Source organism: Vibrio neptunius, assembly GCA_019339365.1.
GTDB classification, from domain to species: Bacteria; Pseudomonadota; Gammaproteobacteria; order Enterobacterales; family Vibrionaceae; genus Vibrio; species Vibrio neptunius.
Genome location: CP079859.1, coordinates 3,056,586 through 3,171,928, shown reverse-complemented (window position 1 = coordinate 3,171,928; position 115,343 = coordinate 3,056,586). Strand labels below are relative to the sequence as shown.

Here is a 115,343-nt window from a genome sequence, read left to right as displayed (position 1 = left end):
ACATGGATTAAAGTAATAGCTGGTCGCAATACAAGTACTGATCTGGATCAATTGTATGGTTTTAGTTGCGTATTTGTTTCTTGCGCTGTGTTTTTGCTCACATTTTGTGGCCCGTTGATCATGTTTTAGGCAAATAAGCCTAATTGCAAAAAAACTTAGGGAAATGGCTTGCGTTCAAATTTAGAATCCGTAATATACGCCCTCGTTGAAGGGCAATCAGCTCGAAGAAACATCTCGGTGAATAGCGTGCTTGGTAACGCATATCGGGGTTTTGGAATAGCGGACCAGAGGGCGACCCTCTCGTAACGTAAGTTTCAAAGTTAAAAATTTCGGTGAATAGCGCAGCTTGGTAGCGCATCTGGTTTGGGACCAGAGGGTCGGGGGTTCGAATCCCTCTTCACCGACCACATTTAGAAAGCCTGCGTTATAGCAGGCTTTCGTCGTTTTAGAGCATAGGAAATAGGATTAAAACCCGAGTGGGGTTCGTCTGATATTAGAATCTGGCTCTTCACCGACCATATATAAGAAAGGCTCTGTAGAAATGCAGAGCTTTTTCGTTTCTAAGATTTGGAACCCGAGAGCCGAGCGCTGGAGAGCCAGTTCGATCGAATCTCTCTTCACCGACCATATTTAAGAAAGGCTCTGTAGAAATACAGAGCCTTTTTCGTTTCTAGGAACGGGCTACGCCTCGCTGGACTACTAGAATTGACTCCGGAATAAAAGTGGAGCAGATTTAGTTTTCTAGTTTCCGTCATTCCTTAGACCGAAGAATGAGGGAGTAAGGAATCTCCATAAGTCATCGACTAGCTTGAAGAGATCCCCAACTCGTTCGTCCCTCACTCTTGAGGATGACAAGTTAACCTGTTGAAAGAAAAAGGGTTGACACTAATTGCTAACCCTCAGCAAGTTCTCCAGTTCTCCCGCAGTCCATTCCCAAATCCCGCATCCCGCTTCTCAATACTCAAACTCACAATTTGCAGCTTTACTCTGCGAAAGTTGTGAGATCTTAAAACCACTGTCTTTGAGCAAGTTCAAAACACTTTGCTCACCGACTAGGTGTAATGTACCGACAACCATCACGTAAGAGCCTTTACGCTTGGGTGACCAACTTGGTTCTGACAGCTGTTTCGCCCAGTTGATGTTTCGCTGGGTCAAAAAGCTCTGCTCTAACTCGGGCGACATTTCTGTCAGATTGGCGAATTCTTTTAACTTATCCAAATCACCCGCTTTCCAGCTTTCTATCAGGCAGTGAGTGGCGTCCTCTGAGTGATCAAATTCTTCAATAGCGCTAACTAATAGCTCTTTACCCGCTTCTTTTTGCCCTGTAAGCAAATCAATTTGAAATTGAAGTGACTCCAAGCTGATAACGGGGATATTTTGGATAGTGGCTTTGTTCATCAAATGAGTGTCGATACCTTGAGTGACTTGGTAACCAAGGTACTCGAGCTGTTTCATTTGTAATGTCAGCGCAGTTGCCCATGGTGGAGACAGCATCAGCTGTTGTGGATCCATGTTGAGTAAATTAGCCATCCCTATAAGCTCATTCTTCTGTGCTGAGCTCAGCACATCCTTGGTCAACAATGACACGGGTGGGTAGCTGACTCCCTGTGTTTTACGTATGTCCGTTTCGATGATTAACCCGTCACTTGATTTAAGTCGTTGAGTGACTGTTTGAGGCAGAGGGTACATGCTCTCATCTCCAACATGGACTGACCCCAGAATTAAGTAGTTGAGTTTGCCTTTCTGAGCTTGCCAATAAAGAGGCTCAGCGATAGCAGATATTGAGACAATCAAGGTGAGAAACAGTAGACAGAATTTGTACATGGGTTCTGTTGCCTTACGGAAAACTTGTTGAAATAGTTAGGTTTTGACGTGCTTTAACGAGAGAAAATTGCGCCTAAAATCACACTTTTCTATTTTACCTCCTAGCTTAGCGTAATTTGATGAATACTGTCTTGTGATCTAAGTCTTAATTCATTTGCTGTTATGAATAAATCGGTGCGATCTAGCTCTCAGTAATCTCGTTAATTGAGTTATGTTGATTTTGACGTTGTTTTTAAGTGTTTTTAAGTGTTTGTTTTTAATGGTTATTATGCTTTCATGGCTTTTGATGTTTGAACAAAGTCACTTTCATGGTGATTTTATTTTATGACCAAAAATAAATCGCGATATGTTGTTTATCGTTTTTAAGCTTAGAGCCAAGATTGTTGGTCTAATTTACGTTTGGGGTAAGTAGGATGTTCAAACAAAGTCTACTCGCGACATCGGTTGTCGCATCACTAGTCGGTTGTTCTTTGCTGCAGTCAGATGAGCAAAGGGTCGTTAATTCACTCGCTAGTAGCCTTGAAATTCAATATGAAGTGCTCACTAACCAAGGTGCCAACGAAGGCCTTGCATGTCAAGAGATGGGCGCTGAGTGGGCGTCTTGTAACAAAGTAAGCATGACGCTAGTTAACCAAGGAGAAGCGGTTGACTCTAAAGATTGGGCTATTTACTTCCACAGCATTCGTCTGATTCTGGATGTTGAAAACGAACAGTTCAAAATCTCTCGCGTAACCGGTGACCTACACAAACTAGAACCGACAGACAAGTTCGATGGTTTCGCCGCGGGTGAAGAGGTTGTGCTTCCTCTTATTGCTGAATACTGGCAGCTATTTGAAACGGACTTCATGCCAGGCGCATTTGTTGCCGCACCAAATGCAGAGCCTAAGATGATAGCTTCTCTTAACACAGAAGACGTTGCCTCTTTTGTAACTGGTCTTGAGGGTAACAACCTAAAACGTACGCCAGATGACAACAACGTATTTGCTAATGCAGTGTCCCGTTTTAAGAAGAACCAAGATCTAGTAAAACAAGACGTATCAACCACGCTACTACCAACTCCACTGTTTGTTGAGGCTGGTAAAGGTACGGTAGATATCGCGGCGGGTATTGCGCTGCCTAACGACGCATTCGATGCGACTCAATATGCAGCAATTCAAGATCGTGCAGAGGTGGTAGGCGTAAACGTTCGAGGTAAGCTTCCAGTCAGCATCATGGTTGCTCCTGCAGACTTCACCGCTGAATTGGCAAAATCTGGTGCTTACGAAATGAGCATCAAAGGCGACGGTATTGCGATTAAAGCCTTTGACCAAGCAGGCGCTTTCTACGCAGTACAATCACTTTTTGGCCTGGTTGATAGCCAAAATGCTGAATCTCTACCACAACTGTTTATTAAAGATGCACCGCGTTTTGATTACCGTGGTGTGATGGTGGATGTCGCTCGTAACTTCCACTCGAAAGACGCAATCCTCGCAACGCTTGACCAAATGGCAGCGTACAAGATGAACAAACTACACCTTCACCTAACGGATGATGAAGGATGGCGTATAGAAATCCCGGGTCTGTCTGAGCTGACTGAAGTGGGTTCTAACCGTTGTTTCGATTTGGAAGAGAAAAGCTGTTTACTGCCTCAGCTTGGCTCAGGTCCAACATCAGACAACTTTGGTTCTGGCTTCTTCAGCAAAGCAGACTACGTGGAAATCCTAAAATACGCGAAAGCGCGTAACATCGAAGTGATTCCTGAAATCGATATGCCAGCGCACGCTCGTGCAGCAGTGGTATCAATGGAAGCACGTTACGAGCGTTTAATGGAAGAAGGTAAAGAAATAGAAGCGAACGAATACCGACTGATGGATCCTCAAGATACATCGAACGTAACCACGGTTCAGTTCTACAACAAGCAAAGCTTCATCAACCCGTGTATGGAATCTTCAACTCGCTTTGTTGATAAAGTGATTTCAGAAGTTGCAGCAATGCACCAAGAAGCGGGCACGCCGCTAACAACATGGCACTTTGGTGGTGACGAAACGAAGAACATCAAGCTAGGCGCTGGTTTCCAAGATGTGAACGCTGAAGACAAAGTAAGCTGGAAAGGCACGATTGACCTATCTAAGCAAGACAAGCCATTCGCACAGTCTCCACAATGTCAGACGCTAATTGCAGACGGTACGGTAAGCGACTTTGCTCATCTACCAAGCCACTTCGCAGAAGAGGTGTCGAAGATTGTGGCAGAGAAGGGCATTGCAAACTTCCAAGCGTGGCAAGATGGTCTTAAGTACAGTGAAGGTGAGAAAGCGTTCGCAACAGAAAACACGCGTGTTAACTTCTGGGACGTTCTTTACTGGGGTGGCACATCATCAGCGTACGAGTGGTCTAAGAAAGGTTACGACGTGATCGTTTCTAACCCAGACTACGTTTACATGGATATGCCATACGAAGTGGATCCGAAAGAGCGTGGTTACTACTGGGCAACCCGTGCAACAGACACTCGTAAGATGTTTAGTTTTGCGCCAGAGAACATGCCTCAGAACGCAGAAACTTCTGTAGACCGCGATGGTAACGGCTTCACTGGTAAAGGTGAAATCGAAGCAAAACCTTTCTACGGTCTATCAGCACAGCTTTGGTCTGAGACAGTACGTAACGACGAGCAATACGAGTACATGGTATTCCCTCGCGTACTAGCAGCCGCTGAGCGTGCATGGCACCGTGCTGATTGGGAAAACGACTACAAAGTGGGTGTTGAATACTCGCAAAACTCTAACCTAGTAGACAAAGCTGCGCTAAACCAAGACTACAACCGTTTTGCCAACATACTTGGTCAACGTGAACTGGCTAAGCTAGAGAAATCAGGCATCGACTACCGCCTACCTGTACCAGGTGCGCAAGTAGAAGATGGCACGCTTTCAATGAACGTTCAGTTCCCTGGCGTGAAGCTTCAATTCTCTCTAGATGGAAAAAACTGGCTAACTTATGCAGACAGTGCTCGTCCAAGTGTAGGAGGTGAGGTATTCATTCGATCGGTGTCAGCGACGGGTGACAAGTTCAGCCGTGTGACTCGCGTGAAGTAATTCCTCACTTTCCTATAAAGGGAAAAGGCAACAAAAAAACGCCCGACCAGTGATTGGTCGGGCGTCTTCATATCTGAAGTTGCTGTTAAGCGACTTGAGTTTGCTGCTCTTCGATTTGCTCAGCATTGCTGATTGGAGATTCTGCGCCGTGCATCCAACGAACAAGTGTGTTTGAGAACAAGAGCAAAATGACACCCGATAGGATTGCGGTTACGGCTATGCCACTAAAGATAGCAAATGCGCCAAGTTCACCAACATGTGAACCAACGTAGCCAGCGACATAGTTCGCAATAGCATTACAGCCGAACCACGCACCCATCATCAGAGAAGCTAGACGAAGTGGGGCTAACTTAGTGACTAATGATAAACCGATCGGAGACAGACAAAGTTCACCGAGTGTATGGAAAAAGAAAGCACCAACTAGCCATAGCATGGAGGTTTTTACTGTGGTGTCACCACCTTGCTCCATGACGGCACCGACCATACATAGAAAACCAAGTGCGAGGAAGAACATAGCTAGGGCAAATTTGACTGGTGAGTTAGGCTCTCGTTTGCCCAACTTGACCCAAAGCACTGCAAGCAAAGGAGCGAGCGTAATGATGAAAAATGGGTTGAGTGACTGGAACCAAGCTGCAGGCACTTCGAAGCCGCCAATCATACGATCCGTGTACTGCTGAGTGTAGATGTTCATCAGGCCACCCGCTTGCTCAAAACCAACCCAGAAGACAATCGTGAACAGGCTCATCACCAAAATAACTTTGATACGGTCAAATTCTTCTTTCGTCAGTGGCTCTTTTTTAGAGGACTTTTTGATTGCCAAATCTCTCTTGGCTGCTGGCTCGCGGCCAATGTCTCCAAGCCATGACTGAGCAAGGGTCATCTGCATAACCAGACTAATAAGCATACCTATACCCGCAACAATAAAGCCATATTTCCAGCCAAATTCATCAGTAACAGAACCTGCAATGACGCCTGCTAGCAGCGCACCTAAGTTGATGCCCATATAGAAAATGGTAAATGCACCATCGCGACGATTGTCACCTTCCTGATACAGGTAACCCACCATCGTTGAGATATTTGGCTTAAATAGGCCATTACCCGCAATTAAAAGCGCAAGGCCGAGGTAAAAGGTGTGTACAGTGCCTAGCCCCAACATATCTGCTGGCATGGCTAAGGTGAATTGGCCGACGGCCATTAAAGCGCCACCAATAAGAATAGAGCGGCGTTGTCCGAGGTAGTTATCGGCTAGCCATCCGCCTATAAGTGGGGTGATGTAAACGAGTCCAGTATAGATGCCGTAGAGATCCAAAGCATCTTTAGTCGACCAGCCTAAACCACCATCAAGTGTTGCATCGGTAAGGTAAAGAACAAGGATTGCACGCATTGCATAATAGGAAAAGCGCTCCCAAAGCTCGGTACCAAACAAAAGGAACAAGCCGCGAGGGTGGCCAAAAAATTGTTGATGTTGGTTTGTCATAAGTATTACTAATGAAGGATGTTAAAGAATTTTATTTGTTGTTACGTATACTCTTTAGGGGATGTATCTGCAATGGCTTGGGTTATAAGCTTTATTTATGGTTTCTTCTTAAGGTTCTGATATAAAAGAGGTATTTCTCTTAATCGCTTAAAAATAACGTACTACAAACTTAGTTTCCAAAATCGAGATTATTATTTTGCGGTTTAATGGATTGTTAAATAGCAAAGAGAAGTAAGCGGTGCTTGAGAGAGGGCGATTGGCAATTGAGCAAACGGGTTGTATTTCAGTAATGGAAGAAGCGTGCGGTGAAAAAAAAAGAGGCTCAATGAGCCTCTCTTGGATTTATCTTGATTAATATGAGTCGTTATGAACACTTTGCACAGCACGACCTGATGGGTCAGCCATGTTCTTGAATGATTCGTCCCATTCAATCGCCTTAGCTGAAGAGCAAGCTACTGATGGGCCGCCAGGGACACATTCTGCCGCTGATGGAAGTGGAAATAGCTCTTCAAAGATTTCTCGGTATACATAGCCCTCTTTTGTTGTCGGCGTGTTGTATGGGAAGCGGTAGGCGGCCGTTTCCATTTGCTGGTCAGAGACTTTGGCTTCAGCCACTTCTTTGAGTGTATCGATCCAGCTGTATCCGACACCATCAGAGAACTGCTCTTTCTGACGCCACGCGATTGAGTCGGGGAGGTAGTGTTCGAAACATTCACGCAGAATGTGTTTCTCCATCTTACCGTTACCACACATCTTATCTTCTGGGTTCAGGCGCATTGCCACGTCGATAAACTCTTTATCTAGGAATGGTACGCGACCTTCTACACCCCATGCAGCTAGCGATTTGTTTGCACGAGCACAGTCAAACATGTTGAGTGCTAGTAGCTTACGTACTGTTTCCTCATGGAATTCTTTCGCATTTGGCGCTTTATGGAAGTAGAGGTAGCCACCGAAGATTTCATCGGCACCCTCACCAGAAAGAACCATCTTAATACCCATTGCTTTGATCTTACGGCCCATAAGGAACATAGGTGTCGAAGCGCGGATGGTGGTTACGTCATAGGTTTCAATATGGTAAATAACGTCACGGATGGCATCTAAGCCTTCTTGAATCGTGTAGGTCATCTCATGGTGAACCGTACCGATCTTGTCTGCGACTTCTCGGGCTGCTTTTAGATCTGGCGCACCTTCTAGGCCTACCGCAAACGAGTGGAGTTGCGGCCACCATGCTTCCGATTTTTCATCATCTTCAATGCGCATTGCAGCAAAGCGCTTAGCAACTGCAGAAGTGATCGATGAATCTAGACCGCCTGAAAGTAGCACACCGTAAGGTACGTCAGTCATTAGCTGGCGTTTAACCGCCGCTTCTAGTGCTTCAGTCAGTTCTTCTTTACTTGTTGAGTTACCTTGGACTGCAGCGTACTCATTCCAGTCACGGATGTAGTAGCGTTGAGGCTCTGTATCACCACTGCCGTAGTAGCAACCAGGAGGGAATTCGCTCACTGTCTTACAAACAGGTACGAGAGCTTTCATTTCTGATGCCACGTAATAGTTGCCGTGCTCATCGTAACCTTGATATAGAGGAATAATACCGATGTGGTCACGACCGACTAGGTAGGTATCTTTCTCTTCATCGTACAGAACGAATGCGAAAATTCCGTTGAGCTCTTCGAGAAGGTCGGCACCCATCTCTTGATAAAGTGCTAGGATGACTTCACAGTCAGAGTCGGTTTGAAAATCGTACTTACCTTCATAACGCGCACGGATTTCTTTGTGGTTGTAGATTTCACCGTTTACGGCAAGGATGTGTTTCTTATCGGCGCTGTATAGCGGTTGTGCACCACTGTTCAAGCCGACAATGGCTAAACGTTCGTGAGCTAGAATTGCTTTTTCTGAAGAATAGATACCCGACCAGTCAGGGCCACGATGACGAAGTTTCTTAGACATTTCTAAAGCGACTGGGCGAAGAGCTTGAGCGTCACTTTTGATGTCTAGAATACCGAAGATAGAACACATACAACTTCCTTATAAACCTTATTTAATCTGCTGACTTCAATTTGCCATTTTGATTAAAAAAATCAACACTCACTGATTAAAAAGTTTAACTAATAGGTTTACTGTTAAATTTTTTCCATTATAAATTGGCTTTTGGTGAATGGTATCTATATTTGGTTCGTTTTTTGCGCAGTTTGATGTGCGGGTAAAGAAAAAGGCAGCGTGAGCGCTGCCTCTATAGAGAGCGTCTTAAGGTTTATTGAATGTCGGTTTCAGCTGCTCGCAGACATGTCTGGCAAAACCACTCCCCGCTTCACTGTAAATGTTGAACGCAGCGTCAACGCCTCCTTCATTCAGGCTGTCGAGTTGATCAGGGTAGGCGGCAATAGCGGCAATCTGTCCTTTAAATTCTTTTTTTCTGTAACTGCTCTAGCGCAATTTGGTTTCCTTGATGGTGAGGCATCGCGAGAAGCACCAATTTAACGTTAGCAGTATCGAGAATGCGCTCCCAAAAGTCTGGGTCGGTCGCATCACCGGCAATGACATTTCTTCCTTCTACTTGATGCTCGGCAGCTGCCTCTTCTCTTACTTCAATGCCCAAACAAATCTTTCCGTAACGTGCGCGCAGTTCGTCATAAGCACCCGTCCCAATACGTCCCATGCCGAGGATAAGTACTTGAGCACTGCCTGGGTTGATGAGCTGATCGCGAGTGTGAAGTTTTTCCGCTGCATGCTCTTTTAACCAACGGCCTGAACGGCGATAAAGCTCATGTCCTTTTCTGTTTAAAGGGGAGGCAAGTACAAAGGAAATTGAGACGGCTAGTGCTAAGGCAACCAATATATCTCCGCCCATCCAGCCCATTTTAAAAGCAAGCCCTCCTACGATGAGGCCGAACTCGCTGTAGTTAAACAGACTGAGTGTAGTAAGTAAGGAGGTTCGAACACGGAACTTAAACGTGTTGAGCACGCTAAAATAGAGTATGCCTTTCAATGGCAGTAATAGTAAGAATAAGGTGGCTAAGGCAAAACCCGACATGGTGGGCTGTGCTGCTAATCCGATGTTGAGGAAAAAACAAACCAGAAAAAGTTCTTTAAGATTAAACAGGGATTTAGAAAGCTCGGATGCTTTTTGTGCCCAGCAAGGAGCATTCCTAGGATCAAGGCACCAAGATCTGGCTTCATGCCCACCAATTCAAACAGCCCTGCCCCGACCACCAAAGCAAAGAAAATGCCGAATAATACCAGCATTTCTCCATGTCCTACCCAATCAAGCACCTTATAGAAAATCGGACGAAGCAGAGGTAATGCAAACAAGATAATGGCATACCATTCAGGTAGTTTTCCTGTCGAGGCGGTCAAAAAAACGACAGCAAAGATGTCTTGCATGACAAGCATGCCGATCGCGATTGTTCCATAAGTGGCGTTCATTTCTCCTTTCTCTTGAAGAGATTTAACAGCGAAGACCGTACTGGAGAAGGATAATGCAAAGCCAAGCAATAAAAGTTGCTCGACAGACATACTGGCTAATGAACTGACACCAAGGAATTTAAAGCAAAATAGAGCGGCACTAAATAAGAGGGTAGATAAAAGGTTATGTATGGTAGCTCCTGCCCAGATCTCTTTAGATAGCAGGGTTTTGACATCCAATTTTAATCCGATTGTGAACAGTAATAGCGTCACCCCTAGGTCGGCCAGCGTCACTATGGTGTCATTGCTCTCAAAGCCGACAGCATGTAAAGCAAAACCAGCTAGTAAGAAACCGACCAGTGGTGGCAAGTTGCATTTCAGGGCGATAAACCCAGCTAGAAATGCGGCAGAGATTAAAATGAGTTCCATATAAATCCAATTCTTATCTAAACAAAAAACGGGTTACGTATTGTAACCCGTTATTTTAGCTCAACTTGTTGCTAAGGAGATCAATCTTCGAGCAATTTTTGTAACAAAACGCCGTTAAGCATAGCTCGTTTTATCATGGCAAATGCACCTATCGTTGGCTGTGTGTCAATCTCTGAAGCAACAATCGGCAGACCGCTATGGAAGGTGGTCAGTGATTGATTTTCCACGTTGCGACGAATCGCAGGAAAGATAATTTCTTGGCAGCGAGTGATATCTCCTGCGATAACAATTTTCTGCGGATTAAATAAGTTGATCGTAATAGCAATCGCCTTACCAAGCTGATTGCCTACACGGACTAAGCTCTGCTTAGATAACTCATCACCCATGTTGGCGTGATCACACACATCTTTAATGGTAATGGCTTCGATTTCAGTCAAACTGGACTCGTATCCTTGCTTGATAAGTTTTTTCACTCGGTCAATGATAGCCGGGTTAGCCGCGACGGTTTCGAGGCAGCCGAAGTTGCCGCATTGGCATTGTTCACCCAGAGGATCAATCTGAATATGGCCTATTTCACCGACGTTGCGATTAAAACCCAAGAAAACTTGACCATTCACAATTATACCAGCACCGGTTCCTCGATGAACGCTAACTAGAATTGAATCTTGGCAATCTCTGCTTGCACCAAAATAATGTTCAGCCAGTGCCATGCCGCGAACGTCGTTACCGACGAAACATCGAACATGGAAAGTGTTTTCAATCAGCTCTGATAGGGCAAGGTTATCGATACTGATATTCGGCATATATTCGACAACCCCAGTCTCTGGGTTGACTAGGCCCGGTAATATAATACCAATCGCAATCAACTGATTGATCACGGTTTGGTTAGATTGAATAAAGCGCTTTAGATGCGTTGTTAGGCCTTCGACTAAATCATCCTGAGTGGTATAAAAGAACTCCTGATACTCCGCAGCGATTTCTTTTCCACCTAAGTTGTACAGGCTGAATTGAATATAATCCCGCCCTAATCGAACGGCAACTGAGTGGAAAGGCTCAACTTCGGTTGTCAGAGATATCGCACGGCGACCACCAGTTGATGCTTGCTGTGCGACTTCCTTGATTAGACCGCGCTCTAGTAGTTGACGGGTTATTTTTGTAACGCTCGCAGGTGCCAGTTGGCTAACGTCCGCAACTTGGATGCGAGATATCGGCCCTTGTTGATCGATCAGCCTATATACCGCTGCACTATTTAGCTGTTTAACTAAGTCTACGTTACCTATTTGTCCGCCATTCATTCTTAACTTTGCTCGTATTGTCCATTAACAACCGTCGCCTGAACATTGAAGTCACGATCAAAGATTGTCAGATTTGCCACCATGCCTTGTTTTACTCGGCCTAGTTGCTGATCGACTCCTATCGCTTTCGCTGGATATAAAGTTGCCATGCGAAGTGCTTCGTCCAATGCGATACCGACGTGCTCAACTGTATTCTGCACCGCTTCTATCATTGTCAGTGCTGAGCCGCCTAATGTGCCATTTTCATCAACACATTTACCTTCTCGGTAATATACTTTCTTACCAACAAAAATAAAGTAATCCATGTCTGCGCCTGCGGGAGCTGTGGCATCTGTCACTAATACTAATTTTTCGCCTTTAATTTTGTGAGCGATACGTATGTTTGCATAATCGACATGGAACCCATCTGCGATGATTCCCGCGTAGACCTCTGCGCTATCATAGATTGCGCCGACCACCCCAGGCTCACGTCCAACCATAGGGGACATCGCATTGAATAGGTGAGTTGCAAATGAGATACCAGCATCGAAGCTTTTTCGTGCTTCTTTATAAGTCGCATTTGTGTGGCCGATTGAAACAACAATTCCTGACGCTTTAAGGCGTTTGATATGTGCGGGATCATTATGTTCCGGTGCGAGAGTGACTTTCGTAATTACATCTGCATTTTCACAGATGAAATCGATCATGCTGTCTTCAGAAGGCCGGATATGATCGACACTGTGGATACCTTTCTTCATCACGTTTAGGTACGGACCTTCAAGGTGTAAGCCCAGCGATTGATTCTGGAATTGATCGTGGTAAGCGCGCGCAGCAGCAACGGCTTTCCGCATGTCTTCATCAGATGAAGTGATAAGGGTTGGTAGGAAACTCGTACAACCGGATTTAAGGTTGGCTTGGTGCATGGTTTGCATTGCTTCAGCAGAAATATCGTCATTAAACATGACGCCGCCACAACCATTTAACTGTAGGTCGATAAAGCCAGGGCTTAGATTTGCACCGTTCAAGTCCAGAACTTCAATATCCTGAGAAAGGTCAGCTACCGGACATATTGATTCTATTAGTTGGTCTTTGATGATAACTGCGTGATCGACAAGAACATCGTTGCTGGTGAAGATCTTACAGTTAGTTAGCGCATACATGGTTAGCTAATCCTTATCAGTTTTATTTTTAATACTTCTAGTCGGCCCAACGAAGCGATTGAACGCATGCCTTTATACTTTATTTGTGAGCTTCAATTAGATCGCAAAATATCTATAGTAAGCAATCAATATTCTACCGGAAATTGCGCTCAAACTCATTGAGAACCTTGCAGAACAAAGAACCATTAACAAGGGAGCGACGCATGAAAGGCGGCCGTTAAATCAACGAGTACACATCAAGAATACCGCGAATGTTGTTAGTGTGTTGCTATTTTTTTGTATTGTAAAATAAGTTTTATGATCTCGCTAGCAAAATCCTCGAATCGCCAGATTTTCTGGTGATTATGATCACAATTGATAAGGTTTTAATTTGCGGGACAAAATTAATGACATAAACTGAGCAGGACTAAATTGAGCGACTAAAATAAGTTGCTCATACAAAATACAAAAATCCTATAGGGGGAACTTAAGGTGAATGTTCTTGGATATGCGCAAAAGTTAGGTAAAGCTCTTATGCTACCTATCGCAACGCTTCCAGTTGCGGCTTTGCTCTTACGCTTGGGTCAACCAGACCTTCTTAATATTGCGTTCATGGCGCAAGCCGGTAACGCAATCTTTAGTAACCTGCCGTTGCTATTCGGCCTAGGTATCGCGATTGGCCTGTCTAAAGATGGCTCCGGTGCTGCGGGTCTAGCAGGTGCGGTTGCTTACTTTGTTCTAACTGCCACAGCAACGACAATCGATGCTTCAGTTAACATGTCATTCTTCGGTGGTATTTTCGCGGGTATCATTGCAGGTCACTCATACAATGCTTTCCATGCAACCCGTCTTCCAGAGTGGCTGGCATTCTTTGCAGGTAAACGTCTTGTACCTATCATGGCTGGTCTATTCGCAGTTGTTGCGGGTGCTATTTCTGGCGTTGTGTGGCCAACGATTCAGGGTGGCCTAGATACATTGGCGCACGCAGTTTCTACTTCTGGTGCGATTGGCCAGTTTGTCTACGGTACCCTAAACCGTGCGCTAATCCCTGTTGGTCTTCACCATGTACTTAACTCTTACTTCTGGTTTGGTATGGGCACATGTCAAGAAGTGTTGGTGACAAGTGCTCAGGCTGCAGGTCAAGCGCTTCCTTCTCTGCAGCAGCTGTGTGTGGACCCATACATTGCTAAGACTCTAACTGCAGGCCAGACTCACACCTTCGAATTTGCTAATTCTGTAACACCAGAAATTACAGCAACAGTGAAAGAAGTGACTGAAACTATCAAGTCTGGTGATCTAAACCGTTTCTTCGGCGGCGATAAGAGCGCTGGTGTATTCATGAACGGTTTCTTCCCTGTCATGATGTTTGGTCTACCTGGGGCTGCACTTGCAATGTACCTAGCCGCGCCAGCTGAAAAGCGCAGCCAAGTGGGCGGTGCGTTGTTCTCTGTTGGTTTCTGTTCTTTCCTTACAGGTATCACTGAACCTCTAGAGTTCATGTTTGTTTTCCTAGCGCCCGCATTGTATGCCATTCACGCCGTATTCACTGGCTTGTCACTGGTTGTAGCGAACATGTTTGGTACACTGCATGGTTTCGGTTTCTCAGCGGGTCTAATCGACTTTGTACTAAACTGGGGTCTAGCGACGAAGCCGGTCATTCTGCTACTTATCGGCCTAGGTTTCGGTGCTCTATACTTCTTCACCTTCACCTTTGCAATTCGTGCGTTTGACCTCAAGTCCCCTGGTCGCGAAGACGATGATACCAAAATGGCGGTTGCAAAGAGTGGTGATGCAGGCAAAGGGGACTTAGCTCGTCAGTATCTAAAAGCGCTTGGCGGTCATGAGAACTTAACAACGATTGATGCGTGTATTACGCGTCTGCGTTTGACACTGAAAGATCGCTCTGTTGCGAATGAAGAAGTGCTTAAGAAACTGGGCGCGAAAGGTGTCGTGAAGTTGGGTGAAAATAATCTACAAGTTATTCTGGGCCCATTGGCAGAGATCGTTGCCGGTGAAATGAAAGCGATCGGCATCAATGAAGATTTGTCAGACGTTAAATTGCCATAATAAACGTAATACTCACTAAACAGATTGAGACCTCCATAATTGGAGGTCTTTTTTTTGGTAATCAATGAGTCAATTTGCTGCTTTCATGAACAAAGCGAGCCCTTTATGCAAGTATCGATAGATTATTTGCCAAATAAAGCCCGGTTATAGTTGTGTAATTGCAAAGAATTGTGGATCATTGATCGCTATATGTTTGGAGGCGTATATTGCGCATTCAAACGCTATTTTCTCTGACAATACTGAATAATTGAGGTGCTATAGATGAGTGAAGCTGAGGCTCGTCCATCGAACTTCATTCGCCAAATCATCGATAAAGATTTAGCGGATGGCAAACACACTAGCGTGCATACTCGTTTCCCGCCGGAACCCAACGGTTACCTGCATATCGGTCACGCTAAATCAATTTGTTTAAACTTTGGTATTGCTCAGGACTATCAGGGACAGTGTAATCTTCGTTTTGATGACACTAACCCGGAAAAAGAAGACGTCGAATACGTTGAGTCTATCAAGAATGATGTGAGCTGGTTGGGCTTTGAGTGGAGCGATGAGGTTTGTTACTCATCAAACTACTTCGATAAGCTTTACGGGTACGCTGTTGAATTAATTGAGAAAGGCTTAGCGTATGTTGAAGAGCTAAGTCCTGAGCAGATCCGCGAATACCGAGGCACATTGACGCAGCCGGGTAAACCAAGTCCTTACCGTGACCGTAGTGTAGAAGAAAACTTAGCGCTATTTGAAAAAATGCGCGCTGGTGGTTTCGAAGAGGGCAAGGCGTGTCTGCGTGCTAAGATTGACCTCGCATCATCTTTCATTGTGCTGCGTGATCCGGTCCTATATCGTGTTCGTTTTGCAGAGCACCATCAAACGGGTGATAAGTGGTGCATTTATCCAATGTACGACTTCACACACTGTATTTCAGATGCACTAGAAGGCATTACACACTCACTGTGTACATTGGAGTTCCAAGATAACCGTCGCCTGTATGATTGGGTGCTAGAAAACATCACCATTGATTGCCAGCCTCGCCAGTACGAGTTTAGTCGTCTAAACCTTGAATACACGGTGATGTCTAAGCGTAAGCTAAACCAACTTGTCACTGAGAATTTAGTGAATGGTTGGGATGATCCACGTATGCCGACAATTTCTGGTCTACGTCGTCGTGGCTTCACCCCTGCTTCTATTCGTGAGTTCTGTAAACGCATTGGTGTGACTAAGCAAGACAACATGATTGAGATGAGTTCACTCGAATCTTGCATTCGAGATGATCTGAACGAAAACGCACCTCGCGCAATGGCGGTGCTCGATCCGGTTAAGATCGTCATCGAGAACTTTGAACAAGGTAAAGTAGAGTCTTTGACTGTGGCAAATCATCCAAACAAACCTGAGATGGGCGAACGTGAAGTACCGTTCACCCGCGAAGTTTGGATTGAGCGCGAAGACTTCCGTGAAGAGGCGAACAAGAAGTACAAGCGTTTGGTTCTGGGCAAAGAAGTACGTCTACGTGGTGCTTACGTGATCAAAGCAGAGCGTATCGAGAAAGATGCAGAAGGTAATATTACCACTATCTTTTGTAGCTACGATGCAGACACATTGGGCAAGAATCCAGAAGACGGCCGCAAAGTGAAAGGTGTAATCCACTGGGTATCCGCTGATAAAGGTTTGCCTGCTGAGATACGCCTGTATGACCGTCTATTCACTGTGCCTAACCCTGCAGCAGCGGACAACTTCGCAGAAACAATCAATCCAGAATCACTCGCTAAGCTTAATGGTTTTGTTGAACCAAGTTTAGCCAACGCTGAGGTAGAAAAAGGCTATCAGTTTGAGCGTATGGGTTATTTCTGTGCAGATGTTAAAGATTCAAAACCAGAAGCATTGGTATTTAATCGTACGGTTGGCCTAAGAGATACGTGGGCTAAAATTGAAGCGAAATAATTGCTAAACAAAAAGCCAGTCAAATGACTGGCTTTTTTTGTCGAATCTATTTGTTTAAAAGAAGCTGATCACTATCTATAAGCAATGCTGTGATCGACTATTTTTTCAGTTTATGCGCATCGGGGTTATCACGACAACTGCCGTCCGCACACTTACCGTAAAGATACAAACTGTGGTTTGTCAGAATGACATTGTACTGCTTTGCAATTTCTTTCTGTCGCTCTTCAATGATGTCATCAGCAAACTCGATAACTTCACCGCAGTCTAGACAAACCAAATGGTCATGATGATGCTGAGTGGATAGTTCAAAAACTGATTTACCGCCTTCAAAGTGGTGGCGAGTGACAATACCTGCGTCATCAAATTGGTTCAGAACTCGGTAAACTGTCGCTAGCCCGATCTCTTCACCAAGATCAATAAGCTTTTTATACAGTTCTTCAGCGCTGATATGTTGGCATTCCGGTTGCTGGAGTACTTCTAAAATCTTCAGTCTCGGAAGTGTAACTTTAAGACCAGCGTCCTTAAGAGCTTGGTTGTTGTCTGACATAAACTTTCCTGTTGATGATCTGCGGTAATTAACAGAATTCATTATTCCTATCATTATAGGGCAGTACAAGGTAACAATAAACCACGAACTTCAAAGGGTTACTAGTATTTTTTTCTAAACACGTGTAGCGTCACTGATAAAACACATCAGACCAGTTACAATTGATTAACATCTTGTTATGAAGACTCTATTTTCAGGGACGAAAGAATGAATAAATCACTGGCAAAAATATACAAACCTGGAATCGTAAAGTTTGCCCTCAATATCTGGCCTCCATTTTGGGGGGCTGGGATCAGGATTATTTCAATAAGCGACGATTTTCGTCAGGTCAAAATGAAACTCAAACTTCGCTGGTGGAATAAAAATGCCAATCGTACTCAGTATGGTGGCAGTATTTTTTCTTTAACCGATCCTGTTTATTCATTAATGCTGATGGGGATCTTGGGAGAGCACTATTATGTATGGGATAAGGAAGCGAGTATTAACTTCATTAAGCCAGGACAAAGTGATCTCTACGCGGATTTCATCGTTCCTCAAGACTTGCTGGACGATATCCTACATAAGACATCCAATGGTGATAAATGTTTTCCTGAGTTTGTCATCTATGTCAAAGACAGGAGCGGTAACGTTGTGTCTGAAGTTCAGCGTAAACTCTATGTGCGTAAAAAGCCACAGTACCGGGAAGAGGATGATACCGAGGAGCAAATCGCATAAAAAAACCTCCACTGGGGAGGTTTTCAAATCTTTGTTTTAGCCTTCTAATTCAGCCAAACACATTTCTTCGTGAATCTGCTTACACCAGTTAGTTACGCGTTCGTCAGTGAGTTCTGGCTGACGATCTTCGTCAACACATAAGCCAACAAACTGGCTGTCATCACCTTCAACCAGACCTTTGGATGCTTCAAACTCATAACCTTCCGTTGACGTGTGGCCTAGGATCGTACCGCCTTTGGCTTCGACGATATCACGGACTGTGCCCATTGCGTCACAGAAGTACTCAGCGTAATCTTCTTGGTCACCACAGCCAAAGATAGCAACAAGCTTGGTTGAAAAGTCGATTTGCTCTAGTTCTGGGAAGAAATCATCCCAGTCACACTGTGCTTCACCGTAATACCAAGTTGGGATACCTAGAAGCAGAAGATCGAAGTTATCGATATCTTCTTTGCTGCTTTTCGCGATATCTTGAACGTGAACCAGTTGTTTACCTAGTTGCTTTTGAATCATCTTTGCAACAGCTTCAGTGTTACCTGTGTCGCTACCAAAGAAGATGCCTACACTTGCCATAGATTCGTTACCTTTACTAATTTCTGTTGTGGGCTCGGTTGATATCAGCCGATACCGCCACCTTCCCAGCTAATCTGAATAATGCCTTTGGCGATAAATCCAGCACAACCAAGGAATAGAACCAACCATACAATGCGACGACCAAAAGGAGGAACGTTGCCTGCCTTTAACACATCTTTGATCGCCATACCGATTAGAAAAAAGATAGACGCGAAAAGAAGGTCGAGACCAATTGACTCGATCATGTTCATGTAGTCGTAGAGCATGGGATCCCTTTATGCCGAATTACTTGCGCCGAACTATACCACTCTTGTAAGACAAAGTTAACGGGTTGGGAGCAACCGATCTCTCATTCTGTTTTTAAGTGATAAATTTGCGTATCGCGCGGAGAACTTCTTGGGGTTTTTCTGCATGTAACCAGTGGCCAGTATTCGCAATCACATGAGCTTTTACATTAGTGAACTGGTGTTGCACTTTTTCCTGATGCTCTGCTGTTAGATAGTCTGAATTGCCACCTTTGACCAATAGGGTAGGAGTGGTAATTTTATCGATGGGATTCCAACCTAAAATTTGTGAATAATTGTCCCATAAGCTGGAGACGTTGAAACGCCATTCTAAGTGCTCCCCGTTGTGATACAAAGACTTGCTAAGAAACTGCCTAACACCTTCGATTTCAATGTGCTGAGCAAGGATCTCGAGCGCTTGTCTCCGAGACGTTGGTTTGTGCTTAAGTACGGCTTTGAGGCCAGCAAAAACATTGTCATGCCGACTTTGACTGTAAGCCACCGGCGCCATGTCCAAAACCAGTAATTTTTCGACGTGAGTTTGAGCCAGTTCTGCCAATTTGATGGCGACCTTGCCGCCCATCGAATGGCCAATCAGAATGTAGCGTTTGAGGTTGAGATGTTGCAGGGTGGCAAACACATCTTGCGCCATCAACTCGTAGTTATGTTCAGGAGCTTGAAAAGACATGCCATGGTTGCGCAGATCAACGCTAACGACCTGAAAATCTTGGCGCAAATCTCGGGCGAGCAAACCAAGGTTATCTAAGCTACCAAATAAGCCGTGGATCAAAACTATGGTGTGACCCTCACCTTCGATTTTATAGTTGAGCAGTTGTGACATTTTACTCTATTCGTGACTGGTTTAACGTAGCGCCTCATTCGACCATTAATCTGCTTCAGATAGCAAATCTGGAACTCGCATATTGAGGGGACTTGGGTATATAATCCCACAGAGTTTAAACATAGAGATTGTGAAAAGCGAATGAAAACAATTGAGGTTGATGAGGATCTATACCGTTACATCGCAGGTCAAACCCAACACATCGGTGAAAGTGCATCCGACATCTTACGTCGTCTTCTCGTGGTTGATAAGCAGAGTCAACAATCAGCGTCGGTTGTGTCAGCAGTACAGCCCACAGGAATCGTGGTTAGCCGTGATGCAGCCAAAGAAGAAAAAGTAGACAGCGTCAAAGCAATGCGCTCGCTGCTGATATCTGATGAGTTTGCGGGGCTGAAAAAAGCCATCGACAGATTCATGTTGGTATTGTCGACGTTGAACCGCATTGACCCGCAGGGATTTTCCGAAGCAACTCAAGTAAAAGGCCGAAAGCGTGTTTATTTTGCTAACAATGAGCAAACTCTCTTGGAGAGTGGTAACACGACAAAGCCTAAAGCGATTCCCGGTTCGCCTTTCTGGGTGATTACCAATAACAACACCAGTAGAAAGCGCCAGATGGTTGACCAGTTGATGGCGAGAATGAATTTTCCTGCCGACCTTATTGAGAAGGTCACTAACTCAATCTAAGAATTCTGATTTAAACCTCATAATGTTCAAACAGTGCTGGTTATTATGAGGTTTTTTGCTTCTGAACATTTTTATAAAGGATGTCAAAATGGCGATGCACCCACGTGCTGGACAACAAGCCCAACAGCAGGATCTGCATAATATCCCTGCACTTGTCTCGAACTATTTCCTACTTCAACCAGACCCTGCTAATCCTGATCACAAAGTTGAGTTCGGCACTTCCGGACATCGTGGTACTGCAGACAAATCTACTTTCAACGAAAACCATATCCTGGCGATTGCTCAAGCGATAGCTGAAGTACGTGCTGAGAAACAAACAACTGGACCTCTATTTATAGGCAAAGATACGCATGCTTTGTCAGAACCAGCGTTCTCCAGTGTTGTCGAAGTGTTGGTTGCAAACGGTGTTCAAGTTGTTGTTCAGCAAGACAACGGTTATACGCCAACACCGGGTGTGTCTCACGCTATTTTGACTCATAACCTTGAACATCAAGATAAAGCAGACGGTATTGTGATTACACCGTCTCATAACCCGCCCCAAGATGGTGGTATTAAGTACAACCCAACTCACGGCGGTCCTGCGGAAGGTGAATTGACACAAGCGATTCAAGACCGTGCAAATGCCCTGATCGCTGAAGGTTTGCAAGGCGTTAAGCGTATGCCGTTAGCTGAAGCAAAAGCGTCAGTGCTTTTCTCAGAGAAAGACTTAGTTAAGCCGTACGTTGACGATCTTGTGAATGTGATTGACATGGAAGCCATTCAAAAAGCAAATATTAAGATCGGGGTTGACCCACTTGGCGGCAGTGGGATCGACTACTGGCGACAAATCGGCTCTGCTTACAATCTAGATTTGACTTTGGTTAGCGAAGCGATTGACCCATCGTTCCAGTTTATGTCGCTAGATAAAGACGGCGTGGTACGTATGGACTGTTCATCTCCTTACGCAATGGCTGGTCTGTTAGCGCTAAAAGATGAATATGATCTGGCGTTTGGCAATGATCCAGACTACGACCGTCATGGAATTGTTACACCAAAAGGTTTGATGAACCCAAACCACTTCCTCGCTGTGTGTATTGATTATTTATACCGTCACCGTGAAGAGTGGGGTAAAGATGTCGCCGTTGGTAAGACTCTGGTGTCAAGTGCATTGATCGATCGCGTTGTTGCTGATCTTGGTCGCGAACTGTGTGAAGTCCCGGTTGGTTTTAAGTGGTTTGTTGATGGTCTTTACGAAGGTAAATTTGGTTTTGGTGGTGAAGAGTCTGCAGGGGCCTCTTTCCTACGTAAAGATGGTACGCCATGGTCAACAGATAAAGATGGTATCATTCTGTGTCTTCTAGCTGCTGAAATTACTGCGGTAACAGGTAAGAACCCTCAAGAGTACTATGAAGAACTTGCAGCGAAGCATGGTGCTTCTGAATACAACCGTATTCAGGCTGTGGCAAACGGCCCACAGAAAGAGGTGCTAAAGAAACTGTCTGCTGCGATGGTGACAGCGGAAACTCTTGCAGGTGACGCGATCACTGCTCGCTTGACCCACGCGCCTGGCAACGGGGCTGCGATTGGTGGCCTCAAAGTCACGACTGATAACGGCTGGTTTGCGGCACGTCCTTCAGGCACGGAAGATATCTACAAGATCTACTGTGAGAGCTTTAAAGGTGAAGAGCATTTGAAGCAAATTGAAGCAGAAGCACAAGATATCGTGAATCAGGTATTTGCTGACGCTGGTCTTTAACTTCGACAACTAAGTGTTGTATCAAGGGCTGACTATTTGTCAGCCCTTTTTTGTGAAACAAGGAACGGGCTGCGCCCTTCGGGAGAAAGATTTGTCATTCCATAGACCGAAGAATGAGGGAGTAGGGAATCTCATCCCATCTTCGACACGCTACAAGGGATCCCCAACTCGCTCGTACCTGCCTCTTGAGGATGACAATAGTCAGAGGTGTAGGCAATTTTTATGTATTTGGGAGTAGCTTTCGGTCCCCCAAATACTGAGACTATCCGCGTCATTCTGTAGACCGAAGAATGAGGGAGTAGGGAATCTCATCCCATCTTCGACTCGCTTAAAGAGATCCCCAACTCGCTCGTACCTGCCTCTTGAGGATGACAATAGTCAGAGTTGTAGGCAATTTTTATGTATTTGGGAGTAGCTTTCGGTCCCCCAAATACTGAGACTATCCGCGTCATTCTGTAGACCGAAGAATGAGGGAGTAAGGAATCTCATACTGGCTTCGACACGCTACAAGGGATCCCCAACTCGCTCGTACCTCACTCTTGAGGATGACAATAGTAAGAGTTGTAGGCAATTTTTATGTATTTGGGAATAGTCTTCGGTCCCCCAAATACTGAGACTATCCGCGTCATTCCTTAGACCGAAGAATGAGGGAGTAGGGAATCTCATCCCATCTTCGACACGCTACAAGGGATCCCCAACTCGCTCGTACCTGCCTCTTGAGGATGACAATAGTCAGAGGTGTAGGCAATTTTTATGTATTTGGGAGTAGTCTTCGGTCCCCCAAATACTGAGACTATCCGCGTCATTCCTTAGACCGAAGAATGAGGGAGTAGGGAATCTCATCCCATCTTCGACACGCTACAAGGGATCCCCAACTCGCTCGTACCTGCCTCTTGAGGATGACAATAGTCAGAGGTGTAGGCAATTTTTATGTATTTGGGAGTAGCTTTCGGTCCCCCAAATACTGAGACTATCCGCGTCATTCCTTAGACCGAAGAATGAGGGAGTAAGGAATCTCATACTGGCTTCGACTCGCTTAAAGAGATCCCCAACTCGCTCGTACCTCACTCTTGAGGATGACGATTAAGGAGTTACAGACCCTTCTGATTAGCTACCTATGAACCCGGCCAACTATCAGGCACAACAAACCAAAATTGACCGCCTTTCGTCTGAGCATGGACAAACCTTCCATTGGGTTTATCGATAGGGTTGGTGAACTCTTCTAGTCCAACCGCCCAAAGTGGCTTTTCAAGTTCATACAGCGGTTCGCCAATCTGGTCCCACTGACTTTGATAGCACCAATATCCATTGATTTGGCTAGGGTTTATCGTGAGCCCAAGACACTCTTCCGGAATTGTCTCTGGTGAAAAAGGATTGGTATAAAGACGCCCCTGGATTAACAGGTGCTCAGTGAGATCAGAGTAATGAGGGTATTGTTCGAGGAATTCAGGAGCTGCACTCATTTTTAATTGATGCGAGAGCATTCTAGCGAGTTTTTTGTCTAGCTGATCGTGGGCATTCGGTCCGTACCAAACGCCTTTATGTAAAAGATAGAATTTAATCGCGACTTCCCAGTGTTCTTTCTGCTGTGACTCATGGTTGTCTAGAATGAGATCAATTGCGCCTATGGTCTGTCCTGACGCTTTGTTGATTTGAATCTCTTCTTCGAGCAAAGAATATTTTGAACTATTGCTGATGAGCTCAGTGCAGAGGTACTGGTAGATGAATCCTAAGCGAGGGTTTCCCTGATAGTGATCTTGTTTTAGAGGAGTGATATTCAGCGCTTTGACATCGACAAATGGCGGTGTCAGGTTAAATAGCGATGGTGTTTCATGTACCCAGTGATAAAAACGTTGTAAAGCGTTCATCCTCAAACCTATATTTGCTTGAACGCCACTATTGTAGCTAGGTGCTGGTAAGGTTGCTATGGTTCGAATACACTTTGCTCACTAAGATAAAGCGCAATGTTAGCAATTAGATGGAAGCTGTCATGAACAACTTACAATTAGAAAAAATCCTCAACGAGAAGCTCTCTCCACAGTTAATCAAAGACTATGCACCTAACGGGTTACAGGTTGAAGGTAAAGAGCAGATTAAAAAGATCGTGACTGGTGTGACTGCTTCGCAAGCATTGATTGATAAAGCGGTTGAGTTAAAAGCAGACGCATTATTGGTTCATCACGGCTATTTCTGGAAAGGCGAGCCTGAACCCATTCGTGGTATGAAAGGCAAACGCATTCGTACCTTGATAAAAAACGACATTAATTTAATGGGTTACCATCTGCCTCTTGATATCCACCCTGAGCTAGGCAATAACGCTGAACTCGCTCGTTTGCTGGATATTGAAGTGCAAGGCGGCCTAGAAGGGCATCCTCAATCCGTCGCTATGTTTGGGCGTTTGAAGTCTCCAATGACAGGGGCTGAGTTTGCTGCCAAGATCAATCAAGTACTGAAACGCCAGCCTCTTCATATTGCTCCAGAAAATGCAGACAAAGTGATTGAAACGGTCGGATGGTGCACTGGTGGTGGTCAGGACTTTATTGAATTGGCAGCGAGACACGGTTTAGATGCGTTTATTTCGGGTGAGATCTCAGAACGCACTACTTATTCTGCTCGTGAGCAGGACATTCACTACTATGCTGCCGGGCACCACGCGACAGAGCGCTACGGAATCAAAGCACTAGGCGAGTGGCTAGCCACTGAACATGGCCTAGATGTTGAATTTATTGATATTGATAATCCGGTGTAAGAGAAGGACGGACTTCGTCCTACGGGAGAGCGGGAACGGACTGCGTCCTATGGAACGCTGCGCTTTTAGAAAACGGGATCGGGCTTCGCCCTGCGAGAGAAATATTTGTCATTCCTTAAACCGAAGAATGAGGGAGTAAGGAATCTCTAAAGGTTGGCGGCTCGCGGTGAGAGATCCCCAACTCACTCGTGCCTCGTTCTTGAGGATGACAACTAGTCTAATAAAAAAGGGCTAATGTTCGTACATTAGCCCTTTAACTTTTTGCTAGTCAGCTATTACTCACGCTCGTGTATTGGCGAAAACTCACGCTGAACTTCACCCGTGTAAAGCTGACGAGGTCGGCCGATACGGTTGAGTGGGTCACTGTGCATTTCGTTCCAGTGAGCAATCCAACCAATGGTACGTGATAGCGCGAAGATCACGGTAAACATAGAGACTGGAATACCGATCGCTTTTAGAATGATGCCAGAGTAGAAATCGACATTCGGGTAAAGCTTCTTAGAAACGAAGTACTCGTCAGACAGAGCAATCCGCTCAAGCTCCATCGCTACATCAAGCAGTGGATCGTCAATGTTTAGCTCTTTCAATACGTCATGACAAGTTTCGCGCATGACCGTTGCACGTGGGTCATAGTTCTTATAAACACGGTGACCGAAGCCCATTAGGCGGAATGGGTCATCCTTATCCTTCGCACGTTCGATGTACTCAGGAATGTTGTCAACACTACCTATTTCTTCCAACATCTTCAGACAGGCTTCGTTAGCTCCGCCATGTGCAGGCCCCCAAAGCGATGCGATACCCGCTGCGATACACGCAAATGGGTTCGCGCCAGATGAGCCGGCTAGACGTACTGTTGACGTTGAAGCGTTTTGCTCATGGTCTGCATGAAGTGTAAAGATCTTATCCATTGCACGAGCTACGACTGGATTCACTTCGTATTCTTCACATGGGTTAGCAAACATCATGTGTAGGAAGTTTTCCGCATAGCTTAGATCGTTGCGTGGGTAGATAAATGGCTGACCGATAGAGTATTTGTAACACATCGCCGCCAGGGTAGGCATTTTTGACAGCAGACGATAAGCCGTGATCTCACGGTGGGTGTCATTATTGATGTCGAGTGAATCGTGATAGAAGGCTGCCAGAGCGCCGACTACACCACACATGACTGCCATTGGGTGAGCGTCGCGACGGAATCCGTGGAAGAAGCTCGCGATTTGCTCGTGTACCATAGTATGGCGGGTGACAGTCTTTTTAAATTGCTCGTATTGTTCTCGTGTAGGGGCTTCACCATAAAGAAGTATGTAGCAAACTTCTAAGTAATCAGCGTTATTAGCTAACTGATCAATAGGATAACCGCGGTGCAAAAGAATGCCCTTGCCACCGTCGATATAGGTGATTTGAGATTCACAGGATGCAGTGGCAAGAAAACCTGGGTCAAACGTGAAATATCCATTTGCTCCAAGTTTACGAACATCAATTACAGGAGTACCAAGGGCACCTTCCATAATTGGCAGTTCGACAGGCGCTTGACCTTCAACGTGAAGGGTCGCTTTCTTATCTGCCATAACAATCTCCTTTGTTTATTATTTAATCCGTCCAGGATGTTTGTGTGACATTTTTGTACGTGTGTTCGTTATCAAAGTCAATTTTTCTCCTCCGACTTGTGCACTTCTTTTGATTTTTTATACGTATAAAGTTAAAAATCTGTTCTGTGTAGCAAAAATTGTTACATCAATTGTGCTAAAATATGTCCAGCCGTATAGTGGCGCCGTAAATTTTGGTGGAAACCTTATAAATTCAAGTCTTGAAACAGATGTGAGGTGATGTTTTAAGGTTTGTTGTTAACAAATATTTTACAAGTTTACTCCGGTTTTTTGCCTGCTTATTGTTAAATAAATGTTAACTTTTGTAGGTTTGCAATCAAATTTCGTTCATAACAATAAATGCTTCAATGGAGCTGAGTGAGCAAGCCCGTGAAAGAAAGAAAGTCAAGACCTGTTAATTTAGATTTGCAGACTATCAACTTTCCGATCACAGCAATCGCATCTATCTTGCACCGAGTTTCAGGTGTAATTACGTTTGTCGCGATCGGGATACTTCTGTGGTTATTATCCATATCCCTGTCTTCCCCTGTAGGTTATGCACAAGCTGTCGATATCGTTGACGGTTTCTTTGTGAAATTTATTTTGTGGGGTATTTTGACGGCTTTGGCCTACCATATAGCAGGTGGTATTCGTCACTTGCTGATGGATCTAGGTCATTTTGAAGAGCTGGAATCTGGCGCTATGAGCGCTAAGGTTGCATTCGCAGCGACGGCCGTTCTGTCTGTACTTGCGGGGATTCTGGTATGGTAAAACACATTTCATCTTTTGGTCGTAATGGTGTGCACGATTTCCTTTTAATTCGTGCAACAGCAATCATTATGACGCTTTATACTATCTATCTGGTGAGCTTCTGTGCTTTCTCAGATATTTCTTACGTATCTTGGACACAGTTCTTTGGTGGGACTTTTACTAAAGTCTTTACCATGCTTGCGTTGGTATCCGTTCTTATCCACGCTTGGATTGGTCTATGGCAAGTTCTTACAGACTACATCAAATGCGCTAAGCTTCGCGGTTTTCTGCAGCTAGGTGTGATTGCCGTGCTATTTGGTTACTTCTTCTCTGGTCTATTTATTCTGTGGGGTGCGTAAGTGTCTATTCCAGTTCGCGAATTTGATGCCGTTGTAATCGGCGCTGGTGGTGCAGGTATGCGTGCTGCACTACAAATCTCTGAGCAAGGCCTTTCATGTGCATTGCTTTCTAAAGTATTTCCAACACGTTCACATACAGTTTCTGCTCAAGGTGGTATTACGGTCGCGCTAGGTAACGCGCACGAAGACCACTGGGAGCAGCACATGTATGATACGGTCAAGGGTTCTGACTACATTGGTGACCAAGACGCTATCGAATATATGTGTAAGAACGGTCCTGAGTCTGTTATTGAACTGGAGAAAATGGGTCTTCCTTTCTCTCGTTTTGACAACGGTACTATCTACCAGCGTCCTTTCGGCGGTCAGTCAAAGAACTTTGGCGGTGAACAGGCTGCTCGTACAGCTGCTGCAGCTGACCGTACAGGTCACGCGCTTCTACACACGCTTTATCAACAAAACATCAAACACAAAACAACGGTTTTCTCTGAGTGGTATGCACTTGACCTTGTTAAAAACGAAGATGGTGTTGTTCTAGGTTGTACTGCGCTATGTATGGAAACTGGTGAAGTTTGTTATTTCAAATCAAAAGCAACCATCCTAGCAACGGGGGTGCGGGTCGTATTTACGCATCGACGACTAACGCTCACATCAACACGGGTGATGGTGTTGGTATGGCGCTGCGTGCAGGCGTACCTATGCAAGACATGGAAATGTGGCAGTTCCACCCAACGGGTATCGCTGGAGCAGGTGTTCTTGTAACTGAAGGTTGTCGTGGTGAAGGTGGTTACCTGCTTAATAAAGACGGTGAGCGCTTCATGGAGCGTTATGCTCCAAACGCGAAAGACCTTGCTGGTCGTGACGTTGTTGCTCGCTCAATGATGATCGAAATTCGTGAAGGTCGCGGCTGCGATGGCCCTTGGGGTCCTCACATTAAACTGAAACTGGATCACCTAGGTAAAGAGACTCTTGAGTCACGTCTACCGGGTGTTTGTGAACTGTCTCGTACGTTTGCACACGTAGACCCAGTTAAAGAGCCGATTCCAGTAATCCCAACATGTCACTACATGATGGGTGGTATCCCAACTCAGGTTTCAGGTCAGGCTATTAAGCAAGACTCAAGCGGTGCAGACGTAGAAGTTCAAGGTCTATTCGCTTGTGGTGAAATCGCATCGGTATCAGTACACGGCGCTAACCGTCTGGGTGGTAACTCACTACTAGACTTGGTTGTATTCGGTCGTGCAACAGGTCTGCACTTAGGTGAAACTCTAGCTAAGCAAGCAGAAGCGAAACCGGCTACTGAAGCAGACATTGAGCGTTCTTTAGAGCGTTACAACCGTTGGGAAAACAGCACTGAGGGTGAAGACCCAGCGCAAATCCGTAAAGATCTACAGCAATGTATGCAAAACAACTTCTCGGTATTCCGTGAAGGTGATGCAATGGCTAAAGGTTTGGAAGAACTGAAAGTTATCCGTGAACGCCTGAAGAATGCTCATCTTGCTGATAAATCAACTGAGTTCAACACACAGCGTATTGAGTGTTTAGAACTAGAGAACTTGATGGAAACTGCTTACGCGACTGCTGTTGCGGCGAACTACCGTACAGAAAGCCGTGGTGCACATGCTCGTTTTGACTTCCCTGACCGTGACGATGCGCAGTGGCTATGTCACTCAATTTACAACCCGGAAACGGAAGCGATGGCGAAGCGCGATGTCAACATGGAACCGATTCATCGTGAAGCGTTTCCGCCTAAAGCACGTACGTACTAAGGAAAGGAGGACATAATTATGAAACTGAATTTCTCTTTGTACCGTTACAACCCAGATGTTGACCAAAAGCCGTATATGAAAGATTACACGCTTGAGGTTGATGAAGGTTCGGACATGATGCTTCTAGATGCATTGATCCTGCTGAAAGAGCAAGATCCAAGCATCTCATTCCGTCGCTCTTGCCGTGAAGGTGTTTGTGGTTCTGATGGCCTAAATATGAATGGTAAGAATGGCCTTGCTTGCATCACCCCGCTTTCAGCATTAGCAGGTGATAAAATCGTGATTCGACCGCTTCCAGGTTTGCCTGTTGTTCGTGATTTGATTGTTGATATGACCCAGTTCTACGACAACTACGCGAAAGTGAAGCCATTCTTGATTGATGATGACGCCTTGCCACCATCCCGCGAGAATTTACAGTCTCCTGATGAGCGCGCGCATCTTGATGGGCTCTACGAGTGTATTATGTGTGCATGTTGTACGACTTCGTGCCCATCATTCTGGTGGAACCCTGATAAATTCATTGGTCCTGCTGGCCTGCTGGCTGCTTATCGTTGGCTGATTGATAGCCGCGATACAGCAACAGATGAACGTCTGTCAAATCTTGATGATGCATTTAGCGTTTTCCGTTGCCATGGCATCATGAATTGTGTAAGTGTTTGTCCTAAAGGACTCAACCCAACGAAAGCCATTGGTCACATTAAGACTATGCTGGTCAATCGTTCGGTTTAAATTAATAAAAATTGCCGATCACTTAGGTGGTCGGCTCTTAATAGCTCGGCATAGACCGAAGCAAACGTGAAAACTACTGGTTAAGGGAAAATATGCACAACGGCGTGATGAAGGCATGGCTCGAGTCTTCACACTTGGCTGGCGCCAATGCAACTTATGTAGAAGATCTCTACGAACTGTATCTAAGTGATCCCGATCTGGTAAGTGAGGAATGGAAACGTGTATTTGATGGCTTACCTAAGCCTTCTGAAGAGGTGGCTGAACAGCCTCACTCACGTGTCCGTGACTACTTCCGACGACTCGCTCAAGAAACAAAGCATTACAATGTCCAAGTTAGTGATCCAGATGTCGACGCTAAGCAAGTAAAAGTATTGCAACTTATTAACGCATACCGCTTCCGCGGTCATGAAGCTGCAAAACTTGATCCACTCGGATTATGGCAACGCCCAACTGTGGCGGAGCTAGACCCAGCATTCCATACTCTCACCGAAGATGACTTCGAAGAATCATTCAATGTAGGTTCTTTTGCTATTGGTCAAGATACCATGTTGCTAAAAGACATCTACGCTTCTCTGAATAAAATCTACTGTGGTTCTATCGGTGCAGAATACATGCACATGACGAACACTGAACAAAAACGTTGGATCCAGCAACGTTTGGAGTCAGTTGTTGGTCAACCTTCTTTTTCTAAACAAGAAAAACAAGAATTTCTTGAAGAGCTGACGGCCGCTGAAGGTTTGGAGCGTTATCTAGGAGCTAAATTCCCAGGTGCTAAACGTTTCTCGCTAGAAGGGGGGATGCACTGATACCGATGACAAAAGAATTGATTCGCCACGCTGGTAAAAATGGTATGCGCGAAGTTGTTATTGGTATGGCGCACCGTGGGCGGTTAAATATGCTAGTCAACGTTTTGGGGAAAAAGCCTCAGGATCTGTTTGACGAGTTTGCGGGTAAGCATGATGAAACATGGGGTACTGGTGATGTTAAGTACCATCAGGGCTTCTCTGCAGATTTTGCAACGCCAGGCGGTGATGTTCACCTTGCACTTGCATTTAACCCATCTCACCTTGAGATTGTAAACCCAGTAGTCATTGGTTCCGTCCGTGCTCGTCAGGATCGCCTAGGGGATAATGAAGGTAATACTGTGTTACCTATTACAATTCATGGCGATTCGGCGGTAGCAGGTCAGGGAGTTGTAGCCGAAACTTTCAATATGTCTCAGTCACGCGGCTTCCGTGTTGGCGGTACAGTTCGCATCGTTGTGAACAACCAGGTGGGTTTCACTACGTCAAACCCTAACGACACGCGTTCTACGATGTACTGTACTGATATTGCGAAAATGGTACAGGCACCTATTTTCCATGTGAACGCAGATGACCCTGAAGCTGTGGCTTTTGTTACACGTATTGCGCTTGATTATCGAAACGAGTTCAAGAGCGATGTAGTGATTGACTTAGTGTGTTATCGACGTCATGGTCACAACGAAGCTGACGAGCCAAATGCAACTCAGCCACTGATGTACCAGAAGATTAAAAAGCACCCAACGCCGCGCAAGCTATATGCTGATGTATTGATCGAGCGTGGTGACTTTGGCATTGATACAGCAACTCAATTAGTGAACGAATATCGTGATGCATTAGATCGTGGTGAAGTTGTCGTTAAAGAGTGGCGCCCAATGGCACTGCATTCTGTTGACTGGTCTCCATACCTCGGTCATGACTGGGATGTTAGCTGGGATAGTACTTTTGACAAAGATCGCTTGGTTGAACTTGGTCAGCGTATCTGTCAGTACCCAGAAAGTCACAAATTACAAAGCCGTGTAAACAAGCTTTACAATGATCGCACAGCAATGATCGCTGGCGAAAAAGCGATCGATTGGGGAATGGCCGAAACACTAGCGTATGCGACACTTGTCGATGATGGCAAGCGTATTCGTATTTCTGGACAGGATTCTGGTCGTGGTACCTTCTTCCACCGTCATTCAGTGCTTCACAACCAGACAGATGCAAGCACGTTTATTCCGTTGGCCAACGTTCATGACAAGCAAGGTCCGTTCGAAGTATACGATTCTGTTTTGTCTGAAGAGGCGGTGCTGGCATTTGAATATGGTTATGCTACGGCAGAGCCAAGTGGTTTGACTATCTGGGAAGCTCAGTTTGGTGATTTTGCCAATGGTGCTCAGGTTGTCATCGACCAATTTATCTCGTCAGGTGAACAAAAATGGGCTCGTTTGTGCGGTCTGACTATGCTTCTTCCTCACGGTTATGAAGGTCAAGGTCCAGAGCACTCTTCTGCACGCCTTGAACGTTATCTTCAGCTGTGTGCTGAGCAGAATATGCAGGTGGTTGTACCATCGACACCTGCTCAGGTGTACCACATGATTCGTCGTCAGGTTGTGCGTCCAATGCGTCGGCCACTAGTGGTTATGTCGCCAAAATCTCTGCTTCGTCATCCTCTTTGTACTTCAACACTTGAAGAACTATCTGAAGGTACGTTCCAACCAGCGATTGCTGAGATAGACAACCTTGCTCCTAACAAAGTGAAACGTGTTGTTTTCTGTTCGGGTAAGGTCTATTTCGATCTACTGGAACAGCGCCGCAATAACGAACAGGAAGATGTGGCTATTGTTCGTATTGAACAGCTTTACCCATTCCCTCTGGAAGAGGTCAAAGCGGCGATCGAGCAGTACACCAATGCTGAAGATTATGTTTGGTGTCAAGAAGAGCCTCAAAACCAGGGGGCTTGGTACTGTAGCCAACACAACTTCCGTGCTGCTATTCCGGCGGGAGCAGAGCTTAAGTACGCCGGACGTCCAGCGTCAGCATCACCTGCTGTAGGTTATATGTCAGTACATTTAAAACAACAGAAAGCGTTGGTTGAAGACGCACTAACCTTGAATACAAAAACTTCAGACTAAGAACTAGAAGTGAAAGGAAGAAACAGATATGACAATTGAAATTCTGGTTCCAGATTTACCTGAATCTGTTGCGGACGCGACAGTAGCAACATGGCACAAACAACCAGGTGACGCAGTTGAGCGCGATGAAGTTCTGGTTGATATTGAAACAGATAAAGTTGTGCTAGAAGTACCAGCGCCTGAAGCGGGTGTACTAGAAGCGATTATTGAAGAAGAAGGAGCAACAGTTCTTTCTAAGCAACTGATTGCTAAAATTAAGCCTGGTGCAGTAGCGGGTGAACCAACCAAAGATACCACGGAAGAAGCAGAAGCTTCTCCTGATAAACGCCATAAAGCTTCCCTAAACGAAGAAAGTAACGATGCATTAAGCCCGGCAGTTCGTCGCCTGCTTGCAGAGCACAACTTGGAAGCAAGCCAAGTTAAGGGGACGGGTGTTGGCGGTCGTATTACGCGCGAAGATATTGAAGCGCACCTTGCGAATGCCAAAGCTGCACCGAAAGCCGATGCTCCTGTAGCCGAAGCACCTGCTGCTGCACGTAGTCAGAAACGTGTACCAATGACTCGTCTACGTAAGACGGTAGCTAACCGTCTGCTAGAAGCGAAGAACAACACGGCAATGCTAACGACGTTCAATGAAGTCAACATGAAGCCAATCATGGATCTTCGTAAGCAGTATAAAGACCAGTTCGAAGAGCGTCACGGTATCCGTTTAGGCTTCATGTCTTTCTACGTGAAAGCCGTAACTGAAGCACTCAAACGTTACCCAGAAGTGAATGCATCTATCGACGGTGATGATATCGTTTACCACAACTACTTCGACATCAGCATGGCGGTATCTACGCCACGTGGTCTGGTCACTCCGGTTCTTAAAGACTGTGACACTCTAGGTTTTGCTGACGTAGAAAAAGGCATCAAAGAGTTAGCAATCAAAGGCCGCGACGGCAAGCTAACAGTTGATGAGTTGATGGGTGGTAACTTTACTATCACTAACGGTGGTGTATTTGGTTCACTAATGTCTACGCCAATCATCAACCCACCACAATCGGCGATTCTTGGTATGCACAAGATCCAAGAGCGTCCGATGGCTGTTGATGGCAAAGTAGAAATTCTACCAATGATGTATCTAGCATTATCCTATGACCACCGCCTGATTGATGGTCGTGAGTCTGTGGGCTTCCTAGTGACAATCAAGGAACTATTAGAAGATCCAGCTCGTTTACTACTAGATGTGTAATGAACTCAGGCACCTAAGGGACGGTTCTCTTAGGCGCTAAAAGTTTTAGGCTGAGCTGCTCAACGCTCAGCCTTCATTTGGAGTGCTAGTTGTGTTGATAGCTAGTGTTTTATTTGAGAAGACCCTACAGACGTTAGGTCGTTTTGATCAAAGCGTCATGGACATAATAATCCCTCAAGGGAAAACAAACGGAATAACAAAATGAATTTGCATGAATACCAAGCCAAACAGCTGTTTGCAGAATTCGGTTTGCCTGTACCGGAAGGCTATGCGTGTGATACCCCTCAAGAAGCTTTCGAAGCGGCGGGTCGCATTAGCACAGAGAAAAAAGTTGTTAAATGTCAGGTTCACGCTGGTGGCCGCGGTAAAGCGGGCGGTGTCGAGCTGCATGACACAAAAGATGGCGTAAAAGAATTTGCGCAAAAATGGCTAGGTAAGAATCTGGTAACTTACCAAACAGATGCAAATGGTCAGCCTGTCACGAAGATTCTTGTAGAAGAAGCTTCAAATATCGCTAACGAACTTTACCTTGGTGCGGTTGTTGACCGTGCAACTCGTAAAGTTGTATTCATGGCATCGACTGAAGGTGGTGTTGAAATCGAGAAAGTTGCAGAAGAGACTCCAGAGTTGATTCACAAAGCAGCCATCGATCCACTAGTCGGTCCTCAGGCTTATCAAGGTCGTGAACTAGCATTCAAGCTAGGTCTTGAAGGTGACCAAATCAAACAATTTGTTAAGATCTTCATGGGTCTTGGCAACATGTTCTCTCAGTACGACCTTGCTCTTCTAGAGATCAACCCTCTTGTCATTACTGGTGAAGGCAACTTGCTATGCCTTGACGGTAAGATCAACATCGATTCAAACGCGATGTACCGTCAGCCTAAGCTACGCGAAATGCATGATCCTTCGCAAGAAGATGAGCGTGAAGCACACGCAGCACAGTGGGAACTGAACTACGTAGCACTAGACGGCAATGTTGGCTGTATGGTTAACGGTGCAGGCCTGGCAATGGGTACGATGGATATCGTAAACCTACACGGCGGTAAGCCAGCTAACTTCCTAGACGTAGGTGGCGGCGCAACTAAAGAGCGTGTAGCAGAAGCATTCAAGATCATCCTATCTGATGACAATGTAAAAGCAGTACTCGTCAACATCTTCGGCGGTATCGTGCGTTGTGACATGATCGCAGAAGGTATTATTGGGGCAGTTAAAGAGGTAGGTGTAAGCGTACCCGTTGTTGTTCGTCTTGAAGGTACTAACGCAGACCTAGGTCGCGAAGTTCTTGCTAATTCTGATGTTGATATCATCGCTGCTGAGTCACTAACTGACGCAGCTCAGAAAGTTGTTGCTGCTGCGGAGGGCAAATAATGTCTGTACTAATTAATAAAGACACCAAAGTAATCTGTCAGGGTTTCACTGGTGGTCAAGGTACTTTCCACTCTGAGCAAGCTATCGCATACGGCACACAGATGGTTGGTGGTGTATCCCCAGGTAAAGGTGGCCAAACTCACCTAGGTCTTCCTGTATTCAACACTGTACGTGAAGCAGTAGAAGCAACTGGCGCCACTGCAACAGTTATCTACGTTCCAGCACCTTTCTGTAAAGATGCAATCCTAGAAGCGATTGATGCGGGTATCGAGCTTATCGTAACGATCACTGAAGGTATTCCAACAACAGATATGATCGACGTGAAAGTGAAGCTAGAAGAAACTGGCGTTCGCATGATCGGTCCTAACTGTCCAGGTCTAATCACTCCTGATGAGTGTAAGATTGGTATCATGCCTGGTCACATCCACAAGAAAGGTAAAGTGGGTATCGTTTCTCGCTCTGGTACTCTTACGTATGAAGCGGTTAAGCAGACGACAGACGAAGGTTTCGGTCAGTCTACTTGTGTTGGTATCGGTGGCGACCCAATTCCAGGCTCAAACTTCATTGATATCCTAAAACTGTTCCAAGAAGATCCAGAAACTGAAGCCATCGTAATGATTGGCGAAATCGGTGGTACAGCTGAAGAAGAAGCAGCAGCGTTCATCAAAGAGAACGTAACTAAGCCAGTGGTTTCTTACATCGCTGGTGTAACGGCTCCTCCAGGTAAACGTATGGGTCACGCTGGTGCAATCATCTCTGGTGGTAAGGGCACTGCGGAAGACAAGTTTGCAGCACTAGAAGCAGCTGGCGTTAAGACGGTTAAGTCTCTAGCAGATATCGGTAAAGGTCTGCGTGAAGTAACAGGTTGGTAATTCGCCAATTTGTCTAAACAAAAAAGGCTTGGCATTGCGCCAAGCCTTTTGTTTTTGTGTTCTACAAATATTTGTCATTCCTTAGAACGACGAAGGAGAGAGTAAGGAATCTCTTCTCGTTTTCGACTTGTTTTGAGGGATCCCCAACTCGGTCGTACCTCACTCTTGAGGATGACGTTGTTCGTCATGGTGTTGTGGCGGTGAACTAGATATGTCATTCCTTAGAACGACGAGGAGAGAGTAAGGAATCTCTTCTCGTTTTCGACTTGTTTTGAGGGATCCCCAACACGGTCGTACCTCACTCTTGAGGATGACGTTGTTCGTCATGGTGTTGTGGCGGTGAACTAGATATGTCATTCCTTAGAACGACGAGGAGAGAGTAAGGAATCTCTTCTCGTTTTCGACTCGCTTTAAGAGATCCCCAACTCGTTTGTACCTCACTCTTGAGGATGACGTTGTTCGTCATGGTGTTGTGGCGGTGAACTAGATATGTCATTCCTTAGAACGACGAAGGAGAGAGTAAGGAATCTCTTCTCGTTTTCGACTTGTTTTGAGGGATCCCCAACACGGTCGTACCTTTCTCATTGAGAATGATGAATAGAACGGGCGTCCAGTAGTTTAAAGTCCTAATTTGCTCTCCAAGGCTGCTATACGCTGATTCAACTGTATTACCTCTTGCTCTAATTGCTTTATGCGATCCTGCTCGTTTGATTCAGCTTTCGCCGCAACTTCTACCTTAGGAACACGGTTAGCACTTTTCCAGCTTTTAATAGTTGTGATAAGAGCAGGCATAGGGATGACTGTACTAAGACGTGCTTTCACCAAGGCGACGGTTGGCTCTTTCCCTTCTTTTCGGAGCTGTTCTAAAATTTCTTTAAGCTCCTGACTAACATCTTGAGTGAGCATATGACCTCCTTGAATGCGTTTAGCGTCATGATACTCAACGCAACCAGGGAATGCGAATAGAAAATACACGTTGCCAATGTGCGAAATATCTTACGCTTAGTGTGCGATAAAACGGTCTTACTCTGGTGTGATAAACGCATTGTCATTTTATGTTTTTGAATTTATTAGATATTAAATCTAATGGACGTATTGATGTCACCAGTGTTTTGGTTTATCACATTGCTTATAGCAAGAGGTAGGGTAAATTAATCAGTGTTGGACGGGATGCTGACACGGAACAAAAGGATACTGTAGGGATGCAGCTACTGATGGGAACTCAGTACTAAGGAACGGATAGGGCCCCTCTGGGAAGAGGTGTGACAGTATCAGGATGATGCAGAACACCGCTAAGTGAAAAAGTGACGTGTGTTAACAGTTTAGGTAGCTATCAGGACGATTAGTATACCGCTAGGGCAGCTAAGCTAGGATAACACTAAAGGACTCAGTGACTATTAAGCAAGAGGCATGGAGCCCTTTTTGTGGCCGGACTGCTGCGAGTAAGACTACAGCCCCGATATTTGCGTATTGGGGCTTTTCTTTAACCTTAGGCATAACTCACACTAACAACGTCAAAATAACAATCTAGATCAATAACTAAACTTATCACTTAGTATAACTTTTCAGCTTTGTTTCTATGTTTGGATACAAATATTAGCCTCTGTTCTTCGGGGGCATGCTGTCAATAAGGATGTGTTGTGACTATCGTAACTCGCCGAACATTACTGGTGCCATACAATGAATCATTGCAGTCAGAATTCTTGATGCTGAACTGTTGTGCCAAGAATCGAGCTGAGATGAATGGGCCGCACACGGTTTCTTCAGCAAAACAGCTTTTCCAGCAAGTGTTACATGATCATACCATTTATACCTTGGCTGTCTTAGATAGCCACTCGCGAGAATACATCGGGCATGTCTTTATCTATCATTTGGATAGTGGGCCAGAGCTAGGTTATATTTTTGATAAAGCCTACTGGGGAAAGGGGTACGCCAGTGAAGTGCTGAAGGCCTTTTTCCCGAAGGCGGTGCGGGATCTCAACTTAACTCGTGTGTCAGCAACTGCTAATATTGGGCACATTGCATCGATTCGTATTCTAAGCAAACTGGGTTTTGAGCTTTGCGGTCAAAACCGTGATGCATTTGGTCCGTATAATGAGTATGTGTTTACATCCGATGAGGTGGTAGATCGACCTTCATCAGTCGAAAGCCTTGCATGATTAACTTGCCTTGGTAGCAGTCATCACCAAGTGATGAAAATTCAAATTGGTAAACAGAGTGCCAACGCCAGATTCCGTCTGGCGTTTTCAGTTTATGACCTTTTAGCGCGACGCTAATCAGCTGCAGATCGAGCTGCTTACATTTGCTGGCCGCGATGGATTTGGCAAGCTCAGCTTGCCTTCTTTGTTGCCAGAATAAAAAACAGCCGAATGCCAATCCTAGAATGGCTAGAAGGTCACCGATCATCATTTAGCTCTTAGTCGCTTGTTGAAGTTTTACTAGCGCCTCAGCCAACTCTGTAGATGGTGCAGAATGAAGCAGGGGCAGTAACACCATCCTCAATTCCGGCAGCATCACCAGATCGGCAAACAGTTGATTAAATAGCGCCTGATTACCTGTCTGAGCTAAACGCAGAAGAAATTGCTGTGCAAGCTGTGGGTCACTGAGAAGATGCCAACTGCGGCCTGCAATGCCAATCAACACCTCTTGATGGCTGAGGCGAGGAGAGGCGAGAATGTTGTCGAGTACTATTCCTGAATACGAAGTGTCAGCTCCAGACAGTGCACGCGCTAGAGCGCCGAGTAAGAAGATATCTGGGTCATTGCTGTCTATCTGCTCAAGGGCCATTTCTTGTAAACGCCCTGCCAGCTTATCTGGTAAAGGGGTGTGCTCCAGTGCCCCGAGCAAGGCATAAAGCGGCTCATTAGGCAGGTGCTTTAACGCTTTACGTAAGCTGACGCCATTTTGGTTATGCCCAAGGCGTGCACAAATATCGGTTACACCTTGAAGGCCGACGGTCTGCCATTTATCCCAGCCTAGACCACCAGAGAAGTAGTGCTGTGCGTGCTCGTAGAACTGACTGCATGGTAAGTCGAGTTGAGCTCTTATTTGACTGTGAAACACTGCCATCTTATCTTCAGTAGGTTTGAAAGTGTAAGGGTTGTTCGATAGTTTTTGTTGCTGTTCTTCGGTCATTTCCTGACTTAAGCGCGTGCCCATCGCTTCAACAACATATTTAATGAAGTTGCCCACATCAGCTTGTTTCAATAGACCACGTTCATCCAATTCAAACTTTAAGAACCAAATCCAAGGTTGCTTATGTTCATTCCAGTAAGCAATTGCGAGATGCGCTTTACGCTGTAAAGGGTACGGATAGGGTTGAAAACCTTTCTCTACATCGACAAACATTTTGTTGTCAATATTCTTTATTCGGCGCCCTAGGTCGTAAACCTGATATTGGCATTCGCTATTGGTTAATAACTGACTGAGAGTATGAATGGTGTCCATTGCTGAATAGTCCTAACTTTCTTTCCTCTATAAATGGTACTCTTATGCCTAATTTCAAGGTTTCCACTCAGTTTTATGACAAAAGAACAGCAAATAGTACCACTTCTCGACCAGTTACCCTCTGTCATGCGCGAGCTAAAACTGTGGCAACACAGCAAGCCTTCTGAGCAAGCGCTACAAAGCGTTGAACCTTTTTCTGTTGATACGCTAAAACCAGAGCAATGGCTGCAATGGGTATTCCTACCCCAAATGGCCTATCTTCTTGAGCAGAATATGCCTTTACCCACAGGCTTTGCTATCACGCCTTACTTTGAAGAGTGTTGGAAAGAGCATGGGGCATATGCTCCATTGCTTGATTTACTTAGAGCAATAGACGAGGCCTGTGCATGATGTTAGATATTGTTTTCCAGGACGAGTACTTTGTTGCTGTCAACAAACCTGCAGGAATGCTGGTTCATCGTAGTTGGTTAGATAAACACGAAACTCAGTTTGTGATGCAGACACTACGTGACCAAATTGGTCAGCATGTTTTTCCACTTCATCGCCTTGATCGACCGACATCAGGTGTACTGATTTTTGCTTTGTCGAGTGATGTGGCCTCGCAAGTGATGCCGATGTTTGCTAACCATGAAATGGTTAAAACCTATCACGCCGTAGTGCGCGGTTGGATTGAAGAAGCCGGAAGATTAGATTACGCCTTAAAAGTTGAGCTGGATAAGATAGCTGATAAGCATGCAAGCCAAGAAAAGGAAGCTCAGGAGGCAATCACGGATTATTGTCCATTGGCCAAAACAGAGATCCCTTATTCAACAGGGAAGTTTCCCACAACACGCTACTGTTTGATGGAGCTAAAGCCTCTGACTGGGCGTAAACATCAACTCAGACGCCATATGGCTCATCTTCGTCATCCGATAGTTGGTGATACTACTCACGGCGATGGCAAGCACAACAAGCTGTTTAGAGAAGTCTATGACTCTCACCGCTTGCTTTTGCATGCCTCAAGATTAGAGTTTGTGCATCCGTTTACTAAAAAGACGGTACTGATTAAAGCGAAAGTCGATGACACATGGCAGAAGATTTGCGATGAGTTTGCTTGGCAGATGCCTGAATAGAATGAAAAAAGCTCTCGGAAAGAGAGCTTTTTAGCCGTAATGTAGGTAGGACTAAGAGAGTGGCGCTTATTTATCGAGATAGTCTCTAATCGACCGTTCAATACCCACAGCATCTAACCCTAGCGCTTGATGCAGCTCATCTTGAGTTCCTTGAGCAATGAACTTGTCAGGAAGGCCTAAATTCAGTACGGGCTTAATGAGTTTTTCTTGCATCATAAACTCGATCACGCCAGCACCAGCACCGCCTGCAATGGCATTTTCTTCTAATGTGACAATCACATCATGCTCATCAACAAGCTGTTTGATCAAAGCTTCATCAAGTGGTTTGACAAAACGCATATCAGCGACAGTGGCATTGAGCTTTTCGGCCGCTTCAAGTGCATTGCCTAAGAAGGTACCGAAGCTGAGAATCGCCACTTTTTCACCTTTTCGTACGACTCGGCCTTTGCCAATTTCTAACGCGGTAAACTCTTGCTCAATGTCAGTTCCTATACCGCTGCCACGAGGGTAACGTACAGCACTTGGCCCTGTGTGCTTATGCCCTGTGTAGAGCATTTGGCGACATTCGTTCTCATCGCTTGGCGCCATGATAACCATGTTTGGAATACAGCGCATAAAGCTCAGATCAAAGGCGCCTTGATGAGTCTGACCATCAGCACCCACTAATCCAGCACGGTCAATTGCAAACATGACGGGTAGATCCATGATGGCGATGTCGTGAATCAACTGGTCGTAACCGCGTTGAAGAAAAGTGGAGTATATCGCGACAATCGGATGGTTGCCTGAAATCGCCATACCTGTCGCCAATGTGACGGCATGTTGCTCGGCGATTGCAACATCAAAGTACTGCTGTGGGTACTCTTTGGAGAAGCGAACCATGCCGGAACCTTCACGCATCGCTGGTGTGATGGCCATCAATTTAGGGTCCTGAGCGGCCATATCACACAGAAAATCACCGAAAATTTTGGAGAAGGTTGGCTTGCTAACGTTGCTTTTTGGTAGAGACGAATTAGAAGGATCAAATTTTGGAACCGCATGATAACCAATCGGATCTTTTTCTGCCTGTTCGTAACCTTTGCCTTTTTTCGTCATGATATGAAGAAACTGTGGACCTTTTAGTTCACGCATGTTTTTCAAGGTTTTGACCAGCTCGTTCACGTCATGGCCGTCTACCGGACCGATGTAGTTAAAACCCAGTTCTTCAAACAGAGTACCAGGTACGACCATGCCTTTAAGATGCTCTTCAGTGCGGCGAACCAATTCTTTGATTGGTGGAACGCCTGACAGTACTTTTTTCCGCCTTCACGAATCGAGGTGTAGAGGCTGCCAGAAAGCACCTGAGCAAGGTGGTTATTCAGTGCTCCGACGTTTTCAGAGATCGACATCTCGTTGTCATTCAGTACGACTAGCATGTCCGAATGAACGTCGCCTGCGTGGTTCATAGCTTCAAATGCCATACCTGCGGTAATGGCACCATCACCAATCACGCTGACCACTTTGCGATTTTCACCTTCTTTTTCTGCACTGATTGCCATTCCTAGCGCAGCGCTGATAGAGGTTGATGAGTGGCCGACAGATAGCGTGTCATACTCACTTTCTTCGCGCCAAGGAAAGGGGTGCAGCCCGTCTTTCTGGCGGATAGTCGACATTTGATCGCGACGACCAGTCAGGATTTTGTGTGGATAGGCCTGATGGCCAACATCCCAAACCAGTTGGTCGAACGGAGTGTTGTACACATAGTGAAGCGCCACAGTAAGCTCCACTGTACCCAGGCCAGAGGCGAGGTGACCACTGGACTGACTGACAGAGTTCAATAAGTAGGTGCGTAATTCGTCACACAGCGTGGGTAATGCTTCCTTGGGAAGGCTACGCAGCTCGTCTGGTGTATTTGCCAGAGCCAGTGTTGGATATTTTGAAATATCAAGAGTCATATAAATGCGCGCTTTTAGTTTAGTTCTTGCGTTCGATGACGTATCGGGCGAACTCTTCGAGTAATTCTGTATTGTATGGGATTGCTTCTAAAGCTTGAAGCGCTTCCGTTAACAGAGTGTGAGCTTTGTTAACAGCGCCATCTAAACCTAGCAGTGCAGGATAGGTACTTTTGCCTAAATCCTGATCAGAACCTTGAGGTTTACCTAAGGTCTCTGTGTCACTGATAATATCTAAAATGTCGTCTTGAACCTGAAACGCTAGGCCAATAGCGTCGGCAAACTGGTCTAACTGAGGTAAGACTTCAGAGCCTTTTTGCCCAGCAGCAAGCGCTCCAAGTCGGATTGCACATTTCATTAGTGCACCGGTTTTATTACGGTGAATATTTTCCAACTCTGCAAGCGATACCTTTTGACCTTCTGCCGCTAGGTCCAAAGCTTGTCCTAGGCACATACCATTGGCACCGGATGCTTCTGCCAGTGCTTTCACCATCTTTATACGATAGGTTTCCGCTTCAGGGCTCAATTCGCCATCGGCAAGAATAGTAAATGCCAAGGTTTGCAGGGCATCGCCAGTCAGGATCGCTGTGGCTTCATCGAATTTGATATGGCAGGTTGGTTGTCCGCGACGAAGCTCATCATCGTCCATCGCAGGTAAATCATCATGGATAAGCGAGTATGCATGGATGCATTCAATCGCCGATGCTGGGGTATCTAACTCTTCCATTTTACAGCCCAACATCTGGCCTGTGATATAGACCAGAAACGGGCGTGCGCGTTTTCCACCTAATAGCAGGCCATAGCGCATGGCTTCAATCAGAGGCTTTTCCTGATGAGGAAGCTGGTTTAACCAACGTTCTAATTGTCGATTGTTTCTTTGTTGTAGAGAGGTTAACGCCTCGTGCATAGCAGCAATTCTTCTGTGGTAATTATTCTGGCTGAGTAGAGAACTCTGAAAGCGGGGTTTCATCGTCGTTCTGAAGTAAGATGCTGACGCGTTGTTCTGCATCGCTGAGCTTATTCTGGCCTTCGCGAGCCAGTGCGATACCACGTTCGAACTTTTTCAGTGCGTCATCAAGAGCCAGATCACCGTTTTCAAGGTGTTCAACAATAGAGTCGAGTTCTTCAATTGCTGCCTCAAAGGACATGTTTTCAGGTTTCTTGCTCGCCATAATATTTCTACATTTGAAAAGATGCACGAAACTTACCTTAGCAGGTAATGATGGTCAAATTTAACCGAGGAAAATTGACAGAAAAATCGAGGTGGCGCGGTCAATATTATCTTATAAAGGTCACGTCACGGCTTTAGTCTGGTTTACTATGTCGCTATAACATCTATATTTGTGTGAGTACGATACCAATAAAACACTAAAGATCTGAAGATGTTGCCGATATAATTTACCAGATAGCTTAAAAGATAGCATGAGGAGTGCTTTGTGGATTTAGCAACGCTGATAGGGCTCATTGGCGGCTTTGCTTTCGTCATCATGGCGATGATTCTTGGCGGAAGCATAATGATGTTCATCGATGTAACCTCCATACTTATCGTTGTGGGCGGCTCGACATTTGTTGTCCTAATGAAATTTACCATGGGGCAGTTTTTCGGTGCGGCGAAGATTGCGGGCAAAGCTTTCATGTTCAAAGTCGATGAGCCAGAAGATTTGATCGCCAAAGTGGTCGAAATGGCAGACGCAGCACGTAAAGGGGGATTTCTAGCACTTGAAGAAATGGAAATCACCAACAACTTCATGCAAAAAGGTATCGATTTATTGGTCGACGGCCATGATGCCGATGTTGTACGAGCTGCACTGCAAAAAGATATTGTCCTAACCGATGAGCGTCATGACTTCGGTGCGAGTGTGTTTCGCGCATTTGGCGACGTTGCGCCCGCAATGGGAATGATAGGTACTTTGGTTGGTCTAGTTGCCATGTTGTCTAACATGGATGACCCCAAAGCTATCGGTCCAGCCATGGCGGTTGCGCTTCTGACGACCTTATACGGTGCTATCTTATCTAACATGGTGTTTTTCCCTATTGCTGACAAGCTGTCACTGCGTCGTGATCAGGAAAAACTCAATCGTCGCTTAATCATGGATGGTGTACTCGCTATTCAGGATGGACAAAACCCGCGCGTTATCGACAGCTATCTTAAGAATTACCTTAACGAAGGTAAGCGTGCTCTTGATGTAGATAACGAGTAAGGTTGTTGGTATGGAAGATGAAGAACCAAAATGCCCGCCCCCGGCTTACCGCTATGGATGGGAACATTTGCTGACTTAATGTCACTGTTGATGTGCTTCTTCGTACTTCTGTTGTCGTTCTCTGAGATGGACGTTCTGAAGTTTAAGCAAATCGCAGGTTCAATGAAATTTGCATTCGGTGTACAGAACCGATTGGAAGTTAAAGATATTCCTAAAGGAACAAGCATCATTGCTCAGGAATTTCGCCCCGGGCGTCCTGAGCCGACACCGATTGATGTCATCATGCAGCAGACCATTGATATTACCCAACAGACACTGGAATTTCATGAAGGTGAATCTGATCGTGCTGGTGGTACGCAGCGTGATAAAGGGAAACAAACCGGTGGCAAGTCACCCGATACCTCGACTCAGGACAGTCAAAACTCAGAATCAGACAGCGAACAACAGCAATCAGCAGAACTCTCGCAGGAGCTGGAAACTTTGATGGAGAGTATAAAGAAAGCGTTGGAGCGTGAAATTGAGCAGGGTGCGGTTGAAGTTGAGAACTTAGGCCAGCAGATTGATATCCGTATTCGTGAGAAAGGGGCATTTCCTGAGGGTTCTGCATTTCTTCAGCCCAAATTTCGACCTTTAGTCCGGCAAATTGCGGAATTAGTTAAAGATATTCCGGGTATAGTGCGAGTTTCAGGACATACCGATAATCAACGCCTAGACTCTGAGTTGTATCGCTCGAATTGGGACCTGTCAGCTCAGCGTGCTGTCTCTGTCGCGCAGGAAATGGAAAAAGTACGTGGCTTCTCTCATCAACGCCTTCAGGTGCGAGGTATGGCTGATACACAGCCGCTAGGTCCAAACGACACTGAAGCTCAGCGTTCGCGTAACCGACGTGTTGAAATCAGTATTATGCAGGGAGAGCCTCTCTATAGTGATGAGGTCCCATCTCTACCAAGTACTAACTGAGAAAAAGGCGAGCTAAATGCTCGTCTTTTTTATGGTCTTTGCTTCATGTATAATCTTGCGCCCTTAGAGGCAGCGTAACGCTAAGCTGCTAGGCTCAGTAGAGCGTGAGAATAGCAAACAGTAAACTTGTGAAGTGAATTATGAAATTTATCGTAAAGCCCCATCCAGAAATTTTTGTAAAAAGTGAATCTGTGCGTAAGCGCTTCACAAAGATTCTTGAATGCAATATCCGTAACATTATTAAGAGTCGTACAGAGTCTGTTGCTGTTTTCAACCGTCGTGACCATATTGAAGTTACAGCGGAGTCGGATGACTTCTACAAAGAAACAGTGGAAGTGCTGACTCAAACTCCAGGTATCCATCATGTATTGGAAGTTCAGCAGTCAGAGTTTAAAGATTTGCATGATATCTTCGAGCAGGTACTTGAACTTAATCGTCCTAGCCTTGAGGGAAAAACATTCGTTGTTCGAGCTAAGCGTCGCGGTAAGCACGACTTCACCTCCATCGAGCTGGAACGCTACGTTGGTGGTGGCCTGAACCAAGCGATTGAAAGTGCAAGCGTGAAACTGCGTAATCCTGATGTGACGATCAAAGTAGAAGTGGCAAACGAAAAGCTCAACCAAGTCATTAAACGTTACAAAGGCCTGGGTGGTTTCCCTCTTGGTACCCAAGAAGATGTATTGAGCCTGATCTCGGGTGGCTTTGATTCTGGTGTTTCAAGCTACCTACACATCAAGCGCGGTTCTAAAGTGCACTACTGCTTCTTTAACCTTGGTGGCCCTGCGCACGAAATCGGTGTTAAGCAGGTGTCACACTATCTGTGGAACAAGTATGGTTCTTCTGCCAAAGTACGCTTTATCTCGATTGATTTTGAGCCGGTCGTAGCTGAAATTCTTGAAAAGGTCGACGATGGCCAAATGGGGGTTATTCTCAAGCGTATGTTTATGCGTGCTGCTGGTTTGGTCGCTGAGAAGTTTGGTATTCAGGCTTTGGTCACTGGTGAAGCAATAGGTCAAGTATCAAGTCAGACCCTAACTAACTTGCGCCATATTGATAACGTTACAGATACTTTGATTCTACGCCCGCTTATTAACTGGGATAAAGAAGATATCATCAATTTAGCGCGCGATATCGGTACGGAAGACTTCGCCAAGACAATGCCTGAGTACTGTGGCGTGATTTCGAAGAAACCGACAGTGAAAGCCGTCAAAGCGAAACTTGACGCTGAAGAAGACAAGTTTGATTTTAGTATTCTTGAGCAAGTGGTCCGTGATGCTCGTCAGATGGACATCCGTGATATTGCGAAAGAGTCTGAAGAAGCGGCTCCTGAAGTAGAGCAAGTTCAAGCGGTTGAGCAGCATGCGACTGTACTCGATATTCGTAGTCCAGAAGAAGAAGAAGATAACCCACTTGAAATTGAAGGAGTGGAAGTGAAGCATCTCCCTTTTTACAAGCTGGGTACTCAGTTTGGCGATTTAGACCAGTCTAAAACATACTTGCTGTATTGTGAGCGTGGTGTTATGAGTCGTTTACAAGCGTTATACCTGCTAGACCAAGGTTTTACTAACGTTAAAGTTTACCGCCCTTAATACGGATTTTCAGCATCTATAAAGCGCAAATCGTCCGGTTTGCGCTTTTTTATTTGTATGGCTTTTTCATGATATTTAACGGGTATCTTGATAAATGAAATGGATAAAAAAACACCGCCGTTAGGCGGTGCTAAATAATTTGACAGACAGGTCAAAATAAATACAGGAAGTATGTGTTTCGTCTCTAGCTAGAGAGGCGAAACTTGGTAGAAACCTACCTAACTCGAAATACGAGTTTGCAAACACAACATCGCAACAAAGTGCCAATTGATTCAAAAAAGAATCAAGCCGTTCTGGCTCTTGCTGCGTGGGGAAATATAGAATTTCTCTGGTCGTCAGGCAATGGACATTTTATAATGTTTCAGATTAAAAAAACTAATCCAATTTATGGAAGGGTGCCATGTCTAGAAGATTGCCACCTTTGAACTCTTTAAAAGTGTTCGAAGCTGCTGCACGTCATTTGAGCTTTACTAGAGCAGCAGAGGAGTTATTTGTGACTCAGGCTGCAGTTAGTCATCAAATTAAAGCGTTAGAGGAGTTTCTCGGCCTGAAACTGTTCAGGAGACGTAACCGTTCATTGCTGCTAACGGAAGAAGGTCAAAGCTACTTTCTGGATATCAAAGATATCTTTACTTCGCTTTCAGAAGCGACAGATAAAGTGTTAGAACGCAGTGAAAAAGGCGCATTGACTATCAGCCTACCGCCCAGCTTCGCGATTCAATGGCTAGTTCCGCGTCTAGCCGACTTTAATCAGCAGGAACCGGATATTGATGTTCGTATTAAAGCGGTAGATATGGATGAAGGCTCACTTACTGACGATGTAGACGTTGCGATTTACTATGGTCGAGGAAATTGGCCGGGGTTACGTGCGGATAAATTGTATCAAGAATTTCTTATCCCACTCTGCTCTCCATCTCTGTTGTTGAGCAATAAACCATTAGAAACTCTAAGTGACCTTAAGCACCATACATTGCTTCATGATACTTCGCGAAAAGATTGGAAGCAGTTTGCTAAAGAACACGGTATTGAAGGCATTAACGTTAATCACGGCCCTATATTCAGTCATTCGACTATGGTGTTGCAAGCTGCAGCACATGGGCAGGGAGTTGCGTTAGGTAACAACGTCTTAGCTCAGCCAGAAATGGAAGCGGGACGACTGATTGCGCCATTTGATGAGCTGTTAGTGTCTAAGAACGCGTTCTACGTGGTGTGTCACGACAAACAGGCTGATATGGGGCGCATTGCCACATTCCGTGACTGGATGCTTGCCAAGGCACAAAGTGAGCAAGAGGAGCTACTTGATGACTGATTTTCTGATTGATGGTGAGCAAGGTAGACCCGTTTTTATTTTTGCTCACGGTGCGGGAGCCGGTATGGATCATGATTTCATGACGGCGGTAGCGAAAGGGTTAGCGAAGAAAGGGATTCAAGTTGTCCGTTTTAACTTCCCATATATGGTTAAACGCGCCGAAGATGGCAAACGTCGCCCGCCAGATCGAGCGCCCAAGCTTCTAGAAGCGTATCAGGCCGTAATTGGCGAGTTTTCTGATGTACCTGTTGTGATTGGCGGGAAATCCATGGGCGGGCGCATGGCCAGCTTGCTTGCTGAAGATGGTAACGTGGCAGCGATTGCCTGTTTAGGCTTTCCTTTTCATCCACCGGGTAAACCCGAAAAATACAAAGGCGAGCATCTGGCGACGCTCAATAAGCCGTGTTTAATCCTTCAGGGGGAGAGGGATACTTTTGGTAAGCAGGATGAGTTTAAAGATTTCGCTCTCTCAGATGACATCAAGGTGAAATTTATCCCTGATGGCGATCATAGTTTCAAACCTAGAAAGAGCTCTGGTCATACCGAAGCGGGCAATATCGCTCTGGCGGTTGAGCATCTAGCGGATTTTATATTGGAGAGTCATGGTGAAAAGTAAGCAGTTACTTACCGTTGGTGGTATATTTGCCGGAGTTAGTGTCGCACTCGGCGCTTTTGCCGCTCACGGGTTAAAGCAATCACTATCACCTTATTTACTGGATGTCTTTAATACAGGCGTTCAGTATCAATTTATTCATGCTCTAGCGATTTTACTTTGTGGAGTCTTACTTAGGATAGGCATGGTTGAGAAAGCACAAAAATATTTCGCCCTTGCTGCAAATTGCTTTATCATCGGCGTCTTTTGTTTTAGTGGCAGTCTTTACGCCCTTGCATTAACCGCAATCAAATGGTTTGGACCTATCACTCCATTTGGCGGTTTGACCTTTATGCTTGGCTGGGGACTGTTTGTTTTCGCAGCGTTACAGATTAAAGAGGTGAATCAGTGAAACACTTAATGCTCTACTGCCGATCTGGTTTTGAAAAAGAGTGTGCTGGAGAAATTCAGGATCGCGCAACTCAACTTGAAGTGTTTGGCTTCCCTCGTGTAAAGAACAACACTGGTTACGTACTGTTTGAATGTTATCAGGCGGGTGATGCGGAACGTCTGGCGAAAGAACTCGACTTTAAGTCTTTGATTTTTGCGCGTCAGATGTTTGCAGTTGCGGTGGAGATTAAAGACCTTCCACGCGAAGACCGTATTTCTCCTATTTTAGAAGAGCTCAGCGAGGTTGAATCTTTCCCACGCTGTGGTGATATCCGCATCGAAACACCGGATACCAACGAAGCGAAAGAACTGCTTAAGTTTTGTCGTAAATTCACGGTTCCTGTGCGTCAAGCCATGCGCGGCAAAGGCATTTTGTTGCCGAAAGACAGTCCTAAAAAGCCTGTTCTGCACATTTGTTTTATCGCTCCTGGTCACTGCTTTGTTGGTTATTCTCTGCCAAGCAATAACTCACCGTTTTTTATGGGGATCCCACGTCTCAAATTCCCAGCAGATGCACCAAGCCGCTCAACGCTTAAGTTAGAAGAAGCGTTTCATGTCTTCATTCCAAGAGAAGAATGGGATGAACGTCTGGCTGCTGGTATGTGGGGTGTTGATTTGGGTGCGTGCCCGGGAGGTTGGACTTATCAGCTGGTTAAGCGCTCGATGTTTGTTCACGCGGTGGATAACGGCATGATGGCTGATAGCCTGATGGAAACTGGTCAGGTTAAGCATCATCAGGAAGATGGTTTCAAATTTGAGCCTGCACGTAAAAACGTGACTTGGTTAATTTGTGACATGGTAGAGAAGCCATCTCGCGTTGCTCAATTGATGGGTGAGTGGATCATCAGTGGTTGGGCTAAAGAAGCGTTGTTTAACCTGAAATTGCCAATGAAAGGTCGTTACGATGAAGTTCTGGAAGATATTGAAAACCTCAAGATCTTCCTGATTGAGAATAAAGTGAAATTTAAGCTCCAGGCGAAACACCTTTACCACGATCGTGAAGAGATAACGGTACATGTTCAGTGTTTATCGAACATCTCGCCAAGATAAAAAAACGCTCCCTCGGGAGCGTTTTTAGATTTACTCTGATGTCGGCCACATCTCCCAAAGCTGGGATTCCATTGAATTCTCAACGCTATCACTAAGTAGTGAGAAGAAGTCCAGCCCGGTTTGTTGTTCGACATCGTCAATAGTGGTGACAAAGCTTGCCAGTTCGCTACTGGAAACATCACGATGTGGGACGACAAACGCAATCGCATCGTTGAAGTAGGGATCAAGAATGACTTTATAGAAGGCACTTGGAATCACGACATTGTTGCCAATGCTGCTCTCACCGCCTTGATAAATTGGCCCAGTCACGACGTACAGTTCGTTATATGCATTGGCGAGATCGCGGACATGCTTCTCGAGAATACGCCAGCCGACACGATTAAAGCCCGGAAGCTGAGGTGACATATTGCTCATCAAAAAGCTTTGTGTCATCGACTTCTGGCTAAAGTCCATTGTAGCGGAAGGGGCAAGGTGTCCACGGTCGTAACCAGAGCCACTGTAATCGGCGAGGGTTGAGCGTGCGTAATCAGGCAGTTCAGAATCTTCTTTGAAGTTGTTACTGCGTTTATAGCTGGCGTTCACACTGTCTGCCGTGATGTGATAGGCAACCCAGTCTGCGTTTTTCATCTGGTAGTTGTAGCCTACCGCGTAGCCGTCGCGGCAAAGGACGTGATCAGATTGATAGGAAGGTAAGCCAACGTCGAGGTGCTGACCGCAGGTTTGTGCTGCGGCTGGCAGTGAAAAGACAACAGCAAGACTAAGTAAAATAGTATTTTTCATTATTATGCTCCTTGTTATTGGAGTTATGAAAAATAGAGTAAATAGTCAGTAGTGCTGTGATCTTGATTAAGAATTAATCAATTCTTGGTCTGGCATTGATTGGGTGAATGTTAAATGTGTGAAGGCAAAGGATTTCACAACAGATTTTATAAACACGGTTTTATAATTAAAGGCCTGAGCTTGAGCTGCGTTAGGTTGAAGGAGTATGGGGGCCAGTAAAGCGAATATCTTGTAGATTGAAACCCAACTCAATGTTTGTTTTCAACGCCGAAACTTTTTGCATCGGCGGGCGGAATCGATGTGCTCATCGAGTTTCTTACGATATTTGGCGACCAGCTCATCGGATGCATAGGCTTGTTCAATATCTTCAAACTGGGTAAGGATTTCTTTGGCCGCCTTCGGGCCAACACCGGGGACTCCCGGCACCTGACTGGAACTCACGCCAGTCAATCCCCAGTAGTCAGCCAACTGAGAGGGTTTGACGCCGAACTCTTTATCGATAAAAGGTGCATCAAGCCAACGATGTTGAAAGTAATCGCGGATCTGTAAAGTCGGTGACAGCAGCTGGCAGTAGCCCTTATCTGTTGAGATGATCGTCACTTTTTCTTTATGACTCGCCACTTTCATTGCCAACGTTGCCACCAAATCATCGGCTTCATCGCCTTCAGAGAGCAGAGAATCAATCCCTAGTTCCCACCATGCTTGCTGAATTGCATCCAAACCGTTAAGCAATGGCTCTGGCATGGGTTTGCGGTTTTGCTTGTACTCAGGCAGAACTGCAGCGCGCCAACCTCTTTCTTGGAGATGATGGTCGAATACTGCAATGATGTGCGTTGGCTGCGATTCGCTGATGATTCGATTCAATGTTCGTGTGGTTGTGGTAATGGTTCTTGTTATATCGTTTGGGTCGGGTTGCGCCGAATGGACGCGTCGAATCAGGTTCAAAGCATCAATAATAACAAGATGAATAGACATAAAAATCAAAAAATAAGGGCTAAGAAGCCCTTATTGTAAAGCATGAAACACAGATTACCAGCTGCGATCAGCTTGTCTTTATTTGGTAGCATGGCTCGTAAGCGGTTCCACCAGGTAACTTCATACGATCCTGAGCAACAAAGTCACGTAGTAACTTGTCCATTTTCTTCATCAGCGCGACATCCCCATCAAGCACAAACGGGCCGTGGCGCTCAATCTCACGAATACCTTCTGCTTTTACATTACCTGCTACGATACCTGAAAAGGCTTGTCTAAGAGCGGCTGATAGGTTTTCAGGGCGTTGATTTAGGTGCAGATCAAGACTTGCCATATTGTCGTGGGTTGGCTCGAAAGGCAGTTGAAACTCCGGTTCTATCTTAAGTGACCAATTGAAGCTATACGCATCACCTGTGTCTTTACGGTGCTGGCGAACATCTGCCATAGCGCGCTTCATGATTTGCGCTACTTTTTCTGGATCATCAACGACAATCTCGTAGTGTCGCTGAGCATCTTCACCTAAAGTTTCACCGATGAATCGGTCAATAGAGCGGAAGTATTCTTCGCTCTCTTTCGGTCCCGTTAGGACGATAGGTAGTGGTTGGTGCGCATTGTCTGGATGCATCATGATTCCAAGAATGTAAAGTAGTTCCTCTGCGGTTCCTGCACCGCCAGGGAAGATCACGATACCATGTGCCATACGCACAAAGGCTTCGAGACGTTTCTCGATATCTGGCATGATCACCAGCTCATTGACGATTGGGTTGGGTGGCTCAGCCGCAATGATGGATGGTTCGGTGAGACCCAAATAACGTTGATCGTAGTAGCGTTGTTTTGCATGGCCAATCGCCGCTCCCTTCATTGGCCCTTCCATTGCCCCTGGTCCACAACCTGTACAGATGTTGAGTTCACGCAAGCCGAGTTCATGACCGACTTCTCGTGTGTATTGGTATTCAGTCGCATTGATAGAGTGTCCACCCCAACAAACGACAAGATTAGGTTCAATACCTGGAGTCAGGGCTCCGGCATTGCGTAATATGCCAAATACCAAGTTGGTAATGTGGCTGGCATTGGTTAGGTTGAGGCGTTGGTTGTCTGCAAGGTGCATGTTGACGTAGACAATATCGCGCAGCACAGAGAATAGATGTTCCTGAATACTTTTGATGATGTGTCCATCGACGAAAGCATGTTCAGGCGCATGATTGAGTTCTAACTTTATTCCACGCTCGCGACGAACAACATTGACGTCAAACGACTTATATTTATCGAGCAGTTCTTTGGAGTTATCTGTGTGGCTGCCTGAATTCAGTACCGCAAGCGTACAATTTCGGTAGAGCTGATAAAGATCACTGGCGGCAGTCTTTTTAAGACGCTCAACTTCGAGCTGAGAAAGCAGATCCATACTACCAGCCGGACTGATATGCGTGATCATAGTAACCTCCTTGATGAGAGAAAACTTCTCTACAAAACTCTTCTTATAATGGTTGTGACTCTGCGTATACGTCGCCGTTAATAGCGCATTGTAAATACGACAGGTACTAACAATCTTAGCATGCTTTGAAGGATATAAAAGGCTAACTGATTGATATAACTAGATCAATCACGCTGTGAATGGCTTTTGAAGAAAGTAGAGAAGAGCGTTATTTCCACACTAGCTGGTTCGGGCCGATGGTCTTCGCTTCGTTTAATACGCGATTTAAACGCTCCAACACTTCTTCCGGTGTGTCAGATTCTTTAAAGCCTGTGCTTGAAGCAGACATAGTAATAACAAGGTTTTGTTCACGAAACTTGAACGGTAGTTTTGCAACTTTGCTTTGAATACTTTGGATAGTATTAAAGCAGTCACTATCTGAGCCGTCTGGCATTAACAAAATGAACTCTTCTCCAGAAAAGCGCGCCACGGTGTCAGTGTCAGATAACTCTTTTTTTATCGTACGGGCAATGATCTTCAGTGCTTTGTCACCTGCGGTATAGCCAAAGCTGTCATTAATCGATTTAAAACCGTCAATATCGAGCATAACAATACGTAGGTTGTTCTGTGACCGGATCCAACGTCGGTATTCCAATTCCAAGCGATCATTAAAAGCGGTACGATTGTACACTTTGGTAAGCGGATCCAGTAGGACCCTCTGTGCTTGATCTTCGAGGCGGCGACGATAATCTTGTGTGACTTCGAATAAGGCTTCCAGCTGGTTTTTGCCATACCCCATACGTTCAATCAGAGCTTGTTCACGTTGCTCGGCGTGATGGAGGCGTTCAGAAAGAGAACTCAGTTTCGCCAGTATTGGGTTGAGTTGTGTTTGTAGCGAATCGAGGGAGCTAGCACTGTCGACTTTTGCTTTAGTCTCAGCAACTAATTCATCCAGTTCACTATTCATGTCCTGACGATGCTCAAAGTAGGTTTGACTTTGATCGACATTCTGGGAAGAACTTTTTAGCGTCGAGGAAAGCGACGCATTGACTTGCTCCAAGAACTGCTCTGAGGTTTTTCGTTCATATTTAGTGCCATCGATGACTAACTTCAGTACCTGAAGAGTCAGTTCAATCAACACATGCGTATTGACACCGAGGAGCAACTTAGCGCGGATATCTGTCAGTAAGTCACCAGATTCACCTTCAAAGTCCAGTTCAGTGATGACGTGTTGTAGTTCATCCGACAGGCGCAACAACAGCTCTTTGTCAGCGCTACTAGTGATCTGGTTACTGGCGGAGTCAGGGTTGGATGTGATGATTTTCAAGGAGCGTTCGTAAATCGCGAGCAACTTCATTGCTGAGTCTGCTTTAGGGCGCTCGACGCCACTAGAATAGCTGAGCAAATCGCGTAGGTCGCGTTTTACTTTTGCTGGCAGGCCCGTTACTCGTAACAGAGTTTCGCCGCTGTGTTTTATCTGGGAGTCCAGATGCTCAGTCTGTTTTTCCATAGCCACACTCTGTTGCTTGAGCAAACGCTCAAGCACTGCCAGCTTCGGGATCAGTGAACTGACGTCTTTTTGTTGCTCTATCGCTTGTCTAAGTTCGGTTAGCCCTGACTTTAGTCTTGGATCTTCACCGCCACATGCATCACTCAGTGACGCAAGGATACGCTTTAATACCTTTTGTTCTCTTTTAAATTTGAACGAGGTATCTCTTTGTGTCAATCGAACCTGCTCTAATTGAGATTTCAGATTGTGCAGCTGTGACTGAATATCTTGCTCGAGGACGTCCATGAAAATCTATACTTATGAAGATAAGATCGAAGAGGATCTTATTAATTAATCGAACGATAATAACAAATAAAATTACCGCGTCACGTTCAACATTATCCGTTTGAGCAGCTTTTACTCATCTTTTAATAATTTTTTGATGCTCTCCTCATTCTTGTAAGAAGAGTGCACTTTTATCAGCCCCTGGCTGATGGAATGTTTGCACGCTTTGCGAATATTACCGGTTGCTAGGCTGGCCGCAGGCGCGTTCTCAATGGCTTTTAAATATACCCATTGGCTTGAATGTTCCTTCATACTCAAAGTGCGTGCAGCACTGGTCGACATGAGCAAAATATCCAGCAATTCTTTATCATTGATGGCGGTATAGGCTCTGGGTAAAAATGGGTAGTCAGCCATTCCCATACGAATGATATTATTCAGCCCATATTTCTGAGCGAATTCATCCACCCAGCGTTGTATTGTTTCGAAGCCTTGCTCTGGATCCGCCATGCTATCGCTGTTCGGCTCGATGTAGAGTAGGTTTGCATCGGAGAAATGATACACCCTTGCTGGGCGTTGTACCTTCTCTTTGAGGTACTGCCCAAAGGCTTTCTCAATCTTGAGTCCATGTGAGTAGCCATGTTGTAAGTACATGTTGCGTAAGAAAGGGACATCGATCATCACAAAGCGCAGCCGATCGTTCAGTGGTTCATGAATGAGTTCCCCCACATGCCACTTTTCAAACTTGTGGCTGCTTGCTTCCAACGACGCAGGTAGCTTGGCATGGAGCATACGCAAGTTCTTAAGACCAGAACGGGAGTGAGTATAGAGATCATCATTCAGCTCATCGATTTCATCTTTTTGCACACTCATTATGTGGCCGCGGCGGAGTAAGAAGATAAACAGCAGTGCGCAGGTCACAAACAGTGTGAATGAGATTTTCTGGAATTTATGATATTCGTTTTCAGTTTGCTCCAACTTTTGCTTTTGTCCGACTAGATGAAGTGTTTGTTCAACGATGTCTTTTTGTTGGCGGAAGTCATCTTCGTTGATCAGATCCAATTCTTGCTGTTCAATACTGGCCAGTGCGTTGTATTGTTGGAGATATTGCAAAGCCGCCTTATAGTTACCCAATAGTTCGTTACCGACGTTCAACATCTGATAGGCATGTTTCTGTATAGAAAGATCTTCAAGTTTGATAGCGATGTCTAATGCTCTATTCGCTTTGGCTACGACCTCTTTGGGATGTCTCTGATGTGAGGCTAAGCCAGCTTCTAACAGTAGTGCTTGTGCTTTGAGCTTTGGAATGTCGACATAGGCCAGAAGTTCCTCGGCACGTTCCAAGTATTGCTCGGCGAGAGGGAAGTTAACGAGTTGTAAGTACGTGGCCGCCAGAGCGAGACGAATGGCGATGACGTTTTCAATGTTATTCTGAATACGTTCATGATCGATGGCATTAAAATAGTGTACTAAGGCCAGATTGTATTTGCCCTGATGATAATAGATATCGCCCATTCGTTTGAGAATTGGAGGCAGAATCGGTGAATTTTCATAGTTGTCGTAAAAATCGGCAGCTTGGGAAAAGTGATCGGTTGCTTTATCGAGTACGCGTCGTTCGTAGAACAGTTGTCCTAACAGACGGTTAACTTCAGCCAGTTGCAGTCCTGATGTATCTTCAATCGCCCCCAGTAGCTAGTTAACAGTTCAGAAAGTGCCTTGTTATAAATCTTATGGCTAAGAAAGTGTTTACCCAACGCAATATGATAGGCGATGACAGTATGCTTGTTTTTCGATTGTTCTATGTAAGGAATCATATCCTCGTATAACTGATTAGCCAGTGCTATCTTGCCTTCAGCAGAGGCGATGTCTGCCTTAAGCATTTTCAGCTGATAATTGAGCCCCTTAGCCAGTTGCTCTGGATTCTGGATGGCATTAAACGTTTGTTCAACCTTCAAAATGTCATTTCTAGCGCTTTCTGCATCACCATCATTTTTCCAGCGCAAGCGGATCTCGAGTAACCGTAAATCGAGACGCAAATATGGGAGACGATAAGTGGTCGTTAGGGTTTTAGCCTCGTGAAGATACTTAAGGGCTTGTTCAGGATTACCAAGGTTGAATTCTGCACGGGCTAGAATTTTTAGGGCGTCGATGGAACCGCCGGGGGTTCTAACTCTGCTGTCAGAGTCATCTCGTGAGATGGCTGATGGGCTCTTTTCTGTTTGGTCAGTCAGTTTGCGCTGTGCGAGATAATTGGACGCGAGTTGTTTGGATTGTTTTGGTACGATATCCACCAGCGTACTGGCTTCATTGAGCATTGCCGATGAATAGACGGTCGACGCCATCACTTGGGATGACAGAAATAAAACCAATAGTCCAAACAAACGTTCCCAGCGCAAAATCTGCATTCTCTAATCCAATCCTTATTGACGTGCCATACGTTGGTTATGAGCAGGTTGTGCGTGCTCTGTTGAACGATAAGGGTTGATATCTAGACCACCGCGTCGCGTGTATCGAGCGTACACGGTGAGCTTTTCTGGCTGACAGTATTTCATAATGTCAGTAAAAATACGTTCAACGCACTGTTCATGGAACTCATTGTGTTCACGGAATGACACTAAGTAGCGTAACAGAGCTTCACGATTGATTTTTTGACCCTGATACTGAATCTCAACACTGCCCCAATCTGGCTGGTTAGTGATCAGACAGTTGGATTTGAGAAGGTGGCTATGCAGACTTTCTGAGACGTGTTCTTGTTTAACCGCACCTTCTAGCAAGCTGGTATCAAACTCGTAGCTCTCAATCTCGATATCCTGATCATCAATGCAGTCCCCGTCCATTGTCACGACCACACTGTCGGTATAGTCGACGACAGAACGAATAGTGACTGAAACCTCTTCACCTGCACAGTGGGAGAGATCCTTTGCTATTGTTTGTTCAACCTGATCCCATGAGCTAAAGCGGGTTTGGTTGAAACTGTTGAGGTACAACTTAAAGGACTTGGATTCAATCAGGTTAGCACTGGTCGCAGGAATGGACACGTCTCCAATGGCTACCTGTGGCAGACCTTTCTCGTTCAACCAAGACAGCTCGTACAGTGTCCAGATATCACAGCCTTGAAATGGTAATTCATCATTTAGATTCAGGTCATCGCGGTTTAAACTGCGTGGCACAGGTTGAAGTAAAGAAGCGTCGTATTGGTTGGCGTATTCGGTTTTTTGACCGAGCGTTAACCCCGCCAGTTCCTTTGCGTCAGAATATTTGCTCATACTTTGCATAGATTTGGATTAGAATGGCGAGAATTTTACGCAATCCTGTCGTTAAAAGCGAACATTCGAAGACTCAATTGGAGAATCTAATGGCTGAAACTGCCTTGCAAGCGCTGCGCTCGTTCAGTGAAAAGTACCGTCAGAGCTGTCTTGACACCCATGGACATTTGCCAAGAAGCGAAGAGCTGGTGGATCTCGTGTCACCTTGCGTTGAAGCAAAGCAGACTGACTATGTTGAATGGCAGGCAGATGAGCGTGAGCAACCAGCGGATTTCACTAATGTTGAAAATGGTATCGAACTGACACTCCATCAAGATATTAAAACCTTCTACGGTTCGCAGTACAGTGCGGATATGGAGGCGACTTGGAACGGGAACGAGTTGACTCTACTTCAGGTATGGAGTGATGAAGACTTTGTTCGTTTGCAGGAAAACATTCTTGGCCATCTAGTCACTCAGCGTCGACTTAAACTGAAGCCAACGGTTTTCATCGCAGCAACCGATGCGGAGTTGGACGTGATTTCTATTTGTAACCTGACAGGTAACGTTATTCTCGAACGATTGGGTACTGATAAACGCGATGTTCTTGCCGAGAATGTAGCGGAATTTTTGGTTAACCTAGAGCCTGCGGTATAACTATGTACGTTGTTGAATTACAGTTTGAGTGTTTTGATAACACCACCATTTCTGCCGTCGATAAAGCGATTAATGGCCTGATGGACGCGTTGCGTTATAACGGTCAGGTACTTGGGCGTGAGTTCCCTATCGTGATGGGAGAAGGGGAATTTTTTGTTCGAGTCGTGTGCCCAGAGCAGGAAAGTTTGCACCCTAAATATCATTCGGATTTTGTTAACGTCTGCATCGAGCGACTAGCTGAAGCGTGCTTGTTAGCGCCTAAAGCCCGCTTGCTTGGGCGAGATTTGAATTCAGAGCAAGCGGCAGAAGAAACCACTCCTAAATGGCAGGTACTCTACACCACATATGTGCATACTTGTTCGCCTTTGCGCAGCGGGGAAAGTTTGTTGCCAATTCCTCTTTATCGCAATGGACCAACGCTCAATGGCGACCATAAAGCGGTCATCAAATGGCAGACTGAGTGGCAGGCGTGTGATGAAATTCAGATGGCTGGTGCTTGCCGAGCAGAGCATGCGGCACTGCATGAGATTTGCGATGCCGACAGTGTCCTTTTCAAACGTGGCTGGGATTTACGTGGTCGGATCGAATATGTGACGGAAATTCCGACCTATTACTATCAGTACCGAGTCGGTGGCAAAAGTCTGACAGATGAAAAACAGCGTAAATGCCCTAAATGCGGCGGAGAGTGGTTATTGGATGAACCACTGCATGACATTTTCCACTTTAAGTGCGATGAATGCCGAATTGTCTCCAATATTTCTTGGGATCACATCAAATAGTGCCTCTTAAATGAAAAAGACCCGTGTTATTACGGGTCTTTTTTTTTCCTCTTGCTCAGTGGATTGTTCGTCTTGCGAGCGAGCTTTTTTATCCGTTTGTCCAAACTTCATTTTGGCCGTGTACTTCAGTGCGGCAATATTACCTATGATGACACTCAAGACGATAAAGATGATCACCCAAGGGTTGGTGAGTAGTTCCATTAATCCACCTCATTGGAGATATTGGTGATAAATTGATTGTAGATCGTTTCGAGATTCGACAACACCACTTCCTCACCCAGTATTCCACTGTTTGTCAGCTCTTTTTGAAGTGTCTCCAGGCTAAGCAGTGACAAACAAGACGATGCTGTTACGCCATGACTAATGTGCCATGGCTCTGCTGCGACACCGCCCTGATCTTTTGCATATGGAAAAAAGAAACCAAATTCAGTTAGAGACTCCCTGAGCCAGCGATAAAAATCTGCCTGATGGCCTGTTAGGTATTCCCATGGTTCAAGCTGTAACTGGATGTCTTGAGGTAGACTGCTGCGATCAAATACATCGAAGTCACATCCCCAATGATGTCGGCTGGCGCCCGGTAGTGCAGACCAACGTAAGATAGCCATAATCTTTTCTGCATCAGAAAGGCGTTGGCTATCTAGAGGTTGGCTGTTTTTATCAAGAATGGCTGTTTGACCAGCCATTTTTTTGTTCCAGATAGCCTTCTGGCGTTCAAAATCGCGGAAACCGCTGGCAATATTGAGGTTGAAACCAGCCTGAGCCGCCGCTTGTCGCAAAGCTTGTAAATCGTGTTCGACATTAGGGTGCACGGCGAAAATCTTCTGACCAAACATCGCGTCAGTTAGGTGAGTTGAAACTTTGCCAGTCAGCTGCTCAGGGGTCATGTTCACGCCAGAAGATTCTCCAGTGTTTTCTGATACATCTTGGTCAGCTTCTCAAGATCGTCTACTTTCACGCACTCGTTCACCTTGTGGATGGTTGCATTAACCGGACCTAACTCCACTACCTGACCACCCATACGGGCAATGAAGCGACCATCGGATGTGCCTCCAGTAGTAAGTAGAGCTGGTTTGGTTTGATTGACGGTATCAACGGCGTCAACCACAGCGTCGAGAAGTGCGCCAGTATCTGTCAGGAATGGGTCGCCGTTGAAGGTCCACTTAAGCTCGTAGTCTAAGTCGTGCTTATCAAGAGTATCAGTGACGCGCTTAACGATCATGTCGTTGTTAAGCTCGGTGCTGAAACGCAGGTTAAACTGAACATTGAACTCGCCCGGGATCACGTTAGAAGCACCCGTTCCCGCATGTACATTCGGGATCTGGAAGCTGGTGGGTGGGAAGTAGTCGTTGCCTTTATCCCACTCGGTTGACGCCAATTCATGAATTGCCATCAGTGATTGGTGAACGGGGTTTTTAGCTAAATGCGGGTAAGCCACATGGCCTTGAATACCTTTAACGGTCAAGTCACCAGTGATAGAACCTCGACGACCATTTTTCACCACATCGCCGACGAGCTCAGTACTTGATGGTTCACCGACAATACACATGTCGATGTTTTCGTCGCGCGCCATTAGGGTTTCGACAACACGGACTGTACCATTGATAAATGGGCCTTCTTCGTCTGAAGTAATTAGAAAGCCAATTGAACCTTTATGGTCAGGGTTTTCGGCAATGAACTGCTCAACAGCAACAATCATACTTGCTAGAGAGCCTTTCATATCGGCGGCTCCGCGACCATGTAGATAGCCGTCAACCATAGTCGGTTCGAATGGAGGCGTATCCCATAGCTCGACATTTCCCGCTGGCACAACATCAGTGTGACCGGCAAACGCAAACAGTGGGGCTTCTGTGCCTCGACGTGCCCAGAAGTTTGTGGTGTCTTCAAACACCATCACTTCAATTTCAAATCCTAAAGCTTTCAGGCGTTCAATCATCACATCCTGACAACCTGCATCCACAGGTGTTACCGATTGGCGGCTAAGTAAGTCTTTTGCAAGCGCCAAAGTAGGGCTGTCTGTCATCCTTGAATTCCTTTTGCTTAAGAGAAAATGGCTGAGTATTGATCGGCTTTAAAGCCAAGGTGGTAGTCATCACCAGAGACTAAAATTGGGCGTTTGATCATCGCCGGTTGCTCTACCAGCAGATCAATAGCGTTGGCTTCGTTCAGGCCGTCTTTCTGTTCCTGAGTTAGCTGACGAAAAGTCGTGCCGCGTTTGTTAAGCACATTTTCCCAGCCGAGTTGTTGGCAAAATGTTTCAACCATTTGTTTATCAACGCCCTGTTTACGGTAGTCATGGAATTGGAATTCCACCCCTTCTGCTTCCAGCCATTTTTTGGCTTTTTGATGGTATCGCAGTTGGGAATTCCGTACATGGTGATTGTCATAGTTAAACCCTTGAGAGTGACTTATATAAAGTTATTAGAAGCTTTTTGGCATCCTAGCAGGAACTGTTATCAGAGACAAAAGTGTCTCTAATATATTTTATCTTACAAAAAAAATGTGTTTCAAACGCTGAGGATCGATGAGTTATTGATCAAACGCAACACACCGCAAAGCAAAACAGAAATAATGACTCTAGAAATTTATAGGAGGTATCAATGGAATTGAGTCCTGTTTTTGCAAGGCGCTTATATCTAGCATTACTGGTTCAGAATCTCGACAGGCCGAATGTGCCGAAACTGATTGAGGAAACAGGTTGGCCGCGTCGGACGATTCAAGACGTAATAAAAGCTCTGCCTGGTATTGGCATCGAACTGATGTTCATTCAGGATGGTCGCAGACACAATGATGGATATTATCAGTTGTCTGATTGGGGGCCTTTCGATAGCCAGTGGGTATTGGACAGAGAAGCTGACATCGCTGCTTCTTTGGGATTTTGTGCCTAACGACCTGCAGGGCAGTTATAGGCACTGCCCAGGATGGTAAATGATGTGGTGAAGTCTTGTGGTGAGGTCATAAAAACGGTATTCGCGCCAAGCTGACTGGCGCGATTTTTTATTTGATTAACGGCTCCCTGAACCATGATATCGTTAGGGTAGAATAGGTAAGTGTACCAGTGTCCCTCACTGCCAGTAAGATCGCCCTGCCATTGACAGTTCGAGGGATCGAAACTGCTGTCCATTCTAATCTGGACCATGTTGGCATCATGATTGAGTGGAGTGGCTGGGGTTGTACAACCTGCGACTAAAGCAAGCGACATAACTATTTTGCATACCTGACTAAACTTGAGTGACATAAATAATAAAACCAATCCAACTAAGGGCTAACAGTGCCCATGGTAGCATATTGGTTTTTGATTGTGCTTCTATCGTTGTCACTGTTTCAGCTTTTGATTGCACTAGTGCAGCGTGTTGAGCTTGTTTGGCTTTCTGCGCTTTTTTCTTAGCCTTGTCTGCCTGGCGGGCTTTTTCTTTGTGCTGTTTCTTGTATTGGGCAATGCCTTTTTCTATGCCTTGAGCGATCAACTTGGTTTGCTCTTTGGTTTGGCCGGGTTTCTGGGTAGCTTTGGCAATATTCATCGCTTCTTGTTGTGTTTCCTGTGATGGCACGACTTTGTTGTTCATTAAGGTTGTTACCGCGAGATTAATGTCGCTTTATTTTAACACGATCTAATCTTGTTCATCATTGAAGTTACTCCACTAAATAGCACGTTACGAGATGTACTTTCTATCATCTAATAGCCAATGAGTTTTATGGCTAATATCTGATAGCAAAAAAATTCAATTGGTATAGAGTGGAGTCTAATCTTTCAACCGCAGTGACCAATCAGTGCGATACGCTTTAGAACAATACGATAAACATGGTTTTCTCAAAGCCCCTAAATGGCTCTGGCTGGGTTGGCTGTTTCTCGCCAAAGCTTGGGTGGTCTTTGTTGTCGCTGGTGCGAGCCGAGAAAGCGGCGTTAAGATCCTCAATATTGTCTACCCCGATCATTCAATGTTGTATCTGGGGTTGGCGATGGGGCTGCCTAGCATCGCGTTAATGTGGATGATCAGCTTGCGCAGCCCGGAACGAAAATGGATAAGCCAGTTAGTCTGTTGGGGTAAAACGATTACCATGCTAGCGATTGGCGGCCAGTTTGTTCAAACGCTTTATCACGTCTATCTAGAGCATGGCGCTTTTCGTTGGGCGAATGCCGCCACTTTGCTATTTCTGCTGTGGTTTATGCTTTATATCTATAAGAGTCGCAGCGTACGCGATTGTTTTTCTGCGCCGCCATCTGATTGACGTAACAGGTGATGAACGCTATCAATACGCTTAAAACAGAACCCAATACACTGAGCAAATATGTAAATGTGAGGACATAAAAATGACAATCCCTCAAAGTGCCATCCTTCCTGAAGCAGGACCTTTCGCTCAATACACGCTGCTTAAGGTGACACAGGAACATGCTGCCGTACTGGAACAGCTACAGGCTCTACTAACACTTGTAGAAGAGCTTAATCAGCAGCAACCTGGGGCTGAGCTGACTCTTTCCGTTGCGTTCAGCAAGTCGTTCTGGTCAAAATGTGATGCTGCAATGCCAGACGAACTGATTGACTTCCCACCGCTTGGAGAAGGCAGCACCATAGCGCCGAGTTCTGATGTAGATGTGCTTATCCACTGCCATTCGAATCGTCATGATTTGCACTTTTATCTGCTGCGCACATTCTTTGCACAAGCTTCAGACAACGTAGTAGTGGTTGATGAAACCTATGGTTATCGCTATCTTGACTCGCGAGATATGACGGATTTTGTCGATGGGACAGAAAACCCGAAAGAGAGCCAGCGTCATGAAGTGGCCATTATTCCTCAAGGAGAGTTGGCTGGTGGCAGTTACGTTATGGTCCAGCGTTTTGTCCATGACCTGCCTTCTTGGAATCGACTGAATGTGTCTGCTCAAGAAAAAGTCATCGGGCGGACTAAACCGGATTCGATTGAGTTAGATAATGTGCCAGCTGCGTCCCACGTTGGTCGTGTGGACATTAAAGAAGAAGGTAAAGGCCTGAAGATTGTTCGCCATAGCTTGCCTTATGGCAGTGTGTCAGGTGAGCATGGCCTGCTGTTTATTGCCTACTGCAATACGTTACACAATTTTAAAGCCATGCTGGAAAGCATGTATGGCGAGACTGATGGTAAAACAGACCAGTTATTGCGCTTTACTAGAGCCGTGACAGGCGCATACTTCTTTGCCCCGTCTGTAGAAATGCTAAACGGGTTAAAGCTTAAGTAAGTCAATGAAAGCAAACTAAAGCCTGTGGACTATACCGATTTTAAACCGAGCTAATACGCTCGGTTTTTTTGTGCAAAAAAGACTAAAGAAAATCTCCTCAGGCCGATATAACAGATAACCCTGTTGAGGAAAGACTATCTATCGTTATGGCAATCACTGTTAATACCAACGTATCAGCAATGACGGCGCAGCGTTATCTTACGAATGCGACGAACATGCTGAACCAATCTCTGGAGAGGTTATCTTCAGGGAATCGTATTAATAGTGCTAAAGACGATGCCGCAGGTTTGCAGATCTCGAATCGACTTGAGTCTCAGATGCGTGGTTTGGACGTCGCAATGCGCAATGCGAACGACGGTATATCCATCATGCAGACAGCCGAAGGTGCGATGAGTGAGACGACCAACCTTCTTCAACGCATGCGTGATCTTTCATTACAATCGGCGAATGGTTCGAACAGTCGATCAGAAAGAGGTGCATTACAGGAAGAAATGGCGGCTTTGAATGATGAATTGAATAGAATTGCCGAAACTACCTCTTTTGGTGGTCGAAAATTGCTCAATGGTTCATTTGCCAGTTCTTCTTTTCAAATTGGTGGTAGTTCCGGTGAAGCGGTTCAGGTGTCTCTGAAGAACATGCGATCCGATAGTATAGAGATGGGGGCTTCAGTTATATTGCTGCTGGAAAAGCGGACAATAACTGGCAGGTTTCTAAGAGCAGCCAAACGTTGGTGATGGAATACACCAATGCCGAGGGTCAGCAGGAATTAATTCAGATTAAGGCTAAGGTCGGTGATGACATCGAAGAGTTAGCCACTTACATCAATGGTCAAACGGATAAAGTCTCGGCCTCTGTAAATGAAGATGGTCAGTTGCAAGTCTTCATGGCAGGCAAAGAAACATCAGGGACTATTTCTTTTTTCTGGCAGCCTTGCAGGCAAACTGAAAATGGGGCTAGCTGGTTATGAAGCGGTTGATAATCTGGACATTTCTAACGTTGGCGGCGCACAGCGAGCGGTATCTGTCATAGATACCGCACTTAAATATGTTGATGGTCATCGCGCCGAATTAGGGGCGATGCAAAATCGCTTTAATCATGCGATTAACAACCTAGGTAATATCAATGAAAATTTGGCCGCGTCGAATAGCCGTATAAAAGACACTGACTACGCTAAAGAAACCACTCAAATGCTTAAGCAACAGATTTTACAGCAAGTTAGCACATCCATCCTAGCACAGGCTAAACAACAGCCAAATCTAGCCCTTACCTTATTGGGTTAATTATCAAAAAAGAAAATATTATCGACTGAGTGAATTAAAGCTTTAGCGAAAAATTGCGTTTTTTTAAGTTTTTTCGTATTTGGTCAACTTTCCTTCTCCAAAAGCATTTTTTTCAAAAAAAACTTAAAAAAATACTCAAGGTTCTCGAAATTGAGCCGTTAATAAAAGTAACTTTGAGAGAACTACTTTGGTTTTCCGAGACGTCGGAAACCGGTTACATCGGAAAATCAAACGGAGAAATCACCATGGCAGTGAATGTAAACACAAACGTAGCAGCAATGACAGCACAGCGTTACCTAAATGGCGCTAACAATGCACAACAAACTTCAATGGAACGTCTATCTTCTGGCTTCAAGATTAATAGCGCTAAAGATGACGCAGCAGGTCTACAGATCTCTAACCGTTTGAATGTGCAAAGCCGCGGTCTAGATGTTGCAGTGCGTAACGCGAATGACGGTATTTCTATCGCACAAACTGCTGAAGGTGCGATGAATGAAACGACTAACATCTTGCAACGTATGCGTGACCTTTCGCTACAATCGGCGAACGGTTCTAACTCTAAATCAGAGCGCGTTGCGATTCAGGAAGAAGTAACCGCACTAAACGACGAACTTAACCGTATCGCAGAAACCACCTCTTTTGGCGGCAACAAATTACTGAACGGTACTTACGCGACGAAATCTTTCCAAATTGGTGCAGACAACGGTGAAGCCGTGATGTTGACTTTGAACGACATGCGTTCAGACAACGTTGGCATGGGCGGTACAAGCTACCAAGCAGCAAATGGTAAAGATAAAGATTGGACAGTACAGGCAGGTGCAAACGACTTGGCTATCACACTGACTGATACTGCCGGCCAACAGCAAACCATTAACATCAATGCCAAAGAAGGCGACGATATTGAAGAGCTAGCGACATACATCAATGGTCAGACTGACATGGTTAAAGCATCTGTTGACCAAGATGGTAAACTACAGGTATTTGCTGGTACAGATAAAGTGGAAGGTGCAGTAAGCTTTGGCGGTGGTCTGGCTGGCGAACTTAGCATGGGGCAAGGTCAAGCTGTAACTGTCGATACGATTAACGTGACATCAGTGGGTGGTGCTCAAGAATCTGTGGCAATCATTGACTCGGCATTGAAGTATGTAGATAGCCACCGAGCTGAGCTGGGTGCTTTCCAGAACCGCTTCAACCACGCGATTAGCAACTTAGATAACATTAATGAGAATGTGAATGCGTCTAAGAGCCGTATCAAAGACACTGACTTTGCGAAAGAAACAACAGCATTGACTAAATCGCAAATTCTTTCTCAGGCTTCAAGTTCGATTCTTGCCCAGGCAAAACAAACACCAAACTCAGCTCTTAATCTTCTAGGCTAAGTTTAAAATCTCCAAAAAAAATCCAGCTTCGGCTGGATTTTTTTTGTTTTTATAATTATTTGATTTTAAAGATATTTATAGCTTATTGATACTCATCACAGAAATTTTTTTAAAAATTTTTCTAAAGGATATATTTCTTTCGCCGTTAAAGGACTGAGAGAAATGAGATGCACCAAAGTGAGGTGAGAGACGCTGAGGTGCATCACCTTAATGCCTAAGGAGATCAATATGGCAATTAACGTAAACACCAATGTGTCTGCGATGACTGCTCAGCGATACCTTAATGGTGCTGCTGATGGCATGCAGAGATCGATGGAGCGTCTATCGTCGGGTTACAAAATTAACAGTGCTCGTGATGACGCTGCAGGCCTCCAAATTTCCAACCGTTTAACATCGCAAAGTCGTGGTTTAGACATGGCGGTGAAAAACGCAAACGATGGTATCTCCATTGCACAGACGGCTGAAGGTGCAATGAATGAGACAACCAATATCCTTCAACGTATGCGTGACCTGTCATTGCAATCGTCAAATGGTTCGAACTCGCGTTCAGAGCGTATTGCGATTCAAGAAGAGGTTACCGCACTCAATGACGAATTAAACCGTATCGCAGAAACCACCTCATTTGGTGGTAACAAATTGCTTAATGGTACGTTTGGTAGTCAGTCATTCCAGATCGGTGCGAGCTCAGGTGAGGCTGTAATGCTCACTATGGGTAATATGCGTTCAGATACCTCTGCAATGGGTGGTAAAGCATACATCGCGCAACAGGGTAAAGATAACGATTGGACCGTCTCTCAGGGTACAACAGACCTTACTCTGGACTATACTGACGTACATGGGGAAACTAAACAGTTAACCATAAATGCTAAGGTTGGTGACGATATCGAGCAGCTTGCGACTTACATCAATGGTCAAAGTGAAGACGTAAAAGCGTCGGTTGGTGACGAAGGGAAGTTGCAGCTATTCGCTGCGAATAACAAAGTCGCGACAGATGTCACGATTGGTGGTGCGTTAGGTGGTGATATCGGTTTTGGTGCCGCTGAAAATAAAACGGTTTCCGATGTTGATGTTTCTACTGTAGCAGGGTCACAGATGGCGGTCTCGGTCATCGACGGTGCCCTGAAAACGGTAGATAGCCAGCGTGCCGAGTTGGGTGCATTCCAGAACCGATTCAGCCATGCGATCAGCAACTTGGATAACATCAACGAGAACGTCAACGCGTCTCGTAGCCGTATCCGAGATACTGATTATGCGAAAGAAACGACTCAGATGACTAAGTCGCAGATTTTGCAGCAGGCAAGTACCTCAGTCCTGGCGCAGGCAAAACAATCACCATCAGCAGCTCTTAGCTTATTAGGTTAATCGATAGGTTCGAACGAGCTTATTGGTAGGTAACGTGATTACCAACCTATAAGGTGGAAGGGAGATTGTTATGGAAATACCATCCTACACATCGAACATCCAGCCTTACGGCTCAGAAAGTGGCACTAAAGTTGCTTCAAAATATGATGGTGCACAGCAAGTTTCCTCGCGGAAAGAACAGGTTTCTACAGCCGAAGTGAGAGAACAAGCTGCTGAAGCTGTTAATCAAGCGATAGAAGCGTCTCAACAACGTGAAAAGCTTAACAGGGAAGAGCGGCAACGTATGGTACAGCAAATGAACGATTTCATTGCGTCCATTAACACTGGCTTATCTTTTCGAGTCGACGAAGAATCGGGAAGAGATGTAGTTACCATTTATGAAGCGGATACTGGCGACATAATTCGTCAGATACCCGATGAGGAAATGTTAGAAATACTGCGACGCCTGAGGGATCAAACAGCTCGGTATTCATCGGGGCTTTTGAACCAGAGGGTATGATCGTATTTTGAGGTGATTGAATGAGCTTTGGCCCGGTAGGGATGAATTCTGGCATGGATATCAATGCCATGGTCAGCAAAATTGTTGATTCGGAGCGCGTACCTAAACAGCAACGAATCGATAATGAGCGTGGCAAAATTGATTCCAGTATCAGTGCCTACGGACGGCTCAGAGAGTCGTTGGATACGATGAAAAACTTGATGGCGAGCTTTCGTCAAGAGAAAGCGTTTGCTGCAAGAAAGGTAGAGTCTACGGATGATACCGTTGTATCCGCGACGGCAACCACTGAAGCTATCGCTGGTAGATATGCTATCGATGTGTTGCAGCTTGCCCAGAGTCATAAAATTGCGTCTGATGTTGTACCAGAAGATGCGAAATTTGGCCCGGGTAAGCTGCAAGTTTCTCTCGGTGAAGAAACGTTCACCGTTGATGTACAGGAAAATTCTAAGCTGAGTGATATTGTTCGCGGTATCAATGGCAGCAAAACCAATCCAGGCGTTCGAGCATCGGTCATCAATGATGTCGAAGGCCCACGTCTTATCGTAGCCTCGAGTAATTCAGGTGAAAAAAACGCTCTGAAATTGAGTGTGGAATCAGCACCGGACAATCTTCTCAAAAGACTCGAATACAAAACGCTTGAACAGCGTGTTAAAGATCTTGAGCAAGCTCGTGCCACGGCACAAGATCTCCTCAAACCGCTCACTGATGAAGAACAAGCGGTTGCCGATCGTATCGCAGAGCAAAACATCGAGGCGGCAAAGGTTGTCGATCAGGAGATTGCCGATACGTCCAAACAAGCGGCAGTGGCTGCCGATCCCAATGCGGCAAAAGATGCAAGTGTCGGTAACGAGCTATCAGATGCAGCCGCTGCAGCCGCTGCTGCGGCCGGTGCCGAAGCTAATAAGTACTTAAAGCCAGAAGAGCGTATTCCTGGCTGGACCGCGACCGCGTCCGGTACATTGCTTGACTCGTATTGGGAGCCCGAGCCTCAACTAGATGCCAAAGCGCTGGAAAAAGCCCCTGATGTTCCTGGTTGGAGTGTCACGGCTTCAGGTACTCTGACGGACTCCTATGTCACACCAAAAGAAGCGCAGGCCGCATTAGATGCTAAACAAGCTGAGTTGGAAGAGCAACTCGCTCAGGAAAGAGCCTCGCTTCAAGCACGCGTTCTGGCAGGTGAATTGAGCCCAGAGCAAGCCAAAGAGCTTGAACGTGCCAAACTGCCGCAAGAAGAAAGAGAATATCTGGAACGAATTGATCAGGCCCAAGCTGACCTGAAATCGGCGCAGGAGTCATTTGACGCTTATCGTGGTATGAGCCAAGTACAAGCCGCGCAGGATTCGAAAGTACTGCTTGATGGTGTTGCTCAGCTTTCCAGTGATAACAATATCATTGAAGACGCTATCGAAGGCGTAGACTTAACGCTCAAAGGTCGTTCCGAACAAGGTAAAACGCCTTCGGAGATTGATATCGAATATGATCGTCAGGGCGTACGAGACGATATTGAGCAATTCGTTTCGGCATACAACCAGTTTTATCAGGTCTCTCAAGAGCTTTCAGGAGTCGACCCGCGAACTGGAGCCGCAGGACCTCTAGCGGGTGATAGTGTGGTTCGCAGTGCCGATTCAAGATTGAAATCGGTGTTTTCTTCAAGAGTTGAACCTGCCCCTGAAGATCTGAAAACACTGACTGAGTTCGGTATTACAACGACACGTCAGGGGACACTGGAAATCAATTACGACATGTTGGATCGCCAGCTCAATAACAACTTCAGTAAGTTAGAAGATTTCTTTGGCGGTAACCAAGGATTTGCGAAAAAAGTTGAAGATGCGATTCAGGGGATAACGGGCGTTACTGGCTCAATTCGCACTCGTGAGCGTAGCATGGTCGAACAAAACTATCGCCTTGATGATGATCAAGCATCTCTGGATCGCCGTATGGACAGTCTAGAGAAACGTACACACGCCAAATTTACGGCGATGCAAGACGCGACGAGTAATATGCAATCTCAGTTAGCAGGTATGATGAATGCACTCGGCGGATGATTTTTGGCACAGATCTCATTTCTTTGTGATCTTGATCGCGATATTGCCAATAATCTTTCAGCTGGTGACATTAATGCTGAAGAAATCGTTCAGTTGGTCGATAAAAGGGAACAGTTATTGCTAACCTTGATAAGTACTATTAATGAACAACAAGAGTTAGCTCAGTTACCAGAATGGCAGAGTGCCATCGAGCGTACTCAGTTGACTGTTGAGTTGATGCAGAAGAAAACCGCAGAACTTGGCAGTAGTTTGAAAAAGTACCGCTATGGCAACAAATCAGTGCAGCAGTACAAGAAATTTTTATAAAGAGGATTGTTATGCGTGGTTCATTACAGGCTTACAAGAAGGTATCGGTAGATAGCCAGCTCAGTGCTGCCTCCCCGCATAAAATTGTTCAAATGCTGATGGCGGGCGCTATCGAGCGCTTGATTCAGGGCAAAGCGGCAATGGAGCAGGGCAATATTCCGATCAAGGGTGAGAGACTGGGTAAAGCCCTAGATATCATCATTAGCTTACGCAGTTGTTTATCGATGGACGATGGTGGTGATATTGCCCAGAATCTGGATCAGTTATACGAGTTTATGATTACCCAAATCACTGAGGCAAATCATAAGAATGATCCTCAACCTATTGATGACGTGATTGATATCATTCGCGAGATTAAATCAGCATGGGAACAAATTCCACCGGAATACCATAATCTGACTGCGACTGATGTAGGAATCTAAGATATAAGTTTACTTTTTACAGTTGTATTGAAATATCTTGCATAAAAAGCTTTTGGGCAGATATCACATCGCCTAATTGCTTGGTTGCCTTTATTTTTTTATCAAATAGAATATAAGCCACTTAGTAGCCTAGTGGCTTATTTTGTTGCTGAAGTTTATAAATTGTCTATCACTAATCCTGTTCTATAGTTAGATTAGTTGTTAGAAACAGAAATAACAGACACAACGTTTCAAGATAAAGGCAATAATTCTCACCTATGCAAGGTTTAGCAAAGCTGCTCGTAATTGAAGATGATGCCCAAGCACGCATCAATCTGAGTAATATATTAGAATTTGTCGGAGAACAATGTGAGGCGATCAGTTCCGCACAGCTGAACGACGTTAACTGGTCGGATGTTTGGGCTGGATGCATTGTTGGTTCTCTTCAGAGCCAGAACTTCTCAACGCAGATGAGTACTCGACTCTCCCAAGCTAACCATATCCCTTTACTTATCGTGGGAACACATTCTTATCCAGTTGACGAAATGACCAATTATGTTGGTGAACTGGAATACCCTTTAAATTATCCTCAGTTAAGTGAAGCGCTTCGTCATTGCAAAGATTTCCTTGGTCGTAAAGGTGTCAATGTAGTTTCGTCCTCAAGAAAAAATACTCTATTCCGAAGTTTGGTTGGGCAGAGTATTGGTATTAAAGAAGTTCGCCACCTGATAGAGCAAGTCTCCGCTACTGAGGCCAATGTGCTCATCCTTGGTGAATCAGGAACAGGTAAAGAGGTTGTTGCACGCAACATTCATTACCATTCGACACGTCGAACTGGGCCATTTGTGCCAATCAATTGTGGTGCTATTCCTCCTGATCTGCTCGAAAGTGAACTGTTTGGCCATGAAAAAGGGGCCTTTACTGGAGCGATTACCTCTCGTAAAGGGCGTTTTGAGTTGGCAGAAGGCGGTACCTTGTTCCTTGATGAAATCGGTGATATGCCGATGCCAATGCAGGTCAAATTGCTACGAGTATTACAAGAACGTTGTTTTGAGCGTGTTGGTGGTAACACTACTATTCGCGTCAATGTTCGTGTTATTGCGGCAACTCACCGTAATTTGGAAACCATGATTGATGATGAGTCTTTCCGTGAAGACTTATATTACCGACTCAATGTGTTCCCAATCGAAATGCCAGCACTACGTGACCGTATAGAGGATATCCCGTTGCTGTTGCAAGAGTTGATGACGCGAATGGAAGCTGAGGGCGCTCAGCCAATATGCTTTACGCCGAGAGCAATCAACTCACTAATGGAGCACAATTGGTCGGGTAATGTTCGCGAACTGGCGAATCTTGTCGAGCGAATGATCATTCTTTATCCAAATAGTTTGGTCGACGTCAATCACCTACCAACCAAGTATCGATATAGTGATATCCCTGAGTTTCAGCCAGAGCATAATGCGTTTGCTTCTGTTGAAGAACAGGAACGTGACGTATTGCAGGATATTTTTTCTGAAGATTTCAGCCTTGATGCGACTGAAGCCCTACATGAAAACTCCAATGCCCCTCAAGAGTTACCGCCTGAAGGTGTTAACCTTAAGGAGATGTTAGCCGAGTTGGAAGTTAACATGATAAACCAAGCGCTAGAGGCTCAGGGAGGCGTAGTTGCCCGTGCTGCTGATATGCTTGGAATGCGTAGGACAACGCTGGTTGAGAAGATGAGAAAATACAATGTGCAGCGTTAATTTGGGTATTTTCGACGCTGTCAAAATACCGACTCTACATTAAGTTTCTGAAATATATGAAAAATAGCCTGGCCTGTTTATTGCATGTCAGGCTATTGTAGTTTTTAAGGCAGAAATTCGACATGCAATCAGCTCAGGCGATCATGAATCAGCAACCACTTGGAACACTCGAAGAACAAGTTGAACGATACAAACAGGTGTTGGACGTCATGCCTGCAGGCGTGATCTTGCTCGATACTCAAGGCGTTGTTCATGAAGCGAACCCTGAAGCTCAGCGGTTGCTAGAGATGCCGCTTGTAGGCCAAAAATGGTTTGAAGTGATTCAACAAGCATTTTCTCCCCGTGAAGATGATGGTCATGAAATCTCTCTTCGTAATGGCCGTAAAGTGCGTTTGGCGATTTCAGCGTCTACGACAGGCCAGCTGATTTTGATTACCGATCTGACTGAGACACGCCTGTTACAGTCTCGCATCAGCGATTTGCAGCGTTTGTCTTCGTTAGGGCGTATGGTTGCTTCTTTAGCGCATCAGGTTAGGACTCCTCTTTCCAGTGCGATGTTGTACGCATCAAATCTGGGCGCTCCGAACTTACCACCTGCGACGAAAGATCGTTTCCAAAACAAGCTGATGGATCGCTTGCATGATCTGGAAAAACAGGTCAACGACATGTTGCTGTTTGCCAAGGGAGGGGACAACAAAGTGGTGAAGCCTTTCACCATTTCAGAATTGGTGTCTGAATTTTCTCCTATGGTGGAAACCGCTCTTAAGAACAACCAGATTGATTATCACCTTGAAGTCGAACAAGAAGACACTCAGCTATTGGGCAATGCGAATGCGGTTGCTTCGGCGCTAAGTAATTTGGTGATGAATGCCATTCAAATCGCAGGAAAGGAATCTCAAGTTGATGTTTTTTTCCGACCGGTTAACCACGAATTGAAAATTTCGGTACAAGACAGCGGCCCAGGTGTACCTAAAGAGTTACATAACCAAATAATGGAACCTTTCTTCACCACTCGATCCCAAGGTACGGGACTTGGCCTAGCCGTTGTTCAAATGGTATGCCGTGCTCACGACGGAAGGTTAGAACTGATTTCAGAAGAAGGTGATGGCGCATGTTTTACCATCTGTATTCCTTTGGAGCGTGCTCCGCATGCTGACCACGATATAATGACAGGAGAAGGATAATGGCACAAAGCAAAGTACTAATCGTAGAAGATGATGAAGGTCTACGCGAAGCCTTGGTCGATACCCTAGCACTGGCTGGATATGAGTGGTTAGAAGCCGATAGTGCTGAAGATGCTTTGATTAAACTCAAAGCTCACGCCGTTGATATTGTTGTGTCCGATGTACAAATGGCTGGTATGGGCGGCTTGGCACTGTTACGTAACATTAAACAACACTGGCCAAACTTACCTGTATTGCTCATGACGGCATACGCCAATATTGAAGATGCTGTTTCAGCCATGAAAGATGGCGCCATTGACTATATGGCCAAACCATTTGCACCTGAAGTTTTACTGAATATGGTCAGCCGCTATGCGCCGGTCAAATCGGATGATAATGGTGATGCGGTTGTGGCGGATGCGAAAAGCCTGAAGCTACTTGCAATGGCTGACAAAGTCGCCAAAACAGATGCCAACGTTATGGTGTTAGGACCGAGTGGTTCAGGTAAAGAAGTGATGTCACGCTATATCCATAACGCCTCGAATCGTAAAGATGGGCCATTCGTCGCGATCAACTGTGCTGCGATTCCTGACAATATGCTTGAAGCAACGCTGTTTGGCTATGAAAAAGGCGCTTTTACTGGTGCTATTCAAGCGTGTCCAGGTAAATTTGAACAAGCACAGGGCGGTACCATTCTGCTAGACGAAATCAGTGAAATGGATTTGAACCTTCAAGCCAAATTACTCCGTGTGTTGCAGGAGCGTGAGGTCGAGCGTTTAGGCAGCCGTAAGAGCATTAAGCTTGACGTCCGAGTGTTGGCCACCAGTAACCGTGATCTCAAAATGTATGTTCAGGAAGGCAATTTCCGAGAGGATTTATACTATCGTTTGAATGTATTCCCATTAGCTTGGCCGGCATTGTGTGAGCGTAAAGGTGACATTGAGCCACTAGCGAGCCACCTAATAGAGCGTCATTGTAAGAAGCTAGGGCTACCTGTTCCTGTGCTTTCATCAAGCGCTATGAGTAAATTATTGGCGTATTCTTGGCCTGGAAATGTACGTGAATTGGATAACGTTGTGCAACGAGCATTAATTCTCAGTGAGAATGGTAATGTTTCGAGCGATCATATTTTACTTGAAGGCCTAGACTGGCAGGATGCTGGCAGTTTACAGCATGTAGTGGAAACGGGTGAAATTACGGCCCCCAATATTAAACCGATCGCTGAGCCTGATAACGTATTCGCTACTGGCGTTGGTCTTGGTGGTGAACTGAGAGAGCAGGAATACGCTATCATTCTGGAGACATTATCGGAATGCAATGGCCGTCGAAAGGAAATGGCTGAGAAATTAGGTATCAGCCCACGCACCTTGCGCTACAAGTTAGCAAAAATGCGTGATGCAGGGATTGATATTCCAAACTAACGTGCTATTTTCGACGCTCAAATTGATATGGCATGTAGATTGCAGCGTCATATTTACAGCAAGAATTGTAGTCAAAGAGTTGACGTCCGAGGTGCTCTATGAAAGTTGATGGTTTTCAAGGCGAAATGCAAGCAATGATGTTCGAAGCAGCGAACACTAAACCTGCCGCGACTGGTCATACGGTCGGTGCGGATTTTGGCGATCTGCTTAACAATGCCATCAACAATGTGAATGGACTGTCAAAGACATCAAGTAACTTGCAAATGAGATTTGATCGTGGCGATGAGGATGTGTCTTTATCTGACGTAATGATCGCGCGAAATAAATCCAGCGTTGCGTTTGAGGCAACGATTCAAGTACGTAACAAGCTAGTTGAAGCGTACAAAGAATTGATGAACATGCCCGTTTAAGTGATAGGTATAGTCTGTGGCTGAACAAAATCAATCAACGGATATTGCGGTGTCGGACGGTGGTCCTGATACCGCGATGATGGCGACATCAGAAATGGATACTGATGTTCAAAATCCAGACTTGGATGAACAAAGCTCATCCAAATTTGATATGGCAGTGGGGGATCTTGATCTCCTTCGTCAAGTGGTGTTGGTGCTTTCCATCTCCATCTGTGTCGCCCTAATAGTGATGCTGTTTTTCTGGGTAAGAGAGCCAGAAATGCGTCCACTCGGAGCTTACGATACAGAAGAGTTAATTCCTGTCCTAGATTACCTTGATCAACAGAAAATTGATTACAAACTGGAAGGGAACACCATCTCTGTTCTGGCCAGTGAATACAACTCGCTCAAGTTGAACATGGTTCGTGCTGGTTTAAACAATGAGAAGCAAGCCGGCGATGAAATTCTGATGCAAGATATGGGATTCGGTGTTTCTCAGCGTTTAGAGCAGGAACGCTTAAAACTCAGCCGTGAACGTCAGTTAGCCAAAGCGATTGAAGAAATGAAACAAGTGCGCAAAGCACGCGTGCTGCTGGCCTTACCGAAACAAAGCGTTTTTGTTCGTCATAATCAAGAAGCATCGGCCTCCGTTTTCCTTACACTTCGTACTGGCACGTCACTTAAGCAAGAAGAAGTTGACTCTGTCGTGGATATGGTGGCAAGTGCAGTCCCAGGCATGAAACCGACTCGTATTACTGTGACAGACCAACATGGTCGTTTACTCAGTTCGGGTTCGCAAGATCCAGCTTCAGCAGCGCGGCGTAAAGAGCACGAATTAGAGCGTAAGCAGGAACAAGCACTACGTGACAAGATTGACTCTGTACTTATTCCTATCCTTGGATTTGGCAACTATACCGCACAAGTCGATATCCAGTTGGACTTCAGCGCCATAGAGCAAACGCGTAAAAGTTTTGATCCCAATACACCATCAACCAGAAGTGAATACACGCTGGAAGACTATAATAATGGTAATGTAGTGGCAGGTGTTCCCGGTGCGTTGAGTAACCAGCCTCCGGCAGACGCTTCTATTCCTCAAGATGTCGCGCAAATGAAAGACGGCTCATTGATGGGACAGGGTTCTGTACATAAGGAAGCAACACGTAACTTTGAGTTGGATACGACCATCAGCCATGAGCGTCGTCAGACAGGTATCGTCAATCGTCAAACGGTCGCCGTTGCGATTAAAAACCGCGCTTCGGTTAACCCTGATAGCGGTGAAACGACGTACCAGCCTCTATCGGATGCAGAACTGCAGTCTATCCGTCAGGTGTTGATTGGTGCTGTTGGCTTTGATGAAAACCGGGGTGACTTGCTCAATGTACTGAGTATGCAGTTCGCGGAACCAGAAATTGAAGTAATTGCAGATGTACCTATCTGGGAGCACCCTAACTTCAACGATTGGGTCCGTTGGTTTGCCAGTGCGTTGGTGATCATAGTGGTTGTGCTTGTTCTGGTTCGCCCAGCATTGAAGAAACTGCTCAACCCTGCGTCGGAAGATGATGATCAGCTATATGGACCAGATGGGTTACCGATTGGGGCTGATGGTGAAACCAGTCTGATTGGTGGAGATATGGATGGTGGTGAGTTGTTTGAATTTGGCTCCAGTATTGACTTACCTAACCTCCATAAAGATGAAGATGTGCTGAAAGCAGTTAGAGCGCTAGTTGCTAACGAGCCTGAACTGGCGGCACAAGTAGTGAAGAACTGGATGGAAGATGCCTAACGAAGTCGTACCACAGGGAGAAGGCGGTGGCGAAGTTGTAGAGAACACCGTGGATATAGAAACTATACCGGGCGAAGAACGTGCAGCGATACTCCTGTTGAGTTTAAATGAGGAAGACGCAGCAGGTATCATTCGTCACCTAGAACCTAAACAAGTACAACGTGTTGGTAGCGCGATGGCTCGTGCTGCTGACTTAAGCCAAGAAAAAGTCGGAGCGGTACACCGAGCTTTCCTGGAAGATATTCAGAAATACACCAACATAGGTATGGGCAGTGAAGATTTCATGCGAAATGCATTGGTTGCCGCCCTTGGTGAAGACAAAGCCAACAATCTTGTAGATCAAATATTGCTGGGCACTGGCTCGAAGGGTTTGGATTCACTTAAGTGGATGGATCCTCGTCAGGTTGCCAGTATCATTATTAACGAACACCCTCAGATTCAAACTATTGTGTTGTCCTACCTCGAACCGGATCAATCTGCAGAAATCTTATCTCAGTTTGCCGAACGTGACCGTCTCGATTTGATGATGCGAATCGCGAACTTAGAAGAAGTACAACCCTCAGCGCTTGCCGAGTTGAATGAAATCATGGAGAAACAGTTCGCAGGTCAAGCCGGTGCGCAAGCTGCCAAAATTGGCGGCCTGAAGGCTGCAGCAGAAATCATGAACTACATGGACAACAATGTTGAAGGTATCCTGATGGAGCAGATTCGCGATCAGGACGAAGACATGGCAACGCAGATTCAGGATCTTATGTTTGTCTTCGAGAACCTTATCGAAGTCGACGACCAAGGTATTCAGAAGCTGTTGCGTGACGTTCCACAAGACGCGTTGCAACGTGCACTTAAAGGCGCAGATGAGCCTCTGCGTGAGAAGATCTTCAAGAACATGTCTAAACGTGCTGCTGAGATGATGCGTGATGATCTTGAAGCGATGCCGCCGATTAAAGTCTCTGATGTGGAAGCCGCACAGAAAGAAGTATTGGCTGTGGCTCGCCGTATGGCTGACTCCGGTGAGATAATGCTAGGTGGCGGTGCAGACGAATTCTTGTAATTAAAAACAGGTAATCATTTTATGTCTGGGGAAAGAAAGCGCGGTTTTCTGCGCTTGGACAATGACGAGCAAATTCAAAAGCCAGAGCGCTGGGGAATGCCGGACTATACGCCGGAAACTCATAAGCAGGCGAAAGAAACTGCGATGAATTATGACCCAAGCTGGATGCCCATTTCTTCTGAGCCTGAAGAAGAAGCGCCTAAAGAGCTGACAGCTGAAGACATCGAGCTTATTAAGCAGCAAGCCTATGAAGAAGGTTTGCTTCAGGGGCAGGAAGCCGGCTTTAAGCAAGGCTACGATAAAGGCAAAGAACAAGGTCAGCAAGAAGGTCATCAAGAAGGGTTGGATGCGGGTAAAGCCGAAGGCATCGAAGCAGGGCAAGAATTCATCCAACAGCAAGTCCAAACATTGGTTGGACTTGCGAATCAGTTTGCTCAACCGCTTGAGTTAATGAATGCTCAGGTTGAAAAGCAATTAGTCGACATGGTACTGACTTTGGTTAAAGAAGTGGTTCATGTCGAAGTACAAACCAACCCTCAAGTTGTACTTGATACGATTAAGCAATCTGTTGAATCTCTGCCAGTCTCTGGTCATTCGATTACCCTCAAACTTCATCCAGAAGACGTTGAAACCATTCGTTCTGCATATGGTGAAGAAGAATTGGAATTTCGTAACTGGACTCTGATGGCAGAGCCTGCACTGAATCGTGGAGATGTGCAGATCGAAGCGGGTGAGTCGAGTGTTAACTATCGCCTTGAAGACAGAGTACGTAATGTATTGCAGAGTTTTTGTGGGGTAAATCGCCACCAAGGTGGTGAGTAATGTTAGCACTGGCTGAACGCCTATCTCAGTACCAAACTCAAGGGTTAACTTGTCGCCCTGTTGCTTCAGGCAAACTCGTTCGGGTTGTTGGATTAACCCTTGAAGCTACCGGATGTCGCGCTCCCATTGGCAGTCTCTGCAAAGTCGAAACCATGTACGGAGAAATGGAAGCAGAGGTCGTCGGCTTCTCAGGTGACAACCTTTACTTAATGCCGAGCGAGCAAATCACTGGTGTATTGCCTGGTGCTAAAGTCACGCCTTTGACGAGTGACGCCGGCTTACCTGTTGGTATGGAACTTCTTGGACGAGTGATCGATGGTGTTGGTAATCCGTTAGATGGCCAAGGGCCTTTGTATACAGAGAAAAGAGCAGCTTTCAACGCCGATCCTATTAATCCTCTTGCGCGTAAACCCATTTCTGAGCCTCTTGATGTTGGTATCAAAGCCATTAACGGACTTCTGACGGTAGGCAAAGGTCAGCGTATTGGCCTGTTCGCTGGTTCTGGTGTGGGTAAGTCGGTTACCTTAGGTATGATGACTCGAGGAACGACGGCCCAAGTCGTTGTTGTTGGTCTAATTGGTGAGCGTGGACGTGAAGTAAAAGAATTCATTGAAGAAATTCTTGGGGTAGACGGACGTCAACGTTCGGTTGTCGTGGCTGCGCCGGCTGACTCTTCTCCACTGATGCGACTTAAAGGTTGTCAGACTGCGTTGACGATTGCGGAATATTTCCGTGATCAAGGATTAGATGTACTACTGTTGATGGATTCTTTGACGCGATTTGCTCAGGCTCAGCGTGAAATTGCTTTATCTGTTGGTGAGCCGCCAGCGACCAAAGGATATCCTCCCTCGGTATTTGCCAAGCTGCCAGCCTTGGTGGAGCGAGCGGGTAATGGCAGCCAAGAACAAGGGTCTATTACGGCATTCTTTACTGTGTTGACGGAAGGTGACGATCTTCAAGATCCGATTGCTGATGCATCGCGAGCGATCTTAGATGGTCATATAGTATTGTCTCGTGAAATGGCGGATGCTGGCCATTATCCCGCGATCGATGTCGAGAAATCAGTCAGCCGTGTCATGCCACAAATTACCTCCGAAGAGCAGATGTTGATGTCCAAAGCGGTACGTCAGGTGTTGTCTGTTTGCCGTAAAAATCAGGATTTGGTATCGATTGGTGCGTATAAACCGGGATCTGATCCAGCCATTGACAGTGCGTTTACTTTAAAACCACGGCTGGATGGGTATTTACAGCAGGCGATGAAAGAGACCGTTCCATTCGACATGTGTGTCAATATGTTACGCAATCTTCTACAGGGAGAGTCGTAATTTATGGATAATGCGTTGGATTTTTGTTAAGCCAGGCTCAGGAACGAGAGAACCAAGCGGTACTTGCGCTCAATCAGGCACGAGTAGAATTGGATGGTTATTATCAGCAACTGGAGCAGATAGAAAACTATCGTCTTGATTACTGCAATCAACTGGTCGAAAGAGGCAAACAAGGGCTGACAGCTAGCCAATACTCTCATCTGAACCGCTTCCTTACGACATTAGATGAAACCTTGGCTAAGCAGAAGCAGGCAGAGGAGCATTTCAAATCACAAGTTGACAGTTGTGAGCAAAATTGGCTCGAATGTCGCAAACAACGCCGCTCTTACGAGTGGCTGATTGAGAAAAAGCAGACCGAGAAAGAACGCTTACAGAATATTCGTGAGCAAAAACAAATGGATGAGTTCTCAACCCTCCAATATTCTCGTCGTACACTGAACTAGCATCACATTAATGAGCTCTTTACCTTTCTGATTGGCGCACTTCTTGCAAATTTCCTCTTTAAATAACGTGTTGCCGCTACTTACTGTTTGAATTATTGGCCGTGACTGCCCTCTCAATTATGCGTGAGTGATCTATTTATGAATGTGAATCTAACTCCGGTTTCCGATGCCTCTAAAGGGGCAACATCGTCACCTCAATCGGTTGAAGCTAGTGAGGACGCCAAACAGTCTGAGGGTTTTTTCTCCAAGTTGGCGTCACTTATCAAGGGTGAATCTGGCGAAGAAAAAGCTTCCGATGTGGAGTCAAAAAAAGTGGCTCAGCAGATTGAAGGGGAGGAACGTATCAAAGCCTCATTAGATCAAGAGGTTAGCGATAGTGACGACGTCAGTATCGAAGGCGAGTCTCAACCAGAAAAGGTGGTAGCCTCTGATGCTAAAAGTACTTCTACTGATGCGTTGCTCAAATCGGAAACAGACCAAGACACACAGGCCGGTAAAGGAGACGCTGAGCTCTCTACTAAACAACAAGCCGCTCAACAACCTGAAGGAGACGCAGATAAAATTGTGTCTGAAAACGAAGAACTGTTGAGTCGTTTAAATGAAGCCAATAGAGCGCTTAAACCCCAAAACGGCAACGAGTTGCCACAATCATCAGAGTCTTCGGCTCAGGTAGCCGACCCTTTCCAACAAAAGCAAGAAAAATTACACCAAGAGACACAGATGGATTCTGTCACTCCCTTCTTGTCAGCCCAATATCAGGATGAAGAGCTGACTGACGCCAATGTGTCAGCTGCTTCGAATAGTAATAAGATTGAGGTTGAACTGACTGATGAGCAACAAGTCATGGTTCCAGAGAGTGTGAAACCATTTATTCAATCTGAAGCGCAGCTGAAAGAAGATGTCATGGCTGCAGACAATCACAGTGGTAGTGCAATGATGGCTAGCACTGGGGATGCAGCGGCAATGGCCCAGCCCAAAGGCGATAAAACTACACTGACCAATCCTGAAATTGAACAGCTAAAACATGAGCTGAAAATTCAAGGTTTGTCCGATAAAGAGATTGAGCTGGTTTTGGAGTCTGCAAAAGCAGAGGCGCATAGGCAAACGCTGAGCCAGCGTAGTGAAGTTGTAGGGCCTGCTGTAGAGAAAGGTTTGTCATCTAACTCGTCGCTATCAATGGCATCGGTGAACGAAGCTGACATTGCTATTGACCCAACGGTTGCAGCCAACACAGTTGCCCCTGTGACTGGAATACCTTGGGGCGCTACTGCGGCAGAAGCAGGAAATGATGAACTACCAATGCAACCGGATGCCAAACCAAAGGCGCAGTTAGCGCAATCTGTACAGCAGGCTTTGCATAGCCCTTCCAACCTCTCTACTGCTGCCCAAAACAATCTACAAGTTGCCCCGCAGGCAGCAGTTATACCGCTGACAAATGATCTTGCTGCTAGTCAATTTCAGCAAGTTGCCGCTACACCAGTTGCCAGTGAACAGGCTATGCTCAAAGCGGTAATGGGAGCAAAAGCGGCAGGGTCTTTAGGTAAGCTCGTTGGGAGCGAGGGCAAACAAAGTGCTGACCAAGGACATGAAACAGGCTTTGCTCAGCAGTTGTCTCAAGCCGCAGGCCAGCAAGGCTTAACAGCGCAGCATCAAATGCGAGCAGATCAAGCGGCTGCTCAGGCTCCTATGCAGTTAAACCGAGAAATGGCAGGCGATCAAGTGGCTGAAAGAGTCCAAATGATGATGTCGAAGAATCTGAAAAATATCGACATTCGTCTTGATCCACCAGAATTAGGTCGGCTCCAGATCCGTATGAGTATGACTGGAGAGGGAGCGACGGTGCACTTTACGGTGGCAAATCAACAGGCGCGGGATGTCATCGAGCATTCCATGCCTCGTTTACGTGAGATGCTAGCCCAGCAGGGCGTTCAATTGGGGGACTCTTCTGTTCAGCAGCAATCTTCGGGACAGCAACAAAATCGCTATGCGGCTGGAAATGGGGCTGGAAACGGTCAAGGTAACGGCAACCAGACCTTTGCAGGTGAAGAAAACCTTGAACCAGACGTCAATCTTGATTTGAATGTCACAACAAAGCGTGATGGAATCAGTTATTACGCTTAAACTATAGAAAAGTAAGAAAATAGAGAAAGTTAAATATGGCAGACGAAGGAATAGAAGCAGAAGCACCCAAAGGCAAAAGCAAGCTGTTAATTATCATCATCGCTGTTGTTGTTCTACTCGTTGGCGGCGGTGGCGCTGCTTTTTTCCTGATGGGATCGGATGAATCTGAAGAAGCAGCGCAAACTGCCCAACAAGAAGTGGTGGTATCAACAGAGCCTGTTTCTTACGTCAATATTGCTCAACCATTTTTATTTAATGTCACGGGTGATAAAAAAGATCGGCTTGTGCAAATTAAAGTACAGCTGATGGTGCGTGGTACTGAAAATGAAAACTTAGCCCGTTACCACTCGCCATTGGTTGAAAGCTCATTACTTGGTACTTTCGCTTCAGCGACCGTCGATCAGCTACGTAGTGTCAACGGACGGGTGGAATTGAGAGATAAAGCCACAGAAGATATTAAAGCGAGTTTGACTCGTGCGGTAGGGCAACCCGTGATTGAACGAGTGTTGTTTACTGATTTTGTAATACAGTAGGTGAAGAGTGACCGATCTATTAAGCCAAGACGAGATTGATGCGCTGCTCCACGGTGTCGACGATGTCGATGAGGGAGAAGACGACGGTGGTGGTGCCGCGGCGGACCCCAGCGCAGTAGACTTTGATTTCTCTTCGCAAGACCGTATCGTTCGTGGTCGAATGCCAACGCTGGAGTTGATCAACGAACGTTTTGCGCGTCACCTGCGGATCAGCTTATTCAACATGCTGAGAAAAACCGCCGAAGTGTCTATAAATGGCGTACAAATGATGAAATTCGGTGAATATCAAAATACTTTGTATGTGCCGACTAGTTTGAACATGGTACGCTTTAGACCGCTAAAAGGTACTGCACTTATTACCATGGAAGCCCGCTTAGTTTTTATTTTGGTAGAGAACTTTTTTGGCGGTGATGGGCGTTTTCATGCTCGAATTGAAGGGCGTGAGTTTACGCCAACTGAACGTCGAATTGTACAACTTCTGCTCAAGATTGTGTTTGAAGATTACAAAGAGGCTTGGTCTCCAGTCATGGGCGTCGAGTTTGAATATCTCGATTCTGAAGTGAACCCAAGCATGGCAAATATTGTCAGCCCGACGGAAGTGATTGTTGTCAGCTCTTTCCATATAGAAGTTGATGGCGGCGGTGGTGATTTCCATGTGGTGATGCCCTACTCTATGGTGGAGCCGATCCGCGAACTGCTTGATGCTGGTGTTCAGTCAGATAAGATGGAAACGGATGTTCGTTGGAGCACCGCACTTCGCGAGGAGATAATGGATGTTCCGGTTAACTTCCGCGTGAATCTACTGGAACAGGATATTTCACTAAGAGATTTGATGGAGCTGCAACCCGGTGACATCATTCCTATCACTATGCCTGAAAATGCCACTATGTTTGTTGAAGAACTTCCAACATTCCGCGTCAAAATGGGACGCTCTGGTGAACAACTTGCGGTTCAGGTTTCAGAGGAAATTAAGCGCCCGGATGTGGTCAAGACCGACATCGCTTTCTTGGGCAAAGATGTCATTTCTGAATTAGAAGAAGATGACGGTGAAATTGAAGATTAATATAGAGTAAATAGGTAACAGGTATGGAACCGAGCGACGATCAAAAACTGGCGGATGAATGGGCTGCTGCACTAGGTGAAGACCCTGATGCGCCAGAGGTAGATGTAGATGAAGTTATGGCCGCTCAACTTGATGAGTTACAAGATACTGGGTCGCCTATTTCAGAAGACGAACGCCGCAAACTCGATACGATTCTGGATATTCCAGTGACGATTTCTATGGAAGTAGGCCGTTCACAAATCAGCATTCGTAATTTGCTCCAACTTAACCAAGGTTCTGTTGTTGAACTTGAGCGTTTAGCCGGGGAGTCGTTGGACGTGTTGGTTAATGGTACCTTGATTGCTCACGGTGAGGTGGTGGTAGTCAATGATAAGTTTGGTATTCGTTTGACTGACGTTATCAGCCAGACTGAGCGGATTAAGAAGCTAAGGTAAATTATGAGAAAACAGATAAAAGGAGTGTCTCTGTGTCTTTTTACGCTTCTCTCTCCGTCTGTTTGGGCTGAAACTGCATCTGGTAATCAGCTAGATTGGGCGACCACGTTTGGGTCGCTTTTGTTCGTCGTCGCATTCATCCTCTTTTTGGCTTGGTTACTGAAACGTATGCGAGTGCCAGCGATGATTAACCAAGGAGGCCTGAATATCGTGCGTCAGATACCAGTCGGTACTCGTGAACGAATCATGATTGTACAGGCGGGTGAAGAGCAATTTTTAGTGGGAGTGACCGCACAGTCGGTACAGCTGATTTCCAAGTTGGATACCCCTTTGACTCAGGAGGAGCTGAATAAATCTGCATTGGCGTCCAGTCCTTTTGCGACCCAATTGACTCAGCTATTGAAAAAGAAAGAATGATAAACACTAGTCGATTAGCGTTACTGATACTGACTCTATGCCTGAGCGTTTTTGCGGCGACTTCGTTCGCTGAGGAAAGTATTGCAACCCCAATTCCTGACAATGCGGCACCGTCACAATCGGTAACTGTCTCCGCCATGGAAAAAGAGCAGGGCGCTGCACGGACCATTTCAACTGGCAGTTTTACGGGTGGTGGTGGTGGCATTCCTGCGTTCACCATGACGACTAACCCTGATGGTAGCGAAGACTATTCGATTAACTTGCAGATATTAGCGTTAATGACCATGTTGGGTTTCTTGCCTGCCATGGTCATTTTGATGACTTCATTCACGCGTATTGTCGTGGTGATGTCGATTCTTCGTCAGGCGATGGGTTTGCAACAAACGCCATCTAATCAGGTCATCATAGGCATCGCGATTTTCTTGACCTTCTTCATCATGTCTCCGGTGTTGAACAAGATTAATGAAGACTCTATCCAGCCATACATCAATGAACAGATCACCGCACGTGAAGCTTTTGACCGCGCCCAAGTGCCAATGAAAGACTTTATGCTCAAGCAAACTCGAGTTAAGGATCTTGAAACCTTTGTTAATATTTCTGGTTCAGATGCAACAGCGCCCGAAGATGTCTCAATGGCCATATTGATCCCAGCATTTATTACCTCTGAATTGAAAACGGCTTTCCAGATTGGATTTATGCTCTTCCTTCCGTTTCTGATTATTGATTTAGTAGTGGCCTCAGTTCTGATGGCGATGGGTATGATGATGCTCTCCCCAATGATCGTTTCTTTACCCTTCAAACTCATGCTATTTGTCCTTGTTGATGGCTGGAACCTCATTCTGTCTACTCTAGCTGGCAGCTTTGCCTTGTAGTGGGAGGAAAACATGACGCCTGAAGTGTTCGTCGAGTTGTTCAAAGATGCACTGTGGATGGTTCTGATTATGGTTTGTGCCATTATCATCCCAAGCTTACTTATTGGTCTGGTTGTCGCGATCTTTCAGGCTGCAACGTCGATTAACGAACAGACGTTGAGCTTCTTACCCCGTCTAGTGGTGACTTTGCTGGCGTTGATGTTGTTCGCGCATTGGATGACACAAATGATGATGGAGTACTTTTTTTCGATTGTTGAGCGCCTGCCTCAGGTTCTCTACTAGGGCGGTTTCACGTGGAATACCCAACGAGCCTGATACTCGACTGGATAGCCAACTACTTCTGGCCTTATACCCGAATCGCTGCCATGTTGATGGTGATGTCGGTGACAGGGGCGCGTTTTGTTTCTACTCGTGTCAGACTCTATCTTGGTTTAGCAATTACGCTTGCTGTAATGCCTGTTATCCCTGCTGTGCCAGACACCATAGAGTTGCTCTCTGGGCAAGGCTTCATGACGCTCTTAGAGCAGATCATCATTGGTGTCGCGATGGGAACCATTACTCAGTTCATGATTCAGACCTTTGTGATTCTTGGCCAAATTCTTGGTATGCAAGCGAGTTTGGGTTTTGCATCAATGGTTGACCCTGCCAATGGTCAGAATACGCCGTTACTTGGTCAGCTTTTTATGTTCCTAGCCACGATGTTTTTCCTCGCGACCGATGGTCACTTGAAAATGATCATGCTGGTGGTAATGAGCTTTCAGTCACTACCTATTGGTAGCGGCTCACTGAGCACCGTCGATTTTAGGGAATTGGCACTTTGGCTAGGGATCATGTTTAAAGTTGCACTGAGTATGTCCTTGTCTGGGATTATCGCGTTGTTAACGATCAACTTATCGTTTGGCGTTATGACCCGTGCGGCACCACAGCTGAACATCTTCTCTCTGGGTTTTGCGTTTGCTTTGATCGTCGGCTTATTACTCTGTTGGTACATTATCGCCGGGCTATTCAGTCACTATGAGCTATTCTGGTTGCAAGGGGAGCAGCAAGTGTGCCGCTTCATACGCTTAAATTGTTAGGGGGCTGAATTGGCAGAATCAGACGGTCAAGAACGCACCGAAGACGCTACGCCCAGGCGATTGCAGCAGGCTCGTGAAAAAGGGCAGGTTGCAAGGTCAAAAGAGTTAGCGTCAGTATCTGTGCTTGTCATTGGCGCTATTGCCTTGATGTGGTTTGGTGACGCACTTGCACGTGCGTTGTATACACTTATGGGGCGTCTGTTTGATCTGTCGCGTGAAGAAATTTTTGACTTGCCAAAGTTGTTTGATATTGCTCTTGGTTCGTTAGTCAGCTTGCTTGGCCCCTTGTTGTTGATTCTTGCTGTTCTGTTCATTGCTGCTTTAATTGGTGCCGCAGGAGTTGGTGGCATTAGTTTCTCGGTCGAAGCCGCGATGCCAAAGTGGTCAAAAATGAACCCACTCAGCGGCCTAAAACGAATGGTGGGCTTGCAAAGTTGGGTTGAGTTACTTAAATCGATTCTGAAAGTCACTTTGGTTTCTGGTGTCGCATTTTATCTGATCGATGCAGCGCAGAAAGATCTGTTCCAGTTGAGTATGGATGTCTATCCGCAGAACATTTTCCACGCATTAGATATCTTGCTTAACTTTGTACTCTTGATCAGTTGTTCGTTGCTGATTGTCGTCGCGATTGATATCCCTTTCCAGATCTGGCAGCACGCGGATCAGTTGAAGATGACCAAGCAGGAAGTCAAAGATGAGTACAAGGAGACGGAAGGTAAGCCTGAAGTCAAAGGCCGTATTCGTATGTTGCAGCGTGAAGCCGCCCAACGCCGAATGATGTCAGAAGTTCCCCAAGCTGATGTGATTGTCACCAACCCGGAGCACTTCTCTGTGGCTCTTCGCTATAAGCAAGATACTGATAAAGCGCCGATTGTCGTCGCAAAAGGCGTCGACCATATGGCGCTAAAAATACGCGAAATTGCTCGTGAACACGACATCTATGTGATTCCAGCTCCTCCGCTCGCACGAGCCCTTTATCACTCGACTGAGTTAGAGCAAGAGATCCCCGATGGGCTGTTTACGGCTGTGGCACAAGTGCTAGCCTATGTGTTCCAGCTTAAACAGTTTCGTAAACGGGGAGGTCAAAGGCCGAATCTTAAAGCGTCAGAGCTTCCAATTCCTCCTGAGTATAGGAAATAGGGCTAGCGCGGAAAGGACTACGTCCTATGGAATGCTTCGCCCTGCTGGAAAACTAGACTTAATTCAATCAACGCGAGTTACCCAGTTCTGTGTCATTCCATAGAGTGACGAAGGAGCGAGTAGGGAATCTCATAGCTTGGTGCACTCACTTGAAGAGATCCCCAACTCGTTCGTACCTCACTCTTGAGGATGACAAGTCAACTTGTTGGAATAAAAGGGCTCACACTAAGCGTCAGCCCTCGAAAACTTCTCCAGCTCTCCAGTCTTCTACTTCTCAGGTATCGAAAGCAGAACCAATAGCGCGCCGTCACCGCCGAATTCTAATGGCGCTTGGTGAAATGCCATGACATCCGGGTGCTGCGCCAACCAAAGCGGCGTTTTTTGCTTAAGAATATGTTTGCCAATACCGTGTTGAACACACGCACATGAAATCTCATTTTTGATGCAGTAAGCAATCATCGCGCCGAGTTCGCGCTTGGCTTCATTTTGCGTCATGCCGTGCATATCTAAAAACACATCTGGGACGTACACGCCACGGCGAAGGCGTTTCACTTCATATTGAGATACGTCATCGCGGGCATAGCGAGTCGGTCCGTCTTCACTGAGAAGCGGCACGAATTCGTCAGAGAAATAGAACTCTGTATCGCTGGCTTCACGCGCGCTACGTTTGATTTCTTTTTGCTTAGTATTTTTTTTTGGCTGCTGGACTATGGTATCCTGTCGCAACTTTTTTACGCCTTGTACTGCATCCCTGAAAAGGGCGAAATCATCATCAATTTCGGTGTCTTTTTTGCTCATTGGGTCATAGATACATAAATAAATGCTATTGGCAGTATTGTAGCGCTTTTCGGAGGCAATTTTGGATAAGATTTTTGTAGAAGAAGCGGTATCAGAATTACACACGCTTCAGGATATGATTCGTTGGACTGTGAGTCGTTTCAACGCCGCAAACCTATTTTATGGTCACGGCACTGATAACGCATGGGATGAAGCCGTTCAGCTGATCCTGCCAACGTTGTACTTGCCAATTGACGTGCCTCCGCATGTATTAAATTCTCGATTAACGAGCAGCGAGCGCTTGCGCATTGTTGAGCGCGTTGTGAAACGAATTAATGAGCGTACTCCAACCGCGTACCTGACCAACCGTGCTTGGTTCTGTGGCTTAGAGTTTTTTGTCGATGAACGGGTTCTAGTGCCCCGTTCTCCAATTGGAGAGCTGATCCAGGCAGAGTTTCAACCTTGGCTCATCGAAGAGCCAACACGCATTATGGATCTGTGTACCGGTAGTGGCTGTATCGCGATCGCCTGTGCACATGCTTTCCCGGATGCAGAAGTCGATGCCATTGATATCTCGACAGATGCACTGCAGGTGGCCGAACAGAATGTTCAAGACCATGGTATGGAGCAGCAGGTATTCCCGATTCGCTCGGATCTGTTCCGTGATCTGCCAAAAGAGAAGTACAACCTGATTGTGTCTAACCCTCCGTATGTGGATCAAGAAGACATGAACAGTTTGCCTGATGAGTTTACGCATGAGCCTGAACTTGGCCTCGCTGCGGGTACGGATGGCCTGAAATTGGTGCGTCGTATTCTAGCGAATGCGCCAGATTACCTGACGGATAACGGTATTCTTATCTGTGAGGTGGGCAACTCTATGGTTCATATGATGGAGCAATATGCACATATCCCGTTCACTTGGCTTGAGTTTGAAAATGGTGGCCATGGTGTATTCATGCTGACGCGTGAACAGATGCAGCAGCATGCGGAAGAGTTCTCTATCTATAAAGACTGAGTATTATTCAGTTCGCTTGATGTGATAAAACGCCGGACAGCCCTGTCCGGCGTTTTTTATTGGCAAAGAAAAGCAAAATAGATCGGTATTAGGGCTTTACATCAAATCGCAATAACGCCACTATGAATTTACCAATAATTGTAATGTACAGCTTTGTTTACAGGGCTGAAGAAATTTGAGGAAGTAATGGCAGGAAACAGTATCGGACAGCATTTCCGAGTAACGACATTCGGAGAAAGTCACGGTATCGCACTAGGATGTATCGTCGACGGGTGCCCTCCAGGGCTGGAAGTAACTGAAGCAGACATTCAGATGGATCTCGATCGTCGTCGTCCGGGGACTTCTCGTTATACCACTCAACGTCGCGAACCAGATGAAGTGAAGATTCTGTCTGGCGTATTCGAAGGTAAAACCACGGGTACTTCGATTGGTCTGTTGATTGAAAACACAGACCAACGCTCAAAAGATTATTCGGAAATTAAAGACAAGTTCCGTCCAGGTCACGCTGATTATACCTACCACCAGAAATATGGTGTGCGTGATTATCGTGGTGGAGGTCGCTCTTCAGCACGTGAAACCGCTATGCGTGTCGCTGCCGGAGCGATTGCTAAGAAATACCTGAAGCAAGAGTTTGGTATCGAAATCCGCGCTTATCTGTCTCAAATGGGTGATGTATCGATTGAGAAAGTGGATTGGGATGAGATTGAAAATAACGCGTTTTTCTGCCCAGATGTCGACAAAGTTGATGCGTTAGATCAGCTGATTCGCGATCTTAAAAAGCAAGGCGACTCAATTGGTGCCAAACTCCAGGTTGTCGCAACCAACGTTCCGGTTGGTTTAGGTGAACCTGTTTTTGATCGTTTGGATGCTGATATCGCCCATGCGCTGATGAGCATCAACGCGGTGAAAGGTGTTGAAATCGGCGATGGATTCGATGTTGTTAGCCAAAAGGGTAGCGAGCACCGCGATACTTTGTCTCCAGACGGTTTTGGTAGCAACCACGCTGGTGGCATTTTAGGAGGGATCTCTACGGGTCAGGATATTGTTGCGAATATAGCACTTAAGCCTACCTCAAGTATTACCGTTCCGGGTGAAACCATCACTAGAGAAGGTGAGCCTACTCAGCTGATCACCAAAGGTCGTCATGACCCATGTGTTGGTATTCGCGCAGTGCCTATTGCAGAAGCAATGCTGGCCATTGTAGTGATGGATCACTTACTTCGCCATCGAGGTCAGAATCACGGTGTGACGACAGAAACACCTCAGATTTAATGAATAGAAACGGCTTCCACAGGGAAGCCGTTTTTTCATTTAGGCCTGTTGTTTTGTAGAAATCCAGTTGTTGATATTGCTCTTCATCACTTCCATCGGTTGCTGTCCGTAGCGTAGCAGTTGGTCGTGGAATTCAGCGTATTCAAACTTATCTCCTAGCTCTTGTTGAGCCTTTTCAAGCAATTCTCGGATAACCAAATAACCGGATTTGTAGGAAACCGCCTGACCGACATAGGCGGCGTAACGGAAGCTTTCTGATTCTATGTCACCTTCGCCGAGCGCAGAATTGGCGTGCATATAATCGCGTGCTTGCTGAATACTCCAGCCGTTGGAGTGAATGCCGGTATCGACCGCCAAGCGCATATTCCTCAGTTGTGCTTCGTTTAGACTGCCAAAGTACTGTAGGGCGTTACACTCTTGCTCATCTGTATAGATTCCGCCTTGGAACTGGCTATAGTCAGTGTCAGGAGTGCACATGCCTTTGCCGTTAACAAACGTCGGCTGATTCTGCGCGTTAAGCTCTCCATAAATGCCCATTTCGATACCAAGCCACTCTGTATAGAGCGCCCAACCTTCGCCATAAGCGGTGTACCAGATATCCTGCATATAATCGGGCAGATTAGCGGGTGGGTATTCCTGCGCGTACGCGTTTTGGAAATGATGACCAGGCGCGGCTTCATGTAACAACAAGGTCGAGACATTCCATTTTTGCAGGCTGTAATCTGGGTTGGTGTTGAGAGTGAACACATTGTCATCGTAAGAGGCCACACCATCATACATCTCGCTTTCAGCAGGGGTTGGCTCTATGGTGTAGTCGGTGTTGATAGGTTTAAAATAGCTGGCAACGACACCGTTGGCATTGTCTTTAAACACATAGTAGTCCGTCAGCGCGTTTTCGCAGGCGGAAGGAGAGGATGCGCTACTGCAGATCGCTGCGTATTGCTTGGTTGTTGTTTGCTGACCATCTCGACCATAAAAAGAACTGCTCGCTGTTGAGGTATTTAAAAAACTCTCCGAGATTGATCTGGCCTGAGTCCGTGGCGAGTTCAAACGTCCGAGGTGAAACGTCACCTGTTGCTGGGTCTCGATACGCTGCTTCCACAATGGAGCCGCGCTTCGCAACCACTACTTTTGCCACGCGAATCATTTCCGCTTTAGCTTCCGCGACCAACTGTTCACCCATATGATGTAACTCGGCGGCTGACTTTCCAGTGGTGCTGTTTCGGTCTAGGTGCCACTGATACCAGCTCTGCCCATTGGGTAAATCACCCCAGCCAATATTCTTGTCGGTGAGTTGGCCTTCACCGCGAGCGCTCTTAACGTACTGATTGTGCAGATACGCCAATAGCTCTTGGGTTGCCCGCTGCGCTTTCTCAACTTCCTGCGTGTATTGATTGACAAAGGTTGACGTATACCCTGACTGAGTTTTTAAGTCGTTTAATCCTACTTTGAGCATGGCAAAATTATTGTAGCTAATCGTGTCCACGCTGTTTTGATATAGGCGCTCAGCAAGAATGGCGGGTAGTTGAATACCTTGCTGTGTCGCTTGCTGGTATTGGCTGCGTAAGCCCCTGACCCAAGAGGTGTACTCTTTGAGCAGGATGAGTTGTTCTTGATACGTTTGTTCACTGTCGGAGTCGGTATCAATAGCAGTGCCCGCTTCTTCGGCATTCCACTGTATATAGTTGTAAAAATGCGTGACTGGGACATCGAAGTTGCCAAAACGCGTATTGGGGAAGCTTGCACCGCGAATCGCAATGGTGCGGTCAAAGCGGAAAGTATCGTAATACACCTTTTCTTCATCGGTTAACGCGTTTCTTTCTATCTCAAGAAGCTTGTCGAGATAGATACGATCTAAAGACTGACGTGCGGCAACCATCTGATCATTGACGATACCAAAGTGAGTGCTATCCAGAGATTGTGATTCATGTTGGTAGCTGTCGAGTAGTGTCGTCAGCTGGATGGAAGCATTATTTGTTTTTGGCGCGGAGCTACAACCTGCCAAGATGACGGCTAGCGTTATTGCCGATAGGGTAATACGTTGTTTGTTTCTCATCTTCAGACCTTTCAGCTTATTTTAAGTGATGGCAAGGAAAAGAATGGAGAGAGTTTAACGATAGTGAAATCAGACTTTCCCTTGTGGGCGACCAGAGTAAAATAAGTCGTCTGCTGTGTTTGTGCAAAAGGTCACAGGACAAATTAACGGATAATTAACCCGCTATGCACTCGTAATTGAAAGTAGCATCAATATGTTAGCGATTGGTGAGCAAGTGCGTCGTCCTGAAGAGGCGTTATTAAACCAATGAAGAGATTTGCAGAATACTTGAATGTACTTTCATCGCACAATCGCGCTTCGATGGAAGGTTTTGGTGGTAAATCCAAGCGGGCTCACAAATGATCCTTAGCGGTAAATATTCGGTCGAATATTATTCATAGTTGAGCGACCGCTAGAGAATAAAACGCCCCGAGAACGGGGCGTGTGAATTAGTGGAGAGAACCTTCAGTCTCAAGGTGGAATGAAGGCAGACGCCATTTAAAGCGAACCGCAGCCATGCGCAGCATGTAGCCAACGACTAGAGTTGAGATAGTCGCGGTGACATCATTAATACCAAACTCTAGTAACGCTAGGTAAAGGCCTGAAGCAATCAGGGCGACAGACGCGTATAACTCTTCGTGTAATACAAGCGGTGTTTGACGACAGATTAAGTCACGTAATAGCCCACCAAAAACGCCTGTTACTAGTGCCGCTACCATACAGATCATGACATGATGGCCCATTGCTAATGCCACTTTAGTACCGATTATGCTAAACACAATCAGGCCCAGCGCATCGAGGCGAATGAACAACCCTTTAAACTTGATGATCCATTTGGCTAATCCCGTGGTTAGCACGCCCGCAATACAGGTGATTGCGAGAAATTGTGGATTCTCTACCCAGCCGAGCGGGTAGTGGCCGAGGAGGATATCGCGCACTGTTCCACCGCCAATCGCTGTTGCACTCGCAACGAGCATAACCCCAAACCAATCCATTTTTCTTCGACCTGCACTGAGTGCGCCGGTCATGGCCTCAGCCGTGATGCCAATGATATATAAAATGCTCAATAACATTGTTTCGCCCTACGTGACTAGCGGATTGGAAATCTGCCATTCTGTAACCAATAAAAGTCAGTTTAGTGGGAAATGTGATCTGTGACGAATGAGATTTTATGATTGTGAAGGGGGCTTTCGCATAATTATTTCTAATGTCAGTAGTTGGTGTAGGGATTTGCAATTAGGATCAAAAATGCGAGAATGCTTAGCGCTGTAATCCAAACCATGATTTTATCCCCATGAGCCACCAATATCAGGACTTGATCGACATTTTTAATACTACTTTTCTCGATGAGTATAATACGCGTTTGGAGTTAGGGGCGACGAGCCTATTTACCTGCCAGCGGATGACAATCAGCCTAATCACCGGATTATTTTTGCTCGTGGTTTCTATGCGTCAGCACTTCACGAAATTGCGCATTGGTGTGTTGCAGGACCAGAGCGCCGCTTATTAGAGGATTTTGGCTATTGGTACCAACCGGATGGGCGCACTGAAGCGGTTCAGGCTGAATTTGAGAAAGTTGAAATTCGGCCTCAGGCTTATGAGTGGATCCTCTCTATTAGCGCAGGTTTTCCGTTTACAGTGAGTTGCGATAACTTAAACGGAGACTTTGAACCTGATCGGTTGGCCTTTATGCACAAGGTTCATACGGAAGTCGGCAAGATATTTGAGCAGGGTATGCCACTGCGTGTTCGTATGCTTTCAGATGCATTAAGGTCTTTTTATCAGCAGCCTGCTCTTGATTATTCCATGTTTGAAGTCATATAAAGCCAGCCGCAGTATGCGGCTGGTTTGCTTTTCGTTACTGAATGAGCCAAGTCGTTTCGGCTTGATTGTTGTGATTGAGCGTATAGACCAATGGTGCAGTGTTGGGTTCCATGACAGAAACTACCGCTATCAATGATGCGCAGTGATTAGGTACCCGTAGCTGATAACTGCCCGTTCCGGATTGCAACGCTGCTTTCAATAGGCATTTGTCATAGTCAACAGACTCCACGCTCCCCCGGCATTATCACAAACGGAGATGTAAACCTGCGAAGCTGAAAGGTGAGGTAGGCTGACATCTATGTCGACCTGATACACCGAAGTGAGATTGTTGGTATAATCGATACGCACATCGGCCAAAGTGTTGGAATCTTCATTGGTTGATGCGGCTGCAGCCGAAGCACCCGTTGATGAACCTGAAGATCCTGCTTCACCGCTTTCACCACCTCCACCACCACAGCCGGAGAGAGAAACAAGTAGTACCATTGCAAATAAGTGCGTTAGTTTGATATTCCACATAATCGTCTCTCCCTTAGTCGATATAAATTTTGCCATCTACAGAAGTTTCGTACCAGGTCGGTTCAGTTTGACCTGTGGCGTCTTCGGCATAATCGTCAAAATTGGTATAAGCCTCTAAAATATTGACCTGTTCGTACGGATGTTGCCAAGTAGTAGGGATTTCTATAGCCCAAGGTAGCCCTTTGTTGTCGTGGTAGTGGGTATTACCACTTGATGCATCGACACCGTAAGACTTGTATCGCGTGTCAAACTTACTGGTCGGGGATTGGTTTTTGAGGTGAATCTCTAAACCTCGTCCTGGGAACCCGCCTGTCAACTGATAACCGATATCACCGTAATAATGACCAGGTGCTGCAAATATAAATGGGTCATACGGGAACTCTGGCATAGTTGATGTGTTGACTGCATTTTCAAACGAGAAGGTTAGGCTCCAACTTGGGCGATAACTTGTGCCGCAGTTTTCTTGAGTTCGGAACATAGTGCACTCTTCGGCCTCACCTGATTCAGTAATGTCCCATAAGTCTTCGTGAATGATGAATACGGCATCAACTGTGTCTGTTTCGAGCACGGTCGCAGTTTGCAGCGCGTTATTCACGTAAAGTTGGATGGAGTCTGATTTTATGTCTTCTCTTGCCACATTGGGTAATCGAATTGCGAAACCTGAGTGGTAGTTACCACCGAGAGCGGCGACCTTGCCTTCCATTTTCATACGAATGACTTGACCATTGAGCTGGTACTCTGTGTACTTAACGTTCATCAGTACATCGTTCATGTCATAGTCTCCGCTTCTCGGATACTGATCTTCATAGGCGAAAGAAGTGTATCCGCCACCGCTGGGGTAGAGTTCAGTTACCACTCCGCTTTCTGTAATGTCGACCAGATAGTCTTCCACCTCACCAGCGGGAACACCGCCGCTTGGACCAATGCCCGATGTGTTGGAAATTCTGAATCGAGCCCAAGTCTCTCCAGTGACAGCCCAAGTTGGAACAGTGAAGAAGATGTCGCCAGTACTATCGCTCATCGATTGGTCGCTGATGATGATTTCGTTAGACTCAAACTCACCATCTCGATCGAAATCAATCCAAGCATTGAGTACTGAACTGCCAGATGTCCCCGCAGCCGTTGCGATGATTTTACTGGTTTGTCCGACCTGAATTGGAACAGGGAATTGGATACCGTCATCATCGTCCGAACCATCTGAAGTATCATCGCTAAGCGGATATGGGCTGCCGTCGGTCTCTCCATCGATAACAGAGCCTAATTTAAGATCTGACATACCATGACGTGCACCGGAGGAGGCGAAAGTCGTTTTGTAACTGTCTGGTGCGTCGCCGAAATCGGTGTATTCACTGGGCTCGACTGGAGCGAGAGCACAGCGAGCACCATCATTGGAGTTACTGGAAGGGCCATAAGCAAAAAAGTCTGCGCTGGAGTTGTTTCCATTGATGGTTACTTTGAAGACATACCCATTGCTGTTGTTGCTGGCGTAGAAATTACCATCGACATCGAAATAGACCGCACCAAAAGTAAAGCGATATCCGAGTACATTTTTATCTAACAGTTGGTTCAGTCGGATGGAAGTACCGGCGTTGACATCAATCTCCCACAGGTAACCATTTGAATCGATGGAATACGCCAGGCTGTTGTCAGGATGAAAGGCCAAATCGTATATTGCAGGATTGCCGAATTGGCTAGGCGGTGATGAAAGCTCCATGACAAGGGTATCTAAGTCAATTCTGTAGAGTCCATAGCTTGGTCGATAGCCATACCAGGCGTTTTCATCAAGTGATACGTCACCCACATAGATAGAAGTTGGTGCACCAGAAGGCTTGCTGACATTGAGTAAGGTTTTTGTAAAGGTGGAATCAATTCGGGATAGCGAAGCCGTACCATAGTCCCAGCCGTAAATGAAGTCGTCATGTTTGCTATAACCCACACCATTTAGCTTTGCAGTATCTAGATTGGAATCCAAGGTTACATAGCTACCTACGTCGATGTTGACACCATAGGCAACTGGCGTGCCTGTTGGATTCTGAATTAAAAATGCCTGAGTGGGACACGAGGTAAATGGTGTCTCTGCAAAGGTGAACGATGCGTGAAACAAGGTACTGACCATCACTGATATCTTCAAAGCCGTTTGTTTTCTTTCCATGGGTCTTTCCTCGCTTAACTTCGTTGAATAGTTGAGGAATTGCACAGCGCGTGCCATGCTGTCAGCCCTTGATATAACTAGGGTTTGCGTTAATTTTCTCAATGTGAGAAGCTCTGCACTCTTTTTGAGAATCAAACTGACCTGGGCAATAGAGCATTATGATTATTGAATTTGAAGAAAAGCTGCTAGAAATGATTGATGCGCGTATTGAAAACGCATCTGATGATGAATTGTTTGCTGGTGGTTACCTACGTGGGCATATTTCTCTATCAGCTGCTTCATGTGAGGAAGAAGGCGTCAACGATTTAGAAGAACTTAAACGACGCATTCAAAGTAGTTTGGATGACGCTCGCTCAGAACTTACTCCTGCTGACCGCACTATTGTCAATGACCTATGGGTTGAGCTAGTGAACAACGCCTAACCAGAATCACACTAAATTATCTTAAATAAGGGGGGTGTTCGAGTTTTTCGAACAACCCCTTAAATTATTTATGGTTGTTGCTTTTCTGTTCAGTGATATTCTTCTAAGCACATATAGAGAAACGAATGGGAAATCAGATTATGAAGATTGTCGCTTTTGGAGCTTCAACCAGCTCAACGTCTATCAACAAAACGTTAGCCACTTATGCTGCTCATCTAGTTGAAGGAGCAGAGGTGACTATTTTGGATCTTAACAGCTACGATGTTCCGCTGTTTAGTGAAGATAAAGAAAAGCAAATCGGTCAGGCTGAGGGGGCGAAAGTGTTTTTGGCAGACATTGCTCAGGCTGATGCGTTGGTTATTTCTTTCGCCGAGCACAATGGCTCTTATCCTGCTGCCTACAAAAACCTGTTTGATTGGGCGACACGCATTGAGCGTAACGTATTTGCCAATAAACCAGCCATTTACCTTTCAACATCACCAGGCCCTGGCGGTGCATCTAATGTATTAGCTGCTGCAACAGGTTCTGCTCCATACTTTGGCGCTGAAGTGAAAGCCTCCTTATCTATTCCAAGCTTTTACGACAATTTTGATTTGGAGTCCGGCGTGTTTAAAAGTCTGGAAGTGGCTGAGCAAGTCAAAGCTGCTGTATCAATGCTACCTTGATGTTAAGAAAGAGAGCTTATAGAGAATGACTCGGTAAGCTCTCTTTGTCACTTTAGAGCTCAGTGATGGCTTTGCCTTTTCTCAATTTTCTTACCCACATACGGCTTGGATGAAGCGCTTCCAATACGTCCACTGGTAGCGGTAGTGGGTCACCACATATCTGTGAAGCTAAGGTTTCTGCTAAGAGCGGTGCAGAGCTTAAGCCGCGCGAACCCAGACCAAGCATGCAAAACAGGTTAGGATAGGACGGCGCTTTTTCTGCGTCTCCCAGTTTAGTGGTTTGCAGATTGTGGTAAACCTGCTTGGTTTTGTCTAAATCTCCGACACTGCCAATAAATGGCAAGTGGTCTCGGCTCACACAACGAATACCCTGGCGTGATTGGTTACCTGAGGTATCGACTTGGTGGGGCCAGCTTTGTTCTGGGACACATTTACGTAGCTTGTCTCCGTTACCTTGTTGGGCGACAGGATCAAACTCACGATTCAGATTCTCTCTGTCGTAGCTCGCACCAATGCAATGAAATCCGTTATTTGGGTTTACCGGCGTCATATAGCCGTCGTAGCAAAGCACCGTTTTGAGTTTGCTGAGCTCACTGTTGGTCGGAATATGGCTCACCTGACCTTTAACCTGACCAAGAGGGACGTCTTTCGTCTGAGGTAATTCACTGAACTGATGACCATTGGCTACCACAACAGTATCGTGAGTGAAGGTTTTGTCACCGCTGCTTAATGTCCAGCTTGCGTGTGCTTCATCCCAACGCATATCGTCTATCTTAGTTTGATAACGTACTTCAAACAGTGGAGTTTGGGATAAATGTTTAATCAACTCTTGAGTGAGTTGAGCTGGGCATAGCCATCCCCCAAGTGGGTAATGCACGCTGCCCATATCAACCGGCAAGCCAAGTATTTGGTTGGTTTGTTCAACGCCAAGTTGGTGGATAAGACCATTATCAAAATTACCACTCAACATGCGTTCCAATTTGGCTTGTGACTTTTCATCCCACATAAGTTGAGTCACGCCACACCAATCATGCTCAAACTTAATCGATTGGGCTGCTTGAACAATAAATTGACGAGCGAACAAAAAAGCCGGAGCAAAGACGCGGGACACACCTGTATGAGAACCATTCAGCAATGGGTAGATTGCGCCCTGGCGATTACCGGAAGCACCTTGTGCAGCCTCTGAATCCTGACAATATAGTGTGACTTTTATCCCTCGACGAATGAGCGTTTTTGCTAGCGTGGCACTGGCAATGCCGCCGCCAATAATCGCTACGGACTGAGTCGAGCTACTGCTATCTCGATGGAACCAAGGCTTGTGGTTAGTGTGAGGCTTTCGCTGGGCTAGGTGTCCAGCGATCATGTCCCGTTTGGTGCCAAAGCCTTTGACTTTCTTCATTTCGAAACCGGCTTCAATCAAGCCCCGTCTCACGAAACCAGCAGCAGTGAAAGTGGCACAGGTACAATCTTGTTTAGCAAGTTTTGCCATACCGTTGAACAGCTCTTGGTTCCACATTTCAGGATTCTTGCTGGGAGCAAAACCATCAAGAAACCATGCATCAATCAACCCTTGTTCACCAACAGGGACGTTAGGCATGCAATCTTTTATATCACCAAACCATAGGTCTAGGGTTATCGCGCCGTCTTCAAGGACAATTCGGTGGCACTCTGGAACCGCAATTGGATAATATTGCTGTAATTTTCTTGCGTATTCAGCCAGTTCCGGCCAAGCTTGGTGAGCTTTAATCAGGTCATCTTTACTCAGAGGGTACTTTTCGAAACTCACAAAATGCAGCTCTTTTAGTGGCGCATCCGGGTTTTGACGCCTAAATTCTTCAAACCATTGCCAAACTGCGAGGAAATTCAGACCAGTACCAAAACCTGTTTCTCCGATGACAAAACGACGTTGGTCATAATCCTGCCATCTTTGTGGCAGATGATTTTGATGAAGAAAAACGTAGCGGGCCTCTTCGAGCCCGTTTACGTTGGAAAAATAAACGTCATCAAACTGGTCTGATACTGGGGTTCCGGCGTCGTTCCAGCCCAGCTGAGCATTGGTAATTGAGGTCATAATGTCTGAATTTTTGTGATGAAGACGATAAAGTTGTGGCGATTGTACGGTTTTCCGGGAAAGCTGACCACTTTTCATAGGTAACTTAGTTATCATCTGGCAGATTTTTGAATTATAGGAATGTCATAATGAAACGAGTCGTAATCACCGGTATGGGTATTGTTTCGAGTATCGGTAACAACGTCGAAGAAGTTTTAGCGTCTCTAAAAGCAGGTAAATCTGGTATTACTGCCTCTGAGCAGTTTAAAGAACAAGGTCTTCGTTCACAGGTATGGGGTGATCTAAAAATCAACCCAGCAGAGCACATTGACCGTAAACAGATGCGCTTTATGGGTGATGCGGCTGCGTATGCATACCTATCAATGCAGCAAGCTATCGAAGACGCGGGTCTGACTGACGAGCAAGTTTCTAACGATCGCACAGGTATTGTTGCTGGTTCTGGTGGTGCATCTGCACTGAACCAAACTGTTGCGACAGACACAATGCGAGCGAAAGGCGTAAAACGTGTGGGTCCTTACATGGTTCCACGCACTATGTCTTCAACGGTTTCTGCATGTCTTGCAACGCCGTTTAAAATTCGCGGCGTGAACTACTCCATGAGTTCTGCATGTGCAACTTCTGCACACTGTGTTGGCCACGCAATGGAACTTATCCAGCTAGGTAAACAAGACATCGTATTCGCGGGTGGTGGTGAAGAGCTAGATTGGTCTCAAACTATGATGTTTGACGCTATGGGCGCACTATCAACTAAGTACAACGAAACACCAGACAAAGCGTCTCGTACTTACGATGCCGATCGTGATGGTTTCGTTATCTCTGGTGGCGGCGGTATGCTGGTTATCGAAGAGCTTGAACACGCTCTGGCACGTGGCGCGAAGATTTACGGTGAGATCGTAGGTTACGGCGCGACGTCTGACGGCTACGATATGGTGGCACCATCAGGTGAAGGTGCAGTGCGTTGTATGAAGATGGCAATGCAAGACGTAGAGTCTATTGACTATGTGAACACTCACGGTACATCCACACCAGTTGGTGACGTAAAAGAGCTAGGTGCTATTCAAGAGTTGTTTGGTGACAACAGCCCAGCAATTTCTGCGACAAAAGCGATGACAGGCCATGCTCTTGGTGCGGCTGGCGTACATGAAGCGATATACTCTACGCTGATGCTAGACAACAACTTCATCGCACCAAGCGTGAACGTTGAAAATCTGGATGAGGCAGCTCTAGGTCTAGACATTGTGACTGAAACACGTGATGCAGAATTGACGACAGTAATGTCTAACAGCTTTGGTTTTGGTGGTACTAACGCAACACTGGTTATCAAAAAATACCAAGGCTAACTTAACAGCTGGGTGGTCCCAGTATACAGGTTTCCAGAGCTTGACTACGCTTTGAAACAAAACGTAGTTGAACAGACGCAGACTCTGACCCATGGAGAGCGGGTCCGGATCCTTTTGTTCTGGAACTTTGCCCGGCTTATGCCGGGCATTTTCTTTCTGCCGCTAGTGCTCGACAGAGACTGCGCTTTTCTGCACAATCACTGCCATTCCCAAATCAAATCTCTGAAGCCATGAAAATCCTAATTGATGAAAATATGCCTTACGCTGAGCAACTTTTTAGCCAGCTGGGCGAAGTTGTTTTAAAATCCGGACGTACGCTGGGCGCCGATGACTTAGTCGATGTAGATGCGTTGATGATTCGCTCCGTTACCAAAGTGAATGACGAGCTGATTTCCAAAGCGAATCGGCTTAAGTTTGTTGGAACAGCAACCGCTGGTATGGATCATGTTGATCAGGCGTTACTCAAAGATAAAGGCATCTTTTTCACCGCGGCACCAGGATGTAATAAGGTCGGTGTAGCAGAGTATGCGTTCAGCGTTATGATGAGTGCTTGCGCAGCAACAAGGCTTTTCTGTATTTGATAAAACCGTTGGAATCATTGGTGCAGGCCAGGTAGGGAGCTACCTGCAACAATGCTTGGAAGGTATAGGTATTAAGGTGCTTATCAACGATCCTCCAAAGCAAGCGGCGGGAGATGAACGCAACTTCACCCCTTTAGATGACTTGTTTGAGCAAGCAGATATCATTACGACTCACACTCCAATCACTCGTGATGGCGATTTTCCGACTCATCACCTAATCAATGAAACTGTGTTGAATAAGTTACGTGGTGACCAAATTTTAATCAATGCGGCGCGCGGGCCAGTTGTTGACAATACTGCGTTGAAAGCTCGTTTGAGAAAACAAGACGGCTTTATTGCTGCATTGGATGTGTTCGAATTCGAGCCAGAGGTTGATATGGAGCTTCTGCCTCTGCTAGCATTCGCAACCCCTCATGTTGCCGGTTATGGCTTAGAGGGAAAAGCTCGCGGAACAACAATGATTTTTAATCGCTTCTGCGAGTTTCTGAATAACGATTTACGTGCACATGCCAGTGAGCTTCTGCCAACAGCTCCAGTGCCGACCTTGGTATTGGACAGGGCTTGGGAAGAGGCAACGCTGCATAACCTGACGCAACTGGTCTATGATGTGCGTAAAGACGATGCATTGTTCCGTCGTGAAATCAGTCAACCTGGTGCATTTGACTTGATGCGTAAGAACTACTGGGAGCGCCGTGAATATAGTGCAGTCACGCTAAGAGGAAATGCAGAAACTAACCTGCAACCACTAGCGAAATTAGGTTTTCAAATTGAGGTAAGTCAATGAGCCAGCAATATAACGTTGCCATTTTAGGTGCGACCGGCGCAGTCGGTGAAACAATTCTCGAAGTACTTCAGGAACGTAAGTTTCCTGTTGGTGACCTTTTTCTGCTAGCCAGTGAGCGTAGTGAAGGCAAGACTTACCGCTTTAACGGCAAGACCATCAAAGTTGAAAATGTAGAAGATTTTGATTGGTCTCAGGTGCACATTGGCTTGTTTTCCGCTGGGGGAGAATTATCGGCCAAGTGGGCGCCAATCGCTGCTGATGAAGGGGTGATTGTGATCGATAACACCTCTAAATTCCGTTATGAGTATGACATCCCTTTGGTTGTGCCTGAGGTTAACCCTGAAGCGATTGCCGAATTCCGAAACCGCAACATCATTGCTAACCCGAACTGTTCGACAATTCAAATGTTGGTAGCACTTAAGCCGATTCATGATGCTGTGGGTATCGATCGTATTAATGTCTCGACTTACCAATCCGTTTCTGGGGCTGGTAAATCCGGTATCGATGAGTTGGCAGGTCAAACGGCTAAACTGCTTAATGGCATGCCGGCTGAAAGTGAACAGTTCTCGCAGCAGATTGCTTTTAACTGTCTGCCACAAATTGACCAGTTTATGGAAAATGGCTACACCAAAGAAGAAATGAAAATGGTGTGGGAAACTCAAAAAATCTTTAATGACTCGTCAATTACGGTCAACCCGACTTGTGTGCGAGTACCTGTATTCTACGGTCATGCAGAAGCACTTCATATCGAAACACGTGCTCCAATTGATGCTCAGGAAGTGGCGAATTTACTAGAGCAGACCGAAGGTGTTGAAGTGTTCCATGGTGACGATTTCCCGACACAGGTTCGTGATGCCGGTGGTAAAGATCACGTGATGGTAGGTCGTATTCGCAACGACATTAGCCATCATAGTGGCATCAACTTATGGGTTGTAGCAGATAACGTTCGCAAAGGCGCAGCAACCAATGCAGTTCAGATTGCAGAAGTGCTGATTCGCGACTATTACTGATCGTATTATTTACTTTCATAGCAAAGCCTCACCATTGTGTGAGGCTTTTTTAATCAGATTCCAAAATTTAGTGTGAGATTAGTGCGAATATGGCGGCAGCCACACATTTTTTAGCTATGCGCCTATAGTTTTCGCGTGTTTATCCGATATATTTAACAGATCATTACATTAAAATTTATTGAGCACATAGCTGAGCCTTCTATGCTTCGAATTTTTAAGTGTCTGCTGCTGCCTGTTGCATTAGTAGCCGTGACTCAGACATCGATTGTTAGTGCAGAAACTATTCGCCTTAAGGGACCTGATGGCGAGATCCAAGCATCGCCGCAATATTCTGATTTTGTCCCCCAAGATCTGCGTAACAACGAGCCTTCTCGCTTTTATGGACCAACTACTTCTCAAGAAACACTCTGGGCTATTGCTAGCCGTTTGCGTCCATCCGCCAGCGTTTCTGTGCAACAAACGTTGCTTGCTGTGTATCAGCTCAACCCTCAAGCATTTGAAAATCAAAACATCCACGAGCTTATCCCAGGTAGTACGCTACGAATTCCTTCTCTAGCGCAAGTCCAAAGCGTTTCGACACAAGAAGCCGTTAATGTCATGGCGGCCCATCAAGCACGCTTGACGGATATTCCTGCGGTTTCTCGCCCAACCCCGCAAACCCGGCCTCAGCAGCAACCACAAGAGATGAAACCATCTGACGCTGAAAAGCCAATGATGGATGATACAAAACCGGCAATGCAGCCAAATGCGGATTTAGCAAAAATAGCCAAGCAAGAGCAAAAAGCGCAAGTTTCGACTTTGGAAAAGCAACTCGAAAGTTCAGAAGGCGAGTTGATGGCTCTGGAAGAGAAGAATCATAAATTACGCCTAATGCTTGCTGATGTTCAGTCTGAAGTGGACGTACTAAAAGATGAGCTGGGTGATGAATCTCGAATTCGTACTGAAGTTGAGAAGTTGCTAGAGGCTGAACGTTTACGTTTAGCAGAAGAGCAAAAGATGAAACCATCACCACTGGATGAGTTGCTCTCTAATACATGGCTCGTCGCTGCTGCCGCCATTATCCCAGGCTTGCTGATTGGCTTGCTGATCATGATGTTGCTGGGTCGTCGTAAGAAAGAAGACTCAGAAGCACAAACCGCCACCGAACAAACCGTTCAACCTGTCGCACCAATTACTCCTGATTCATTAAATGAAGAGGTCGATGATGACTTGTTGCTTGATGATGACTTGTTTGGTGAATCAACTGACGATGAAGAGGAGTTGTTCTCGGATGACTCTGGTTTAGATGAAGTTAAAGAAGATGGCGAAGTAGATGTCTTTGCCGACTTAGAAGATAACGATCTCGATTTCAACCTTGAAGGTGAAGATGGCGAAGATCCATTCGCCGGTATTGGTGATGATGGCGAACTGGACGAAGCGCTCGCTGATCTAGATGCCAGCACTAATGGCATCAGTGTTAACAGCGAAGATAAAGCGCTCGGCCTAGAAGAGATGGAGCGTGCGCTAGATGAGGTCATTATTGAAGACGAATCACCGGAAGGAGAATTCGACTTATCTGATGATGACGATGAGATTTCTCAAGACGAGTTAGATTCATTGCTGGCATCAGATGGAGATTCAGAAGATCTTGGGACCGATGAATTGGATCAATCACTGTTAGATGATTTATTTAGTGAGACGGATTCTGATGACTCAAGTGATGATCTGGATTTCGATTCATTGTTAGATGAGGCTGGTGATGACTTCGATCTCAGCGGTAACGACGGTAGTGTCGAGGCTACTGATGCCAATGAGCCGAATTTAGCTTCAGACAGTGAAATTGATGACCTCTTTTCACAAGTAGAAGCCCAGGCGGACCTTGAAAAACTTGAAGCGGAAGCACTCGATGAAACTGCATTGCTGGATGAATTAGTTGAAGAACCAACACCGACCCTCGATGAAGGCAGTACAGAGCTACTTGATGAACTTATCGACGATGATGGAACCGAAGATTTCAGTAAAGATGATGAGCTAGATGACTTTTTAAGTGATGATCTTGACCTAAGTAGTGATAGTGACACCAGCTTTGATGAACTAATCACTGAAGATAGCGATGAACTGGATGCGGACTCTACAGAAACACTGGATGAATTTCTAACCGATGATCACATCGATGATATCGCTTCTCTAGAAGATAGCACTGAGTTACTCGATGATATATTTGAAGCGGAATCGCAGCAGGAACAGCCTATTTCTGAAGAGCTCGGTGATGAAGGGACTGATCTATTTGAAGAATTGCTCGAAATAGAAAAACAGAGCGAAGAGCCAGTTCAGGAAGTGCCAGAGGAAGAGATCCCATTAGTTGAGCTAGAGGAAAATCAACCAAAACAAGGCGAAGAGCCTGAAACACCGGCAAGTGATGATAAATTCTCCAGTGAAGATTTTATCGATGACATGTTGAGCGCTGCGCCCGAAGGTGATCCATTGCTCGATGAGCTTGATTTGGATGAACCCGATTTAAGTGAAGCAGTATCTGAGGAAGTTGTTGCAGCGCAACCTGAAGATGACTCAAACTTTGCAGAGCCAGAGCCAGAGCCAGAGCCAGAGCCAGAGCCAGAGCCAGAGCCAGAGCCAGAGCCAGAGCCAGAGCCAGAGCCAGAGCCAGAGCCAGAGCCAGAGCCAGAGCCAGAGCCAGAGCCAGAGCCAGAGCCAGAGCCAGAAGAGGATGATTGGCTTACCTCAGCGATTGATGAGGTGGAAAGCCCTCAATTAGACGAAGAGTCTGAGTTTGATTTGGCCCAGGACGAAAATCAGGATGCTCTCTCAAGCGATATGGAACCCCTTGAACTCGATGAGCCGGAAGCGGCGGGTTCCGAGTCTGAGCAAGATGATGAAGATGACTGGTTGACGTCTGCTATTGATGAAGTCGAAAACCCAAGTTCTGAATTGGAAGAGAGTCGTGAAGTTCCGGTTACTTCTTCAGCACAGTTAGATGAGAGCACTGCCGTTGCTGCTGAAGAAAATGTGCCTGTTGAGGAAGATTTACTTGCTCAGCAGGAGCAAACGGACACATCATCTGAAGAGACTCAAGAGACTCAAGAGACTCAAGAGACTCAAGAGACTCAAGAGACTCAAGAGACTCAAGAGACTCAAGAGACTCAAGAGACTCAAGAGACTCAAGAGACTCAAGAGACTCAAGAGACTCAAGAGACTCAAGAGACTCAAGAGACTCAAGAGACTCAAGAGACTCAAGAGACTCAAGAGACTCAAGAGACTCAAGAGACTCAAGAGACTCAAGAGACTCAAGAGACTCAAGAGACTCAAGAGACTCAAGAGACTCCAGAACCAGCAATAGAGCAACCAGCGCCCCCAATGCCTGAAGCTATTCCAAATGAATTTGGGGTTCCGGAAGATGATGATTGGCTGATTGAAGATGAAGTGTCCGAGTCAATATCTGATGATCTCATGGCTGATACGCTTGCTGCTGAACAGTCAGAACTTGAAGCACCTGTTGCTGAGTCAGAAGAGTCATTGGAACTGGATGACCTAGAATTTCCAGAATACAGCGAAGACGATGCACTAGCGGATGTTGCCCAAGATCCAGAGCTTGACGCGCCTGTCGCCCAAGATCCAGAGCTTGACGCGCCTGTCGCTGAGTCAGAAGAGTCATTGGAACTGGATGACCTAGAACTTCCAGAATACAGCGAAGACGATGCACTAGCGGATGTTGCCCAAGATCCAGAGCTTGACGCGCCTGTCGCTGAGTCAGAAGAGTCATTGGAACTGGATGATGTAGATCTTCCAGAATACAGCGAAGACGATGCACTAGCGGATGTTGCACAAGAGCCAGAACTTGAAGCACCTGTTGCTGAGTCTGAAGAGTCGTTAGCGCTAGATGATTTAGAGCTTCCAGAATACAGCGAAGAAGACGCACTGGTAGATGTTGCACAAGAGCCAGAACTTGACGCGCCTGTCGCTGAGTCAGAAGAGTCATTGGAGCTGGATGACTTAGACCTTCCAGAATACAGCGAAGACGATGCACTAGCGGATGTTGCACAAGAGCCAGAACTTGAAGCACCTGTTGCTGAGTCTGAAGAGTCGTTAGCGCTAGATGATTTAGAGCTTCCAGAATACAGCGAAGATGATGCACTAGCGGATGTTGCACAAGAGCCAGAACTTGAAGCACCTGTCGCTGAGTCAGAAGAGTCGTTAGCGCTAGATGATTTAGAGCTTCCAGAATACAGCGAAGACGATGCACTAGCGGATGTTGCACAAGAGCCAGAACTTGACGCGCCTGTTGCTGAGTCTGAAGAGTCGTTAGCGCTAGATGATTTAGAGCTTCCAGAATACAGCGAAGACGATGCGCTAGCCGATGTTGCACAAGAGCCAGAACTTGAAGCGCCTGTCGCTGAGACAGAAGAATCATTGGAACTGGATGACCTAGAGCTTCCAGAATACAGCGAAGACGATGCACGAGACGATGCACGAGCCGATGTTGCACAAGAGCCAGAGCTTGAAGCACCTGTTGCTGAGTCAGAAGAGTCATTGGAACTGGATGACCTAGAACTTCCAGAATACAGCGAAGACGATGCACGAGCCGATGTTGCACAAGAGCCTGAACTTGAAGCACCTGTTGCTGAGTCTGAAGAGTCGTTAGCGCTAGATGATTTAGAACTTCCAGAATACAGCGAAGACGATGCACTAGCGGATGTTGTACAAGAGCCAGAACTTGAAGCACCTGTCGCTGAGTCTGAAGAGTCGTTAGCGCTAGATGATTTAGAACTTCCAGAATACAGCGAAGACGATGCACTGGCGGATGTTGCACAAGAGCCAGAACTTGAAGCGCCTGTCGCTGAGTCTGAAGAGTCGTTAGCGCTAGATGATTTAGATCTTCCAGAATACAGCGAAGACGATGCACTAGCGGATGTTGCACAAGAGCCAGAGCTTGAAGCGCCTGTCGCTGAGTCTGAAGAGTCATTGGAACTGGATGACTTAGAGCTTCCAGAATATAGCGAAGACGATGCACTGGCGGATGTTGCACAAGAGCCAGAGCTTGAAGCGCCTGTCGCTGAGTCAGAAGAATCATTGGAACTGGATGACTTAGAACTTCCAGAATACAGCGAAGACGATGCACTAGCGGATGTTGCACAAGAGCCAGACTTTGAAGCGCCTGTCGCTGAGTCTGAAGAGTCGTTAGCGCTAGATGATTTAGATCTTCCAGAATACAGCGAAGACGATGCACTAGCGGATGTTGCACAAGAGCCAGAGCTTGAAGCGCCTGTCGCTGAGTCTGAAGAGTCATTGGAACTGGATGACCTAGATCTTCCAGAATACAGTGAAGACGATGCACTAGCCGATGTTGCACAGGAGCCTGAGCTTCAAACACAATCAAGCGATTCGACATTACACAGTGAGTCGTTGGATTTAGCCGATCTAGATATACCTAAATTTGGTGACGCAGCTCCGACAGAGAGTAATGTTGAATTAGAGGAACGTGAACCCAACGCATCAGCCGATCAAGACTATGACAATCTGCCTGAATTCGATGAACAAGATGCCCTAGCGGCAGCATTTGATGCTGGCTCTCAAGATGTTGACTTTAAGCTAGATGAATTGGAGCTACCATCTTTGGGAGAAATACCTTCTGAAGCGGCACAAGAACTAGCAAATCATGAATACAATGAGGATGCGTTTGATGAGCTGCTTGCGGAAGAAGATCCGAAGCAGTCAACAAGTTTTGATTTTGAGTCTCCAGATCCTCTGACTTCTGATAGCGCAGGTATGGATATTGAGGCCATGTTGGAAGTGGGAGAGGATTGGAATGGATTCAGTCTTTCTCCAGAGCAGCAGTCTCAGATTTCGGATGATATCCCGGAATCTGAACAGGGAGTATGGGATGACAACAATCGTCCTGAACAAGCTCAGATATTGGATGAAAATTGGGAAGACCAAGATGAACTCGACGAGTTCACACCTCAGGAAGGTGAGTTCCGAACTATCGATGAGTTGATGGCTGAAGTTGAAAAAGAAGAGCAGCAGGACTTTCAGGAAGAAGATCTGAAATTAGATGTTGGGCTGAGTGACTTCCCTGACGTTATCGGTGAGATAGGTGATGTTGATGTCGATAGTAACTCGGAGGCCGCAGGTAAACTTGATTTGGCCAAGATCTACATTGAGATGAATGATTCACAAGGAGCAATTAAGCTGCTTGAGGAAGCGATTGTCGATGGTAGTGATGAAATCCGTCGAGAAGCCAAAAATCTTATCGATGCGATTAACGCTAGCTAAAGTTTAGTCATCAGAGAGGGGGCGGGGAGCCCCTTATCTTTTTGAGTAAAAATGTTTATACTTCTCGGCCTGTTTTTGAAGAGATCACCCCGATGAGAATTGCATTAGGTATTGAGTACAATGGCACTCAGTACTTCGGCTGGCAGCGTCAGAAAGAAGTGAAAAGTGTTCAGGAAAAGCTTGAGCGTGCACTGAGCATCGTAGCAAACCACCCAGTAGAGGTTCAGTGTGCAGGTCGCACTGATGCAGGCGTACATGGTACTGGGCAAGTAGTTCACTTTGACACCACGGCGAATAGAAAGATAGTTGCTTGGACGATGGGCGCTAATGCAAACTTGCCAAGTGATATTGCGGTTAGGTGGGCGAAAGAGGTACCTGAAGAATTTCATGCCCGTTTTGCTGCTACAGCTCGTCGTTATCGTTACATCATATTTAACAGCGCCCTACGACCAGGTATTTTGTCATCAGGGGTGAGCCACTATCACGGTGAGCTTGATGTCGACAAAATGCATGAAGCGGGTCAGTATCTGCTGGGCGAGAATGACTTTACATCTTTTCGTGCCATCCATTGCCAGTCACGTAGCCCTTGGCGCAATATGATGCATCTGAATGTTACCCGTCATGGGCAATATGTTGTCATCGATATTAAAGCCAATGCATTTGTACATCACATGGTACGTAATATTACCGGAAGTTTGATATGTGTAGGGCGCGGCGAACAGCCTCCGGAGTGGATAAACTGGCTGTTAGAAGTGAAAGATCGCAAACTGGCTGGTGCCACAGCTAAGGCTGAAGGTCTATACTTGGTTGATGTTGATTATCCCGCAGAATTTGAATTGCCAAGAGTGCCAATTGGGCCACTATTTTTGCCAGACAATTTGAACTAGTTCGTTCTAAATTGTCCAACTAATCAGTTCTTTAGGGCGTGAGATACTAGTGTAAGAAATAGGTACAACCAGTTTTTTGTCTACACTTGGCATTTTATATGCTTTAATCCTCTCGCGTAAATTCAGAATTTTTGTCCTTCGCAAAGTGCGGAGGCGATGAGATAAAAAGGTCTTCCATGAGTTGGCTTGAAAAGATTTTAGAAAAAAGCAACATTGTTAGTTCACGTAAAGCGTCCATCCCTGAGGGTGTATGGACCAAATGTACATCTTGTGAACAGGTGCTTTATCACGCTGAACTAGAGCGTAACCTAGAAGTATGTCCAAAATGTGATCATCACATGCGTATGAAAGCGCGTCGTCGTTTGGAAACATTTTTGGATGAAAACAACCGCGTAGAACTTGCGGACGAGCTTGAACCTCAAGACAAGCTTAAGTTTAAAGATTCAAAGAAATACAAAGATCGTATCTCAGCTGCACAAAAGAGCAGCGGTGAGAAAGATGCTCTTATTGTAATGAAAGGTGAGCTGTTAGGCCTCCCTATCGTTGCTTGTGCATTTGAATTCTCTTTCATGGGCGGTTCAATGGGCTCTGTAGTTGGCGCTCGTTTTGTTCGCGCTGTAGAAGCGGCTATTGAGAACAACACAGGTCTTGTTTGTTTCTCTGCAAGTGGTGGTGCACGTATGCAAGAGGCTTTGATGTCTCTAATGCAAATGGCGAAAACCAGTGCTGCACTTGAGCGTCTGTCTCAAAAAGGCCTGCCGTTTATCTCAGTCATGACTGATCCGACGATGGGTGGTGTTTCTGCAAGTTTGGCAATGCTAGGTGACGTAAATATCGGTGAGCCTAAAGCGTTGATCGGTTTCGCTGGTCGTCGTGTTAT

General features: G+C 45.8%; 90 protein-coding genes, 1 tRNA gene and 12 pseudogenes (1 of these 103 only partly in view). 67 read left to right on the top strand and 36 right to left on the bottom strand.

Annotated elements, in window-relative coordinates:
• Positions 1-330 precede the first annotated feature (330 nt).
• Positions 331-407 (top strand) — tRNA-Pro (locus tag KW548_14775).
• A 547-nt stretch (positions 408-954) separates the two neighbouring features.
• On the opposite strand, the gene KW548_14770 is transcribed toward KW548_14775, so the two are convergent.
• Complete coding sequence (locus tag KW548_14770; GenBank protein ID QXX06331.1) at positions 955-1,824, bottom strand: TraB/GumN family protein; 870 nt, start codon at positions 1,822-1,824, stop codon at positions 955-957.
• A gap of 413 nt (positions 1,825-2,237) precedes the next feature.
• Here KW548_14770 and KW548_14765 point away from each other — a divergent pair, with 413 nt between their 5' ends.
• Entirely contained in the window at positions 2,238-4,889 is a 2,652-nt protein-coding gene (locus KW548_14765) for a carbohydate-binding domain-containing protein (protein QXX06330.1), read from the top strand.
• An 85-nt stretch (positions 4,890-4,974) separates the two neighbouring features.
• Here the strand turns inward: KW548_14765 and KW548_14760 are convergent, their stop codons facing one another.
• The 5 genes and pseudogenes from KW548_14760 to nagA all read right to left on the bottom strand — a co-directional run bounded on the left by KW548_14760 (position 4,975) and on the right by nagA (position 12,631).
• Positions 4,975-6,366 carry a peptide MFS transporter gene (locus KW548_14760; GenBank protein ID QXX06329.1) on the bottom strand — a complete coding sequence of 464 codons (1,392 nt, stop codon included), beginning with the start codon at positions 6,364-6,366 and terminating at the stop codon, positions 4,975-4,977.
• Between the two features lie 351 nt (positions 6,367-6,717).
• Positions 6,718-8,382 carry an asparagine synthase B gene (asnB, locus tag KW548_14755; protein QXX06328.1) on the bottom strand — a complete coding sequence of 555 codons (1,665 nt, stop codon included), beginning with the start codon at positions 8,380-8,382 and terminating at the stop codon, positions 6,718-6,720.
• Between the two features lie 228 nt (positions 8,383-8,610).
• Positions 8,611-10,197 (bottom strand): annotated as a pseudogene (locus tag KW548_14750) (cation:proton antiporter).
• Between the two features lie 80 nt (positions 10,198-10,277).
• Complete coding sequence (locus KW548_14745; protein ID QXX06327.1) at positions 10,278-11,492, bottom strand: ROK family transcriptional regulator; 1,215 nt, start codon at positions 11,490-11,492, stop codon at positions 10,278-10,280.
• 2 nt (positions 11,493-11,494) lie between these two features.
• Positions 11,495-12,631 (bottom strand): N-acetylglucosamine-6-phosphate deacetylase, encoded by a 1,137-nt coding sequence (gene nagA, locus KW548_14740; GenBank protein ID QXX06326.1) that lies wholly within the window; start codon positions 12,629-12,631, stop codon positions 11,495-11,497.
• Between the two features lie 471 nt (positions 12,632-13,102).
• Between nagA and nagE the strand changes: the two genes are divergently transcribed.
• Together nagE and glnS are read left to right on the top strand one after the other, a co-directional pair.
• Positions 13,103-14,677, top strand: coding sequence for an N-acetylglucosamine-specific PTS transporter subunit IIBC (gene nagE, locus KW548_14735; GenBank protein QXX06325.1), 1,575 nt, complete (start codon positions 13,103-13,105; stop codon positions 14,675-14,677).
• A gap of 261 nt (positions 14,678-14,938) precedes the next feature.
• A complete protein-coding gene (gene glnS, locus KW548_14730) occupies positions 14,939-16,609 on the top strand; it encodes a glutamine--tRNA ligase (GenBank protein ID QXX06324.1) in 1,671 nt (556 codons plus the stop codon).
• Positions 16,610-16,706: 97 nt separating this feature from the next.
• Here glnS and fur read toward each other — a convergent pair whose 3' ends face one another.
• The gene (gene fur, locus KW548_14725; GenBank protein QXX06323.1) at positions 16,707-17,156 is read right to left on the bottom strand and encodes a ferric iron uptake transcriptional regulator; all 450 of its coding nucleotides are present in this window, start codon (positions 17,154-17,156) and stop codon (positions 16,707-16,709) included.
• A 207-nt stretch (positions 17,157-17,363) separates the two neighbouring features.
• Here fur and KW548_14720 point away from each other — a divergent pair, with 207 nt between their 5' ends.
• Positions 17,364-17,870, top strand: a complete 507-nt coding sequence (locus KW548_14720; GenBank protein ID QXX06322.1) for a DUF4442 domain-containing protein — start codon at positions 17,364-17,366, stop codon at positions 17,868-17,870.
• A 36-nt stretch (positions 17,871-17,906) separates the two neighbouring features.
• On the opposite strand, the gene fldA is transcribed toward KW548_14720, so the two are convergent.
• The 3 genes from fldA to KW548_14705 all read right to left on the bottom strand — a co-directional run bounded on the left by fldA (position 17,907) and on the right by KW548_14705 (position 19,565).
• On the bottom strand, positions 17,907-18,440 hold the full coding sequence (gene fldA, locus KW548_14715) for a flavodoxin FldA (protein ID QXX06321.1): 534 nt from the start codon (positions 18,438-18,440) through the stop codon (positions 17,907-17,909).
• Positions 18,441-18,484: 44 nt separating this feature from the next.
• Positions 18,485-18,706, bottom strand: coding sequence for a DUF2788 domain-containing protein (locus KW548_14710; GenBank protein QXX06320.1), 222 nt, complete (start codon positions 18,704-18,706; stop codon positions 18,485-18,487).
• 94 nt (positions 18,707-18,800) lie between these two features.
• Positions 18,801-19,565, bottom strand: coding sequence for an alpha/beta fold hydrolase (locus tag KW548_14705; protein ID QXX06319.1), 765 nt, complete (start codon positions 19,563-19,565; stop codon positions 18,801-18,803).
• 141 nt (positions 19,566-19,706) lie between these two features.
• Between KW548_14705 and seqA the strand changes: the two genes are divergently transcribed.
• Complete coding sequence (seqA, locus tag KW548_14700; protein QXX06318.1) at positions 19,707-20,249, top strand: replication initiation negative regulator SeqA; 543 nt, start codon at positions 19,707-19,709, stop codon at positions 20,247-20,249.
• An 88-nt stretch (positions 20,250-20,337) separates the two neighbouring features.
• Entirely contained in the window at positions 20,338-21,984 is a 1,647-nt protein-coding gene (pgm, locus tag KW548_14695) for a phosphoglucomutase (alpha-D-glucose-1,6-bisphosphate-dependent) (protein ID QXX06317.1), read from the top strand.
• 1,115 nt (positions 21,985-23,099) lie between these two features.
• Here pgm and KW548_14690 read toward each other — a convergent pair.
• A complete protein-coding gene (locus KW548_14690; protein ID QXX06316.1) occupies positions 23,100-23,852 on the bottom strand; it encodes a DUF1853 family protein in 753 nt (250 codons plus the stop codon).
• 122 nt (positions 23,853-23,974) lie between these two features.
• Here KW548_14690 and KW548_14685 point away from each other — a divergent pair, with 122 nt between their 5' ends.
• Entirely contained in the window at positions 23,975-24,733 is a 759-nt protein-coding gene (locus KW548_14685; GenBank protein ID QXX06315.1) for a Nif3-like dinuclear metal center hexameric protein, read from the top strand.
• Positions 24,734-25,008: 275 nt separating this feature from the next.
• Here the strand turns inward: KW548_14685 and KW548_14680 are convergent, their stop codons facing one another.
• Positions 25,009-26,298, bottom strand: coding sequence for a citrate synthase (locus KW548_14680; GenBank protein QXX06314.1), 1,290 nt, complete (start codon positions 26,296-26,298; stop codon positions 25,009-25,011).
• A gap of 396 nt (positions 26,299-26,694) precedes the next feature.
• Between KW548_14680 and sdhC the strand changes: the two genes are divergently transcribed.
• From sdhC to sucD, 8 genes and pseudogenes are all read left to right on the top strand, one after another.
• Positions 26,695-27,087 carry a succinate dehydrogenase cytochrome b556 subunit gene (gene sdhC, locus KW548_14675; GenBank protein QXX06313.1) on the top strand — a complete coding sequence of 131 codons (393 nt, stop codon included), beginning with the start codon at positions 26,695-26,697 and terminating at the stop codon, positions 27,085-27,087.
• Positions 27,081-27,425, top strand: a complete 345-nt coding sequence (sdhD, locus tag KW548_14670) for a succinate dehydrogenase, hydrophobic membrane anchor protein (GenBank protein ID QXX06312.1) — start codon at positions 27,081-27,083, stop codon at positions 27,423-27,425. Before sdhC ends, sdhD begins: the two co-directional genes overlap by 7 nt.
• A pseudogene (gene sdhA / locus KW548_14665) lies at positions 27,426-29,191 on the top strand (succinate dehydrogenase flavoprotein subunit).
• A gap of 18 nt (positions 29,192-29,209) precedes the next feature.
• A complete protein-coding gene (locus KW548_14660) occupies positions 29,210-29,920 on the top strand; it encodes a succinate dehydrogenase iron-sulfur subunit (GenBank protein QXX06311.1) in 711 nt (236 codons plus the stop codon).
• Between the two features lie 92 nt (positions 29,921-30,012).
• Positions 30,013-32,837, top strand: a pseudogene (gene sucA, locus KW548_14655) (2-oxoglutarate dehydrogenase E1 component).
• A gap of 28 nt (positions 32,838-32,865) precedes the next feature.
• Complete coding sequence (odhB, locus tag KW548_14650) at positions 32,866-34,071, top strand: 2-oxoglutarate dehydrogenase complex dihydrolipoyllysine-residue succinyltransferase (protein ID QXX06310.1); 1,206 nt, start codon at positions 32,866-32,868, stop codon at positions 34,069-34,071.
• 201 nt (positions 34,072-34,272) lie between these two features.
• Entirely contained in the window at positions 34,273-35,439 is a 1,167-nt protein-coding gene (gene sucC, locus KW548_14645) for an ADP-forming succinate--CoA ligase subunit beta (GenBank protein QXX06309.1), read from the top strand.
• On the top strand, positions 35,439-36,311 hold the full coding sequence (sucD, locus tag KW548_14640) for a succinate--CoA ligase subunit alpha (GenBank protein QXX06308.1): 873 nt from the start codon (positions 35,439-35,441) through the stop codon (positions 36,309-36,311). Before sucC ends, sucD begins: the two co-directional genes overlap by 1 nt.
• 618 nt (positions 36,312-36,929) lie before the next feature.
• Here the strand turns inward: sucD and KW548_14635 are convergent.
• Positions 36,930-37,217: a hypothetical protein gene (locus tag KW548_14635; protein ID QXX06307.1), complete on the bottom strand. Its 288-nt coding sequence runs from the start codon at positions 37,215-37,217 to the stop codon at positions 36,930-36,932.
• A gap of 734 nt (positions 37,218-37,951) precedes the next feature.
• On the opposite strand from KW548_14635, the gene KW548_14630 reads away from it, so the two are divergent.
• On the top strand, positions 37,952-38,470 hold the full coding sequence (locus KW548_14630) for a GNAT family N-acetyltransferase (protein QXX06306.1): 519 nt from the start codon (positions 37,952-37,954) through the stop codon (positions 38,468-38,470).
• On the opposite strand, the gene KW548_14625 is transcribed toward KW548_14630, so the two are convergent.
• Positions 38,418-38,717, bottom strand: a complete 300-nt coding sequence (locus KW548_14625; protein QXX08084.1) for a DUF3301 domain-containing protein — start codon at positions 38,715-38,717, stop codon at positions 38,418-38,420. The genes KW548_14630 and KW548_14625 overlap by 53 nt on opposite strands.
• A gap of 3 nt (positions 38,718-38,720) precedes the next feature.
• On the bottom strand, positions 38,721-39,758 hold the full coding sequence (locus KW548_14620) for a DUF3549 family protein (GenBank protein ID QXX06305.1): 1,038 nt from the start codon (positions 39,756-39,758) through the stop codon (positions 38,721-38,723).
• Between the two features lie 75 nt (positions 39,759-39,833).
• On the opposite strand from KW548_14620, the gene KW548_14615 reads away from it, so the two are divergent.
• Both KW548_14615 and truC read left to right on the top strand, forming a co-directional pair.
• Complete coding sequence (locus KW548_14615) at positions 39,834-40,148, top strand: YqcC family protein (protein QXX06304.1); 315 nt, start codon at positions 39,834-39,836, stop codon at positions 40,146-40,148.
• On the top strand, positions 40,148-40,870 hold the full coding sequence (gene truC, locus KW548_14610) for a tRNA pseudouridine(65) synthase TruC (GenBank protein ID QXX08083.1): 723 nt from the start codon (positions 40,148-40,150) through the stop codon (positions 40,868-40,870). Before KW548_14615 ends, truC begins: the two co-directional genes overlap by 1 nt.
• A 66-nt stretch (positions 40,871-40,936) precedes the next feature.
• Here the strand turns inward: truC and dxs are convergent.
• From dxs to xseB, 3 genes and pseudogenes are all read right to left on the bottom strand, one after another.
• Positions 40,937-42,801, bottom strand: a pseudogene (dxs, locus tag KW548_14605) (1-deoxy-D-xylulose-5-phosphate synthase).
• Between the two features lie 19 nt (positions 42,802-42,820).
• On the bottom strand, positions 42,821-43,705 hold the full coding sequence (gene ispA, locus KW548_14600) for a (2E,6E)-farnesyl diphosphate synthase (GenBank protein ID QXX06303.1): 885 nt from the start codon (positions 43,703-43,705) through the stop codon (positions 42,821-42,823).
• A 22-nt stretch (positions 43,706-43,727) separates the two neighbouring features.
• Positions 43,728-43,970 (bottom strand): exodeoxyribonuclease VII small subunit, encoded by a 243-nt coding sequence (gene xseB / locus KW548_14595; GenBank protein QXX06302.1) that lies wholly within the window; start codon positions 43,968-43,970, stop codon positions 43,728-43,730.
• A gap of 264 nt (positions 43,971-44,234) precedes the next feature.
• Between xseB and pomA the strand changes: the two genes are divergently transcribed.
• The 7 genes from pomA (at position 44,235) to rlmM (ending at position 50,949) form a co-directional block, all read left to right on the top strand.
• The gene (pomA, locus tag KW548_14590; GenBank protein QXX06301.1) at positions 44,235-44,999 is read left to right on the top strand and encodes a flagellar motor protein PomA; all 765 of its coding nucleotides are present in this window, start codon (positions 44,235-44,237) and stop codon (positions 44,997-44,999) included.
• 30 nt (positions 45,000-45,029) lie between these two features.
• A complete protein-coding gene (locus KW548_14585; protein ID QXX06300.1) occupies positions 45,030-45,959 on the top strand; it encodes a flagellar motor protein MotB in 930 nt (309 codons plus the stop codon).
• Positions 45,960-46,099: 140 nt separating this feature from the next.
• Entirely contained in the window at positions 46,100-47,548 is a 1,449-nt protein-coding gene (gene thiI, locus KW548_14580) for a tRNA 4-thiouridine(8) synthase ThiI (GenBank protein QXX06299.1), read from the top strand.
• Positions 47,549-47,948: 400 nt separating this feature from the next.
• Entirely contained in the window at positions 47,949-48,857 is a 909-nt protein-coding gene (locus tag KW548_14575; protein QXX06298.1) for a transcriptional regulator GcvA, read from the top strand.
• Positions 48,850-49,473: a dienelactone hydrolase family protein gene (locus KW548_14570; GenBank protein QXX06297.1), complete on the top strand. Its 624-nt coding sequence runs from the start codon at positions 48,850-48,852 to the stop codon at positions 49,471-49,473. Before KW548_14575 ends, KW548_14570 begins: the two co-directional genes overlap by 8 nt.
• The gene (locus tag KW548_14565) at positions 49,463-49,861 is read left to right on the top strand and encodes a DUF423 domain-containing protein (protein QXX08082.1); all 399 of its coding nucleotides are present in this window, start codon (positions 49,463-49,465) and stop codon (positions 49,859-49,861) included. The genes KW548_14570 and KW548_14565 overlap by 11 nt, the downstream gene beginning before the upstream one ends.
• Positions 49,858-50,949, top strand: a complete 1,092-nt coding sequence (gene rlmM / locus KW548_14560) for a 23S rRNA (cytidine(2498)-2'-O)-methyltransferase RlmM (protein QXX06296.1) — start codon at positions 49,858-49,860, stop codon at positions 50,947-50,949. The genes KW548_14565 and rlmM overlap by 4 nt, the downstream gene beginning before the upstream one ends.
• Positions 50,950-50,979: 30 nt before the next feature.
• On the opposite strand, the gene KW548_14555 is transcribed toward rlmM, so the two are convergent.
• From KW548_14555 to queF, 6 genes and pseudogenes are all read right to left on the bottom strand, one after another.
• Entirely contained in the window at positions 50,980-51,729 is a 750-nt protein-coding gene (locus KW548_14555) for a DNA/RNA non-specific endonuclease (protein QXX06295.1), read from the bottom strand.
• Positions 51,730-51,919: 190 nt separating this feature from the next.
• Positions 51,920-52,704 (bottom strand): annotated as a pseudogene (gene xni, locus KW548_14550) (flap endonuclease Xni).
• Positions 52,705-52,771: 67 nt separating this feature from the next.
• A complete protein-coding gene (gene ppnN, locus KW548_14545; protein ID QXX06294.1) occupies positions 52,772-54,133 on the bottom strand; it encodes a nucleotide 5'-monophosphate nucleosidase PpnN in 1,362 nt (453 codons plus the stop codon).
• A 208-nt stretch (positions 54,134-54,341) separates the two neighbouring features.
• The gene (locus KW548_14540) at positions 54,342-55,907 is read right to left on the bottom strand and encodes a diguanylate cyclase (GenBank protein QXX06293.1); all 1,566 of its coding nucleotides are present in this window, start codon (positions 55,905-55,907) and stop codon (positions 54,342-54,344) included.
• 111 nt (positions 55,908-56,018) lie between these two features.
• Positions 56,019-58,288, bottom strand: a pseudogene (locus KW548_14535) (tetratricopeptide repeat protein).
• 15 nt (positions 58,289-58,303) lie between these two features.
• On the bottom strand, positions 58,304-59,149 hold the full coding sequence (gene queF, locus KW548_14530) for an NADPH-dependent 7-cyano-7-deazaguanine reductase QueF (protein QXX06292.1): 846 nt from the start codon (positions 59,147-59,149) through the stop codon (positions 58,304-58,306).
• Positions 59,150-59,238: 89 nt separating this feature from the next.
• On the opposite strand from queF, the gene syd reads away from it, so the two are divergent.
• Both syd and KW548_14520 read left to right on the top strand, forming a co-directional pair.
• Positions 59,239-59,784, top strand: coding sequence for a SecY-interacting protein (gene syd / locus KW548_14525; protein QXX06291.1), 546 nt, complete (start codon positions 59,239-59,241; stop codon positions 59,782-59,784).
• 2 nt (positions 59,785-59,786) lie between these two features.
• Complete coding sequence (locus tag KW548_14520) at positions 59,787-60,563, top strand: Zn-ribbon-containing protein (GenBank protein ID QXX06290.1); 777 nt, start codon at positions 59,787-59,789, stop codon at positions 60,561-60,563.
• A gap of 6 nt (positions 60,564-60,569) precedes the next feature.
• Here KW548_14520 and KW548_14515 read toward each other — a convergent pair whose 3' ends face one another.
• The 4 genes and pseudogenes from KW548_14515 to KW548_14500 all read right to left on the bottom strand — a co-directional run bounded on the left by KW548_14515 (position 60,570) and on the right by KW548_14500 (position 62,947).
• A complete protein-coding gene (locus tag KW548_14515) occupies positions 60,570-60,764 on the bottom strand; it encodes a DUF2897 family protein (GenBank protein ID QXX06289.1) in 195 nt (64 codons plus the stop codon).
• Positions 60,764-61,447: a M15 family metallopeptidase gene (locus KW548_14510; GenBank protein QXX06288.1), complete on the bottom strand. Its 684-nt coding sequence runs from the start codon at positions 61,445-61,447 to the stop codon at positions 60,764-60,766. Before KW548_14510 ends, KW548_14515 begins: the two co-directional genes overlap by 1 nt.
• Before the next feature lie 2 nt (positions 61,448-61,449).
• Positions 61,450-62,583 carry a succinyl-diaminopimelate desuccinylase gene (gene dapE / locus KW548_14505; protein QXX06287.1) on the bottom strand — a complete coding sequence of 378 codons (1,134 nt, stop codon included), beginning with the start codon at positions 62,581-62,583 and terminating at the stop codon, positions 61,450-61,452.
• Between the two features lie 17 nt (positions 62,584-62,600).
• Positions 62,601-62,947: pseudogene (locus KW548_14500) on the bottom strand (ArsC family reductase).
• Positions 62,948-63,160: 213 nt separating this feature from the next.
• On the opposite strand from KW548_14500, the gene KW548_14495 reads away from it, so the two are divergent.
• On the top strand, positions 63,161-63,448 hold the full coding sequence (locus tag KW548_14495) for a helix-turn-helix domain-containing protein (GenBank protein ID QXX06286.1): 288 nt from the start codon (positions 63,161-63,163) through the stop codon (positions 63,446-63,448).
• Here the strand turns inward: KW548_14495 and KW548_14490 are convergent.
• Both KW548_14490 and KW548_14485 read right to left on the bottom strand, forming a co-directional pair.
• Positions 63,445-63,798: a DUF4156 domain-containing protein gene (locus KW548_14490; protein ID QXX06285.1), complete on the bottom strand. Its 354-nt coding sequence runs from the start codon at positions 63,796-63,798 to the stop codon at positions 63,445-63,447. The genes KW548_14495 and KW548_14490 overlap by 4 nt on opposite strands.
• Positions 63,782-64,126, bottom strand: a complete 345-nt coding sequence (locus KW548_14485; GenBank protein ID QXX06284.1) for a DUF2956 domain-containing protein — start codon at positions 64,124-64,126, stop codon at positions 63,782-63,784. Before KW548_14485 ends, KW548_14490 begins: the two co-directional genes overlap by 17 nt.
• 205 nt (positions 64,127-64,331) lie before the next feature.
• Here KW548_14485 and KW548_14480 point away from each other — a divergent pair, with 205 nt between their 5' ends.
• From KW548_14480 to flhB, 27 genes and pseudogenes are all read left to right on the top strand, one after another.
• Positions 64,332-64,790 (top strand): DUF2919 domain-containing protein, encoded by a 459-nt coding sequence (locus KW548_14480; protein QXX06283.1) that lies wholly within the window; start codon positions 64,332-64,334, stop codon positions 64,788-64,790.
• 82 nt (positions 64,791-64,872) lie between these two features.
• Entirely contained in the window at positions 64,873-65,775 is a 903-nt protein-coding gene (locus KW548_14475) for a Dyp-type peroxidase (GenBank protein ID QXX06282.1), read from the top strand.
• A 146-nt stretch (positions 65,776-65,921) separates the two neighbouring features.
• Positions 65,922-67,055, top strand: a pseudogene (locus KW548_14470) (flagellin).
• Between the two features lie 245 nt (positions 67,056-67,300).
• Positions 67,301-68,434: a flagellin gene (locus KW548_14465; GenBank protein ID QXX06281.1), complete on the top strand. Its 1,134-nt coding sequence runs from the start codon at positions 67,301-67,303 to the stop codon at positions 68,432-68,434.
• Between the two features lie 228 nt (positions 68,435-68,662).
• Positions 68,663-69,796 carry a flagellin gene (locus tag KW548_14460; GenBank protein QXX06280.1) on the top strand — a complete coding sequence of 378 codons (1,134 nt, stop codon included), beginning with the start codon at positions 68,663-68,665 and terminating at the stop codon, positions 69,794-69,796.
• 70 nt (positions 69,797-69,866) lie between these two features.
• Positions 69,867-70,295, top strand: a complete 429-nt coding sequence (gene flaG, locus KW548_14455; GenBank protein ID QXX06279.1) for a flagellar protein FlaG — start codon at positions 69,867-69,869, stop codon at positions 70,293-70,295.
• Between the two features lie 20 nt (positions 70,296-70,315).
• Positions 70,316-72,340 (top strand): flagellar filament capping protein FliD, encoded by a 2,025-nt coding sequence (gene fliD / locus KW548_14450; protein QXX06278.1) that lies wholly within the window; start codon positions 70,316-70,318, stop codon positions 72,338-72,340.
• Positions 72,341-72,343: 3 nt separating this feature from the next.
• Positions 72,344-72,646, top strand: a complete 303-nt coding sequence (locus tag KW548_14445) for a flagellar protein FliT (protein QXX06277.1) — start codon at positions 72,344-72,346, stop codon at positions 72,644-72,646.
• Positions 72,647-72,657: 11 nt separating this feature from the next.
• Entirely contained in the window at positions 72,658-73,068 is a 411-nt protein-coding gene (gene fliS / locus KW548_14440; protein QXX06276.1) for a flagellar export chaperone FliS, read from the top strand.
• A 257-nt stretch (positions 73,069-73,325) separates the two neighbouring features.
• On the top strand, positions 73,326-74,792 hold the full coding sequence (locus tag KW548_14435) for a sigma-54 dependent transcriptional regulator (GenBank protein QXX06275.1): 1,467 nt from the start codon (positions 73,326-73,328) through the stop codon (positions 74,790-74,792).
• A 122-nt stretch (positions 74,793-74,914) separates the two neighbouring features.
• Positions 74,915-75,976 carry a PAS domain-containing protein gene (locus KW548_14430; GenBank protein ID QXX06274.1) on the top strand — a complete coding sequence of 354 codons (1,062 nt, stop codon included), beginning with the start codon at positions 74,915-74,917 and terminating at the stop codon, positions 75,974-75,976.
• The gene (locus tag KW548_14425; protein ID QXX06273.1) at positions 75,976-77,376 is read left to right on the top strand and encodes a sigma-54 dependent transcriptional regulator; all 1,401 of its coding nucleotides are present in this window, start codon (positions 75,976-75,978) and stop codon (positions 77,374-77,376) included. Before KW548_14430 ends, KW548_14425 begins: the two co-directional genes overlap by 1 nt.
• 98 nt (positions 77,377-77,474) lie before the next feature.
• Positions 77,475-77,786 carry a flagellar hook-basal body complex protein FliE gene (gene fliE, locus KW548_14420; GenBank protein QXX06272.1) on the top strand — a complete coding sequence of 104 codons (312 nt, stop codon included), beginning with the start codon at positions 77,475-77,477 and terminating at the stop codon, positions 77,784-77,786.
• 16 nt (positions 77,787-77,802) lie between these two features.
• Positions 77,803-79,548 carry a flagellar M-ring protein FliF gene (fliF, locus tag KW548_14415; protein ID QXX06271.1) on the top strand — a complete coding sequence of 582 codons (1,746 nt, stop codon included), beginning with the start codon at positions 77,803-77,805 and terminating at the stop codon, positions 79,546-79,548.
• Positions 79,541-80,599, top strand: coding sequence for a flagellar motor switch protein FliG (fliG, locus tag KW548_14410; GenBank protein ID QXX06270.1), 1,059 nt, complete (start codon positions 79,541-79,543; stop codon positions 80,597-80,599). The genes fliF and fliG overlap by 8 nt, the downstream gene beginning before the upstream one ends.
• Positions 80,600-80,620: 21 nt before the next feature.
• Complete coding sequence (gene fliH, locus KW548_14405; GenBank protein ID QXX06269.1) at positions 80,621-81,421, top strand: flagellar assembly protein FliH; 801 nt, start codon at positions 80,621-80,623, stop codon at positions 81,419-81,421.
• Positions 81,421-82,746, top strand: a complete 1,326-nt coding sequence (gene fliI / locus KW548_14400; protein QXX06268.1) for a flagellar protein export ATPase FliI — start codon at positions 81,421-81,423, stop codon at positions 82,744-82,746. Before fliH ends, fliI begins: the two co-directional genes overlap by 1 nt.
• A 23-nt stretch (positions 82,747-82,769) precedes the next feature.
• Positions 82,770-83,189, top strand: a complete 420-nt coding sequence (gene fliJ / locus KW548_14395) for a flagella biosynthesis chaperone FliJ (GenBank protein ID QXX06267.1) — start codon at positions 82,770-82,772, stop codon at positions 83,187-83,189.
• 138 nt (positions 83,190-83,327) lie between these two features.
• Positions 83,328-85,310 (top strand): flagellar hook-length control protein FliK, encoded by a 1,983-nt coding sequence (locus tag KW548_14390; protein QXX06266.1) that lies wholly within the window; start codon positions 83,328-83,330, stop codon positions 85,308-85,310.
• 35 nt (positions 85,311-85,345) lie between these two features.
• The gene (gene fliL / locus KW548_14385) at positions 85,346-85,843 is read left to right on the top strand and encodes a flagellar basal body-associated protein FliL (protein QXX06265.1); all 498 of its coding nucleotides are present in this window, start codon (positions 85,346-85,348) and stop codon (positions 85,841-85,843) included.
• Positions 85,844-85,850: 7 nt separating this feature from the next.
• The gene (gene fliM / locus KW548_14380) at positions 85,851-86,906 is read left to right on the top strand and encodes a flagellar motor switch protein FliM (GenBank protein QXX06264.1); all 1,056 of its coding nucleotides are present in this window, start codon (positions 85,851-85,853) and stop codon (positions 86,904-86,906) included.
• Between the two features lie 23 nt (positions 86,907-86,929).
• Positions 86,930-87,340, top strand: coding sequence for a flagellar motor switch protein FliN (fliN, locus tag KW548_14375; GenBank protein ID QXX06263.1), 411 nt, complete (start codon positions 86,930-86,932; stop codon positions 87,338-87,340).
• Positions 87,341-87,343: 3 nt separating this feature from the next.
• Complete coding sequence (gene fliO / locus KW548_14370; GenBank protein ID QXX06262.1) at positions 87,344-87,757, top strand: flagellar biosynthetic protein FliO; 414 nt, start codon at positions 87,344-87,346, stop codon at positions 87,755-87,757.
• Complete coding sequence (gene fliP, locus KW548_14365; protein ID QXX06261.1) at positions 87,754-88,629, top strand: flagellar type III secretion system pore protein FliP; 876 nt, start codon at positions 87,754-87,756, stop codon at positions 88,627-88,629. Before fliO ends, fliP begins: the two co-directional genes overlap by 4 nt.
• Before the next feature lie 12 nt (positions 88,630-88,641).
• Complete coding sequence (fliQ, locus tag KW548_14360; GenBank protein QXX06260.1) at positions 88,642-88,911, top strand: flagellar biosynthesis protein FliQ; 270 nt, start codon at positions 88,642-88,644, stop codon at positions 88,909-88,911.
• Positions 88,912-88,922: 11 nt separating this feature from the next.
• A complete protein-coding gene (gene fliR / locus KW548_14355) occupies positions 88,923-89,705 on the top strand; it encodes a flagellar type III secretion system protein FliR (GenBank protein QXX06259.1) in 783 nt (260 codons plus the stop codon).
• 9 nt (positions 89,706-89,714) lie between these two features.
• Positions 89,715-90,845 (top strand): flagellar biosynthesis protein FlhB, encoded by a 1,131-nt coding sequence (gene flhB / locus KW548_14350; protein ID QXX06258.1) that lies wholly within the window; start codon positions 89,715-89,717, stop codon positions 90,843-90,845.
• A 267-nt stretch (positions 90,846-91,112) separates the two neighbouring features.
• On the opposite strand, the gene smrB is transcribed toward flhB, so the two are convergent.
• The gene (smrB, locus tag KW548_14345) at positions 91,113-91,643 is read right to left on the bottom strand and encodes an endonuclease SmrB (protein QXX06257.1); all 531 of its coding nucleotides are present in this window, start codon (positions 91,641-91,643) and stop codon (positions 91,113-91,115) included.
• A gap of 61 nt (positions 91,644-91,704) precedes the next feature.
• Between smrB and prmB the strand changes: the two genes are divergently transcribed.
• Both prmB and aroC read left to right on the top strand, forming a co-directional pair.
• Positions 91,705-92,637, top strand: a complete 933-nt coding sequence (gene prmB / locus KW548_14340; protein QXX06256.1) for a 50S ribosomal protein L3 N(5)-glutamine methyltransferase — start codon at positions 91,705-91,707, stop codon at positions 92,635-92,637.
• A gap of 186 nt (positions 92,638-92,823) precedes the next feature.
• Positions 92,824-93,909, top strand: a complete 1,086-nt coding sequence (gene aroC / locus KW548_14335; protein ID QXX06255.1) for a chorismate synthase — start codon at positions 92,824-92,826, stop codon at positions 93,907-93,909.
• Between the two features lie 39 nt (positions 93,910-93,948).
• Here aroC and KW548_14330 read toward each other — a convergent pair.
• Both KW548_14330 and KW548_14325 read right to left on the bottom strand, forming a co-directional pair.
• A pseudogene (locus KW548_14330) lies at positions 93,949-95,965 on the bottom strand (DUF885 domain-containing protein).
• Positions 95,966-96,393: 428 nt separating this feature from the next.
• Positions 96,394-97,017: a trimeric intracellular cation channel family protein gene (locus tag KW548_14325; protein ID QXX06254.1), complete on the bottom strand. Its 624-nt coding sequence runs from the start codon at positions 97,015-97,017 to the stop codon at positions 96,394-96,396.
• Between the two features lie 221 nt (positions 97,018-97,238).
• Here KW548_14325 and KW548_14320 point away from each other — a divergent pair.
• Positions 97,239-97,768 (top strand): annotated as a pseudogene (locus KW548_14320) (elongation factor P hydroxylase).
• A 34-nt stretch (positions 97,769-97,802) separates the two neighbouring features.
• Here the strand turns inward: KW548_14320 and KW548_14315 are convergent.
• A pseudogene (locus tag KW548_14315) lies at positions 97,803-98,284 on the bottom strand (hypothetical protein).
• A 13-nt stretch (positions 98,285-98,297) separates the two neighbouring features.
• On the bottom strand, positions 98,298-100,436 hold the full coding sequence (locus KW548_14310; protein ID QXX06253.1) for an LruC domain-containing protein: 2,139 nt from the start codon (positions 100,434-100,436) through the stop codon (positions 98,298-98,300).
• A gap of 158 nt (positions 100,437-100,594) precedes the next feature.
• On the opposite strand from KW548_14310, the gene KW548_14305 reads away from it, so the two are divergent.
• Both KW548_14305 and KW548_14300 read left to right on the top strand, forming a co-directional pair.
• The gene (locus tag KW548_14305) at positions 100,595-100,858 is read left to right on the top strand and encodes a YfcL family protein (protein QXX06252.1); all 264 of its coding nucleotides are present in this window, start codon (positions 100,595-100,597) and stop codon (positions 100,856-100,858) included.
• A gap of 140 nt (positions 100,859-100,998) precedes the next feature.
• On the top strand, positions 100,999-101,523 hold the full coding sequence (locus KW548_14300) for an NAD(P)H-dependent oxidoreductase (protein QXX08081.1): 525 nt from the start codon (positions 100,999-101,001) through the stop codon (positions 101,521-101,523).
• Between the two features lie 52 nt (positions 101,524-101,575).
• Here KW548_14300 and mnmC read toward each other — a convergent pair whose 3' ends face one another.
• Positions 101,576-103,594 carry a bifunctional tRNA (5-methylaminomethyl-2-thiouridine)(34)-methyltransferase MnmD/FAD-dependent 5-carboxymethylaminomethyl-2-thiouridine(34) oxidoreductase MnmC gene (mnmC, locus tag KW548_14295; protein QXX06251.1) on the bottom strand — a complete coding sequence of 673 codons (2,019 nt, stop codon included), beginning with the start codon at positions 103,592-103,594 and terminating at the stop codon, positions 101,576-101,578.
• A gap of 128 nt (positions 103,595-103,722) precedes the next feature.
• On the opposite strand from mnmC, the gene fabB reads away from it, so the two are divergent.
• The 6 genes and pseudogenes from fabB to accD form a co-directional block, all read left to right on the top strand.
• On the top strand, positions 103,723-104,934 hold the full coding sequence (gene fabB / locus KW548_14290; protein QXX06250.1) for a beta-ketoacyl-ACP synthase I: 1,212 nt from the start codon (positions 103,723-103,725) through the stop codon (positions 104,932-104,934).
• A 230-nt stretch (positions 104,935-105,164) separates the two neighbouring features.
• Positions 105,165-106,299, top strand: a pseudogene (locus KW548_14285) (4-phosphoerythronate dehydrogenase).
• Complete coding sequence (locus KW548_14280) at positions 106,296-107,309, top strand: aspartate-semialdehyde dehydrogenase (GenBank protein QXX06249.1); 1,014 nt, start codon at positions 106,296-106,298, stop codon at positions 107,307-107,309. The pseudogene KW548_14285 and the gene KW548_14280 overlap by 4 nt, the downstream one beginning before the upstream one ends.
• Before the next feature lie 201 nt (positions 107,310-107,510).
• Positions 107,511-113,576, top strand: a complete 6,066-nt coding sequence (locus tag KW548_14275; GenBank protein QXX06248.1) for an AAA family ATPase — start codon at positions 107,511-107,513, stop codon at positions 113,574-113,576.
• Positions 113,577-113,668: 92 nt separating this feature from the next.
• Complete coding sequence (gene truA / locus KW548_14270; GenBank protein QXX06247.1) at positions 113,669-114,463, top strand: tRNA pseudouridine(38-40) synthase TruA; 795 nt, start codon at positions 113,669-113,671, stop codon at positions 114,461-114,463.
• Between the two features lie 176 nt (positions 114,464-114,639).
• A protein-coding gene (gene accD / locus KW548_14265; GenBank protein QXX06246.1) for an acetyl-CoA carboxylase, carboxyltransferase subunit beta crosses the window boundary here: on the top strand, positions 114,640-115,343 show its 5' portion. The gene runs 223 nt beyond the window's last position; only the first 704 of its 927 coding nucleotides appear in the window; the start codon lies at positions 114,640-114,642; its stop codon lies off the right edge, out of view.

Bases quoted from the DNA above. Each gene is read 5' to 3' on its own strand.
- fliE (QXX06272.1), top strand. From the start codon at position 77,475: ATGAAAGTTGATGGTTTTCAAGGCGAAATGCAAGCAATGATGTTCGAA.
- KW548_14660 (QXX06311.1), top strand. From the start codon at position 29,210: ATGAAACTGAATTTCTCTTTGTACCGTTACAACCCAGATGTTGACCAA.
- KW548_14460 (QXX06280.1), top strand. From the start codon at position 68,663: ATGGCAATTAACGTAAACACCAATGTGTCTGCGATGACTGCTCAGCGA.
- fliS (QXX06276.1), top strand. From the start codon at position 72,658: ATGCGTGGTTCATTACAGGCTTACAAGAAGGTATCGGTAGATAGCCAG.
- KW548_14770 (QXX06331.1), bottom strand. From the start codon at position 1,824: ATGTACAAATTCTGTCTACTGTTTCTCACCTTGATTGTCTCAATATCT.
- KW548_14690 (QXX06316.1), bottom strand. From the start codon at position 23,852: ATGAACGCTTTACAACGTTTTTATCACTGGGTACATGAAACACCATCG.
- KW548_14435 (QXX06275.1), top strand. From the start codon at position 73,326: ATGCAAGGTTTAGCAAAGCTGCTCGTAATTGAAGATGATGCCCAAGCA.
- KW548_14745 (QXX06327.1), bottom strand. From the start codon at position 11,492: ATGAATGGCGGACAAATAGGTAACGTAGACTTAGTTAAACAGCTAAAT.
- fliI (QXX06268.1), top strand. From the start codon at position 81,421: ATGTTAGCACTGGCTGAACGCCTATCTCAGTACCAAACTCAAGGGTTA.
- nagA (QXX06326.1), bottom strand. From the start codon at position 12,631: ATGTATGCGCTAACTAACTGTAAGATCTTCACCAGCAACGATGTTCTT.
- ppnN (QXX06294.1), bottom strand. From the start codon at position 54,133: ATGATCACGCATATCAGTCCGGCTGGTAGTATGGATCTGCTTTCTCAG.
- fur (QXX06323.1), bottom strand. From the start codon at position 17,156: ATGTCAGACAACAACCAAGCTCTTAAGGACGCTGGTCTTAAAGTTACA.
- KW548_14720 (QXX06322.1), top strand. From the start codon at position 17,364: ATGAATAAATCACTGGCAAAAATATACAAACCTGGAATCGTAAAGTTT.
- glnS (QXX06324.1), top strand. From the start codon at position 14,939: ATGAGTGAAGCTGAGGCTCGTCCATCGAACTTCATTCGCCAAATCATC.
- KW548_14510 (QXX06288.1), bottom strand. From the start codon at position 61,447: ATGACCCCTGAGCAGCTGACTGGCAAAGTTTCAACTCACCTAACTGAC.
- sdhD (QXX06312.1), top strand. From the start codon at position 27,081: ATGGTAAAACACATTTCATCTTTTGGTCGTAATGGTGTGCACGATTTC.
- KW548_14300 (QXX08081.1), top strand. From the start codon at position 100,999: ATGAAGATTGTCGCTTTTGGAGCTTCAACCAGCTCAACGTCTATCAAC.
- KW548_14760 (QXX06329.1), bottom strand. From the start codon at position 6,366: ATGACAAACCAACATCAACAATTTTTTGGCCACCCTCGCGGCTTGTTC.
- KW548_14495 (QXX06286.1), top strand. From the start codon at position 63,161: ATGGAATTGAGTCCTGTTTTTGCAAGGCGCTTATATCTAGCATTACTG.
- xseB (QXX06302.1), bottom strand. From the start codon at position 43,970: ATGGCGAGCAAGAAACCTGAAAACATGTCCTTTGAGGCAGCAATTGAA.
- thiI (QXX06299.1), top strand. From the start codon at position 46,100: ATGAAATTTATCGTAAAGCCCCATCCAGAAATTTTTGTAAAAAGTGAA.
- fliO (QXX06262.1), top strand. From the start codon at position 87,344: ATGAGAAAACAGATAAAAGGAGTGTCTCTGTGTCTTTTTACGCTTCTC.
- queF (QXX06292.1), bottom strand. From the start codon at position 59,149: ATGAGCAAATATTCTGACGCAAAGGAACTGGCGGGGTTAACGCTCGGT.
- KW548_14425 (QXX06273.1), top strand. From the start codon at position 75,976: ATGGCACAAAGCAAAGTACTAATCGTAGAAGATGATGAAGGTCTACGC.
- KW548_14310 (QXX06253.1), bottom strand. From the start codon at position 100,436: ATGGAAAGAAAACAAACGGCTTTGAAGATATCAGTGATGGTCAGTACC.
- seqA (QXX06318.1), top strand. From the start codon at position 19,707: ATGAAAACAATTGAGGTTGATGAGGATCTATACCGTTACATCGCAGGT.
- sucC (QXX06309.1), top strand. From the start codon at position 34,273: ATGAATTTGCATGAATACCAAGCCAAACAGCTGTTTGCAGAATTCGGT.
- KW548_14540 (QXX06293.1), bottom strand. From the start codon at position 55,907: ATGGACGTCCTCGAGCAAGATATTCAGTCACAGCTGCACAATCTGAAA.
- fliQ (QXX06260.1), top strand. From the start codon at position 88,642: ATGACGCCTGAAGTGTTCGTCGAGTTGTTCAAAGATGCACTGTGGATG.
- KW548_14555 (QXX06295.1), bottom strand. From the start codon at position 51,729: ATGAAAAATACTATTTTACTTAGTCTTGCTGTTGTCTTTTCACTGCCA.
- fliD (QXX06278.1), top strand. From the start codon at position 70,316: ATGAGCTTTGGCCCGGTAGGGATGAATTCTGGCATGGATATCAATGCC.
- fliN (QXX06263.1), top strand. From the start codon at position 86,930: ATGGAACCGAGCGACGATCAAAAACTGGCGGATGAATGGGCTGCTGCA.
- KW548_14305 (QXX06252.1), top strand. From the start codon at position 100,595: ATGATTATTGAATTTGAAGAAAAGCTGCTAGAAATGATTGATGCGCGT.
- KW548_14275 (QXX06248.1), top strand. From the start codon at position 107,511: ATGCTTCGAATTTTTAAGTGTCTGCTGCTGCCTGTTGCATTAGTAGCC.
- flaG (QXX06279.1), top strand. From the start codon at position 69,867: ATGGAAATACCATCCTACACATCGAACATCCAGCCTTACGGCTCAGAA.
- KW548_14685 (QXX06315.1), top strand. From the start codon at position 23,975: ATGAACAACTTACAATTAGAAAAAATCCTCAACGAGAAGCTCTCTCCA.
- KW548_14430 (QXX06274.1), top strand. From the start codon at position 74,915: ATGCAATCAGCTCAGGCGATCATGAATCAGCAACCACTTGGAACACTC.
- KW548_14520 (QXX06290.1), top strand. From the start codon at position 59,787: ATGTACGTTGTTGAATTACAGTTTGAGTGTTTTGATAACACCACCATT.
- KW548_14705 (QXX06319.1), bottom strand. From the start codon at position 19,565: ATGTCACAACTGCTCAACTATAAAATCGAAGGTGAGGGTCACACCATA.
- KW548_14325 (QXX06254.1), bottom strand. From the start codon at position 97,017: ATGTTATTGAGCATTTTATATATCATTGGCATCACGGCTGAGGCCATG.
- sucD (QXX06308.1), top strand. From the start codon at position 35,439: ATGTCTGTACTAATTAATAAAGACACCAAAGTAATCTGTCAGGGTTTC.
- KW548_14575 (QXX06298.1), top strand. From the start codon at position 47,949: ATGTCTAGAAGATTGCCACCTTTGAACTCTTTAAAAGTGTTCGAAGCT.
- dapE (QXX06287.1), bottom strand. From the start codon at position 62,583: ATGACAGACAGCCCTACTTTGGCGCTTGCAAAAGACTTACTTAGCCGC.
- fldA (QXX06321.1), bottom strand. From the start codon at position 18,440: ATGGCAAGTGTAGGCATCTTCTTTGGTAGCGACACAGGTAACACTGAA.
- KW548_14585 (QXX06300.1), top strand. From the start codon at position 45,030: ATGCCCGCCCCCGGCTTACCGCTATGGATGGGAACATTTGCTGACTTA.
- smrB (QXX06257.1), bottom strand. From the start codon at position 91,643: ATGAGCAAAAAAGACACCGAAATTGATGATGATTTCGCCCTTTTCAGG.
- KW548_14390 (QXX06266.1), top strand. From the start codon at position 83,328: ATGAATGTGAATCTAACTCCGGTTTCCGATGCCTCTAAAGGGGCAACA.
- KW548_14680 (QXX06314.1), bottom strand. From the start codon at position 26,298: ATGGCAGATAAGAAAGCGACCCTTCACGTTGAAGGTCAAGCGCCTGTC.
- truA (QXX06247.1), top strand. From the start codon at position 113,669: ATGAGAATTGCATTAGGTATTGAGTACAATGGCACTCAGTACTTCGGC.
- fliG (QXX06270.1), top strand. From the start codon at position 79,541: ATGCCTAACGAAGTCGTACCACAGGGAGAAGGCGGTGGCGAAGTTGTA.
- fliP (QXX06261.1), top strand. From the start codon at position 87,754: ATGATAAACACTAGTCGATTAGCGTTACTGATACTGACTCTATGCCTG.
- KW548_14515 (QXX06289.1), bottom strand. From the start codon at position 60,764: ATGGAACTACTCACCAACCCTTGGGTGATCATCTTTATCGTCTTGAGT.
- fliH (QXX06269.1), top strand. From the start codon at position 80,621: ATGTCTGGGGAAAGAAAGCGCGGTTTTCTGCGCTTGGACAATGACGAG.
- KW548_14280 (QXX06249.1), top strand. From the start codon at position 106,296: ATGAGCCAGCAATATAACGTTGCCATTTTAGGTGCGACCGGCGCAGTC.
- truC (QXX08083.1), top strand. From the start codon at position 40,148: ATGTTAGATATTGTTTTCCAGGACGAGTACTTTGTTGCTGTCAACAAA.
- KW548_14625 (QXX08084.1), bottom strand. From the start codon at position 38,717: ATGATCGGTGACCTTCTAGCCATTCTAGGATTGGCATTCGGCTGTTTT.
- KW548_14710 (QXX06320.1), bottom strand. From the start codon at position 18,706: ATGCTCTACGACTACATGAACATGATCGAGTCAATTGGTCTCGACCTT.
- syd (QXX06291.1), top strand. From the start codon at position 59,239: ATGGCTGAAACTGCCTTGCAAGCGCTGCGCTCGTTCAGTGAAAAGTAC.
- mnmC (QXX06251.1), bottom strand. From the start codon at position 103,594: ATGACCTCAATTACCAATGCTCAGCTGGGCTGGAACGACGCCGGAACC.
- odhB (QXX06310.1), top strand. From the start codon at position 32,866: ATGACAATTGAAATTCTGGTTCCAGATTTACCTGAATCTGTTGCGGAC.
- asnB (QXX06328.1), bottom strand. From the start codon at position 8,382: ATGTGTTCTATCTTCGGTATTCTAGACATCAAAAGTGACGCTCAAGCT.
- KW548_14570 (QXX06297.1), top strand. From the start codon at position 48,850: ATGACTGATTTTCTGATTGATGGTGAGCAAGGTAGACCCGTTTTTATT.
- KW548_14490 (QXX06285.1), bottom strand. From the start codon at position 63,798: ATGTCACTCAAGTTTAGTCAGGTATGCAAAATAGTTATGTCGCTTGCT.
- pgm (QXX06317.1), top strand. From the start codon at position 20,338: ATGGCGATGCACCCACGTGCTGGACAACAAGCCCAACAGCAGGATCTG.
- KW548_14615 (QXX06304.1), top strand. From the start codon at position 39,834: ATGACAAAAGAACAGCAAATAGTACCACTTCTCGACCAGTTACCCTCT.
- KW548_14765 (QXX06330.1), top strand. From the start codon at position 2,238: ATGTTCAAACAAAGTCTACTCGCGACATCGGTTGTCGCATCACTAGTC.
- fabB (QXX06250.1), top strand. From the start codon at position 103,723: ATGAAACGAGTCGTAATCACCGGTATGGGTATTGTTTCGAGTATCGGT.
- KW548_14635 (QXX06307.1), bottom strand. From the start codon at position 37,217: ATGCTCACTCAAGATGTTAGTCAGGAGCTTAAAGAAATTTTAGAACAG.
- KW548_14465 (QXX06281.1), top strand. From the start codon at position 67,301: ATGGCAGTGAATGTAAACACAAACGTAGCAGCAATGACAGCACAGCGT.
- KW548_14485 (QXX06284.1), bottom strand. From the start codon at position 64,126: ATGAACAACAAAGTCGTGCCATCACAGGAAACACAACAAGAAGCGATG.
- KW548_14620 (QXX06305.1), bottom strand. From the start codon at position 39,758: ATGGACACCATTCATACTCTCAGTCAGTTATTAACCAATAGCGAATGC.
- ispA (QXX06303.1), bottom strand. From the start codon at position 43,705: ATGCACGAGGCGTTAACCTCTCTACAACAAAGAAACAATCGACAATTA.
- fliL (QXX06265.1), top strand. From the start codon at position 85,346: ATGGCAGACGAAGGAATAGAAGCAGAAGCACCCAAAGGCAAAAGCAAG.
- aroC (QXX06255.1), top strand. From the start codon at position 92,824: ATGGCAGGAAACAGTATCGGACAGCATTTCCGAGTAACGACATTCGGA.
- KW548_14475 (QXX06282.1), top strand. From the start codon at position 64,873: ATGACAATCCCTCAAAGTGCCATCCTTCCTGAAGCAGGACCTTTCGCT.